The sequence below is a fragment of the Pedobacter sp. B4419 genome (assembly GCF_059693725.1).
The window spans coordinates 403,701-519,043 of record NZ_JCASSL010000001.1 but is presented as its reverse complement, the minus strand read 5'-3'; the positions used below and the strand labels follow the sequence as shown (position 1 = coordinate 519,043).

The 115,343-nt window shown below is 41.2% G+C and carries 103 protein-coding genes (2 of these 103 cut by a window edge); 47 read left to right on the top strand and 56 right to left on the bottom strand.

Annotated features, from left to right (window positions below):
- From AC570H_RS02080 to AC570H_RS02045, 8 genes are all read right to left on the bottom strand, one after another.
- On the bottom strand, positions 1–727 hold the beginning of the coding sequence (locus tag AC570H_RS02080) for a heme lyase CcmF/NrfE family subunit (protein ID WP_497351212.1). It extends 1,748 nt beyond the left edge of the window; 727 of the gene's 2,475 nt are visible here — the first part of the coding sequence; it begins with the start codon at positions 725–727; its stop codon lies off the left edge, out of view.
- Positions 727–1,143, bottom strand: coding sequence for a cytochrome c maturation protein CcmE domain-containing protein (locus AC570H_RS02075; protein ID WP_497351210.1), 417 nt, complete (start codon positions 1,141–1,143; stop codon positions 727–729). The genes AC570H_RS02080 and AC570H_RS02075 overlap by 1 nt, the downstream gene beginning before the upstream one ends.
- Before the next feature lie 101 nt (positions 1,144–1,244).
- Positions 1,245–1,886 (bottom strand): peptide-methionine (S)-S-oxide reductase MsrA, encoded by a 642-nt coding sequence (msrA, locus tag AC570H_RS02070; protein ID WP_497351208.1) that lies wholly within the window; start codon positions 1,884–1,886, stop codon positions 1,245–1,247.
- A 230-nt stretch (positions 1,887–2,116) separates the two neighbouring features.
- Complete coding sequence (locus tag AC570H_RS02065) at positions 2,117–3,538, bottom strand: Glu/Leu/Phe/Val family dehydrogenase (RefSeq protein WP_497351206.1); 1,422 nt, start codon at positions 3,536–3,538, stop codon at positions 2,117–2,119.
- A 146-nt stretch (positions 3,539–3,684) separates the two neighbouring features.
- Positions 3,685–3,903 carry a CcmD family protein gene (locus AC570H_RS02060; protein WP_497351204.1) on the bottom strand — a complete coding sequence of 73 codons (219 nt, stop codon included), beginning with the start codon at positions 3,901–3,903 and terminating at the stop codon, positions 3,685–3,687.
- Between the two features lie 4 nt (positions 3,904–3,907).
- Positions 3,908–4,564 (bottom strand): cytochrome c biogenesis protein CcsA, encoded by a 657-nt coding sequence (gene ccsA / locus AC570H_RS02055; protein WP_497351202.1) that lies wholly within the window; start codon positions 4,562–4,564, stop codon positions 3,908–3,910.
- 261 nt (positions 4,565–4,825) lie between these two features.
- Positions 4,826–5,221, bottom strand: coding sequence for a hypothetical protein (locus tag AC570H_RS02050; RefSeq protein ID WP_497351200.1), 396 nt, complete (start codon positions 5,219–5,221; stop codon positions 4,826–4,828).
- Between the two features lie 255 nt (positions 5,222–5,476).
- On the bottom strand, positions 5,477–6,139 hold the full coding sequence (locus tag AC570H_RS02045) for a heme exporter protein CcmB (RefSeq protein ID WP_497351198.1): 663 nt from the start codon (positions 6,137–6,139) through the stop codon (positions 5,477–5,479).
- Between the two features lie 198 nt (positions 6,140–6,337).
- Between AC570H_RS02045 and AC570H_RS02040 the strand changes: the two genes are divergently transcribed.
- The gene (locus AC570H_RS02040) at positions 6,338–6,826 is read left to right on the top strand and encodes a methylated-DNA--[protein]-cysteine S-methyltransferase (protein WP_497351196.1); all 489 of its coding nucleotides are present in this window, start codon (positions 6,338–6,340) and stop codon (positions 6,824–6,826) included.
- A 2-nt stretch (positions 6,827–6,828) separates the two neighbouring features.
- Positions 6,829–7,344, top strand: a complete 516-nt coding sequence (locus tag AC570H_RS02035) for a DUF421 domain-containing protein (protein ID WP_497351194.1) — start codon at positions 6,829–6,831, stop codon at positions 7,342–7,344.
- Positions 7,345–7,350: 6 nt separating this feature from the next.
- On the opposite strand, the gene AC570H_RS02030 is transcribed toward AC570H_RS02035, so the two are convergent.
- A complete protein-coding gene (locus AC570H_RS02030) occupies positions 7,351–8,091 on the bottom strand; it encodes a LytR/AlgR family response regulator transcription factor (RefSeq protein ID WP_497351192.1) in 741 nt (246 codons plus the stop codon).
- Entirely contained in the window at positions 8,088–10,019 is a 1,932-nt protein-coding gene (locus AC570H_RS02025) for a sensor histidine kinase (protein ID WP_497351190.1), read from the bottom strand. Before AC570H_RS02025 ends, AC570H_RS02030 begins: the two co-directional genes overlap by 4 nt.
- A gap of 346 nt (positions 10,020–10,365) precedes the next feature.
- Here AC570H_RS02025 and AC570H_RS02020 point away from each other — a divergent pair, with 346 nt between their 5' ends.
- The 3 genes from AC570H_RS02020 to AC570H_RS02010 all read left to right on the top strand — a co-directional run bounded on the left by AC570H_RS02020 (position 10,366) and on the right by AC570H_RS02010 (position 14,362).
- Positions 10,366–12,282, top strand: coding sequence for an SEL1-like repeat protein (locus AC570H_RS02020; RefSeq protein ID WP_497351188.1), 1,917 nt, complete (start codon positions 10,366–10,368; stop codon positions 12,280–12,282).
- A 136-nt stretch (positions 12,283–12,418) separates the two neighbouring features.
- A complete protein-coding gene (locus AC570H_RS02015) occupies positions 12,419–13,240 on the top strand; it encodes a M12 family metallopeptidase (protein ID WP_497351186.1) in 822 nt (273 codons plus the stop codon).
- Positions 13,241–13,243: 3 nt separating this feature from the next.
- Positions 13,244–14,362, top strand: coding sequence for a M48 family metalloprotease (locus AC570H_RS02010; protein ID WP_497351184.1), 1,119 nt, complete (start codon positions 13,244–13,246; stop codon positions 14,360–14,362).
- Positions 14,363–14,479: 117 nt separating this feature from the next.
- Here AC570H_RS02010 and AC570H_RS02005 read toward each other — a convergent pair whose 3' ends face one another.
- The 5 genes from AC570H_RS02005 to AC570H_RS01985 all read right to left on the bottom strand — a co-directional run bounded on the left by AC570H_RS02005 (position 14,480) and on the right by AC570H_RS01985 (position 22,149).
- Positions 14,480–14,881: a hypothetical protein gene (locus AC570H_RS02005; protein WP_497351182.1), complete on the bottom strand. Its 402-nt coding sequence runs from the start codon at positions 14,879–14,881 to the stop codon at positions 14,480–14,482.
- A gap of 211 nt (positions 14,882–15,092) precedes the next feature.
- On the bottom strand, positions 15,093–15,428 hold the full coding sequence (gene gldC, locus AC570H_RS02000; RefSeq protein WP_497351180.1) for a gliding motility protein GldC: 336 nt from the start codon (positions 15,426–15,428) through the stop codon (positions 15,093–15,095).
- 112 nt (positions 15,429–15,540) lie between these two features.
- The gene (locus AC570H_RS01995) at positions 15,541–15,807 is read right to left on the bottom strand and encodes a hypothetical protein (RefSeq protein ID WP_497351178.1); all 267 of its coding nucleotides are present in this window, start codon (positions 15,805–15,807) and stop codon (positions 15,541–15,543) included.
- Complete coding sequence (locus AC570H_RS01990) at positions 15,807–17,138, bottom strand: DEAD/DEAH box helicase (protein ID WP_497351176.1); 1,332 nt, start codon at positions 17,136–17,138, stop codon at positions 15,807–15,809. Before AC570H_RS01990 ends, AC570H_RS01995 begins: the two co-directional genes overlap by 1 nt.
- A gap of 181 nt (positions 17,139–17,319) precedes the next feature.
- Positions 17,320–22,149 carry an MBG domain-containing protein gene (locus AC570H_RS01985; RefSeq protein ID WP_497351174.1) on the bottom strand — a complete coding sequence of 1,610 codons (4,830 nt, stop codon included), beginning with the start codon at positions 22,147–22,149 and terminating at the stop codon, positions 17,320–17,322.
- 221 nt (positions 22,150–22,370) lie between these two features.
- Here AC570H_RS01985 and AC570H_RS01980 point away from each other — a divergent pair, with 221 nt between their 5' ends.
- Both AC570H_RS01980 and AC570H_RS01975 read left to right on the top strand, forming a co-directional pair.
- Positions 22,371–23,705 (top strand): dihydroorotase, encoded by a 1,335-nt coding sequence (locus tag AC570H_RS01980; RefSeq protein WP_497351172.1) that lies wholly within the window; start codon positions 22,371–22,373, stop codon positions 23,703–23,705.
- Between the two features lie 19 nt (positions 23,706–23,724).
- The gene (locus AC570H_RS01975) at positions 23,725–24,810 is read left to right on the top strand and encodes a DUF3810 domain-containing protein (protein ID WP_497351170.1); all 1,086 of its coding nucleotides are present in this window, start codon (positions 23,725–23,727) and stop codon (positions 24,808–24,810) included.
- Between the two features lie 163 nt (positions 24,811–24,973).
- Here AC570H_RS01975 and AC570H_RS01970 read toward each other — a convergent pair whose 3' ends face one another.
- Positions 24,974–25,555 carry a MiaE family protein gene (locus AC570H_RS01970; RefSeq protein ID WP_497351168.1) on the bottom strand — a complete coding sequence of 194 codons (582 nt, stop codon included), beginning with the start codon at positions 25,553–25,555 and terminating at the stop codon, positions 24,974–24,976.
- Between the two features lie 104 nt (positions 25,556–25,659).
- Between AC570H_RS01970 and AC570H_RS01965 the strand changes: the two genes are divergently transcribed.
- The 3 genes from AC570H_RS01965 to AC570H_RS01955 all read left to right on the top strand — a co-directional run bounded on the left by AC570H_RS01965 (position 25,660) and on the right by AC570H_RS01955 (position 29,743).
- Entirely contained in the window at positions 25,660–26,898 is a 1,239-nt protein-coding gene (locus AC570H_RS01965) for a glycosyltransferase (RefSeq protein WP_497351166.1), read from the top strand.
- A 177-nt stretch (positions 26,899–27,075) separates the two neighbouring features.
- A complete protein-coding gene (hscA, locus tag AC570H_RS01960; protein ID WP_497351164.1) occupies positions 27,076–28,935 on the top strand; it encodes a Fe-S protein assembly chaperone HscA in 1,860 nt (619 codons plus the stop codon).
- 169 nt (positions 28,936–29,104) lie between these two features.
- Positions 29,105–29,743 carry a hypothetical protein gene (locus AC570H_RS01955; protein ID WP_497351162.1) on the top strand — a complete coding sequence of 213 codons (639 nt, stop codon included), beginning with the start codon at positions 29,105–29,107 and terminating at the stop codon, positions 29,741–29,743.
- A gap of 204 nt (positions 29,744–29,947) precedes the next feature.
- On the opposite strand, the gene AC570H_RS01950 is transcribed toward AC570H_RS01955, so the two are convergent.
- On the bottom strand, positions 29,948–30,250 hold the full coding sequence (locus AC570H_RS01950; protein WP_497351160.1) for a hypothetical protein: 303 nt from the start codon (positions 30,248–30,250) through the stop codon (positions 29,948–29,950).
- A 248-nt stretch (positions 30,251–30,498) separates the two neighbouring features.
- On the opposite strand from AC570H_RS01950, the gene AC570H_RS01945 reads away from it, so the two are divergent.
- The 6 genes from AC570H_RS01945 to AC570H_RS01920 are packed head-to-tail and all read left to right on the top strand — an operon-like array spanning position 30,499 to position 36,736.
- Positions 30,499–32,868: a DUF2339 domain-containing protein gene (locus AC570H_RS01945; RefSeq protein ID WP_497351158.1), complete on the top strand. Its 2,370-nt coding sequence runs from the start codon at positions 30,499–30,501 to the stop codon at positions 32,866–32,868.
- On the top strand, positions 32,849–34,078 hold the full coding sequence (locus tag AC570H_RS01940; protein WP_497351156.1) for a DUF3999 family protein: 1,230 nt from the start codon (positions 32,849–32,851) through the stop codon (positions 34,076–34,078). The genes AC570H_RS01945 and AC570H_RS01940 overlap by 20 nt, the downstream gene beginning before the upstream one ends.
- A 10-nt stretch (positions 34,079–34,088) precedes the next feature.
- Positions 34,089–34,541 carry a GNAT family N-acetyltransferase gene (locus AC570H_RS01935; protein WP_497351154.1) on the top strand — a complete coding sequence of 151 codons (453 nt, stop codon included), beginning with the start codon at positions 34,089–34,091 and terminating at the stop codon, positions 34,539–34,541.
- A 2-nt stretch (positions 34,542–34,543) separates the two neighbouring features.
- Positions 34,544–35,077, top strand: a complete 534-nt coding sequence (locus AC570H_RS01930; protein WP_497351152.1) for an NADPH-dependent FMN reductase — start codon at positions 34,544–34,546, stop codon at positions 35,075–35,077.
- 33 nt (positions 35,078–35,110) lie between these two features.
- Positions 35,111–35,749: a hypothetical protein gene (locus AC570H_RS01925; protein WP_497351150.1), complete on the top strand. Its 639-nt coding sequence runs from the start codon at positions 35,111–35,113 to the stop codon at positions 35,747–35,749.
- Between the two features lie 30 nt (positions 35,750–35,779).
- Positions 35,780–36,736 carry a zinc dependent phospholipase C family protein gene (locus AC570H_RS01920; protein WP_497351148.1) on the top strand — a complete coding sequence of 319 codons (957 nt, stop codon included), beginning with the start codon at positions 35,780–35,782 and terminating at the stop codon, positions 36,734–36,736.
- On the opposite strand, the gene AC570H_RS01915 is transcribed toward AC570H_RS01920, so the two are convergent.
- From AC570H_RS01915 to AC570H_RS01870, 10 genes are all read right to left on the bottom strand, one after another.
- Positions 36,733–37,437, bottom strand: a complete 705-nt coding sequence (locus tag AC570H_RS01915; RefSeq protein WP_497351146.1) for a DedA family protein — start codon at positions 37,435–37,437, stop codon at positions 36,733–36,735. The genes AC570H_RS01920 and AC570H_RS01915 overlap by 4 nt on opposite strands.
- Before the next feature lie 64 nt (positions 37,438–37,501).
- The gene (locus tag AC570H_RS01910) at positions 37,502–38,197 is read right to left on the bottom strand and encodes a DUF4397 domain-containing protein (RefSeq protein WP_497351144.1); all 696 of its coding nucleotides are present in this window, start codon (positions 38,195–38,197) and stop codon (positions 37,502–37,504) included.
- A gap of 83 nt (positions 38,198–38,280) precedes the next feature.
- Complete coding sequence (gene dnaN / locus AC570H_RS01905) at positions 38,281–39,405, bottom strand: DNA polymerase III subunit beta (RefSeq protein ID WP_497351142.1); 1,125 nt, start codon at positions 39,403–39,405, stop codon at positions 38,281–38,283.
- A gap of 33 nt (positions 39,406–39,438) precedes the next feature.
- Positions 39,439–41,127: a gliding motility-associated ABC transporter substrate-binding protein GldG gene (gene gldG / locus AC570H_RS01900; protein WP_497351140.1), complete on the bottom strand. Its 1,689-nt coding sequence runs from the start codon at positions 41,125–41,127 to the stop codon at positions 39,439–39,441.
- On the bottom strand, positions 41,121–41,849 hold the full coding sequence (gldF, locus tag AC570H_RS01895) for a gliding motility-associated ABC transporter permease subunit GldF (protein WP_497351138.1): 729 nt from the start codon (positions 41,847–41,849) through the stop codon (positions 41,121–41,123). Before gldF ends, gldG begins: the two co-directional genes overlap by 7 nt.
- A 389-nt stretch (positions 41,850–42,238) precedes the next feature.
- Complete coding sequence (locus AC570H_RS01890; RefSeq protein WP_497351136.1) at positions 42,239–42,880, bottom strand: porin family protein; 642 nt, start codon at positions 42,878–42,880, stop codon at positions 42,239–42,241.
- A 140-nt stretch (positions 42,881–43,020) separates the two neighbouring features.
- The gene (locus tag AC570H_RS01885) at positions 43,021–43,530 is read right to left on the bottom strand and encodes a hypothetical protein (protein ID WP_497351134.1); all 510 of its coding nucleotides are present in this window, start codon (positions 43,528–43,530) and stop codon (positions 43,021–43,023) included.
- A gap of 113 nt (positions 43,531–43,643) precedes the next feature.
- A complete protein-coding gene (locus tag AC570H_RS01880) occupies positions 43,644–44,183 on the bottom strand; it encodes a hypothetical protein (protein WP_497351132.1) in 540 nt (179 codons plus the stop codon).
- A 109-nt stretch (positions 44,184–44,292) separates the two neighbouring features.
- On the bottom strand, positions 44,293–45,000 hold the full coding sequence (locus AC570H_RS01875) for an ATP-binding cassette domain-containing protein (protein WP_497351130.1): 708 nt from the start codon (positions 44,998–45,000) through the stop codon (positions 44,293–44,295).
- Position 45,001: 1 nt separating this feature from the next.
- Positions 45,002–45,922 (bottom strand): glycerophosphodiester phosphodiesterase family protein, encoded by a 921-nt coding sequence (locus tag AC570H_RS01870; RefSeq protein WP_497351128.1) that lies wholly within the window; start codon positions 45,920–45,922, stop codon positions 45,002–45,004.
- 278 nt (positions 45,923–46,200) lie between these two features.
- Here AC570H_RS01870 and AC570H_RS01865 point away from each other — a divergent pair, with 278 nt between their 5' ends.
- Positions 46,201–47,841 (top strand): glycine--tRNA ligase, encoded by a 1,641-nt coding sequence (locus tag AC570H_RS01865; RefSeq protein ID WP_497351126.1) that lies wholly within the window; start codon positions 46,201–46,203, stop codon positions 47,839–47,841.
- Between the two features lie 682 nt (positions 47,842–48,523).
- Here the strand turns inward: AC570H_RS01865 and AC570H_RS01860 are convergent.
- Together AC570H_RS01860 and AC570H_RS01855 are read right to left on the bottom strand one after the other, a co-directional pair.
- The gene (locus AC570H_RS01860; RefSeq protein ID WP_497351124.1) at positions 48,524–48,865 is read right to left on the bottom strand and encodes an arsenate reductase family protein; all 342 of its coding nucleotides are present in this window, start codon (positions 48,863–48,865) and stop codon (positions 48,524–48,526) included.
- Position 48,866: 1 nt separating this feature from the next.
- On the bottom strand, positions 48,867–50,066 hold the full coding sequence (locus AC570H_RS01855; protein WP_497351122.1) for a C40 family peptidase: 1,200 nt from the start codon (positions 50,064–50,066) through the stop codon (positions 48,867–48,869).
- 228 nt (positions 50,067–50,294) lie between these two features.
- On the opposite strand from AC570H_RS01855, the gene AC570H_RS01850 reads away from it, so the two are divergent.
- The 7 genes from AC570H_RS01850 (at position 50,295) to AC570H_RS01820 (ending at position 57,080) form a co-directional block, all read left to right on the top strand.
- The gene (locus AC570H_RS01850) at positions 50,295–52,223 is read left to right on the top strand and encodes an LTA synthase family protein (protein ID WP_497351120.1); all 1,929 of its coding nucleotides are present in this window, start codon (positions 50,295–50,297) and stop codon (positions 52,221–52,223) included.
- Between the two features lies 1 nt (position 52,224).
- Positions 52,225–52,701 carry a GtrA family protein gene (locus tag AC570H_RS01845; protein ID WP_497351118.1) on the top strand — a complete coding sequence of 159 codons (477 nt, stop codon included), beginning with the start codon at positions 52,225–52,227 and terminating at the stop codon, positions 52,699–52,701.
- A 213-nt stretch (positions 52,702–52,914) separates the two neighbouring features.
- On the top strand, positions 52,915–54,699 hold the full coding sequence (locus tag AC570H_RS01840; RefSeq protein ID WP_497351116.1) for an aromatic amino acid hydroxylase: 1,785 nt from the start codon (positions 52,915–52,917) through the stop codon (positions 54,697–54,699).
- A gap of 126 nt (positions 54,700–54,825) precedes the next feature.
- The gene (locus AC570H_RS01835; RefSeq protein WP_497351114.1) at positions 54,826–55,527 is read left to right on the top strand and encodes an SDR family oxidoreductase; all 702 of its coding nucleotides are present in this window, start codon (positions 54,826–54,828) and stop codon (positions 55,525–55,527) included.
- Between the two features lie 68 nt (positions 55,528–55,595).
- On the top strand, positions 55,596–55,967 hold the full coding sequence (locus AC570H_RS01830; RefSeq protein WP_497351112.1) for a DUF4870 domain-containing protein: 372 nt from the start codon (positions 55,596–55,598) through the stop codon (positions 55,965–55,967).
- 124 nt (positions 55,968–56,091) lie between these two features.
- Entirely contained in the window at positions 56,092–56,625 is a 534-nt protein-coding gene (locus AC570H_RS01825) for a C40 family peptidase (RefSeq protein ID WP_497351110.1), read from the top strand.
- A gap of 41 nt (positions 56,626–56,666) precedes the next feature.
- On the top strand, positions 56,667–57,080 hold the full coding sequence (locus AC570H_RS01820) for a DUF1801 domain-containing protein (protein WP_497351108.1): 414 nt from the start codon (positions 56,667–56,669) through the stop codon (positions 57,078–57,080).
- A gap of 63 nt (positions 57,081–57,143) precedes the next feature.
- Here AC570H_RS01820 and AC570H_RS01815 read toward each other — a convergent pair whose 3' ends face one another.
- The 4 genes from AC570H_RS01815 to rpiA all read right to left on the bottom strand — a co-directional run bounded on the left by AC570H_RS01815 (position 57,144) and on the right by rpiA (position 60,359).
- Entirely contained in the window at positions 57,144–58,031 is an 888-nt protein-coding gene (locus AC570H_RS01815) for a flavin reductase family protein (protein WP_497351106.1), read from the bottom strand.
- 66 nt (positions 58,032–58,097) lie between these two features.
- Positions 58,098–58,508, bottom strand: coding sequence for a four helix bundle protein (locus AC570H_RS01810; protein WP_497351104.1), 411 nt, complete (start codon positions 58,506–58,508; stop codon positions 58,098–58,100).
- Between the two features lie 56 nt (positions 58,509–58,564).
- Entirely contained in the window at positions 58,565–59,563 is a 999-nt protein-coding gene (locus tag AC570H_RS01805) for a fumarylacetoacetate hydrolase family protein (RefSeq protein ID WP_497351102.1), read from the bottom strand.
- An 88-nt stretch (positions 59,564–59,651) separates the two neighbouring features.
- Positions 59,652–60,359 (bottom strand): ribose-5-phosphate isomerase RpiA, encoded by a 708-nt coding sequence (gene rpiA, locus AC570H_RS01800; protein ID WP_497351100.1) that lies wholly within the window; start codon positions 60,357–60,359, stop codon positions 59,652–59,654.
- A 299-nt stretch (positions 60,360–60,658) separates the two neighbouring features.
- On the opposite strand from rpiA, the gene AC570H_RS01795 reads away from it, so the two are divergent.
- The 4 genes from AC570H_RS01795 (at position 60,659) to AC570H_RS01780 (ending at position 64,073) form a co-directional block, all read left to right on the top strand.
- On the top strand, positions 60,659–61,825 hold the full coding sequence (locus AC570H_RS01795; RefSeq protein WP_497351098.1) for a homogentisate 1,2-dioxygenase: 1,167 nt from the start codon (positions 60,659–60,661) through the stop codon (positions 61,823–61,825).
- A 144-nt stretch (positions 61,826–61,969) separates the two neighbouring features.
- On the top strand, positions 61,970–63,100 hold the full coding sequence (gene hppD / locus AC570H_RS01790; RefSeq protein WP_497351096.1) for a 4-hydroxyphenylpyruvate dioxygenase: 1,131 nt from the start codon (positions 61,970–61,972) through the stop codon (positions 63,098–63,100).
- Between the two features lie 19 nt (positions 63,101–63,119).
- On the top strand, positions 63,120–63,476 hold the full coding sequence (locus AC570H_RS01785) for a DUF6970 domain-containing protein (RefSeq protein WP_497351094.1): 357 nt from the start codon (positions 63,120–63,122) through the stop codon (positions 63,474–63,476).
- Positions 63,477–63,512: 36 nt separating this feature from the next.
- Positions 63,513–64,073 carry a hypothetical protein gene (locus AC570H_RS01780; RefSeq protein ID WP_497351092.1) on the top strand — a complete coding sequence of 187 codons (561 nt, stop codon included), beginning with the start codon at positions 63,513–63,515 and terminating at the stop codon, positions 64,071–64,073.
- A gap of 37 nt (positions 64,074–64,110) precedes the next feature.
- Here the strand turns inward: AC570H_RS01780 and AC570H_RS01775 are convergent, their stop codons facing one another.
- Together AC570H_RS01775 and AC570H_RS01770 are read right to left on the bottom strand one after the other, a co-directional pair.
- Complete coding sequence (locus tag AC570H_RS01775; RefSeq protein ID WP_497351090.1) at positions 64,111–66,453, bottom strand: right-handed parallel beta-helix repeat-containing protein; 2,343 nt, start codon at positions 66,451–66,453, stop codon at positions 64,111–64,113.
- Positions 66,454–66,471: 18 nt separating this feature from the next.
- Positions 66,472–69,456, bottom strand: a complete 2,985-nt coding sequence (locus tag AC570H_RS01770; RefSeq protein ID WP_497351088.1) for a glycoside hydrolase domain-containing protein — start codon at positions 69,454–69,456, stop codon at positions 66,472–66,474.
- A 186-nt stretch (positions 69,457–69,642) separates the two neighbouring features.
- Between AC570H_RS01770 and AC570H_RS01765 the strand changes: the two genes are divergently transcribed.
- Positions 69,643–70,521 carry a YihY/virulence factor BrkB family protein gene (locus AC570H_RS01765; protein ID WP_497351086.1) on the top strand — a complete coding sequence of 293 codons (879 nt, stop codon included), beginning with the start codon at positions 69,643–69,645 and terminating at the stop codon, positions 70,519–70,521.
- On the opposite strand, the gene AC570H_RS01760 is transcribed toward AC570H_RS01765, so the two are convergent.
- Both AC570H_RS01760 and AC570H_RS01755 read right to left on the bottom strand, forming a co-directional pair.
- A complete protein-coding gene (locus tag AC570H_RS01760) occupies positions 70,518–70,796 on the bottom strand; it encodes a hypothetical protein (RefSeq protein WP_497351084.1) in 279 nt (92 codons plus the stop codon). The genes AC570H_RS01765 and AC570H_RS01760 overlap by 4 nt on opposite strands.
- 112 nt (positions 70,797–70,908) lie before the next feature.
- Entirely contained in the window at positions 70,909–71,499 is a 591-nt protein-coding gene (locus AC570H_RS01755) for a porin family protein (protein WP_497351082.1), read from the bottom strand.
- A gap of 128 nt (positions 71,500–71,627) precedes the next feature.
- Here AC570H_RS01755 and AC570H_RS01750 point away from each other — a divergent pair, with 128 nt between their 5' ends.
- Positions 71,628–73,391, top strand: a complete 1,764-nt coding sequence (locus AC570H_RS01750; RefSeq protein WP_497351080.1) for a sensor histidine kinase — start codon at positions 71,628–71,630, stop codon at positions 73,389–73,391.
- Positions 73,392–73,421: 30 nt separating this feature from the next.
- Here the strand turns inward: AC570H_RS01750 and AC570H_RS01745 are convergent, their stop codons facing one another.
- Positions 73,422–73,724, bottom strand: a complete 303-nt coding sequence (locus tag AC570H_RS01745) for a hypothetical protein (protein ID WP_497351078.1) — start codon at positions 73,722–73,724, stop codon at positions 73,422–73,424.
- Between the two features lie 145 nt (positions 73,725–73,869).
- Between AC570H_RS01745 and AC570H_RS01740 the strand changes: the two genes are divergently transcribed.
- Positions 73,870–75,027 (top strand): tetratricopeptide repeat protein, encoded by a 1,158-nt coding sequence (locus AC570H_RS01740; RefSeq protein WP_497351076.1) that lies wholly within the window; start codon positions 73,870–73,872, stop codon positions 75,025–75,027.
- Between the two features lie 31 nt (positions 75,028–75,058).
- On the opposite strand, the gene AC570H_RS01735 is transcribed toward AC570H_RS01740, so the two are convergent.
- The 7 genes from AC570H_RS01735 to AC570H_RS01705 form a co-directional block, all read right to left on the bottom strand.
- Complete coding sequence (locus AC570H_RS01735) at positions 75,059–75,517, bottom strand: DUF4268 domain-containing protein (RefSeq protein WP_497351074.1); 459 nt, start codon at positions 75,515–75,517, stop codon at positions 75,059–75,061.
- Entirely contained in the window at positions 75,517–76,110 is a 594-nt protein-coding gene (locus AC570H_RS01730) for a riboflavin synthase (protein WP_497351072.1), read from the bottom strand. Before AC570H_RS01730 ends, AC570H_RS01735 begins: the two co-directional genes overlap by 1 nt.
- Positions 76,111–76,122: 12 nt before the next feature.
- Positions 76,123–77,607, bottom strand: coding sequence for an acetyl-CoA carboxylase biotin carboxylase subunit (gene accC, locus AC570H_RS01725; protein WP_497351070.1), 1,485 nt, complete (start codon positions 77,605–77,607; stop codon positions 76,123–76,125).
- A 302-nt stretch (positions 77,608–77,909) separates the two neighbouring features.
- Positions 77,910–78,935, bottom strand: coding sequence for a threonine aldolase family protein (locus AC570H_RS01720; protein ID WP_497351068.1), 1,026 nt, complete (start codon positions 78,933–78,935; stop codon positions 77,910–77,912).
- 32 nt (positions 78,936–78,967) lie between these two features.
- The gene (locus AC570H_RS01715; RefSeq protein WP_497351066.1) at positions 78,968–79,372 is read right to left on the bottom strand and encodes a GxxExxY protein; all 405 of its coding nucleotides are present in this window, start codon (positions 79,370–79,372) and stop codon (positions 78,968–78,970) included.
- 333 nt (positions 79,373–79,705) lie between these two features.
- Positions 79,706–80,410 carry an Imm43 family immunity protein gene (locus AC570H_RS01710; RefSeq protein ID WP_497351064.1) on the bottom strand — a complete coding sequence of 235 codons (705 nt, stop codon included), beginning with the start codon at positions 80,408–80,410 and terminating at the stop codon, positions 79,706–79,708.
- 14 nt (positions 80,411–80,424) lie between these two features.
- Positions 80,425–81,576 carry an alpha/beta hydrolase-fold protein gene (locus AC570H_RS01705; protein ID WP_497351062.1) on the bottom strand — a complete coding sequence of 384 codons (1,152 nt, stop codon included), beginning with the start codon at positions 81,574–81,576 and terminating at the stop codon, positions 80,425–80,427.
- A gap of 149 nt (positions 81,577–81,725) precedes the next feature.
- Between AC570H_RS01705 and AC570H_RS01700 the strand changes: the two genes are divergently transcribed.
- The 7 genes from AC570H_RS01700 (at position 81,726) to AC570H_RS01670 (ending at position 91,857) form a co-directional block, all read left to right on the top strand.
- Entirely contained in the window at positions 81,726–82,739 is a 1,014-nt protein-coding gene (locus tag AC570H_RS01700; RefSeq protein ID WP_497351060.1) for a LacI family DNA-binding transcriptional regulator, read from the top strand.
- A gap of 446 nt (positions 82,740–83,185) precedes the next feature.
- Positions 83,186–86,245, top strand: a complete 3,060-nt coding sequence (locus AC570H_RS01695) for a SusC/RagA family TonB-linked outer membrane protein (RefSeq protein WP_497351058.1) — start codon at positions 83,186–83,188, stop codon at positions 86,243–86,245.
- Between the two features lie 25 nt (positions 86,246–86,270).
- Complete coding sequence (locus AC570H_RS01690; protein ID WP_497351056.1) at positions 86,271–87,647, top strand: RagB/SusD family nutrient uptake outer membrane protein; 1,377 nt, start codon at positions 86,271–86,273, stop codon at positions 87,645–87,647.
- A 12-nt stretch (positions 87,648–87,659) separates the two neighbouring features.
- Entirely contained in the window at positions 87,660–88,157 is a 498-nt protein-coding gene (locus tag AC570H_RS01685) for a DUF5004 domain-containing protein (RefSeq protein ID WP_497351054.1), read from the top strand.
- A gap of 19 nt (positions 88,158–88,176) precedes the next feature.
- Positions 88,177–88,947: a hypothetical protein gene (locus AC570H_RS01680; RefSeq protein WP_497351052.1), complete on the top strand. Its 771-nt coding sequence runs from the start codon at positions 88,177–88,179 to the stop codon at positions 88,945–88,947.
- An 8-nt stretch (positions 88,948–88,955) separates the two neighbouring features.
- Positions 88,956–90,734 (top strand): SusE domain-containing protein, encoded by a 1,779-nt coding sequence (locus tag AC570H_RS01675; RefSeq protein WP_497351050.1) that lies wholly within the window; start codon positions 88,956–88,958, stop codon positions 90,732–90,734.
- A gap of 271 nt (positions 90,735–91,005) precedes the next feature.
- Positions 91,006–91,857, top strand: a complete 852-nt coding sequence (locus AC570H_RS01670; RefSeq protein ID WP_497351048.1) for an N-acetylglucosamine kinase — start codon at positions 91,006–91,008, stop codon at positions 91,855–91,857.
- 828 nt (positions 91,858–92,685) lie between these two features.
- On the opposite strand, the gene AC570H_RS01665 is transcribed toward AC570H_RS01670, so the two are convergent.
- Together AC570H_RS01665 and AC570H_RS01660 are read right to left on the bottom strand one after the other, a co-directional pair.
- Positions 92,686–93,141, bottom strand: coding sequence for a T9SS type A sorting domain-containing protein (locus tag AC570H_RS01665; protein ID WP_497351046.1), 456 nt, complete (start codon positions 93,139–93,141; stop codon positions 92,686–92,688).
- Positions 93,142–93,271: 130 nt separating this feature from the next.
- Positions 93,272–93,961, bottom strand: coding sequence for an NUDIX hydrolase (locus AC570H_RS01660; protein WP_497351044.1), 690 nt, complete (start codon positions 93,959–93,961; stop codon positions 93,272–93,274).
- A 123-nt stretch (positions 93,962–94,084) separates the two neighbouring features.
- On the opposite strand from AC570H_RS01660, the gene pfkA reads away from it, so the two are divergent.
- The 3 genes from pfkA to gap are packed head-to-tail and all read left to right on the top strand — an operon-like array spanning position 94,085 to position 96,936.
- Complete coding sequence (gene pfkA, locus AC570H_RS01655; RefSeq protein ID WP_497351042.1) at positions 94,085–95,071, top strand: 6-phosphofructokinase; 987 nt, start codon at positions 94,085–94,087, stop codon at positions 95,069–95,071.
- Between the two features lie 12 nt (positions 95,072–95,083).
- Positions 95,084–95,926 carry a hypothetical protein gene (locus tag AC570H_RS01650; protein WP_497351040.1) on the top strand — a complete coding sequence of 281 codons (843 nt, stop codon included), beginning with the start codon at positions 95,084–95,086 and terminating at the stop codon, positions 95,924–95,926.
- Between the two features lie 5 nt (positions 95,927–95,931).
- The gene (gene gap / locus AC570H_RS01645; protein WP_497351038.1) at positions 95,932–96,936 is read left to right on the top strand and encodes a type I glyceraldehyde-3-phosphate dehydrogenase; all 1,005 of its coding nucleotides are present in this window, start codon (positions 95,932–95,934) and stop codon (positions 96,934–96,936) included.
- A gap of 574 nt (positions 96,937–97,510) precedes the next feature.
- Here the strand turns inward: gap and AC570H_RS01640 are convergent.
- Positions 97,511–98,026, bottom strand: a complete 516-nt coding sequence (locus tag AC570H_RS01640; protein ID WP_497351036.1) for a DUF2199 domain-containing protein — start codon at positions 98,024–98,026, stop codon at positions 97,511–97,513.
- 309 nt (positions 98,027–98,335) lie between these two features.
- On the opposite strand from AC570H_RS01640, the gene AC570H_RS01635 reads away from it, so the two are divergent.
- A complete protein-coding gene (locus tag AC570H_RS01635) occupies positions 98,336–98,713 on the top strand; it encodes a hypothetical protein (RefSeq protein ID WP_497351034.1) in 378 nt (125 codons plus the stop codon).
- Between the two features lie 94 nt (positions 98,714–98,807).
- Positions 98,808–99,230, top strand: coding sequence for a hypothetical protein (locus AC570H_RS01630; protein WP_497351032.1), 423 nt, complete (start codon positions 98,808–98,810; stop codon positions 99,228–99,230).
- Here AC570H_RS01630 and AC570H_RS01625 read toward each other — a convergent pair.
- Positions 99,193–99,555, bottom strand: coding sequence for a hypothetical protein (locus AC570H_RS01625; protein ID WP_497351030.1), 363 nt, complete (start codon positions 99,553–99,555; stop codon positions 99,193–99,195). The genes AC570H_RS01630 and AC570H_RS01625 overlap by 38 nt on opposite strands.
- An 82-nt stretch (positions 99,556–99,637) precedes the next feature.
- Here AC570H_RS01625 and AC570H_RS01620 point away from each other — a divergent pair, with 82 nt between their 5' ends.
- Positions 99,638–99,859 carry a hypothetical protein gene (locus tag AC570H_RS01620; protein WP_497351027.1) on the top strand — a complete coding sequence of 74 codons (222 nt, stop codon included), beginning with the start codon at positions 99,638–99,640 and terminating at the stop codon, positions 99,857–99,859.
- Positions 99,860–100,211: 352 nt separating this feature from the next.
- Here the strand turns inward: AC570H_RS01620 and AC570H_RS01615 are convergent, their stop codons facing one another.
- The 3 genes from AC570H_RS01615 to AC570H_RS01605 all read right to left on the bottom strand — a co-directional run bounded on the left by AC570H_RS01615 (position 100,212) and on the right by AC570H_RS01605 (position 104,058).
- Entirely contained in the window at positions 100,212–102,482 is a 2,271-nt protein-coding gene (locus AC570H_RS01615) for a sensor histidine kinase (protein WP_497351025.1), read from the bottom strand.
- Positions 102,483–102,767: 285 nt separating this feature from the next.
- Positions 102,768–103,493 carry a tetratricopeptide repeat protein gene (locus AC570H_RS01610; protein WP_497351023.1) on the bottom strand — a complete coding sequence of 242 codons (726 nt, stop codon included), beginning with the start codon at positions 103,491–103,493 and terminating at the stop codon, positions 102,768–102,770.
- A 4-nt stretch (positions 103,494–103,497) separates the two neighbouring features.
- A complete protein-coding gene (locus AC570H_RS01605; RefSeq protein ID WP_497351021.1) occupies positions 103,498–104,058 on the bottom strand; it encodes an RNA polymerase sigma factor in 561 nt (186 codons plus the stop codon).
- Positions 104,059–104,229: 171 nt separating this feature from the next.
- Here AC570H_RS01605 and AC570H_RS01600 point away from each other — a divergent pair, with 171 nt between their 5' ends.
- From AC570H_RS01600 to AC570H_RS01590, 3 genes are all read left to right on the top strand, one after another.
- Positions 104,230–105,198 carry a hypothetical protein gene (locus AC570H_RS01600; protein ID WP_497351019.1) on the top strand — a complete coding sequence of 323 codons (969 nt, stop codon included), beginning with the start codon at positions 104,230–104,232 and terminating at the stop codon, positions 105,196–105,198.
- Between the two features lie 104 nt (positions 105,199–105,302).
- On the top strand, positions 105,303–107,279 hold the full coding sequence (locus AC570H_RS01595; protein ID WP_497351017.1) for a PKD domain-containing protein: 1,977 nt from the start codon (positions 105,303–105,305) through the stop codon (positions 107,277–107,279).
- 203 nt (positions 107,280–107,482) lie between these two features.
- Positions 107,483–110,116 (top strand): CHAT domain-containing protein, encoded by a 2,634-nt coding sequence (locus AC570H_RS01590; protein ID WP_497351015.1) that lies wholly within the window; start codon positions 107,483–107,485, stop codon positions 110,114–110,116.
- Between the two features lie 9 nt (positions 110,117–110,125).
- Here AC570H_RS01590 and AC570H_RS01585 read toward each other — a convergent pair whose 3' ends face one another.
- From AC570H_RS01585 to AC570H_RS01570, 4 genes are all read right to left on the bottom strand, one after another.
- The gene (locus AC570H_RS01585) at positions 110,126–110,479 is read right to left on the bottom strand and encodes a DUF6717 family protein (RefSeq protein WP_497351013.1); all 354 of its coding nucleotides are present in this window, start codon (positions 110,477–110,479) and stop codon (positions 110,126–110,128) included.
- On the bottom strand, positions 110,460–112,460 hold the full coding sequence (gene glgB, locus AC570H_RS01580) for a 1,4-alpha-glucan branching protein GlgB (protein ID WP_497351011.1): 2,001 nt from the start codon (positions 112,458–112,460) through the stop codon (positions 110,460–110,462). The genes AC570H_RS01585 and glgB overlap by 20 nt, the downstream gene beginning before the upstream one ends.
- Positions 112,461–112,567: 107 nt before the next feature.
- On the bottom strand, positions 112,568–115,039 hold the full coding sequence (locus AC570H_RS01575; RefSeq protein ID WP_497351009.1) for a glycoside hydrolase family 31 protein: 2,472 nt from the start codon (positions 115,037–115,039) through the stop codon (positions 112,568–112,570).
- Positions 115,040–115,260: 221 nt separating this feature from the next.
- Positions 115,261–115,343: the end of an MFS transporter gene (locus AC570H_RS01570; RefSeq protein ID WP_497351007.1), read on the bottom strand. It continues 1,291 nt past the right edge of the window; the window shows 83 of its 1,374 coding nt (coding positions 1,292–1,374); its start codon lies off the right edge, out of view — the gene reads right to left on this strand; it ends in the stop codon at positions 115,261–115,263.

The window sequence follows — 115,343 nt, the reverse complement described above, 5'->3', positions numbered from 1 at the left end:
CCCAATCTTTGAAGCGTCTTTGCCAAAGGGCTGCGATGCCATAGGCAAAAGGAACCACCATACTGGCAAAGCCCAAGAACAAGGTTGGCGGGTGGATTACCATCCAATAGTTTTGCAACAAAGGATTTAAGCCCTTGCCATCAGTAATGAATTTTAAATAGTTTTTATAGTTTTCGGGATCATTGAAAACCATTGGTGCAAATTCTTTTAGATTTTTGGCCTCTCTTAACAGGATAAAAGGCGAACTGCCAAAGCGTTGGCCAAAAATTTCAACACCCAAAAGCATCGAAGTTAAAAAAGCCTGAGAGAAGGCAACCACGGTCATTACGCCGTTTTCCCAAGTTTTGGCTTTCCAGATTAAGATGGTTCCCAAAATAGACTGCCAAAAAGCCCATAGCCAGAAGCTTCCTTCCTGCCCTTCCCAAAAAGCCGACACGATGTAATAAACCGGCAAGCTTTTAGAAGAGTGGTTATAAACGTAGTTATATTCGTAATAGTGGTTTAAAATAAGGTAAAACAGAATAGAACCTATACCGATTACACTCACCAAGTTGATCAAAAAACCGATCCGGCCAATCTTAACCCAAGACTTGTCTTGAAGGTCTTTGTTTTTAACTGCGAAATAATAAGCAATTGCAGAGAGCAGCGATGAGGCAAATGCCAGCACAATAAAAAATTGGCCAATTTTGCCAGGAAGGAGATTCTCTCCAATAAATTGTATGTCCATTAAGATTTTTTGTATTGTTTTACCTGACCGTCCTTATTCACTTCAACCAGATTGTCATTGTATTTAGAAGGGCATTTCATGAGTATTTTGGAAGCATAAAAGGTATCGTTTTTCATTGAACCTATAAGCACCAATTTTTCCGAACGTTCAAAATCTTGTGGCTTAGTGCCGTTAAGCACTACTTTTTTTACTTCGCCTTTTTCATCCTGCATGTAAAAAGCAAAGTGATTTGGATCTTTAAGGGCATCGTAATAGGTGCCTTTGCTTTTTTCCCAATGGCCTATTACATGTTCTTCTTTTTGTGATGAAGCAGCTTCTTTGAAATTAGAATAGCTGTCGGTATCTGCATTTAAGCTAACCAAAAAGCCAATACAAATGGCAATTGTAATCAGACCAATAATAGCACTTTTTCTCATGTGGGCTCAACAATTTAAAAATCCTGACCACAAAGATAAAAAAACTACGCCAGCGGGCTATTGGTAATGCACAACGTGACAATTAATTGATAGTTCTGCCCCTATTTAAATTCATCCTTAATAAGGTTTGGCAAGGCTTTTCTCAGCTTTTCTACCTTTGGTCCGCAAACATTGGCTACATAGGCCTGGTTAGGGTTAAGGCGCACGTAATTCTGATGGTATTTTTCTGCCGGATAAAAAGCTTCAAAAGGCTTTACTTCCGTTACGATTTCACCGGGATGAAACTGCGATTGGTTATACTTTACAATGGCAGCTTCGATCTGTTTTTTCTCATCGGCATTGCTATAAAAAGCAATAGAACGGTAACTCGTGCCAATGTCTGGTCCTTGCCTGTTCAATTGCGTAGGATCGTGCATTACAAAAAAGGCATCCAACAATTGCGAAAAGCTGATTACACTTGGATCATAAACTACTTGTACCGATTCTGCGTGTCCGGTTTGTTCGGTTCCCACCTGCTCGTAGGTTGGATTGGCCACCTTGCCACCGGCATAACCGCTGGTTGCCTTGATCACGCCCTTCAATTCTGAGAATCCCTCTTGTATCGACCAAAAACAGCCACCCGCAAAAGTAGCCACCTGTTGCTTGGCTGTTGGTTTCGGCAATTCGGCAGGCTTCTGATCCTTTCCATTGCCACAAGCTGCTAAAACGGATAACAGCATTAAGCCTATTAATATTTTTTTCATGTGCTTCTTGTTTTAGTATAGCGTATTGCGTATAGCGTATTGCGTAGAGCGTATAGCGTAGAGCGTATAGCGCGTTGAAACATGTTAAACGCCTAACGCAAAACCCCAAACGCAATACACCAATATACGAGCTAAATGCTTTACTGTATTGCATCCGATTGTCATCTTTAAACAATAAAAAAGCCCTCCTGATTATTCGGGAAGGCTTTAATGTATGATTCTGTTTCAGCCTATGGCCAAACACCTAAATTCATGTAAGAGATGGCAATCTTATCGATCGAGTTTACAAAAGCAGCTGTTCTTAATGTTTTGGTAGCTGGTTTGTTTACCAAGGTCTCTCTAATTTCGTGGTAAGAATGGATCATGGTGTCTTCTAAACCTGAGTTTACCAATTCCATTTCCGAGGCACCTTTCACAATCATCAAGCGGTGCTCTGCAGGAATGGTTTTTCCGGTTAAGCTCTCTAAAGTATTGATCAAGTTTGCATTTGAGTTTTCTGCGTAACGGTTTTCCATACGGCCAAATGCTACGTGCGAAAGGTTTTTTAGCCACTCGAAATAAGAAACAGTTACCCCACCAGCGTTGCAATACATATCTGGAATGATGATACCACCCATTTCGGTAAAGATTTCTTCGGCTTCTGGCGTACATGGACCGTTAGCACCTTCGGCAATGATTTTAGCCTTGATGTTACGGATGTTTGCACCAGTAATTTGGTTTTCCAATGCAGCTGGAACTAAAATATCGCATTCTTGCTCCAAACCTTCGCTAGAATTCTTGAAATCCGTTGCACCTGGGAAGCCCAAAAGCGATCCAGTGTTTTTACGGTGTGCAAAAACCTCGTCGATGTTTAAGCCATCGGCATTGTAAATCGCGCCTTCGAACTCGCAAATCCCTACGATGGTTGCACCAAACTCGGCCAAGAATTTAGCAGAGTGGTAACCTACGTTACCTAAACCTTGTACAATTACTTTTTTATCGCCTAAGCCAGCTTTTAAACCAATTTTTTGCATGTCTTCGGCTACCGAAACGCACTCGCGCACGGCATAAGCTACGCCACGGCCAGTTGCTTCTTTTCTTCCACGGATACCGTGCAAAGCGATTGGCTTACCGGTAACGCAACCCAAAGCATCCAAAGAACCTGGATTCATGGTCATGTAGGTATCGGCAATCCAGCTCATTTCGCGCTCGCCAGATCCATAATCAGGAGCAGGCACATCGATACCGGGACCAATAAAATTCTTTTTGATTAATTCTGTAGTATAACGACGGGTAATCGTTTCCAACTCTGCAACCGAATAGTTTTTAGGGTTGATACAAATACCGCCTTTAGCGCCACCAAACGGCACGTTAACGATTGCGCATTTATAGGTCATCAAAGCTGCCAAAGCCATTACTTCGTCTTCGTTAACCATATCGCTGTAACGGATACCGCCTTTGGTTGGGCTCATGTGATGCGAGTGCTCTACGCGCCAAGCATCGATTACTTCAAAACCGTTTCCCCTGCGGATAGGGAATTGGAAACGATAAACACTGTTACACGCTTTTATCTGGGCCAATAAACCTTCAGGATGTGAGGTAAACTGGGCAGCACTGTCAAAGTTCATGCAGACATCTGCAAAAAAACTTGTCTCGTTTGCTTTATTAGCCATTAGTACTTCTTTAAAAAATTTGAATTTTCTTCTTTATGGGTGCAAAATTGCATCAAAATAAACCACTATTGCAAACAGAAATTTGCTTAGTGTATTAAAAACACCTTAGTAAAAGGGCTAAAAGATTAGGCTTATGACGTTTAAAATTAGTTTTTGTCAGAAGATTTTTTTTCTAACATTTTTAATCTTTTGTCGAGCGAAAAGAGATAGATCAACAAACCAACCAAAATTATCACGATACAAGCTACCACAACATATATTTTTCCGCTGCTGCGCAAGGCATCGGCCATTTCTACATCATTGCCTTGGGCAAACAGATTTAAGGTAGCCAATAGCATTAACAAAGTGAAAGTTATTTTCTTCATGAGATTAAAGTTGTTTGTTTTCTAGCGAACGAATTCTGAATTTGATGGTGTAAACCCAATAGCCGATAATGATCCAGCCCAAGCATGCTGGATAAAAAACCGCACGCATGCGACTGTCTAGATCGTAACTGTTAAAACCGGGATTGCCGCCATTGCCTGGGTGCAAAGACGATTGCAGGCGCGGCAGCACAAAAAGGAGCACAACCATCATTGGAAACGCAAAAATATTGAATATGGCCGAAATTTTGGCTCTTTTTTGTTCTTCATCTATCGCATTGCGCAATACGAGATAGGCAAAATATAATAAGATAGAAATGGCGGCGAAGTTTTGCTTAGGATCGAAGCTCCAAAACTGGCCCCAGGTATATTTGGCCCAAACAGCACCTGTAATCAGACCTAAAACGCCAAAGATAATTCCAGCGTTCACACTTTCTACAGCTCTTAAGTCGTCAAGCTCACTGCCTGAACTCAGGCTTTTGATGCTATAAAAAACAGAAATGGAAAACAGGGTGATCATGGCAAACCACATCGGTACATGAAAGTAGAGATTCCTGACGGTCTCGTTAAGGATATTCAGATGTGGAACGTCAAGCAACAATCCGGCAATTGCCGTATAAACTACCAAAATGGCTCCCAAAATTTTCCACCAGGTTTTTCGCATAATTTAATTTTAAATGAGAGGATTAATTAATGATCGAATATTGAACGGCCAGATTTTGAATAAAATCCTTCAAATAATATCCATCACCTCTTTTTGTCATTTTATTTATCGGGCAAAGTTAATAATCTATTGTTTATAATGGTCCATTGGCCATTCACATTTGACATAAAATACTTTAAAATGACCATAGCACCTCAAATGTGGTCGCAAAAAAAATGCAGACACATAATTGGCCTGCATTTTTAATAGGTTTTTCTAAAATTAGATCACGATAGAGGTTGCCGTGGCCGAATCTATCCTCCAACCCAATGTTGGACTTCCAGAAACCGTGATATACACATAATATTCATAATAGGAACCTGCGATATAACCTTCAAACTTGTCTACATTAATGGTGCCTGGTGAATGCGAAACACTGGTTAGAGTTACATTCCCAAGCCCTTGGATCGTAGCTGCAATGGTATAGATGTTTCCTGGTGTATAAGTAATGGTCGCTGTTCCCGGCACGCCATTATCTGCCGTAAAATTTTCGGTCTTTACAACGGGTGGCAATACTTTAGTTAAACGCTTTGGCTGGCTCACTTCCGATTTAAAACTACTAAACAGGCAAACGGCAAATGCCATGGCCAATACAAGGTAACGGGCTGTTGTTTTCATTTTTTTAGGGGTTTAGGTGAATGATGTGATGATTAGCCATCGATAGTTTGGCCTAAACAAGATTTGAAAAATTAACCAAGAATAAAAAAATATATCCGCACAATCGTTTGCACTTAAGTTATTGTTTGGCAAGTACTTGAATGCTATTCAGGCAAATGAGAAAGAGCTTATGGAAGCATTTGGAAAAACACAGTAGCTGTTCACCACTAAAACAACGCAATCGTTTGATCATCAATTATTTGACAACAAGCCCGATTAATCGCGCCACAAATAAGGAAAGAGCAGCAGAGAAGCTGTCATTACGAGTACGCTGATGAGCAACATCATCCCGATATCGTCTAAACTCACGCTTCGATCCAAACCATCAATGGCATTTTTGGCCAGCTTGATCAATACAATGAGCACCGGAATAATAATCGGAAAACTCAAAATAGCCATTAACATGCCTCCATTGCCAGCCTTCGAAGCAATGGCCGATACCATGGTAAATATAGTTGCAAAGCTCAAGCTGCCTAAAACGGTTGCAACAAGGTACATCAACACATCTGCTTTTTCTGGAAAGTTGAACACCAAGCTATAAAACAAGAGTGCAATCAGTGTTAAACCAATCATCAACAAGCTGTTGTAAACGGTTTTTGCAATAATCAGGGCCGAAGGGCTTACCAAAGTATAAATGTATAAGTGCCTGCCCTTGCTCTCCTGCATAAAACTTTTGGCAATGGCATTAATTGATGCAAAAAGCATGATGATCCAGAATAAGGCATTCCAGGTGAGTTTATCTATCGTAACAAATGACAGAAAGCAAACAAAAACAGTTGAAACCACGTACAGCAAAACACCATTAAGCGCATATTTGGAACGCCATTCTAAGAGAATTTCTTTTTTGATGAGGCATTTAACCTGTTGGATGAGCTGCATGGGGCAAAGATAACAATTTGAGGCTTTAGTCATATTAATCGGAAGTCAGGAGTCCGAAGTCGGAAATTTATGGTCGATAATTTTAATGTAATGAGATTGCTTCATCGTTTCTCTCCGCGATGACGATTGAATGAATGACATTAAGCCAATGAACTAATGACCCTAATGAACTAATCATTAAAACTCGTAATATTGTATATGGACAAATACTGTAGCGTAGTAAAAAGCCCAATTGGCGATGTACTTATTTTTGCAGACGACGAGGCTGTGAACGTAATTACTTTTGCCGAAAAGGATATCACCGGATTAAGTTCCAATGCCCTGAGCGAAAATGCCGCGCAACAGCTCCACTCCTACTTTGAGGGCAATTTAAAATCATTTGATTTCCCTTTGGCACAAACAGGTACTGAATTTCAGCAAAACGTTTGGGAAGCCTTATGTACCATTAATTATGGCGATACCATTTCTTACCTCAAATTTTCCGAACAGCTGAACAATCCCTTAGCCATTAGGGCCATTGCGGCAACCAATGGAAAAAACAATATCGCCATTGTAGTTCCATGCCACCGTGTAATTGGCAGCAATGGCAAACTGGTAGGCTATGCGGGCGAGCTTTGGCGCAAGCAATGGCTGTTGGAGCATGAAAGATCAATACTCGGCAAAGGTCAAATGAGCCTTAAATTTTAATTATGAACCCGTATTTAGATATCGCATTAAGAAGTTTGGCAGTTTATGCATTTATGCTGGTTGCCATTAGATTGACCGGCAAAAAGGAACTTTCGCAACTGAACACCATAGATGTAGTACTGATCTTGCTCATTAGCAATGCGGTGCAAAATGCTATGGTGGGCGATAATACGACTTTGTTGGGCGGATTGGCAGCTGCTGCAGTGCTTTTCATCCTCAATTTCACGTTAAAAAAACTGTTGTTCAAAAGCCGAAGGTTAAGAGATCTCATTTTGCAACATCCTGAAATATTGATCCACGATGGCAAACTGAACTTTGACAAGCTAAGCCATTTGGGCATCAGCGACGAAGAGCTTAAGGAAGCCATGCGCGAACATGGGGTTGAGCATTACAAAGATGTAAAATTGGCCATTTTTGAGGTTGATGGCAACATCAGTATCATTTCGGGCTCGCAAAACCTCAAACAAACCCATTTCAAGCGCAAAAAAGTACATAAGACTTTGGGGCTAAACGAATAGGCCTTTCTACACTACTCCAAATCTCTCGATCAGTTTGTCTTTTTGGATACGGGCTACCTGCAACTGTTTGTTGTTCTCCATGGTGAGTAGGCAATCGATCTTGTTAAAGTGTTTAACCTTGTTCAAATTAATGATGTATTGGCGATGGATGCGGAAAAAATTTCTGTTCTCCAATATTTCCTGCACGTCTTTTAAAGTCTTAGAAACAATTACTTTTTCGCCATCGAGCAAAACCAGGATCGAGTAATTGCTGCTGGCTTCAATGTAAAGGATATCATCGAGGTTAATAAAAACGATGCCCGAGAGCGAGCTGATGGCAATTTTATTCACCCTTTCTGCCTGCATCTGTCTTTGAAAAAGGTCTAGCTGCCCTTCTGAAGGTTTGCCAATATGAACTGCCTTTTTAACGGCCTCGATCAAATCGTTGATGTAAATTGGCTTCACCAAATAATCAAGCGCACTAAACCTGAACGCCTTAATGGCAAATTCGTTGTAGGCGGTTATAAAAACAATGCTGAATGCAACTGGCATCAGCTTTTCGAGAAACTGGAAACCGTTGAGCTCTGGCATCTCAATGTCCAAAAAAACCAAATCAGGTTTCAGAAGCCCTATTTCCTGCAATGCGATCAAAGGACTGTTAAACGTATATACATCGCCTATTTCTGGACAATATTTTTCCAACTGGATACGGAGCAGGTTAACGCTATCCTCTTCATCGTCGATAATTACCGCAGTTAACAATTTCATATCAAATGTATGTTTATCGTAACGCGGGTACCAGCAGGACCGTTATCATCATACAAATCTTCAATATAGAGCATGGTATTGGCGTTAAATTTCTGATTAAAAATAGCAATCCTTTCGTTGGTAATTAGCGTACCATAGGATTTTTCCTTTTCGGCTGCCTTGCTTTTCAGCTCTGCGGCCTTTTCCCTGCCCACGCCATTGTCTTCGATGGTAATATTGAGCGTTTGAGCCACAAAGTTCTGACTGATGTTGATCATGATTTTACCACCTTCGTTTTTATGCATCAATCCGTGCCAAATGGCATTTTCGAGGTGTGGCTGGATCAACATCGGCGGTATTTCTATAAAATCTACATCCACTTTTTCATCGATATCGAAAACATAGTTGAGCTTGCCCTTAAAGCGCATGGTTTCCATCTCCAGGTACAGTTTGAGCACCGTAATCTCTTCGGCCAATACGATTTTCTCCTTTCTTGAATGGACCAAGGAAAGGCGCATCAACTGCGAAAACTTGCTCAAATAACTAGATGCCAAATCGCTGTCGTTCTTTTCGATATAGAGGTTAATGGAGTTGAGGCAATTGAAAATAAAATGGGGGTTCATCTGCAGGCGCAAGATCTTATGCTCGTTTTCGGCATTTTTTATTTTAAGATTGATCCGCTCTACTTCACTTTGTCTATCCCGATAGGCCAACGCGGTTAAGAAAAGAATGGTATCGATTACGAACGCAATGGTTACCAAGTCTACATAATTGCTGATCTCAGTATACCAACGGGGAAGATAACTGTAAAGATTAAACCACTTGGGCAACATACTGAACATCAATGCAACAGAAATAGTAAGCAAGCCAATAAAGGCAAACTGCAGGTAGCCCCTATTCGGCTTGGGCCGGGTATGGTAGCTCAACAAAAGGGTAAAAATTAAAAAGGGTAATGAACTGTAAATCCATACTACTTTGGTAATGAGCGTAAGTGCTGGCCAGGCGTAATGGACGCACATCACTACGATCATCAAAACCCACTGCAACAAACAAAAATTCGAAAACGCATTCAAAAACCTGTTATTCTTGATCTCTAGAAACTTGGTTAAAAAGAGGATGTAGAAAAAATTCTGGGGGACAAAGGACAAGAGAAAGATAAAGTCGTTATTGAGCTGAGGCAACCAGCTTGTTTCCAGCACAATGGCATCTACCTGCAGAGAATACCTTAAAAAAAGGAAGATTGAGGCCAAGGCATAATATAAATAAGCCACATCCTTGCGCTGAAAAAAGTACTTGAGGCAACAATAGATAAAAACTGCAAAATAGAAGCCTGCTACCCATAACTTCACATTCCTATAACTTGGCGGAGAAAAGAGCTGCTCCTGGTTTTTCTCTTGATAGGCCACATCAAGAGTTTCGATCTGCGGGTATTGAGGAATAATGTTATAGATGTATTTATGATTGAGCAGGTAAAAATCCTGCTTTTGCCCATGTTTTAAAGGCAGGTTAATGCGCGAATAGTCGCCATTGATGGAGAGACCTGTTATCCTGGAGCCAAAACCGGTTTGGCCAACCAGCTTCAATTGCTTACCTACATGTTCATAAAGAACGGTTTGCTGCATTTTAACAGCCATTTTGAGCAACAACGTTGTGTCATTTAAGTAGCTGTTTTGGGTACTAAAACGGATCCAATATTGCAATATCGTGTCTGGAAATTCCCGTTGCGCCTTTAAGTTACTGTCTAGGGTTTTCCAATTTAGCGCGTTCAGATCGGCCAATTTTTTGTTGTTCTTTTTTGAGAGGGCGTAATCGGCTTGATTTAACAGGCTGATGCTCTTATCATTTGCCGTGACAGAAATAGGACTAACAATTTGTTGTGCAAGGGCATTGAAGCTTGCCACAATGGCAAAGCAAAAAAATATCGAGAGCCTTAAAAATGCGCTTTTCATTAGCACTATATAAAATAAACTGGAAATGCTATTGACTAAAGCTAACGAGAAAAAGCATTAAAAAAAACAAAATTGAGTGAAGCTGGGCTTTAGCAATGTGAAGCTTGGCATTTCCGATTTAAAACAACAGCCATACCGCAATTTTAGCCACAGTTTAACAACTTACCTATTTGGAGCGACATTAACCTTTGGCCTTCTCCTTTTGCCCGCTACACTGTCTATGGCAATCAGCCACACTCAAAACAAATCGCACTCTACACCCAAAAGACTATACCTCACTCAATTAGCCCTTTAAAACAGCACAGCAAGTATAAATTTGATAGCATAACCATCCAAATACTCAAAAATGAAAAAGCTCTTACTTATCCTAACCTTTTTATTTTACTTGTCGTCCGCTTTTGGACAAACAGCTCAATGGGGACCATGGACCTCTGTTTCATGCTATAAAGGCATCCAGTATAGCATAATGAACCTAGGCTTTAACAAAAGCACAAACAGTTATTGGTGGAATGTGAGATGGAAAAACAATTATTCAAAGGCCGTAAGTTTTGATGGCGAAGTAATTATTGGTGGCGAGAACTCTTTACACGGTGGTTTTGGAAACATACAGCCTGGCGGGACACAGACCTATACTTCTCTTCCTTATAAATCGAGCGCTGTCAATTTTACCGTTCGTGTAACCAAGGTTTGTTTCTCAGAGCGATATGGTGGTTGCAGCACCAATCTTGAGGGTTACCCAAATTACGCCGAATGTGATAACGGAACGCCAAATTATAAGATCAATCCTAAAAGAACTGCCGGCAATCCGCAAAGCAATCCCTCAACAAATAATGCTGGTTCAACTGCTCCAAGCCACCAAAACGCCAACCCTGCTCCTACCAACACTTCGGGTACGGTTTATACCAACACACCGATTACCCTCCCTACTTATTCCAATCAGCCAGCTACAAATACCAACAGCAATCAAAGTGCTGTTAACACCCAAAGGAAGATAGAAGCCATTAACCAGCTGGGCCAACAAGCAGTAGACCTGATTTCTTCTATCCAGGCCGATGCCCAAAGACGTAAAGAAGCAAAAATAATTGAAGCTCAAAATGCAGCTCTAGAAGCAAAGAAAAAAGCAGAAAGACAGATCAACACACTCAAAGACCCCAAGTTTTTTGAAACCTATTGTGATTTTATCGTGGCAAATGTAGAAGCCATTGGTTTTTCATTTTCCAAAATATCAAAATACAAAGAAGACGAGAAAGGAAAAGCCGTTACCATTGATTTTGCCAATAATATTCAAACGGAAATCAGGCACACGAGGCTAAGTGATGGAGACATGTTGTATACATTATATTTTGGCGCGAAAAATCTGGTGCATGGCAATCATTTGGCAAATTCTCAGCTCATTGATTTCTTGAAACAATTTCATTTTTACAACTACAATGGCTACAGCAATTATAACAGCAGCAATACCAAAATAGGCGATACTACCTATTATTGGTATAGGTTTTCAGACTTGTTTGGATTGGATAAAAGCCAGCCGTTTACAAACCTGTATCTCCAAGGCTATAAAACCGAAAACTACAAAGGCGCATCAGGTGAAATAGACAAATACAAGGCACGTGCATTAGATGAAATTTCAGGACTCCTGAAATCCGAAAACGCGGGCGCTAAGGCTTATCTCATCGCGAGCAAATACGAGGATATGAAAGATTATGATAATGCGGTTAAATATTACATCATCAATTACAACAATACCCCTGAAGAAAAAAGAACTTATTGGCTGACCGAGAAAATAGCCGATCTCTATTACAACAAAGAAAGGCTGAACAAAAAAGATAGCGCGGCGGTATGGCTTGCCCGCACCCTTAAACTGATGGAAAACGACCCTAAAAACAAGCTCGATATTGGCAAGGGAGAAAGCAATTGGTTTGACAGCAAGTACACTACGCTTTTATATAATTATGGCAATTCGGTTAGAAAAACGGATGGTAAACTCGCTATCGAAATCTATTTAAAAGCCGTAAGAGAGGGTTATACAGGCGCCTATACGGCTGTAGGTGTGATGTATGAACTTGGCGAGGGCGGCGTAGAGAAAGACTGGAAACAAGCTGAGGCCTATTACGAAAAAGACGCAGAAAAGAAAGGCGCAAAAGCCATGTACTACTTGGGGCAGCTTTATGAAAAAGGAGGGCCTAACCTAGAAAAGAATGAAAACAAATCGGAAAAATGGTTTAAAAAGGCTTGCAAGGTTGATAAACAGTATTGTAAATAAGCAGTGAATGTGATATAAAAATAAAGTTCAACCGACGAGCCAGCTAGGGCTCTTGGATTTCCAAATACTGAAGTCTACTTACTCATTTTGCCAAGCTTTAAGTTCGGCACCATTTTAACGATAAAACTTAAACTATATGAAAACTACATCGATTTACGCAACTTTAATTGTTTCCTTTTTCTTGACTATTTTCGTTTCATGCAACAATAGTGGAAACAAAAAAGACACAAGCCAATCTGACTCCACTAAGACAGCAGAAATTGCAAAACTGCCAGAAGATTCGCTAAGAAAAATACGGGTATGTACAGCATTAATAAGTGAAACGCATGTAATCGATTCAAGCAAAAATGCATTTGGCAAACCAGATCTCTTTTGGCCTGAAAATACCAAAGTCCTCAAAGTAAAGTTTATTGATGGAGATCCTAAAGTTCAAACCAGAATCATAAATACAGCAAAGGAATGGGAAAAACACTGTGGCATCATCTTTAGTTTTGGTAATGATCCAAATCCCGATATTACCATATCATTTAAAGAAATAGGCTCTTGGTCATATTTAGGAAAAAGCTCTAAAGGCATGATTCCTTCAATGAATTATGGCTGGCTTACAGCAGAAACTCCCCAATCTGAATATGACAGGGTTGTATTACATGAGTTTGGACACGCTTTGGGTCTTTATCATGAACACCAAAACGGCAAAAACAATCCCATTGAATGGAACAAACCAGTAGTGTATCAATATTATATGGGGCCGCCAAATAATTGGAGCAAAGAAAAAATAGATTATAATCTTTTCATGCGATATAGTTCAAACGAATACAATGGTACTGAATTTGATCCCCTTTCGATCATGCAATATTCACTGCCATCTGAATTCACAACAAATGGGTACCATTTAAATTCAGTTAATAAGCTATCTGAAACCGATAAAAAATTTATTTACGCTATATATCCAAAATAACTCATGTATAGATTTTTAATCCTTGCTATTGCCTGTCTTTGGATTTTGCCCTACATTTCATGTAAGCAGAAAAACAAGGGAGAAATTTTTATTGCACCAACAAAAAGTGGTAAGGGATCTGTAATGCATTTCAAAAAAGCATGTTTTTTTGTTTCATCACAGAAAGAGGCAGATTCAATAAAAAAGATCAAAAAAATAGATATAGAGCTCCCGAACACTAGAGAAATTGAACAGATTAAACAAATTACAGATTTTATTGGATTACCTCAAAACTTTGGGATTTATAAGGGGGATGTGCGTAATGCAATGGCAACTATCGTAAATGGAAGGAGAATTATTATTTTTAGGAAGGATCTGCTTAGAAGAATGGACAGGGTTGGAGGCAACGAATATTGGTCTTCTATGTTTGTACTTGCTCATGAAATTGGGCATCACTTGAGCAATCATTTTTCTCCCGATAGTCTGAATTCAAAAGATGAAGAACTTCAAGCTGATTTTTTTGCCGGATCCGTGCTTTGCAGACTTGGAGCTCCCTTAGAAGCAACAGTAAAAGCAGTTACTTTTGGTTTTATATCCTCTATCGACGACTATAGCCCTCATCCCAATGTAGAACGTAGGGCTGCAATGGTTACAAATGGTTGGAATAGAACCAATATCCAACTTAACAATACTTTTGCTACCCCACCACCACCGGCAGATGATGATATTGATTTTGGAACCCAATCCATATTTACTCCAGAAGATTTTCATTTAACGAAAGGAGAAAATAGCGATATATTAAATCATATTATTGAAAATAAATCATATTACGAATTGGAAGGAATTATTACTAGAATTCATTATTATACGGATTCCTTGTATTCAAAACTGCCAAATAATATTCGAGAAATTCAAGTTGAGATAACCAAAGACAACACAGGTTTTTACGAAAATAAAGGAGATGGCATATCCAAAGGCACTCGAATTTTGGTTCAAGTTCCTCAAGGCGAAGAAATGTGCCATGCTTGCATTGGCAATTATATTTCAATTTTAGTTAGGGGCAGAAAAATCCGGTTTAAAACATATATCTATGGATCTGGTTTGGATAGTTATTTATTCTATTTAGAGAAATTAAAAAGATAATCATCATACAAACGAATGTATAACAACTACAGTCTATCATTTCTGCCAATACCATTGCGATGGATTTTACAAAACAAACGGTTTCACGGCAAAGCTTAAGATGACCCTCTAAATCAGTTATTTCACCTCCAAACGCTCTTTCTTTACGCTGGTGGCCAATAAGATCACAGCTACCAGCAATACGATCCATCCCCATTGGAAGTGGATGGTTTTTGACAGCATTTTATCGAAGAACTTTGAACCGAAGTAATTATTCACTTTGAACCAAACCGCAGCAGCCATCAATACGCTCCAAATCATGGTCACAATGGCCATCACCCTAAAGGCTCCCAGCGCTCTTACAAAGAGAAGCAATGCGGTTATCCCTACAATAGCCAAAGAGATATAAAGCAAACGAGGATCTGCCTGATACAAATTCCAATTGCCTTTAAAGGGTACTTTTAACATCGGTGCAATGGTAATGGCTATAGCAGCCAAGATTAAGCCTAAATAAGCATTGATTTTTTTTACGATTAACATTTTTAGAGTGATTACACTGATTTAAGTGATTATTAGATGATTTAGCCCTATAAAGTTACACCGTAAACCGAGAACTCCAAAAGTAAATTGCTTATTGATTAATTGAAATAATCGAGAAGAGATTGCTTCTCCCAATAAAAAATCGGGCTCGCAATAACGTTTTATTGAAAACCGGCAACTGTTAACTGATTACTGCCAACTGATAACTGGATTACTTCCTGGTATCGATCCCCATTTTATCCGCGAAATGCGCACAGTAATCTCTCAGGTCTTCTACAATGTTCTCTTCTCCCGTTGCCTTTAAAAAGCTATCGCCCATGGTTTGCAAAGTTTCGTAAAAGAAGCGTTTCATTTCGTCAACCGGCATGTCTTTAGTCCAAAGATCGATGCGCATCGAATTTTTATAGTTGTGGTCCCATAGAGCCAAGATCATCGATTTTACCGGCACCTGGTCTTTATTTTCGGCATCGGTACTCTCCCAGAGAATTTGCTCCGGCATGTTTTTATCGTCTAACTCTACGGTTATCTTTATTTCTGCTTTCCTCATTATAAAATATGATTACATTGATTAGGTGATTACACTGATTAGATGATTTTCACCGATTAATTTTGCGTGCAAATATGCTGATTTTAGCAAGTATATCCGACGCAGAATCGTTTTACTTTTGTAATATTAAAATCAGAATGGCGGTGGCTATGATAAACACCAATTCGATGATCCAAATCCTTTTGAGGTTTTTAAGCGCAAACCTGAATACCAAATCGCTGATAAAAGTGACGACCACCAGTGCCAGCAATAGCCATTTATAGAAACCGCCAAAATTGATCTGCCCCCTACCCGCTGTAGCCGGTTCAAAAAAACTGGCCACCAGCAAAGCAAGTCCCAAGGCGGTAATGATATTTAAGGGAGTTAATCTGAACTTCATTATTTAAAACGTTTGGCTTTTTTAAACGGTGTTTTGCCAGCTTTTGCTCTTGCTTTCTCCCTTTCGCGGGCCTCGATCTGTTTGGCGTTTTTCTTTTCGTGAAAAGCTCCTTTAAAATCCGGGTCGTCTTTTCTTTTTTGGTTGTCTACTTCCCGCGCCAATTGCTGGCGTTCTTCATAAGGCGTTTCTTCTATAAAAACTTCATCCGGAATAGGCAGCCTGGTAATGGTCTGGCGGATCAGCTTTTCGATTTTCTTGAGGTAGTATTTCTCGGCCTCGTTGCAAAACGTAATGGCATCACCCGTGGCAAATGCGCGTCCCGTGCGACCAATGCGATGCACATAATCTTCGATAACAATGGGTACATCGAAATTGATGACATGGCTCACATCGCTTACATCTATCCCTCTTGAAGCCACATCTGTTGCCACCAGGATTCTGATATTCCCTTCCTTAAAATCGTTGATGGAATTGATACGTGTATTTTGGCCTTTATTGGCATGGATAACACGCACCGAGCTTTCGCCAAAACGGCGAACCATGTTGCTGTTGATATTGTCTGCAACGGTTTTGGTCTTACAAAAAATAATCAGGCGATTAAAGGCCTCATCATCTTTCAAAAGATATTGCAACAAGTTGATCTTGGTTTTAAAGTTGGGCACTTCGTACAATACTTGGGTAACGGTACTTGCCGGAGTAGCTTGCTCAGAAGCCTGGATCAGCGTGGGATGTTTAAGGAAGTCGCCTGCAATTTTATGTACCAGATCGCTCATGGTGGCTGAAAATAACAGGTTTTGGCGTTTGCGAGGCACTACTTCCAAAATGCGATGGATAGAGCCTATAAAACCCATATCCATCATTTTATCGGCCTCGTCGAGCACTAAAAACTGTAAATATTTGGTATTGATGTCTCCAGATAAATACAAATCCAGGAAACGACCTGGGGTAGCAATGAGGATGTCTACACCAGCTTTAATTTGTTCTTTTTGCGCTTTTGGGCCTATTCCTCCAAAAATAACCACGGCCCGCAAATCTGTATAAGTAGCAAACAGTTTTACTTGTTCTGCAATTTGCATGGCCAATTCTCTTGTAGGTGCCAATACCAATGCTCTTGGCGAATCGCCTTGTGCATATTTCAGCTTCATCAACATCGGCAACACATAGGCCGCAGTTTTACCTGTTCCAGTTTCGGCAATGCCAAAAATATCCTGACCAGAAAGTACTGGCGATATGGCTTTTTCCTGAATAGGTGTTGCAACGGTGAAGCCCGCATCGGCAACTGCATTTAAAATCTGCCTGTTGAGCTTGAATTCTTCGAATGATTTTGCCATAGCCTGCAAAGATAGTGAATCTTAATTAGGGAAGAGGCAAAATGGAGCATTGAAGATGGCAAATGGCCGATGGAAATTAGCTGTCTAAAAACAACGCGTCACCCTGAATATCATTCAAAGTGACGCATTGTTTACTGTATCGTCGTGCTGGACTTCATCCAGCATCTTTTAAAAACGATTGTTATTTCGATTCTCTGATGATCGTAATATAGCCTTTAAGCCTTAAGCGATCTGTCCCAAAATCAATCACGTAATAATAGGTGTTTTCACTTAACGGACTGCCGTTAACCGTACCATCCCAGCTATTGTCGTAGCCTTTTTTCTTGTAAACAATCCTTCCAGCCCTATCAAATACCGTTACTTCGTTATTCGGATAGAAATCGATGTTATCAATTATCCATTTGTCATTGTAACCATCGTTATTTGGTGTCAATATATTTTTGGCATTGATTTTAGCATAATCTTCTATTACGCTTAACGTAAAGCTTTGGCTCTGCGAACAAGAATTGGCATTGCTTACCGTTACTGTGTAAGTGGTATTTACCTGAGGCCTAACTGTAAGTACTGCCGTATTTTGCCCACTAATGATGCTGTTATTGGCTGTCCAAACATATGTTGTTCCGCCACTTGCCGTTAAACGGGCAATATCGCCTTTGCTAATGCTACTGCCTTTATCACTGGCAATGTTTACAATTGGCAATGGGTTAACGGTTACGGTAAAGGTTCTCGAATAGGTATCTACTCCCCCGTTGGCCGTACCGCCATTGTCTTTTATGGTTACGGTAACTGTAGCTACTCCACTTGCACCATTCTTAACCACATAATTTACCGAACCTTGAGCTCCAGTTTTGACAGCTGTTAAGCTTTCGAACAAAGCTGCATTATTGCTGGATACGCTAATGGTTGTCGTTTGCGCAAGTTCTGGTCCAGCGCTAATCCCCGATAATGACACGACTTGCGTAGCATTAGAGAAACAATGTGCTACATTATTAATGGCTGCTAGTGTTGGCACTTCGTTTACATCTGAAAGTGCGATGGTGAGTGTTTTTTCTAAGGAAAGTCCAAACTGAGTGGTACTTTTTACCCTGATGCTATAGCTGGCTTTGTTTTCAAAATCAAGACTAGCTAAACTATTTACATTGGTTCCGGCTATGGTGAACAAGGCATTGTCTGTATCGCCTGCTCCGGCTACCAGTGAATAAGTGAAGGTAGCTGATGGATCATCTGAGGTACTGCTCAACGAACCTGCATTTGTACCCGCAGGCTTGTTTTCATATAAGGTAACTCCTGCCAAGGTGATATTGGTTGGCGCACCTGCTTTTACTTTCAACACACCGTTTACATAGGCGATGGTATAGTTTTGTGCTGCCGCGCCACTTACGGTAATTGGATAATCGCCGATTGGACTCGCTGCGTTTGCCAAAGTAGCCAATGTAGGCTGGGTAGTGAGTACGGCATTGGTTTCTCCATTCACAAAACCGGTATAACTAGCCGTTAAGGCTGGATTAGTACCGCCAAAGAAACGTTCTTTATTATCGGCAGTAATGGTTAAAGCTGCAGGATTAATGACAAAATTAGCACCTACATAACTTAAGGCATAATTGGCATTTAATGCTAAACTACCTTGATTAATGGCATAAGGCCCTACATTTTCGCCAGTTACCCTACCCAATATACCTGTAAAGGCATCGCCACTTACCAGCGGACCACCAGCTGTAATGGTATAAGCGAATGCTGGATCTGTTTGTCCATAGGTTTTATTTTGACCCGCACTTGCCGTAACGGTCACTGCTTTAGGTGTAATGGCAAAATTAGCAGGAACAAAACTCAGGGTATAATTGGCCGATAATGACAAACTACCTTGGTTAATGGCATAAATACCTACATTTTCGCCAGTAGCCCTACCCAATGCACCTGTAAAGTCGTCGGTACCCACCAAAGGAGCACCCGCAGTAATACTATAAGCAAAAGTTGGATCAGACGCGCCATAAATCTTAGCCTGACCAGTATTGGCTGCTACAGTTATCGCCTTAGGGGTAATTGCAAAACTGGCCCCAACATAGGTGAGTGTATAATTAGAATTTAACGTCAGGCTACCTTGATTAATGGCATAATTTCCAACATTTTCACCTGCATCTCTAGTTAAAGAGCCCGCAAAAGCATCGGTGCCAACTAGCGGAGCTCCCGTAGTAATACTGTAAGCATAGGTTGGATCTCCAATACCATAAATCTTACCCTGACCCGCTGTAGCAGTTGCTGTAATTGCTTTTGGCGTAATGGCTAATGCAGTTGCATTTGAAGCAGCCTGCGCAAAGACGTAGTTAACTGCGGCTAAACCCGAACCGTTAATTGCATAAGTCCCAATAGTACTCAGGTTGGTGGCCGTACTCGCAAAAACCGCGGTACCCGTAGTAGCACCAGCCAAGTTATCGCTGTACTTAAACCCGGTTACCGTTCCTGTAAAACCAGGGTTGGCACTTCCGTATACTTTATTTGTCGCGGTTGCAGTATACGTTAAAGTGGCCTTATTAATCGTGAGCACTAGTGTTTTTTGGGATGCAGCGGCATAAGTAGCATCTCCTGCCTGATCTGCATAAATATTTACTGTTCCAGCGCCTACAATATGTACTTTTCCGGCAACAATGGTTGCGATACTTGGGTCACTGGTTGAGTAGCTAACCTGCAATCCCGAATTGCTGGTTGCGCCAGGGTCGATATCCCCATCTCCGTAGTTGGCTGTTGCTGTTGTAGCCAAAGCGATGGTTTGTGGCAGAAAATTGATATGAATAGTATAGGCTTTGTCTGAGCTATAAGGTATGAGACCTAAAGACGAATCAGTGGCTCTTACCAAGAATGAATAATCTCCGCCAACAGTAGGCGTTCCGCTCAATACACCCGCACTGCTAAACGACAGGCCAATGGGCAACGAGCCATCTATGATGGAGTAGGTATAAGGCGCAATACTTCCAGTGGTTGTTATATTTTGATTATAGGCAGTTCCCACCATTCCATTTGGCAATGTTGCAGGACTAAATACCATAACGGGAGGCAAAACAACAAAGCTGTAGACCTTAGATCCGGTAAATGGCCCTGAACCTCCTGAAGCATCTGTAGCAAGAACCGTAATATTGAAAGTACCAGCACTTGCTGGCGTACCACTTAAAACACCCGCACTGCTAAATGACATACCTACGGGCAATGCTCCAGCAGTCAACGAAAATGTATAAGGGGCTATACCTCCACTAGCCGAAACACTTTGGCTATAAGCCACACCTAATACCGCGTTAGGTAAGGTTGGGGGATTGACTACTATTGTAGGTGCACCTACAGTAAGCGTATATGCTCTCGATCCTGTATATGGCCCCGTACCTGCAGAAGCATCTGTTGCCGATATTGTAAAATTAAAGGAGCCTCCTGCTATTGCTGTACCACTTAAAGTGCCATTGGTACTAAGGCTTAAACCCGGAGGCAGTGCGCCGGCCGTAACCGCAAAAGTACGTGGTGCTGTACCACCTATGGCAGTAATGGTTTGTGTATACGACGCTCCGATAATTGTACTAGGCAGTGTGGTCGGATTTACTACAATAGTTGGCGCAGCAATTACCAAAGCATAAGCCCTTGAGCCTGTATGTGGCGAACCAGTACCTGTTGACGTGCCCGTTGCTGTTAGGGTAAAATTAAAAGTGCCACCACCCGTTGGCGTCCCGCTTAAAAGACCTCCACTACTCAAACTTACACCTGGAGGCAATGAGCCTGCAGTAACCGCATATGTATAAGCACCAATGCCTCCACTTGCCGTTACTGTTTGGCTATAGGCAACGGCCACAGTTCCACCGGGCAGCGTAGCTGGTGCAACTACAATAACTGGGGGTGCCACCACAAGCGTATAAGCCCTTGTTCCGGCATAACCTCCGCCACCCGAGGCATCGGTAGCCCTCACCGTAAAATTAAAAGTTCCAGCCGAGGTAGGCGTTCCCGAAAAAACACCTGTCGTGTTATTTAATGATAACCCTGCCGGCAAAGCACCCGCACTTATGGCAAATATATAGGGCGATGTAGCTCCACTTCCTGTAAAGGTCTGGTTATAGGCTGCACCTACCGTAGCGCCGGGTATAGTTGCAGGATTAACCACAACAGTTGGTGCCAAGGTGTTAAAAGTGAGCTCGGTTCCATAACTCGTGCCTTTGTTATTAATGGCGTAAGCCCTAAAATGTATTGTGGTATTAAAAGGCAAAGAGCCTACGGTACCACTAAAGGTACCCGTGTTGCTACCCATGCCTACTTTATTGTTCGAAGTTGTTGGGTTTGCGCTAGTAGACCACACAATTCCCCTGTCGGTTACGGTTGCACCACCATCGGCAGTTACATTACCCCCCAAAGAAGCAGAATTTGAAGTAATCGCAGCTGCAGCTGCCGAAGTTACAGTTGGCGCCACTTCGGTACCAGTTACCACACCTACTCTAATATCGTCTATCCAATACCTGTTGTTGGCCTTGAAAAGAATGCTTACCTGAGTAACGGTTAAGTTTTTGGTATAAGTTACTCCGCTTGTAGTATAAGTACCTCCTGAAACCGGAGTAGCATCAACCTCTGTTTCAGGTGCCCCTACAGTTTTGGTATAAGTAATTTCATAGAACGGCGGAATGCCCGGAAAAGCACCCACGTAACTGTTCATACTCTCCTGCCTTACAAAAAAGCCATAAAATTGGAAAGGCTGTCCATCAGCGCGTTCCAATATGAAAGTATCACCTCCAGAGCCGGTCTTCATTAACGAGGCACTATTGCCGTTACCGTTATCAGGGCTATTGCTAAAACCGCCGTTACAGCAAGATGTAAGCTTATAGCCTACGCCTCCTATAGTGATATTGGCCTGTGTATTCCAAATAGATCCGGATGGTTGCGAGATAACTGAGCCGGCATCAAAATTATAGGTGGTTTGTGCATGTGAACTCCAGGCAAAGCCTAAAACAAACAGCCAAACCAAACTTTTTACAAAGTAGATTTTCTTCATAGCAATGGATTTAAAACTAACAATAGGTCTTGAAATGAGCATTAATCAGGGAATTAAGAATGATAATTTAAAATTACCTCATTAATATGAAGCTAACACCGTTTTACTGTAATGTTCGTGTTACAAAACAATATGACAAAAACGAGCATAATACCATTAAGAATGGCAATAAATTGCAGTCGTTTGCTGCCAACTATTAACAAAATGCTATATTTGAAAACATGAACACTTACCTGATCAAAGGCGCTACGCTTGTAAATGAAGGCCAACAACAGCTTGCCGATGTTTTAATCAAAAATGGATTTATCGAAAAAATCGGACAAAATCTGAGTGCTCCCGAAGCACAAGAAATTAATGCCGAAGGCCTCCATCTTTTACCAGGAATGATCGATGACCAGGTACATTTCCGCGAACCCGGACTAACGCATAAAGCTGATATCTTTACCGAAAGCATGGCCGCTGTTGCCGGAGGGATTACCTCTTTTATGGAAATGCCCAATACCATGCCGAATACCCTTACTCAAGCACTATTGGCTGATAAATATGCCATTGCCGCATCAACCTCGCTAGCCAATTATTCGTTCTACATGGGCGCCAGCAACGATAACATTGAGGAAGTACTCCAAACCAATCCGAAAGAAGTTTGTGGCATCAAGGTTTTCATGGGTTCATCAACTGGCAATATGCTGGTAGACAATGAGCAGACGCTTGAAAATATCTTCAGCAAGGCACCCATATTGGTTGCTACGCATTGCGAAGACGAGCAGACCATTAGAGCTAACATGGCCAATTTCAAAGCCCAGTACGGCGATGACATTACCATCGAGATGCATCCGCTGATCCGCAGTGCCAAAGCCTGTTACAAATCTTCTTCGCTCGCAGTAGAACTGGCCAAACGCTACCAAACCCGTCTGCATATCCTCCACATTTCTACAGCAAAAGAAGTGGCCTTATTTGATGCACTTACGCCCTTAAAAGATAAAAAAATCACCGCTGAGGCCTGTGTACATCACCTTTGGTTCAACGATCAGGATTATACCAGCAAAGGGAATTTCATTAAATGGAACCCAGCCGTTAAAACCGCAGCAGACCAAGCCGGAATTTTGCAAGGTTTGCTTGATGGTCATATCGACGTGATTGCTACCGACCATGCACCACATACCCTGGAAGAAAAACAACAAGGCTATCTACAGGCGCCATCTGGCGGACCTCTAGTACAGCATGCGCTACCAGCACTACTAGAAATGCATTTGCAAGGCAAAATCAGCCTAGAAAAAATTGTCGAAAAAACAGCCCACAATTTGGCCATCTGCTTTGATATAGAAAAACGCGGCTACATTAGAGAAGGCTATTGGGCCGATCTGGTTTTGGTAGATTTAAACGATTCTTTTAAAGTAACACCACTAAACGTGCTTTACAAATGTGGCTGGTCTCCTTTTGATGGGCAGACTTTTAGGGCAAGCATTACGCATACTTTTGTTTCTGGAAACCTGGCTTACCATAAAGGCAAATTTACCACCAGCGAAACCGGAAAAAGATTAAGTTTCACCAGGTAATCGCCTATAAAAGTCGAAAATGAAAAAAATTATTCCTCGTCGGCTTTTAATTACAACGGGTATTTTATTGCTTATCGCTTTAGCCATCTTCTGTTGGGGCTTGTTTCCCGACTTGGTGCTAAATGGATATTCTGATGGCCTTTATCAGCTTATTTCAAAAACATTGAGGTGGATTTCTGCATGGTTTCCCTTTGCCTTGGGCGATATTGTATATGGCATCCTGATTATCCTGGCATTGATACAGCTTTACCGCTTCTTTAAAAAACTGAGGAAAAGAGAACAACGAAAAGCAATAATCACTGTTGCACCGATCAGATTGCTAAACCTAGTACTTGTTTTGTACATCAGCTTTAAACTGCTATGGGGCCTTAACTATTCACGACCAAGCATTAGCAAGCAACTCCACATCAGCGATGACAAATACACCGTGAAAGATTTGGTGTTGTTAACCAATTACTTTGTAGACCAACTTAATACCCTGCAACAAATCGCAGACCCCCAGCCACAAAACATTACACAGCTACAGGAAAAAGCAGTAATAGCTTATAAACAATTGGCTCAAAAAAATCCCTTTTTTAGCTATACTGTTCCGTCTGTTAAGCCTGTGCTCAATAGTTGGGCAGTTTGCAAAATCGGGATCGAAGGTTATTACAATCCGCTTTCGGGCGAAGCCAATGTAAACACAAAATTGCCGGCATGGGTTTTGCCCTTTGTCACCTGCCACGAAATTTCCCATCAATTAGGGGTTGCCAGGGAAGATGAAGCCAATCTCGTGGCTTATCTGGTAGGCAGCAACAGCGATGATGTGGAACTCCGCTATTCTGTAAACTACAATATGCTGCGCTACCTGCTTTTCGAAATCAGGTTCAAATCTCCTGAAGATTACCTCGCCTTGCGCAGTAAAATAGATCCGAGAATTGTTGACAACTTTAAGGCGGAGAATGAATTTTGGCGCAAATACAATGGCCAAATGTCTAACTACATGGGAGTAGCCTTTGATAAATTTTTAAAGCTAAACAATCAGCGTCGTGGCATTAAAAGCTACCAGAATATTGTGATTTGGCTGTGGAACATCCATAAAAAAGAGTTAACAGTTGGCAACTAACGGTTTCCCCAAACACATCATCCTGAACTCGATTCAGGATCTATCTCGAGCGAGATGCTGGATCGGTGTCCAGCATGATGAAGTATTTATGCTAACTAAAAACTGGAAACTAACAACGGGCAACTGAAAGCTGTCAACTGAAAACTGAAAACTGTCAACTGGCCTACCCGTGAATAGCCTCTTTATTGCCGTAGCTTTGGATCAGCTGCCCTTCAAATTCCAACCACTCCTTCCATCTCTTTTCTACATCGACATCGGTGCTGTACTTACGGGCAAAATTCAAAAAAGTGGTGTAGTGCCCCGCTTCAGAAACCATCAATTCATGATAAAACTTTGCCAGTTCTTCATCTTTAATATTTAGCGAAAGTACCCGAAAACGCTCGCAGCTTCTGGCTTCGATCATAGCCGCAAATAAAAGCCTATCGATAAAAGCCATGTTCCGGCTCCCATCCTTTTTGCTGAATTTGAGCAATCTGCCCACATAATCGTCCTTACGCTCGCGACCCAAAACATAACCACGTTGCTTGATGAGTTCTACCACCTGCTGGAAATGTTGCATTTCTTCGATGGCAATAGCAGTCAGTTCATCAACCAAATCCTGATGCTCCGAATTATTGGCAATTAAGGTAATCGCGTTCGTGGCAGCTTTTTGTTCGCACCAGGCATGATCGGTTAAAATCTCTTCTAAATTCGATTCGGCTATGTTTGCCCAACGCGGGTCTGTCAATAATTTTAATCCTAGCATGGCTTAATGGGTATTTCGATTGCCAAAATTAGAAATATTGATCCACACTTACGAAGTTTTTGAAACTTCGTAAGTCTTAGTTTACTTTTACACAAACTTTAAAGATGGAAGACCAGCAATTATTGATCATTGGCTTAGTTTGGCCAGAACCGGATTCGTCTGCAGCCGGTACGCGTATGTTGCAACTGATCAATTTATTTTTGGACCAGGGTTTTCAAATCACTTTTGCTTCTGCTGCGACAAAAAGCGAATTCAGTTTCGATTTGCCGAGTATTGGCGTAACTGAGCAGGAGATTAAACTGAATAGCGAAAGCTTCAATTCGTTTGTCAAGGATTTAAATCCGACCCTAGTGATGTTTGATCGCTTCATGACCGAAGAACAATACGGCTGGCGGGTACAACAGGAATGTCCCAATGCCTTGCTGCTTTTAGATACAGAAGACCTCCATTTTTTAAGGATAGCCCGACAAGAAGCTTCAAAAAAAGGACGTACATTTTCTTCGGCAGATTTGTATGCTGATCATGCCAAAAGAGAAATCGCCGCTATACTGCGTTGTGATTTATCCTTGCTTATTTCAGAAGAAGAAATGTTGCTTCTTACGGAGCAGTTTAACATTCATCCTTCGCTGCTCTACTATCTTCCTTTTCTGGAAGAAGAAATTACCGAAGTCCAAACGGACAATTGGCGGAACTTCGAAGAACGGAACGATTTTGTATTCATTGGCAACTTCCTTCACGAACCCAACTGGAATGCCGTTCAAATGCTTAAAACTACCATTTGGCCTTTGTTGCAAAAAGCGCTTCCAAAAGCAAATCTGCACATTTATGGCGCCTACCCTTCTCAAAAAGTACTGCAGTTGCACAACCCAAAAGAGAATTTCCACATTAAGGGAAGGGCAAAAAAAGCCCAAGAAACCATTTCCAATTATAAAGTTTTATTGGCGCCTCTACAGTTTGGTGCAGGCGTAAAAGGCAAGCTAATCGACGCCATGCAAACCGGCACCCCTACCCTAACCACTTCAATCGGTGCCGAGGCCATTAAGGGCGATTTAAACTGGAATGGCTTTATTGAAGATGAACCCATTGCGTTTGTCGAAAAAGCAGCGCTTCTTTATCAGGATAAAAATCTTTGGGAAAATGCCCAGCAAAACGGCATCCGCATTATTAATCAGCGCTATTCGAAAGCAAAGTTCAGTGCTGCTTTTATAGAACAGATCGCCTATTTAGCCAAAAACCTGACCACACATCGCCAACAAAACTTCTTCGGACAATTACTCCGCCACCACAGTGCACAAAGTACCAAATATATGTCGCTTTGGATCGAAGAGAAGAATAAGGCTTGAGTTTGAAGTGGAAAGTGCAAAGTGCAAAGTTGAAAGTGAAAAGTTTAAGATATAGTTTAGGTCCTTATTTACTCTCCAATACCTATTCTCAATTTCCCATTATCTATTCCTTATCCCCTCTTACCTTCTTTACAACATTACAACAATACTAAGCTAGAAACTCCTTAAATTTGCGCTATGGCAAAAATATCCATCAACCTGGCAACAGGTTCTCTACAGCAGGAAGAAATAATTGTAGGCATCGATTTGGGCACCACTAACAGTTTGGTCGCTTTTATCAATCCAGATAAAAACCCACAGGTGATTAATGATACCGGAAAGGGCGTTTTAGTGCCATCTGTAGTACATTTTAACGAACATGGCGATGCAGAAGTGGGCAACGAAGCCAAGGCTTTTCTCACAACCGATCCGGCCAATACCATCTTCTCTGTAAAGCGCTTGTTAGGCCGTTCTTACAAGGACGTAGCCAGCCATCAGGATATTTTCAGCTACAAAATAATAGATGATGATAGCGATGCCTTGGTGAAAATCAAGGCCGGAAACAAATTCTATACCCCTATCGAGCTTTCGGCAGAAATCTTAAAAGAACTCAAAACCAGGGCCGAGCACGCCTTAAAAACTCCGGTTAACAGGGCGGTAATTACTGTTCCTGCCTATTTTAACGATAGCCAGCGACAAGCCACCCGCGATGCGGGGAAACTAGCCGGACTGGATGTATTGCGCATCGTAAACGAACCTACTGCCGCCAGTTTGGCCTATGGCTTGGGTCTTGATCCTAATCAGCAAAAAACCATTGCCGTGTATGATTTAGGTGGAGGAACTTTTGATGTTTCTATCCTGCAGATCCAGAACGGAATTTTTGAAGTACTTTCTACTAATGGCAATACGTTTTTAGGCGGCGACGATTTTGATCGTGCCATTTTAAATTACTGGATAGCCAATAACAATTTAGATTTTAAGGCGCTTGCCGAAGATAATGTACTGATGCAAACCCTTCGCTTACAGGCCGAAGCTGCCAAAAAAGCATTGTCGACGCAAAACCTGTACAATGAAAAAGTAGGCGAGATCTGGTGCACTTTAGACAAGCAGACTTTCGAACAGCTGATTGCCGATAAAGTAGCGGAAACCATCGCCTGTTGCAAACAAGCTTTGACAGATGCCAGCTTAACGGTCAATGAAATTGATGAAGTAGTTTTGGTCGGTGGCTCTACCCGTACGCCTTTTGTGAAACAAGCGGTAAGCAATTTCTTTAATCGCCAGCCACACGACCAGATCAATCCTGATGAGGTAGTGGCTTTGGGCGCTGCCATTCAGGCCGACATTTTAGCAGGAAATCGTTCAGATATCCTATTGTTGGATGTAACCCCGCTTTCATTGGGCATCGAAACCATGGGCGGTTTAATGGACGTTATTATTGCCCGCAACAGCAAGGTTCCTACCAAGGCTGGTCGCCAATATACCACCTCAATTGATGGACAGGTCAACATGAAGATTTCGGTTTATCAGGGCGAACGAGACCTGGTAAAGGAAAACCGCAAATTGGCAGAATTTGATTTGAAAGGAATTCCGGCAATGCCAGCTGGTTTGCCTAAAGTAGACATCAATTTTCTTTTAAATGCCGATGGAATTTTGACCGTTCAAGCCATTGAATTGCGTTCGGGCGTAAAACAGGAAATCGAAATCAAGCCAAGCTATGGCCTTACCGACGATACCGTTGAGAAAATGCTGATCGATAGCATCGAACATGCCAAGAGCGATGTGGAGCAGCGCATGCTGATCGAAGCCAAGAGCGAAGGCGAGCAATTGGTTTATACTGCGGAACGATTCATCAGCAAAAATTCGCAGATTTTAAATGAGGAAGAAATCAACAGCACTCATGCACATATCGAAGCCCTAAAAGAAGCTTTGGCCAAAGGCGAAAAAGATCTGATCCTGAAAAAAGCAGATGAACTGAACGAGTATACCCGTCCCTTTGCAGAGCGATTAATGGACATGGCAGTTGGGCAAGCGATGAAAGGCAAAAAAATAGACGAATAGAACCCATTCGTCATGCCGGACACCGATCCGGCATCTCGTTTCAAGAATAGATTCTTCGCTTCGCGCTGAATGACAAATGGATTAGTTTATTGCTCGATTGCGTACTGTAAAATTACCATCCCGACAGCTACCCCATATTCCATCTTCCATTTTACATTTTACATTTTATATGCTACAAAAACTCCTCCTCTCTCTACTGATCTTCACTTTCATTTCATCTGCCGCTTTTGCACAACGCTATGTTTTCTTTCTGCATAATAAATTTGCCGAAGAGCACAGTTTAGCAGAAGCACATCCCGAATATGGCAAAACCCAATATGTAGAAGTCATCAACGAATTTAAACAAGCCGGTTTTAAAGTCATTAGCGAGAAAAGAGCTGCCCAAACAGATGTAGGCCAATACGCTTCCAAAGTAGTGAAGCAAATAGACAGTCTATTTAAACTCGGTGTAAAACCAGGTCAAATTACGGTTATTGGCACTTCAAAAGGTGGTTACATTGCACAACAAGTATCTACCCTACTCAAAAATCCTGCAGTTAATTTTGTTTTTATTGGTTGCTACCGCGACAAGGACCTCATTGATTTTCCCGGAATTAATTTCTGCGGAAACATCCTCACCATTTACGAAAAGACCGATGAATTTGGAGTTTCGGCCATTAAAAGAAAGGAGACTTCCAAACTTAAGGTGACACGTTTTAGACAGATAGAATTAAACACCGGACTCAAACACGGTTTTCTCTTCAAGCCTATGCCCGAATGGATCAATCCCTGCATTGAATGGGCCAAACAAAACTATAGTTTTAAATAAGGCTAATTGTTAAACTGGTTAATTGTTGGATTGCTGAATTGTTTCAATGTTAACCGATATTGAAAACTAAAATATTGGAAATTTTGAAGGTTAAAGAGTTCTATATGACAAGCCTTTCCATCCCCATTTCCCACTTTTAACTTTGCACTTTTAACTTTTAACTAAAAAGGGAAAGCAACTTTTACCACTCCCCCTTTTCATCTATTATTGTTCGTAAACCGAAAGCGAGGCACCTGGTATTGGCGTGGCGCCACTCGAACCTAATTGGCTAAACGTAAAAGTAGAACCCATATCGGTGTTTGTTTCTACCGCACAGTAATAAGGACTGCTTACCCAAGAACAGCCACTTGCATCGGCCTCATCAACTTTGATGTAATGTACTCCTGTATTGATGTACTTGTACTCGGCCCTTACCTTGCTTAAAGAAAAGGCACTTTGGGTAATCACCAATGCCAGGCCTACCAGCAAACATAAACTTGGCATACTCATTTGTTTGAATTTGTTCATGATGGGGATGACTGCTGTTTTGCATTTGAAAAAGCAGACGAAAAAGTTTGGTTAAAGGAAAGATTGAAAAGCTAATTTTAGCTTAAATCTAAGTTAATCGAAACCAGCCATTTTTCTTTTGCCAATCGCCAAAAGACAAAAAATCGAACATTCTTTACTCGAACTGTGTTCATTTATTTTCTGCTAAACCTCAATCAACACAAATACATTCCTATATTTATTAAACCTAAAGCTAACACAGATATCGAATGGATAACAATGCCGAAAAATTAAACATCCTCCAACTGAGAATCGAAAATCTTTTGTTAAGGCAACAGGGTTTCGAAGCGGAAATCAATGCATTAAGGGACGAGATCAACCATTTAAAAAATCCAAATGCTACTCCTCAACCTTTAGCAGAAGTAAAACTCGAGCCGGCATCCACGGTTATCATGCCACCTAAAAATACGCCAATTAGTGTGGATAGACCTGTTCAACCTATTGTGCCTCCAACTCCTGCACCGCAAGCCCCTCAATTTGGCGACAAGTTTAAAAGAGAGAACTTGGGCAAGTCAGATTTCGAAAAGTTTATTGGCGAAAACCTGATCAGCAAAGTGGGCATCCTGATTTTGGTGATCGGGGTATTTATCGGCGCCAGGTATGCCATCGAACACGAAATGATCAGTCCGCTTACCCGGATTATCTTGGGCTACCTTACTGGCATAGCATTGATGTTCCTCGCCATCAGGCTTAAACCTAAATACGAAAACTTCAGTGCCGTTCTGCTGAGTGGGGCCATAGCCATCCTGTACTTTATCACCTATTTTGCTTATGGCTTTTACCAGCTCATTCCGCAGGCAGTAGCTTTTGCACTCATGGTGGTCTTTACTTCATTTACCGTTATAGCCGCCTTAAAATACAACAAACAGCTCATTGCACATTTGGGTCTGGTGGGTGCCTATGCCATTCCCTTTTTATTGAGCGATGGTTCTGGCAAAGTGGTCATCCTCTTTTCTTACATGTCTATCATTAACCTGGGCATTTTGGTGCTCAGCTTTAAAAAATACTGGAAGCCTCTTTTTTATGTGTCCTTTGGCGTAAGCTGGATTATATTCTTAAGCTGGGCACTGAGTAAAAGTCTGGATCATTTAATGCTGGGCATGCTGTTTTCAAGCATTTTCTTCATCACTTTTTACATTACCAACCTGGCTTATAAAGTAAGTAAGCAAGAAAAGTTTTTCGTTAGCGACGTGATCATGCTGATGCTCAACTCCTTTGTTTACTATGGCATCAACTATTTCATGTTGCAGGAAACACCAAAAGGCGAAGAGCTGTTAGGTTTGTTTACCCTAGGCAATGCCATTATTCATTTTGTGGTTTGTCTTATCATTTACAAAAGGAAACTTGCCGATAAAAACCTTTTCTACTTCATACTCGCTTTGGTCATTACCTTCATTACAATGGCTGTTCCGGTACAACTTGACGGAAGCTGGGTAAGCCTGTTCTGGGTGGTAGAAGCCTTGGTACTTTATTACCTGGCTCGCATCAAAAAGATCGAAATCTATGAGAAACTAGCCACTCCGCTCATATTTCTCTCGTTTTTAAGTCTGTTGCAAGACTGGTCTCTCCATTCAACAGAATGGCGTTACCCTAAAGACGGGGCCATTCCTACCCCTTTCTTTAATGTTGGTTTTCTTACGGCATTATTGTTTATCGCGGCCTATGCCGGAATGCTTTACGTGAATAAAAAAGCAGGTGCAGACAAAGGTTTGGGCATCATAGCAATCATTAGGGACGTATTGACCTACGCCATCCCAACAATGCTCATCGTTATTGTTTACTGTACCTTCAGGATAGAATTGGCCAACCACTTTCAAACCCTGATCAATAACACTTCTATTAGGGTTTCTCCTTCAAAACAAGAAACCTATAATGCCTTTAACAGCAATTACATCTTCCTGCAAAAAGCCAGTATCTATATCTACTCGCTGTTTTTTGTGGCCTTGCTAAATATTGTCAATCTTAAAAAAATAAAAAATCCGGTGCTGGCCATTGCCAATGTTGTCATTAGTGGTTTAACGATATTGGTTTTCTTAACTGATGGCTTATACAATTTAAGCGAACTGCGCCAAGCCTATATTACGCAAAGCGATGCATACTTTGTTGCAGGCCCGATCAACATTGGCATTCGCTATATTTCATTGTTGTTTTTTGTTGGGCTGATATGGACTTGTTACCAATTGAGCAAGCTGGAACAGTTTAAGGGAGGTCTAAAATCGGCATTTGACTACCTGGTTTACATTACCTTGCTTTGGCTATTAAGCAGCGAGCTGTTGCACTGGCTGGAACTTTTCGGACTTCAAAATGGCTATAAACTTGGCCTTAGCATTTTATGGGGAGTTTATGCCCTGTTCTTGATCAGCATTGGGCTTTGGAAAAAGAAAAAGTACCTGCGCATCGGCGCTATTGTTCTTTTCGGAATTACCCTGATCAAATTGTTCTTTTACGACATCTATTCGCTCGATACCATTTCGAAAACCATCATTTTTGTAGCGTTGGGTGTATTGTTGCTCACCATCTCCTTCCTTTACAATAAATATAAACACTTAATTATTGACGATGCTAAAACTGAAAATTAAGCTCATTATATTATGTTCTTGCCTCATGTTTGTGGCTCAGGCCCAAACGCGCACTTACCGTTACCAAAGAGCGCTAAAAACAGTAAATGGCAATTGGCATGCCATTCAGCTGCCCGATCAGTTATATGGCCGTTTGCGGCCAGACTTGGCTGACATCAGGATTTTTGGCATTAACGGCAAGGATACCATCGAAGTACCTTATCTTCTTAAGCAACATAAAGATCAGGTAAACCAAAAGGAAGTCGCCTTTAAGCTCATTAACCAGAGTAAGAACGAAAGGGGCTACTATTTTACTTTCCAATCGGATATTGCAGCCACTATCAACCAGATCGGCCTTTCTTTTAAACAAGCAAATTTCGACTGGAAGGTAAACCTGGAGGGAAGCAATAACAACAGCGAATGGTTTACTTTGCTCAGCGATTACCGGATTTTAGCCATCAAAAACAACAAAACCGATTATCAGTTTACCCAACTTGATTTTCCGCCAGCCAAATACAGCTATTTCCGCATCCTGATCAAGGCGCAGGAACAGCCAGAACTCGAGCTAGCCAAAATAGCAAAAACAGATACCCTTAAAGGTCTTACCCAAACGATAAACTATAAAGCTTTTGAATTAAAAAACGATGCCCAAAGCAGACAGAGTACCATCAGCATCAGCCTGAATAACCTGTTGCCGGTAGCTTACCTCAAATTAAAGCCTTTAAGCGATTTTGATTTCTATAGGCCTATAAAAATAGAATATGCTACAGACAGTTTTAAAACAGACAAAGGCATACAATACAATTATGAGCCGCTTTTTGAAGGAACACTCAGCTCCTTAGAGAATGCTGGATTTCATTTTGATGCCGTATTGGCTAAACAATTTAAGCTAACCATTGATAACTACGACAATAAACCCTTAAACATCAATCAGCTAGAACTCAAAGGTCCTATTTATGAATTAGTGGCACAATTTGAAAGCACTAAGGCCAATTATTCGCTTTACTATGGCGATAAAAATGCCTTGGCTCCCAACTACGAACTCAAGAATTTCGAACATAAAATACCGGATTCGCTAAGTAGCCTTAAGGTTGGTCCAGAAGAGCAAAACAAAGCATTTGTCATCCATGTAGAGCAACCATTGTTCGAAAACAAAGCCTGGCTCTGGGCAGTAATGATTGTTATTATTGCTTTGTTGGGCTTCTTTGCTTTTAGGATGTTAAAGAGCTAATTTTACCTTAATGATTACCTGTATTCAAACTACTTCGGCAAATCCAGATTTTCAGCAATTGGTCCAATCGTTAGATGCCTATTTGGCCGAAAAAGACGGAGAGGAACATGCATTTTATGCTCAGTATAATAAAACAGATGCCATTAAACATGTAATTGTGGCCTATAAAGACGATTTGCCTGTAGGCTGTGGCGCCATCAAAGTTTTTGCTACCGATGCCATGGAGGTAAAAAGAATGTTCGTCAAGCCCGAAAACCGCGGAGAAGGAATTGCCACAACCGTTTTAACCGCACTCGAGAACTGGGCCAAATCTTTAGGCTATCAAAAATGCGTACTCGAAACCGGCAAGCGCCAGGAAGAAGCCATTGCCCTCTACCAAAAAAATGGCTATCAGGTTATTCCGAGTTATGGGCAATACATAAACATGGACAACAGCGTGTGTTTTGAAAAATCATTGGCTTAAAAATGGGCGACCTTAAAAACGTATTGGCCATTATTGGCAGCACAAGGGCAAATTCGGCCAACCTCAACTTGGTAAAAGCCTTTGCCAGCTTTACAAAAGACAAATTCAATGTCCATATTTTTGAAGGGATTGACAAGCTCCCTCATTTTAACCCAGATTTAGATACTGAAAATCCGCCCCAAGAAGTTGTAGCTTTCAGGAAACAGATCGAAGAAGCCGATGCCTTGCTCATTTGTACCCCAGAATATGTTTTCAGTTTGCCAGGCGCATTAAAAAATGCCATCGAATGGTGCGTATCTACTACCTTGTTTTCGCAAAAGCCTACCGGATTGATTACCGCATCGGCCTCAGGCCTCAAAGCACACGAAGAATTGAAATTGGTAATGAAAACCGTAGAAGCAAAATTTTCTGATGCCACCACCCTATTGATACAAGGTATAAAAAGCAAATTTGACGCAACTGGCAATTTGATCGATCAGTCTACCATTGATCAGTTGAAATCGTTCGAACTGGCTTTTGAAGCACAGCTTATTTAAATTGTTTATATTTATTAAGCTTATGTCAGCACTATGAAAACAGCTTATTGCATTGCCGTTTTATTCTTGCTCTTAAACAGTTGCCAGAACAAGCCAACTGATCAGCAAAGCGGTGAAAAGCCTAGCCATAAAGCAGTGGCAAGTATTCCGGCCAAACCTGCTGTTTTAGACCAAGATGTAACTCAGGATTCTTCGCTCCAAGAAAAAATCAATGCCATAAAGGCTAATTTCAAGCGCATCAACAACATTAACAAATGGACCAAGATCGATAGCGTGGCCATCGAAACTGGCGAAGGCGGCGTAGTCAAGTATTATTTCCTAAACGGGAAACTAGAAAAAATTACAGAAAGAGCATATGGAGAAACTTTCCAAAACCTTGCGGAGTATTACCTCATCAATGAAAAGCTCTCTTTTATTTTTAATCAACACTATGCTTACAACAGGCCTATTTATTATGATGCCAAAACTGCCAAAGAAAATAACGATAGCGAAGCATTCGACTTCAAAAAATCTAAGCGAGCCGAAACCAGAAGCTATTTTGATGGAAATAAACTGATCCTACAGCTCAGTAATCCCAAAAAAGAAGAAAAACCAACCAAAAATTCTATAGCCGAAGAGCAAGAAAGATTAATTGATGAATTTCAAGGATTACTAGACGAACGATCGAAATAATTGCTATATTCAATATCATCAACCTAAATTATGAAAAGATTAACGTTAGCACTCGCGTTAATCATCCCTTTGTTATTGTGTACTTCGTGGGGCTTTTTTGCCCACCGCCGAATTAACCAGCTGGCCATATTTACATTGCCGCCAGAAATGCTGGGCTTTTATAAGGCCAATTATAAATACATTACCGAACAGGCCATAGGTCCCGACAGGCGAAGGTATATCGATACGCTCGAAGCAGCCAGGCATTACCTTGATGTAGAAAATTACGAAACAAACATTGATAGCATTCCAGAGAAATTCGCAGCCGCATTGGCCAAATACGGACAGCAGAAACTAAATGAAAACGGTATTGTGCCTTGGCAAATCCAACGAAGCTATTATAGTTTGGTGAAGGCATTTAAAATGCGTGATTCTGTTAAAATACTTAAATATTCGTCTGATTTGGGGCATTATATTGCCGATGCCCACGTGCCGTTACATACCACGGCCAACCACAACGGTCAGCTGACCAATCAAGTGGGTTTACACGCCTTTTGGGAAAGCAGGATTCCCGAATTGTTTGCCAGCAACTATAACCTGGTAACCGGAAAGGCTAATTATATTGGCGATCCCCTAAAAAGTGCCTGGGCTATTGTAAAGCATAGCCACTCTTTGGTTGATACTGTAGTGAGGTTTGAAGCCGAATTAAATGCCAGGTTTCCATCCGACCAGAAATACAGCTTCAGCGAGCATAACAACGTCGTGGTTAAACAATATTCCGTAGCCTATGCCAAAGCTTATCAAAACCTGATGCTTGGCATGGTAGAAAAGCAAATGCGCGCTTCTATTTTGGCTGTTGGCTCTTTTTGGTTCTCTGCATGGGTTGATGCCGGGCAACCAGAACTTAAAAACCTGGTTAAAGTAGAGCCAAGCCCAGAAGAAAAGCAAGCTGAGGCACTTGAAATTAAGAAGTACAAGGAAGGCCAGATTATTGGCCGCGAATACTAGTCTTCTTTAGTTACGATCTTCTCTTCTACTACTACTTTTTCTTCAACTGCGACTACTTCCTTAGATTTGAATCTGCTCCTTACCGCAGCATATATCGCAGGAAAGAAAGTAACCACCGCAATGAATACCACTACCAAGTCGAAATTCTCTTTGAACCAAGGAATTTGTCCCAATAAATAGCCAGCAAACAATAAGCTGAAGATCCATGAAACGCCACCAACGATATTGAAAGTCGTAAATCTGCCAAAAGGCATTTTAGCGATACCGGCTACGAAAGGTGCTATAGTTCTGAAAATAGGCAAGAAACGGCTAAAGATGATTGCCTTACCCCCATGCTTTTCAAAAAACTCGTGCGACTGGTGATAGTATTTTAATTTGAGGATTTTATTCTTTTCCTTAAACACCCCTGCTCCGAGCACGCTTCCCAGTTTATAGTTGAGCGTATTGCCCAAAATCGCGGCTACAATCAGAATTGCCAGCATCAACCAGATGTTCAAATCTGTTTTGCCACCAGCGATCAATGCACCAGTTGCAAAAAGCAGCGAATCTCCAGGTAAAAATGGAGTAACTACAAATCCGGTTTCGGCAAAAATTATAAGGAATAGGATGAGGTATGTTAAAGTATGGTATTCGTTTACAATGTCGGCAAGGTGCTTATCAATGTGAAGAATGAAGTCAATTAGTTGTTGCAGTAGTTCCAAAATATCTGATTTTTGCCCAAAAATAGGCATCTGCTTTTGATAACTGCGTATTTTTTAGAAATTATTAGTTATAAGTTACTTTATTGATTTTTAAAGTAGCATTTGAAGTACCATTAAGCCAAATGGTATAGATTTTTCCAGCTTCAAATTCTGTTCCGTCAATGGTTTTATTCGCACTGCTGCCCAAAACAGAAATATTAAGGTTAATATTCGGGTCTATAGAAAAGTAGCCTGAGGCCTCCTTAAAAGCCAATGAATTGACCAATAAAACACCACCAGCAAGATTTACATTTAAGCCATTGGTGAAAGAAGGGCCAAGGTTAATTATCCTGATCCTGGCTTTTCCAACTTCCGTTGCACCCAAATCATCTTCAAAGGTCAGCATTTCGCCCTTGCCTGCTTTGTCTTCCACATAAAACGAGGTATAGGATAAGGTAGGCACAAAATTAAAAGAGGCCGTAGCGTCAGTAACACCGTCTACCGTTACAGAAGTATTTTTTAGGCCTGATTGAACCTTGATGTAATCGCTTGCCTCCCCAGCATCAAGGGCAGAAAAGCCTAGTTTAGTATCATCTATATAAAAATCAACCTGACCAGATCCATTCGAAGCATTAATCAGCCTCACCTTCGCTTCTCCCTTTACTTCTTTTTCACTGGGCACATCGTCCTTTTTACAAGAAAACAGACATAAAGTTGTGGCAAAAAAAGTAATGCACAAATAAAAATATGGCCTATTTAAGAAAAGAGAGGTCAGTTTCATAGAAATTTGGTTAGGATAGGGTCAATACAATAATGGCTCGGTCAAAAACCAAGCCATTATTTATAATTGAATTAAAATTTTAGTTAGTAGCTGCTGTTCAGCATTACCGGCATTACCAACATCAATACATCTTCGTTTTCATCGTTGGTTTGCGGAATTAACAAGCCTGCACGGTTTGGTGTAGACAATTCTAACGTTACTTCTTCGCCACTCAAATTGCTCAGCATTTCGATCAAGAAACGGGCATTGAAACCGATTTCCAAATCCTCGCCTTCATATTGGCAACTCAAGCGCTCATGGGCCTCGTTGGCAAAATCCAAATCTTCTGAAGAGATATTCAATTCGCTGCCATTGATTTTTAAACGTACCTGATGCGTGGTTTTGTTGGCGAAAATCACCACCCTACGCAAGGTGTTTAAGAACAATGCCCTATCGATTACCAATTTGTTAGGGTTATTTCCAGGGATTACCGCTTCGTAATCTGGATAGCGTTCGTCAATTAGGCGACAAACCAGGTTTATATTTTCGAATTTGAAAAAGGCGCTTGTTGCATTGTAATCAACCGATACATTTACGTCTGTACTTGGCAAAGCCGCTTTTAATAAGGTCAATGCTTTTTTAGGCAGGATAAAAGAAGAAGCTTTATCAGCTTTGCTATCCATGCGACGGTAACGCACCAATTTATGGGCATCTGTAGCCACAAAAGTAATGTGCTGAGGCGAAAGCTGGCAGTATACACCAGTCATTGCCGGACGCAACTCGTCATTGCTTACCGCAAAAATGGTTTTGGTAATGGCTTCTGTTAAAACCGATGCCGGCAAATTTACCGAAGAAGCATTTTCAACTACCGGGATTTTAGGAAAGTCATCTCCGTTTTCGCCACTTAGCTTATATTTTCCATCTCCTGCACTAATCTCAATCGCAAATGAATTATCATCGATATTGAAAGAGATAGGCTGATCTGGCAAAGTCTTTAAAGTATCTAATAAAATTCTAGATGGAACGGCAACTTTACCTTCTTCTTTAGATTCAACAGCTAAAGAGGTCGTCATGCTGGTTTGCAAGTCGGTAGCCGAGATGGTTAAGTTGCCATCTTTGATCTCAAACAAGAAGTTTTCTAATATAGGCAAAACAGTACTGCTGCTTGAGGCACCATTAACTGTTTGTAAATGTTTTAATAACGTAGAAGTGGATACTATAAATCTCATAGTTTATTTTGTCTATTCTCAAAAATATAAAAATTACTTCGCATACTTACGTTTACGGTAATAATGTTGAAAAATTGCGAAACATATCAACAAAAAAATCGGGGCAAGGGCATTAATCAATTGCCATTTTGTTTTTTCGGCACGTACTTTCGTTTTATCGAGCAATCTTACCTTAATTTCTTTGTTGCGCAAGGCAATTAAATTGTCGTCATCCGTAAAATAATCGGCAATATTGAGCAATAAAGCCTTGTTACCATAGTTCTGTTGCGTATATCGGTCAAAACCCAAAGGGAAAGGCGAACCATCGCTGCCACCCACCTGATTTTCGAACACATCGCCATCGCCGATTACCATCATTTTGGTAGCAACGCTTTGTGCCGGCACATTGTAGCTTTCGGTAATGCCTGCAGGAACCGGCCTGTTTAAAAATACCGATTTGAACTTGCCTTCCAACAATACCCCTACCGTTTTTGGCTGACTTGTGTATTCCTCCTGTTTAGGTTGCTCGTTAAGCATTTGCAGGGAAAGTATTCTTGGCGTTTCGAATACTTTGTTGTAGGGCGAAGTATGCAAAACGGCCTTTTTGTTCACGTTTGGCACTCCAATCGTGTCTACCGTGCTCACAAATTGGCTACGTATGCCATCTATGTTTTTGGTCAGGCTGCTTGAAGTATCCGGCAATAGTACTGGATAAAACACCCAAGGCGCCAAATCTATTTGTGCCTGTTGGCCAGGCGCTCCCGTAGCTACGGGAATCATGGCGCAGTTCACATCAGCAATCAGGTTATAATTGATCCGGGCACCGTATTCAAATAGCATGTCGTCAATATTCAGTTGCCTGTTAAAAGCCATTTCCTGCCCTCTTTTTTGTAAACTATCCAACTCTGCGCCAACTTGGTCTATTGCCCATACTACACGTCCGCCCTTCATTACAAAATAATTGATTTTGTATTTTTCCATCTCGCTCAATGGAGTTTGTGGCTTGGCGATCACCAATACCTTCAAGCTGTCTAATCCTTCTTTGGTAATGAGTTTAAGATCTACCCTGCCTACATAATGCTGTTGCGAAAGCGAAGTAATGGCATCGTACAAGTAAAGATTGCTCGGTTCTCCATGGCCTTCGGTAAAACCGATCCTGGGATTCAAACCGCTTATTAAACGCTTAATGGCCGAAGTAAACTGATATTCGAGGCTTTGCACAGAGCTGGTAATGTTTTCTTCATAATCAGTCGCCGCTCCTCCTGTTTTCTGCAAAAGGTTAATTGGTGTTTGTTTATTTCCATACGCCACCAAAGCCATCGGAAAAATGATTTTTTGCGTGAGCCCGGCATCATTTTTAATATTTACGGCTATCGGTTTAATCCCAATACTGGCCAAATTGTTGATTATCGTATCCTGTTCATTGGCAGGCACGCCGTTAAGCGGATCCTCAAATACGATCTTAATATTAGCCTTGGAGTAAGCTTTATAATCATTTAGCAAATCTTTGGTGGCATTGCGCAGCCTCTTAAATGCAGCCGGAATTTTGCCATCCAAAAAAACGGTAATTACAATATCCTGATTGGTTTTGGCCAGGTTATCTTTTGTTTTTTGGGTGAGCGTATAACGTTTTTCCTTGGTAAAATCGAAGCGTGTATAGAACTTTTGCGCCAATACATTGAGCAGAACCAGCGCCAATAAAAACAGAAGAATACGGGTATATTTATTGCCTTTTTTTACCATTTCCTACCTCCTATCGCCAGCTTGCTGAAAACGAAAAACAAGGCTACAAAAGTGATGAAATAAACCAGGTCGCGCGTATCAAGCACGCCCCTGCTGATAGATTGGTAATGTTCGTTAATGCCCAGGTTAACCAGCAGCCCTTCCAAAAACTGAAATTCGAATAGCTTACTGGCCGAATCGAAGCCGCTGTAGGTAAAAAAGCATAGGAAAACAGCCACGGCAAAAGCAATCACCTGGTTTTTGGTAACCGATGACGAAAAAATACCGATTGCCGTAAAGGCATTGCCCAACAAGAACAGGCCCAGGTAAGAACCAATTACGGCACCAGAGTCTATATTCCCTTTGGGCAGGCCCAACTGGTAAATGCTGTAATAATAAATGAGCGTAGGAATCAATGCGAAGAGCAGCAGCACTACACAGGCCAAATATTTTGCAAAAATGATTTGCAGATCGGTTAAAGGACTTGTTGCCAACAGCACATAAGTACCTTCTTTGCGTTCTTCGGCAAAAGACCTCATGGTAATGGCGGGGATCAAAAACATGAACAGAAAAGGCACGAGGCTAAAGAAACTGTTCAGCTCGGCATAGCCGTAATCTAAAATAGAAGTATCTGGGAAAAACCAAAGGAGAAGCGCGCAGGCCATTAGAAAAACGCCAATGGTAATATAGGCCATTAGCGAGTTTAAAAAGCTGAATAGTTCTCGTTTAAAAACTGCGTACATGCATCAGGATTAGTGTGTCCGAAGTTAGAGAATATTCGGCAATTTTTTAGTTCGCTTCTCCATTAGTCTTAGAAAAACAATGTCAGTGCCTATCGGAAATTTCAGTCCCTCTTTTCGCTTTACTCCATTGCATTACGTGTTCGCTTCAATAGGGTTTAACGCTGAAAACCTACCACATACAGGCCCGACCACCGGCTGAGATAACGGGTGGATGAAACCGATCCTCAGCCCACTGCATTCCATCTACCATCTTCCATCTTCCATATCCCACTCCCCTTAACTCCCAACCTTCCGCCTTCAACCCTCTTTGATCTTCCTTCCTACATTTCCCAATAAACAAAAAAACTCCCCTGCTGGAGGAGAGTTTTCTTTACTAATTTGAGTTTAACTTAGAAAGTAAAACCGGCACCAATGGTGAAAACCCTGTTTTTGAATTTAACCAAATCCGCAGCCTCGCTATCGCCCAAGGTATTGCTCAAGCCTAAGCCATAGCCTGCATGAAAATTAAGGCCATTATTTAGTTGGAAACCTGCCAAAAAGTTAAGTCCGAAATCTCCCCGCTTAAAATCTGTTCCTAGTTCGATATCTTCCTTTTCGCCACCCGATTTTCCGTTGGCATCAATGGCAATGGCATAATAAGGACCTGCGCCTAAAAATACTTTTCCGGCATTGCCTGCCTTAAAGCTAGCGATTGCATTCAGAGGAATTTCGATATAGGTAAAATTCAAAGTTCCGGTAACTTCTTCCGAAGGACTGTCTTCAATATCAATACTTCCAGTTATTTTGGTCCCTTTGTTGATCAAGGTTAATCCAGGCTGTACCGAAAACATAGGTGAAACCGGAATATCAACAGTACCACCTACATAGTAAGAGGTTTTAGAATCAAAGCTTACCGAAGTTCCCATGGCTGAAACCACCATGTTAGGAAAAGCCACACCAGCTTTGATACCAAATTTAACTGGAGCATTTTGGGCAGATGCCGTAAAGGCTAACGTTGCTGCCACTGTCAACAAAAGAAATGTCTTCTTCATCTGTTTGTTTTGTTTATGGGTTTATCTGATTTTCCGCAAAGTTATAATAACTAGGCGATTAGTTCATATTTTAACCAAAATTAAATGCATAAAAAAAGCCTCCCAAAATGGGAAGCTTTTTATCATTTACATTGCTTGTTTTACAAACCGAAATTATAGCCTAAGCGTAGACCTAGCAAGGACAAACTTCCGCCATTGGCAGATAAATTTTCATAGCGAAGGCCCATATCAAAATTATTTTTGCTTTTTGAGGCAAAAGATACGCCTAGACCTGGCGCAAAAGTAAAGGCTGTAACATTATCTCCGTCTGCCGTAAGAATAGAAGCACCCAACTCAGTTGCGGCATAAAAACATTTGCCAAAGTAATATTTAGCACCTGCCTTTAAAGGGATAAGATTAAGGCTCCCACTTGCACCACTTTCTGTACTAAATACATTGACATAGCCTGCCGATGCTGTTAGATTGAGTGATGGCGCTACCGGGAATTCATATTTTAATGAGCCACCAAGCCCCAAGGTTCCTGATGAACCTTCATTGATTGGCAACACCACCTCGGCACCGATACTGATTTTCTGTACAGCCCCGTTGGTTTGGGCATGGGCAAAATAACCTGCTACAACTAATAGCGTTAATAAGATTGTCTTTTTCATAGTTTATTTGTTTGTTGTATAAAAAATTTGTGACGAATATAAAACTATTTCATTAGTTAACAAAAAAGGCTTCCCGATTTTGGGAAGCCTTTTTATAAAAGTATTGTTTATTCTTACAAGCCGAAAGCGTAAGCAGCGCGGATACCGATAAACGATAAAGTTGTGCTATTTGCTGAATGACCTTCGTAACGGATACCTAAATCGATGCTTGATTTATCAGCTACCGAGAAAGAAGCACCTAAAGTTGGAGCATAAACAAATGCTGTGCTTCCACCCTCTTCAGTACTGAAACCAGCACCTAATTCACCAGCACCATAAAAGTTGCCACCGAAATAGTATTTTGCACCTACTTTAACAGGGATAATACCAGAATTTTTTAATTTAATTCCAAAAGCTGCAGCTGCATCTTTAGCTTCTTTTTTTGGAGAAAACGATAAAAAGCCAGCTGAACCAGTTAAGTTCAATGATTTTGCAATTGGGTGCTCATATTGCAATGAACCACCATAGCCTAAGCTAGAAACATCACCGAAATCGCCAATTGGCAAAGCAAACTCAGCACCAATGCTTAATTTTCTAACCGCGCCTTCAGTTTGAGCTGATGCTGCAAAGCCTAAACCAGCTACTAATGCTAATGATAATAATAATTTTTTCATGTGTTGTGAAGTTAAATTGTTTATTTATTTGCAACTCAGACGCAACAATTCAGCCAATAGTTACAAAACATTCAAAATTACTTGAACAAAAAAGCTAATAAAATGAATTTCAGTTGGTTAATTTTCTGAAAATTTCTTCCAGCGACTGGCCTTGATTCTGACTTTTAAGGTCTGCCATTGTTGCATTCGCGACAATTTGTCCTTTGTTGATTATGATTACATCGTCGCAAAGTGCTTCAACCTCCTGCATGATGTGCGTAGACAAAATGACAGTTTTATTTTTGCCCAAATCTTTAATCAGCTTCCGGATATCGGTCAGCTGGTTAGGATCTAGTCCTGAAGTTGGCTCATCTAAAATTAAAACCTGCGGATCGTGGATAATGGCCTGGGCCAAACCCACCCTTTGTTTATATCCTTTAGACAGCATTCCGATCTTTTTGTGCTGTTCGGGCGTAAGTCCTACCATTTCGATTACTTCCTGCACTCTTTTGTCAAGATCATCTATATGGTATAACTGGCCAACAAAGCTTAAAAACTCGCGCACATACATTTCATTGTACAAGGGCGTGTTTTCGGGCAGGTAGCCAATGAGGCTTTTTACCTGCAGGGCCGACGTAACTACGCTTTTTCCGCAAATCTCTGCTTCTCCGGAACTAGGGCTCAAATAACCCGTCAGCATTTTCATTGTAGTAGATTTACCCGCGCCATTCGGACCCAAAAAACCCAATATCTGTCCTGGCTTAGCTTCAAAGCTAATGCCATCTACCGCTTTCTGGTGCCCAAAGTGTTTGGCTAAAACTTTTACGCTGATGCTCAATTTACTTGATAGTTAGGTTTGCAAATTTCAATTTCTTCTCGGTACGGTAGCTGTCCAATTGCTTGCCAGCCAATTCCAATTCGTCGCTCGACAAAATATCAGCCCCATTACCGATCAGTTGTTCATAAACTTTTTGGTTCGGATTGGCAATGGCGCTCTTGTCTAAGTTGCCCATGGTGCCCAAAATACAGGTAATTCCTTTGCTGTGCAAGTATTCGTATACCGATTTATCTGGTGCCGATGTACCCACAAAAGCAACAATCCTATCGTTAGGTACGCCCATTTGGTTCAAACGTTCGATATCGGCAATGCTTCTGGCCGATGCCGAGATCATTAAATCAGGTGCCAAACGATGTACTTCTGCTGCCTGATTGGCATTATACGTAATAATAATCGAATTGTTTTCTGATTTTGTTTTGCGAACCGAAGCAATAATTTTCGCATAAGGTACCCCTCTTTTCAAATCGATGGTAAACAATACCTTATTTTTTCCCCAGGTTAAAACTTCGTCTAAAGTTGGGATTTTAAAACTGGTCTCTTTTCCGTTATCGTCTTTTAACCTGAACTTTTGCAATTCGGCATAAGTATAGTTACCAATGGCACCAGTTCCGGTACTTGTTCTGTCCAATTTGTCATCGTGCATAATCACCAAAGCAGAATCCTTGCTCAAGGCTACGTCAAATTCTATAATTACAGGTTGGTAAGTTGTTGCATTTTCAAAGGTTTCGATGGCATTTTCCGGAAATCCAGCCATAGGCCCGCCACGGTGTGCGCTAATTAGGGGGAAACCAGCTGTTTTGCGGTTCAAGAAATTTCTCAATTCGTCTGCATTGCGAAAAGACAGGTAGAAATGTTTTGCTGGAGCAGTAAACGATAGGCAAACTACTAGAATTGCCGCAAGAGAAAGATATATTTTTTTCATTAATATTAAGATAAGTCTGTTTTCTGGCCCAAAAATAAACGAAATGTTTTAATGTTGGATTGAGCCAGTGTTAAATTGCGATAAACGACTTGTAACATCTGTGTTCACTAGTAGCATTGGTTTATTAGAGATCCGTTCGTTAGCTTATTCGAGGATTGGCTATTTATAATGATGTTGTCATGCCTGATCTATCTTGATACTCGATACTTGTTACCTGATCCTCAATACTTCATACTTTCCCTAGCCTGAAAACTGTTTTTTACTATCTTTGTGGCATTATGGCTAAATCAAACGACGAACAATTTAAAAATGTAATCTCCCACGCTAAAGAATACGGTTTTGTATTTCAAAGTAGCGAAATATATGATGGACTAAGTGCTGTTTACGACTACGGCCAACTTGGTGCCGAGCTTAAAAACAACATCAAAACCTATTGGTGGAAAGCCATGGTTCAAATGCACGAAAATATTGTGGGCATCGACTCTGCAATTTTTATGCACCCCAAAGTATGGAAAGCCAGCGGACACGTTGATGGTTTTAACGATCCGATGATTGATAACAAGGATTCGAAAAAACGCTATCGTGCCGATCAGTTGTTAGAAAATAAAATTGACGAGTTATATTCGGAATTAGCCAATTTCAGTGCGGCCAACAAAGACAAGTTTGAAGAATTCCAACAAAGCATTCTTTCAAAGAGCGATGAAGAACAAGCCGAATGGATTACTGGCTTCAGAAACGAAACTGAAGCTTTAGACAATGCCAAATATCCATTTGTTGACGAAGCAAGCTGGAGATTTGTTAAAAAAGGCCTAGCACTTGAAGTAGAAATGAACCTGGCACTTAAATCTGAAAACTTGGCACAGCTAAAGGATTTAATTGTTGACTATAAAGTAATCTGCCCAATTTCTAAAACTTCTAACTGGACCGATGTACGCCAGTTCAACCTGATGTTCAGTACGCAGTTTGGTGCCATGGCCGACGGCAGCGAAGAAGTTTACCTTCGTCCAGAAACCGCACAGGGTATTTTTGTGAACTTCTTGAACGTTCAAAAAACAGGAAGAATGAAAATCCCTTTTGGTATTGCACAAATTGGAAAAGCTTTTAGAAACGAAGTAATTGCCCGCCAGTTCATCATGCGTATGCGCGAGTTCGAACAAATGGAAATGCAGTTCTTTGTTCGTCCGGGAGAAGACAAGAAATGGTTCGCGTATTGGAAAGAGGCACGCCTAAAATGGCATAAGGCTTTGGGCACTGCTCCAGAAAAATACCGTTTCCACGACCATGTGAAATTGGCTCACTACGCCAATGCAGCAACAGATATTGAATTTGAGTTTCCATTCGGATTTAAAGAGGTAGAAGGCATCCACAGCCGTACCGACTTCGATTTATCTCAACATCAAGAATATTCTGGCAAGAAAATGCAGTATTTCGACAATGACCTTGACGAAAACGGCAAACCTTACGGAAACTATGTTCCTTACGTAATTGAGACTTCAATTGGCTTAGACCGCATGTTTTTGTTAACGATGATCAATGCCTTTGAGGAAGAAGATTTGAGCACTGCTGAGAAACAAGACAGTCGTACTTTATTACGTCTGCATCCTGCCTTGGCTCCAATTAAAGTAGCTATTTTCCCGCTGACCAAAAAAGACGGATTGCCAGAAAAAGCACGCGAGATTATGGATAGCCTGAAACTGGATTTCAACTGTATGTACGAAGAAAAAGATGCAATTGGAAAACGCTACCGTAGACAAGATGCCGTGGGTACGCCGTTCTGTATTACGGTTGATCACCAAACTTTGGAAGACAATACAGTAACCATCCGCCACCGCGATACGATGGAACAGCAGAGAATTGAAATCAAAGACCTTCATTTTACAATAGACAGCAAGGTAAGCTGGAGAACACTGCTTTCTTAAGAGCAGCCAATTTTTGAATTCATTGTATCAAATTGGATACCATTACAAAAGCGCTAGAGAAATTTAGCGCTTTTTTTTGTATCAACTTATACATTTGCAATTACACCTGCCTTTTCCAATCAATTAATCTGTTTGGGCTTTATATTAAATGGAAGAAACTTTAATTTTTGTTACGGGTAGCATCTACCTCGGATTTTGTTTTACTACCCTACTTGCTCTTCTTTTAAGAAAAAAAATTGGTGAACTTAACTTCAGGCTGCTCTTGATTTCGAATAACTACCTGATATTGGCAAGAGCATTTATCTTGTGTAGCTCATTGCTTTTCGATCTCTTTTCAGACTGGTTCGATGCCTCGTCTTACCATAAATACCTATTGGCAAACCGGGCAACCGGTCCATATTCATTTTTGTTCTGGCTTTCGATCAGTTCTTCGTATGCCTTTCCTTTTCTATTTCTTGTTAAAAAGCATGCAAAAAACATAACATACACCCTGATTATTTTGAGTATTTGGTCTACAACATATATTGCTTATTTGGTTTACCTATCAAACTCGGAAAATCTTTCGTCTATTAAATATGAAATCGGCATTTCACAATCTATCGGAAAACTAATTTGCCATTCGGTGCTATTATTGCTCACCGCTTTTATTTTAAATAAAAGATATAAGGAAGGGTTCGTTGTCTTAGATCGCAACCTTTATTGATTCTTCAGACCTCGCAATACTTGCTTTATCTTCGTTAACAATAATCGGCCTTTGGATCAGAATTGGATTTTGGTGCATGGCTTCGATCCACTGTTCATCGCTGAACTGCTGCCCTTTATACTTTTCGACATAAATAGCTTCGTTGGTGCGGATGAGATCATGGGGTTTACAACCTAGCTTTGCTACGATTGCGTTTAGTTCGTCAATGCTTGGCACTTCTTTCAAATAATCGATGACCTCAAAAGACTTTCCGCTTTCTGTTAAGGCCTTTAAAGCTGCACGGCTTTTGCTGCAGCTGTTGTTATAGTAAATTTTGATCATTTTAATTCTTTCCGTACCAATCGTGCTGGTCTATTCTTGTGATTTCAGGCTTGCCTATTTCGCTAAGGATACGGCGGGCACCTACCAAGGTACTGCTTTGGCCTCCATCGTAGTTAACAGCTGTCGGCACTAAACTATTAATCCTCACCATGCCTGCCGATTGGATAAATTCGCCATTGCCCATATAAATTGCCGTGTGGCTTACCCTTCCTCCATTAATGCCTCGTCGTTTTGCAGCAGAAAAGAACAACAAATCTCCAGGTTGCAGGTTTTTTAAACATTTGGCGACGCTGATGCTATCATGCTCCAACACATCAACTGCATCGCCAATCAGGGCTTGTTGCGAAGCATCCCGAGGGATTACAATGCCGTTTAAGAAATAAGCCGTTTTGGTAAAGCCGCTGCAATCGACCCCTTTTATAGAAGTACCGCCCCATAGATAAGGTACGCCCAGTAAGGTCTGTGCGGTTGTGAGAATGGCATCGGCATTAGGATTTGGGCGCTTTACCCATTGCTGGTATAATTTGGCCTGTGCCTGTGGCAAATAAGCGATACGCCCATCAGGATAGCCCACTTTATAAAAATCTTTTTCCTGCCCAAGCAATTGCAAGATGTTACCGCTTACCAAATCAGACACTCGCTTGGCACCAATATTGGCTTCGCTAAAACTATGGCCATAGTCGGCCACAAACACCACTTTCGGCGATTGCTGCCAAGCTTCGAAACGCGCTTTATCCATTAGGCCAATGGCACCTCCATCTGTCCACGACAAATAGCCATCTGGTGTTTTCACCAAATAGAACCCGCCCTGTTTTTTAAGTACCTGTATCGGCGTGCCCAAAAGCATTTGGGTCATCAGCTCTGCCGCATTTTGCGGATTAGCCCTGTTATTGCAAACAGATAAGTTGGCCACACCGTACTCAAGGCCTTTTAGCGATTTGGCGGGCAATAATGTGGCGCTAAAACTAATGGATGCCTCATTGGGCTTGCGCTGTTCAAAAGCGGCCAGCGCTTCTGCAGATGTGCTTTCTAGCCTTACCGAATCGCCTTTGATCTGAAGGTTAAAATAAACAGCACGTTTATCTGGCGCATATTTTTTCTGTAGCTCTGCCGCTAATTGGCGATAGGCCGAAGTATCAGACTGCGCCTTCGCGCTTAAAAAAATCGTGCTTAAAAATAAAACTAAACAGAAACTCCTCATGGCTTTGATATTCTCAAACTAAGTTACAACATCTATTAAATTATTTGAGCTTAGGTAGGTAATTTATCGTTTACAAGCACGTTTGAGAAGACATCGGCTTGCTATATTTTATTATTATGCTGTAAATTTAAGCTATCAACCACAATCGCTCCTATTAATAACTAATCTGCTAATGAACGAATCACAATTTTCTCTTAACAAATACTTAACTTGCCGGCTTTTAAACAAATGAGCCGTACAAGTAACCGTTCAACCTCCATCTATCTGGCCTTAGCCTACCGTTTTTTACTGTTATTGGTAATTTATTCGCTTTGTCGCCTGGGTTTTTATTTAACTAACAGGTCATTATTCAACCATATCGACTTTGGCAATTTAGCCTATGTATTTTTAGGAGGCCTGAAGTTCGACATTGCTGCTTTGCTCTATATCAATTTGCTGTATATTGTTTTACAGACTATTCCTTTTCCATTTCGTTACCGCAATGGCTACCAGCGTTTTTGCAAATGGTTGTTTATAGTTAGTAACAGCGTAGGGATACTGGCCAATTTTATCGACTTCGCCTACTACAAATACACGTTAAAAAGAACTACGGCCAGTGTATTTTCACAATTTAGCAACGAACAAAACAAGTTAAAGCTCACTTTCGATTTCCTGATCGATTACTGGTACCTGCTGATTTTATTTGTCGTTTTCATTTATGGCTTCGTTAAACTTTACCAATGGATCAAAGTACAGCCTGCACCTAAATTTACATGGCAGGTTTACATCGTTCATACCTTGGCATTGGTACTTGTTTTAGGGCTGTGCGTAATCGGCATGCGCGGAGGCTGGCGCCATAGTACACGTCCTATTACCCTCAGTAATGCCGGCGATTTCGTTAAATCGCCTGGTGATATGAGCTTGGTGCTCAACACGCCCTTCACCATTATGAAGACCCTCAAGGCGGCCAACCTCAAACCAGTTCATTATTATGATGAAAAAACGCTCGACAGTCTTTACAATCCCATACACCAACCCGCACACAAAGCGCCATTCAAAAAATTGAATGTTGTTTTTCTCATCATCGAAAGCTTAGGAAAAGAGCATGTTGGTGCGTTAAACAAAGACCTGCTTAATGGAACCTATAAAGGCTACACTCCTTTTATCGATAGCCTGGTGGGCCAGAGCTTTACTTCTACCCACACCTATGCCAATGGACGCAAGTCTATAGATGCCTTGCCTTCTATCATCTCGGGTATTCCGTCTATCCGCGAACCTTTTGTGCTTTCTACCTACTCTAGCAATAAAACAACCAGTATTGCCAAGTTGTTGGACGACGAAGGCTATGAGACTGCTTTTTTTCATGGCGCCCCTAACGGCTCGATGGGATTTTCGGCTTATACCAATCTAGCGGGCATCAAACATTATTTTGGCAAAACCGAATACAACAACGATGCAGATTTTGATGGCATTTGGGGCATTTGGGATGAACCGTTTATGCAGTACATGGCCAAAACGATAAATACGTTTAAACAGCCTTTCTTCTCTGCCTTTTTCTCGGTTTCTTCGCACCACCCTTTCAAAGTGCCCGAAAAATACATCGGGAAATTTCCTAAGGGACCGCTGCCTGTTCAAGAGCCCATGGGTTATACCGATATGGCGATCGGCAAGTTTTTTGCAACAGCCTCAAAAATGCCATGGTTCAAAAACACTTTGTTTGTGCTTTGTGCAGACCATGCCACCGTTTCTTACCTGCCCGAATACCAAACCGTGCAGGGCTATTTCTCTATTCCGATCCTGTTTTATTATCCTGGCGGAGATTTGAAAGGCACCACAGACAAATTGATTCAGCAGACCGACATTATGCCTACCGTACTCAATTACCTCAACTACGATAAGCCTTATTTTGCTTTTGGCTTCGATGCATTTGCGCCTAAAAAAGACAACTTTGTAGTGAACAATAATGATGGTACTTTTAGCTTTTACCAAGGCGACTACCTGATGATGTTCGACGGCAAAAATGTGGTAGCCCTTTACGATTTAAAAACCGACCGCACCAATAAGAACAATTTAGTGGGCAAGTTGCCTGCAGTACAGCAAAACATGGAAAAATACCTGAAAGCATTTATCCAGCAATACGACAACAGAATGATTAAAGACCAATTAACTGCCAAATAAAATGAGGAAAAGAGCCTTGATGATTATAGATTTCTTTTATCCTCCTTTTAAAAGATGGTTTAGCTTACACACTTTCAGGTACATGGCCTCAGGTGGCATCACTGCAGCCACAGGGATTATAGGCTATTTCCTGATCTATAACTACGTATTGCACCAGAAAGATGTTCAAGTTGGCGAATACCTGATCACCGCCCACATTGCTGCGCTGGCGATTGAGTCTGTCTGCACTTTTATTGTTGGTTTTGTACTGAACAAGTACCTGGTGTTTACCCAGTCTACATTAAAAGGCCGAATCCAGCTTTTTAGGTATGCTACGGTGGTGAGCACCAATATCCTGCTCAATTATGCCATCATGAAGATTTTGGTGGAGGGTTTTCAGTTCTACCCCAGTATTGCCAAGGCCTTAATTACGATTGTTCTGGCCGTATTTAGCTATTTTCTGCAAAAATACTTCTCGTTCAGGGTTAAAAAACAATAACTGAAAGAATGAAGTTTTAAACCTTCCGCCTTCAACTTTCCCACTTTTAACTTTTAACTTCCCCCCTCAACCTTCCACCTTCAACTTTTCCACTTTTAACTTTTAACTCCCCAATACTCGCCAGCCATCATTTTAGCGTAAAAGCGCAAGCTTTTTCTTGGATTACTAGTACGAACCTGCTATTTTAGCCATTATACAATATCCACATGAACAATGAGCGATTTTAATGACTTTAATAATCCGCAAGTAGCTAAACTGCCGAAGCACCTCAGACAATTTATTGTTGAGCAACATTACGAAAAATATACGCCGATAGACCAAGCGGTTTGGCGTTATGTAATGCGTCAGAATTATAGCTATTTGAAACATGTGGCTTACTACCCTTACATTAAAGGCCTGCAACGTGCCGGATTGAGCATCGAATACATTCCCAACCTGCAGACCATGAACGATAACCTGGGCAAAATTGGCTGGGGAGCGGTTACGGTTGATGGATTTATTCCGCCGGCCGCCTTTATGGAATACCAGGCTTACCGCGTTTTGGTAATTGCAGCCGATATCCGCCAGATTAACCACATCGAGTATACACCAGCACCGGACATCATACACGAAAGTGCTGGCCATGCCCCTATCATTGCTGATACCGACTATAACAACTACCTCAGTTATTTTGGCTCGATAGGTGCAAAAGCCATGTTTTCGAGCAAGGATTTCGAACTTTATGAAGCCATCCGCAAGCTTTCTATCCTAAAAGAAGCTGTTGATGCTGATGAAGAAGAAATTGCCCTGGCCGAGAAAACCTTAAGACATATTGCCGATAACATGGGCGAACCTTCTGAAATGGCCTTATTGGGTCGTTTGCATTGGTGGACCGTAGAATATGGCTTGATTGGTACTTTGGAAAACCCAAAAATCTATGGGGCCGGATTGCTTTCTTCCATAGGCGAGAGCGCGAGCTGCATGAAAGCCGATGTAACCAAGCTTTGGTACAATTTAGATACGATCAATCACCAATATGATATTACCAAACCGCAGCCACAGCTGTTTGTAACCCCTACTTTCCAAAACCTGATCGACGTTTTAGAAGCATTTGCCGATACGATGGCGTTTAGAAGAGGTGGCTCGGAGAGTATTTTAAAAGCCATAGAGTGTAAAAACCCAAGTACTGCGGTTTACAGTTCGGGCCTACAGGTGACGGGCATTTTTACCGATTTAGGGCTTGATAAAAGCGACGAACTGACCTTTATTAAAACTACCGGAGTTTCTGCTTTGGCTTTTGAAGGTAAGCAGTTAAATGGGCATGGCAAAGATTACCATAAAGACGGTTTTTCTTCGCCAGTTGGCAAATTAAAAGGAATTGACAAGGCTTTAGAAGACCATGATCTTGCTGAATTGGACCAGCTGGGCATCAGCATAGGCAACAGAGCCGAGTTAAATTTTGAAAGCGGCATTACGGTAAAAGGCTTGGTGAAAGACATTTTACGCCCAGCGGATAAAACCATACTCCTTTCTTTTGCAGATTGCCACGTGACCGAAAGCAATGGCAATGTATTGTTTAAGCCTGAATGGGGAATTTACGACATGGCCATTGGCGAAAAAATCGTTTCGGTGTTTAATGGGGCAGCCGATAAGGATGCTTATGAGGAGATTACTTTTGTGAGCAAGGAGCAAACACACAAAGCCGAATACGACCAGCCTATGCAGCAATTGCACAGCCTATACCAAAAAGTGCGTAGCGTAAGAGAGAACCAGACTGGTTACGAAGAGCTTGCCCAGATTTTTACCGAACTCAAAACCAAGCACAGAGGTGATTGGCTTTGCACGCTAGAGATTTTAGAAATCGTTTACCATAAACAACTGGATGCCGAACTGGAAAAAGAACTCAGGATTTACCTGGAGATGAAAGCGGCTACAGAAACCGAGCTAAGCAAGCTCATTAATGATGGCATGCACGTTATTGCCAATCCGGTTACCCAGTTAATTACAGAAGAAGACTAATGAGATTCCGCGTTGGAGTTTGGGGCTTAGCGTTAAAAAATTTATTCCCTAGCCCTTCCAACTTTAAAACGTTTCAACCTTAAAACCTTCCAATTTTACAACCTTAGAACATTCCAACCTAAAAGCATGAACGTTATTATTACAGGCGCCAGCAGTGGCATTGGTTTTGAAACCGCATTAGAATTTGCTTTAGATAGTAAAAACAAAGTGCTGTGTATTGCACGTTCTGCCGACAAATTGCGCAAGCTTCATGAGATTGCCAAAGGCATTAACCCAGACTGCACCTTATTGCCCGTTGCTTTTGATTTGGTAAACGACGACTACAACGCTTTGGTTCCTTTCATCAAAGAACGGTTAGGTACGGTAGATATCTTAATTAATAATGCAGGAAGCTTGGTCAATAAACCTTTTTTAGAGACCACCGAAGAAGACATGGCCACCATGCTCGAACACAATGTGATGAGCCATTTTAAAATGATCCGCTATACCTTGGCCTTTATGGAAAGTGGAAGCCACATCGTAAACATAGGCAGCATGGGCGGTTTTCAGGGCAGCGTAAAATTCCCTGGCTTAGCTGCCTATTCGGCCAGTAAAGCGGCTTTGCATACCTTAAGTGAATGCCTGGCTGCTGAATTGATCAGTACGGGCATTAAGGTCAATTGCCTGGCCTTGGGTTCGGCACAAACAGAAATGCTTGAAGCTGCCTTTCCTGGCTATGAAAGTCCGGTTCTGGCATTTGAAATGGGCAAGTATGTAGCCGATTTTGCCAAGACCGGACACAAGTTCTTTAATGGCAAAGTATTGCCCGTAGCAGTTACAACTCCCTAATCACTTAGGAGTATCCATACTTGGCATTAGTTTTGTTCCATCAAGGAAACTTAAAACTAAAAAACTATATGGAAACAAAGAACTTCTCCTCTACAGATGATGGCAAAGCAGCAGCAATTGTAAGTTATTTCGGCATTATTGGCTGGTTAATTGCATATTTTGCATTGTACAAAGACAAAGAAACAGAGTTAGCTCGTTACCAATTAAGGCAAACATTATTGTTCGCCATCGTGTCTACTATACTCTATATTTTATTATCTATTGTACTGGCACCGATCATTATTGCAACTGGGATAGTTGCGTTAGGGTATATCCTTTACCTCGTATGGATTGTCCTTGTAGTATTATGGATCATTGGTTTTGTTGGCGCAATTCAAGGACAGAAAAAACCGATTCCTTTTATCGGAGAAAAAGCACAGAGCATGTTCTCTAGCATTTAATTTACCTACAGAATTTTACATGGGGCCTGTTCAATTAGTTGGACAGGCTTTTTTTTTTGCACTAAACCACAAGTTTTCAACACTTTATACAGTTTATATTTTTTTTCTATCTTTGAAGCGATTTATGAAGAAATCCCTATTCATCTTTTGCTTCCTTTTGCTCCTTGCCTTCAATGGCAAAGCGCAAGATAATGTGTCTTTACCCGCACAGTATCAAAAAATGATGGAGAAAATACTGGGCAGTATCCCCAAAGTTGCAGCTAATAAAGCCAACGATCTGCTGGATTTTGCCAAATCAATGATTGGAGTTCGCTATCGCTATGCTTCGAGCAATCCAGATCGTGGATTTGACTGCTCAGGCTTTGTCAGCTATGTTTTTGGCAATTTTGGCTTCAAAGTACCTCGCTCCTCTCCCGAATTTGCTTCAACCGGTATCCCTGTTAAGCTTTCGCAGGCCAAGGTTGGCGATGTGCTCATTTTTACAGGCACCAGTCGAAAATCAAGAAGAATTGGGCATGTAGGCATTATCTACTCGATTGACGACGAAGGCCACATCAAATTTATCCATTCTACTTCTGGCAAGGCCAACGGCGTAACCATTACCGATTTCGACAATTACTACAAAGGCCGTTTCATCAAGGCGGTGAGCATCATGTAATTCTTTGCATTCGAGTTTTTTTCCTTAAATTAAATTTTATTATGGCGGAACTTAAAACCAGAGTAACAGCACAATCTGTAGCAGATTTTTTGGCTGAAATTACTGATGCGACCAAGCAAAGCGATTGCAAGGCCATTTGTAAATTAATGGAGGAAGTAACCGGACAAAAAGCCAAAATGTGGGGTCCAGCAATTGTTGGTGTTGGCGATTATGTTTACAAATACGATAGCGGCCGAACCAACGATTGGTTTATGATGGGCTTTTCGCCACGAAAACAGAACATCAGCCTGTACATTTTGGAGTGTGACGCAACAACCAAACCGGCCATCTTAGCCCAATTAGGCAAACATAAAACCGGCAAGGCTTGTATTTACATTAATAAGCTTTCTGATATTAACATAGCTGTGCTCAAAAAACTTTGTGAAGAATCTTATAACAACTTGAAGGAAGGCTAGTAAAAACTGACATTCCATCTCCCATCTTCCATCTTCCATCTCCTTACATCTTACCCCTAGCCACTAGAGCAGCACCACCTTCAAGGCATCTTTTACATTGCCCATGGCCAATAGTTGATGAGCAAGTTCATGCAGTTCGCGTTCTCGATTGTTGGCATCGCCGATAGTAGCATCTAAAATATCTTTAACAGAAGTGCTCCAACGCATGCCGTCTATCTCCTCTATACTAGGCAACTGTTCTACATTACCCAGCATACCCAAGTCATTGCCCGTTAAAACCGAAGAATTCCTTACCGATACCGGCAGGGCATCTACGCCAATGCCTAAGGTAGTGAGTGGTTTGGCTACTTTAAACAAATTTTCTGGGGTAACACGGCAATACCAATCGCCACCCAAACGTGCCACCAAATCAATTTTAGCCTGGTCTATTTTGCCATCGGCATCCAAAATCTCTTCTTTAATGTGAATTACTTTAATTTCTGCCAACACCAGGTTACCGGCACCATGCTGATCGCCCAAGGCAATTACTTCTTTTACCACACATTCCAATTGAACTGGTGCCTCTGCAACTCTCGGTGGCTTTACCGTAAGCGATTCGAGCATGCTAAAACCTGCTTTCTCAAATTCGTTTACGTCCTTCCCATATTCGGTACTTGCCAAGCTGGTTTGTTGTACCATGGCATAGTTTACAATATTGATTACACATTCTTTTACCTGCAACACGTTTTCGAGTGTATGCTTCGTGGTGTTATCGCGAACCCTGCGTGCCGGAGAAAAGATACACATCGGCGGATTTGTGCCAAACATATTGAAAAAGCTAAAGGGGCTGAGGTTAACCTGTCCATCAGCATCGATAGTAGAGGCAAAACAAATTGGCCGTGGTGCTATGGCATACTGCAAATAATTTTGCAATTGTACGGGAGAAAGATCGGCAGTGTTAAGGGTAAGCATTTGTTTGATGTTGTAAAGTTGTAATGTTGTAATGTTGAAAAGTTCTAGCGTACGAAATTATAATGTTTAGGGGATGCTTTTTGAAGGCTTATTTTTTGATTTCTTATCGGCTTCAAATTTCCTCAAATAGTCTATAAAGCGTTTGATTTTTGATGAGAATTCAACACTCTTTTCATAAAACATTTTGTAGTCTGTATCGTTTAGCTTATTCGTTTCTTTTAAAACAATAATTTTATTCCTAAACTCACCTGATGAGCCTTTTGCATAAACAAGAAAACGTATAAAGTCTGGATTGTTATTATACTCAAAGCCTTCGGCAACATTATCTGACATTGACATTGCTGCTCTTCTAAATTGATCTTTTAAACCAAAGTCTGATTTAATTGGCTCTAAATCTGAAATCCGATAAGCTTCAACTGCAATCTGTTTGGCTATTTGCCAAATTTCAAGATCTTCAAATCGCTCAACTTTGCCCATACTTCACCTCCTTCTTCAAGCTCAATAACATTCCAACTTTTCAACCTTAAAACATTCTAACCTTTCTTAAGCGCCAATATCGAAAAATCCGTATCCACCTTTGTAATGATATTGCTTAAGGCTCCCAGTCCTGTAATTTCCATTTCTACGTTATCTCCAGGCTGTAACCATTGTACTTTATAATTAGGATCATTAAGCAATCCCGTGCCGTTCAATTCCAAGAAACATCCGGTACCCACAGTGCCCGAACCAATTACATCGCCAGGCAAAATATCTACGCCATAAGCGCAACGTTCTATAATTTCGGCAAAGGTCCAGTCCATATCGGCCATGTTACCTGCCGACACTTCAATTCCATTTACCCTACAAGTCATTTTAAGGTTATAGCTATTGCCCACATGGTTAGCTTTAGGTGCAACTTTGTAAGCTTCCAATTCATCTGGCGTAACCAGCCACGGACCAATTACCGTTGAAAAATCCTTACCTTTGGCCGGACCTAAATTCAACAGCATTTCTTCCATTTGCAAGGTACGGGCGCTCATATCGTTCATGATCATATAGCCTGCGATATAATCATCAGCTGCTGCAGCTTTGATGTTTCTGCCTTTCTTGCCAATTACTACCGCTACTTCCAATTCAAAATCCAGTTTTTGGAAATGATCTGGCATACATTCGATTTCTCCAGGACCTTGAATGGCATTATGGTTGGTAAAATAGAAAATCGGATATTGGTCAAACTCGGCAATCATATCTACCTTACGGTTACGCCTTGCGGCGGCCACATGTTGCCTAAAGGCATAGCCGTCTCTGCAGGATGTAGGATGTGGAACCGGCGCCAAAATCTCATAAAAAATCTCTTCCTTTGGAGACAAGCTTCCATCGGTAATGGATTGGCTGATTTTTTTTGCCCTATCCATCAGTTCTTCTCCACCTTGTAAAAAGGCATTCATTTCATCGGGAATCAGCTTATCGCAAGAATTCAAATTGTAGATATGGCCGTTTACAAAAACGCCCAAATGCTCTCTATCTTCGGTTTTATAAGATACTAACTTCATATAATATTTGGCTAAATGACGCGATAAAGCTAGTGTTTTACATTAACCTGTACAACGCCTCGGGTTAAGATTTTAAAAGATATACTGATTATGAATTATTTTGATTTTTATTAAAAGTAACGATGTCTCCATCTTCAGACATGAGTACTGTAGTGGCAAGGCCGATAAACAATCCATGCGCCAAAACACCTTCAATTTGGTTCAATTTCATCGCCAATCCTGCTGGATCATCAATCAGACCAAAATCAACATCTGCGATATAGTTGCCATTGTCTGTAATAAATAAAGTATTTTCTTTTTGCCTTAAAGTGGCTTTTCCGCCCAATATCTCCAGCTGATCAGTCACATATTGACAAGCAAATGGAGCTAGTTCAACTGGAACCTTAAAAGCACCTAATCGATCTACTTTTTTCGAGGAATCGACAATAACTACTCGGTTTTTGCTCAACGAGGCCACGATCTTTTCCCTAAACAAAGCACCTCCTCCACCTTTAATCAGTTCTAGGCTTTCGGTAAATTCATCGGCGCCATCAATACTGATATCTATTCGGCTTACTTCGCCCAATGGCAACAACGGAATGCCCAAGGCTTTGGCCTGTTCTTCTGTTTTTAGCGAACTTGGAACTCCTTTAATCGTTAGTCCCGCTTTAATCCGCGCTGCCAATTCTATCAATGCAAAATTAGCGGTAGAGCCCGTACCTAAACCAACTACGTCGTTATTTTTAACCATTTTAACGGCTGTTGCGGCCACTAATTGTTTTTCTAGTTCTCTAAGATCTGGGGTTGGATTTGCCATCGATTAAATTAACAAAGAAATTTTGAAATTGTTATCCATAATGCCCACTTAATAAAAGCTTAACCTGCTTATTTTTATATTTTAACTAAAATACCTACCTTAGTAAGCAAATGATTAGCAGTTGTACATATCAAAATTGCCATGCAAACGAAGTGCTTGCCAGCTTTAGGTATGCCATGCTTTCTAAAATCATTTTCGCGCAATATTCTTTATAAGCCACTTGTTCTGAGCGCCTATCAAAAACGTTTTATCGTTTTTATCGTTATATAATTACATTCTAACCAAATACACCTAACGTTATGCCAATTTACCATACTTTAGGAACCATTCCAGCTAAAAGACATACGGTTTTTCGCAAACCCGATGGCGATCTCTACGCTGAAGAACTGGTTTCGACAGAAGGCTTTTCAAGTCTTTATTCCTTGGTTTATCATTGCCATCCGCCTACTATTGTAAAATCGTTAGGCGAACCTTATTCGGTAGAGCCTAAAATTGCCCGCGAAAAACACCTGCGCCATACCAGCCTCATCGGCTTTAACATCAAACCTGAAGACGACTACCTGAAAAGCAGAAAGCCGGTATTGGTAAATAGCGACCTGCACATTTCCTTGGCTGCTCCTCGCCAGTCGATGACGGATTATTTTTATAAAAATAGCCAGGCAGACGAAGTGGTTTTTATCCACGAAGGATCTGGAACCTTGAAAACCGGATTTGGTCAGATCAAATTCCAATACGGCGATTATTTGGTTATTCCGCGAGGCACCATATATCAGCTCGAATTTGACAATGAGAACAATAGGCTCTTTATCATCGAGAGCTTTAGTCCGATCAGAACGCCAAAACGTTACCGTAACCAATTTGGACAGCTGGAAGAGCATTCTCCTTATTGCGAAAGAGATATCAGACGTCCGCAAAACCTTGAAACCATAGACCAATTTGGCGATTTTAAGGTGTTGATCAAAAAACAGGGAATAATGTATCCTTATGTGTACGGAACGCATCCCTTCGATTTTGTGGGCTGGGATGGCTTCCACTACCCTTGGGCATTCTCTATCCACGATTTCGAACCTATAACCGGTCGTTTGCACCAGCCACCACCGGTACATCAAACTTTCGAAGGCCATAATTTTGTGGTTTGTTCTTTTGTACCGCGCAAATACGATTACCACCCGCTTTCTATTCCGGCACCTTACAACCATAGCAACGTAGACAGCGATGAGGTGCTTTATTATGTAGATGGCGATTTTATGAGCAGAAAAAGTGTGGTGAAAGGCCAAATCACCCTACACCCGGGTGGTATTCCGCACGGACCACACCCTGGAACCGTAGAAAAATCAATTGGAAAGGAAAAAACGGAAGAACTGGCTGTAATGATAGATCCTTTTAGACCTTTGATGCTTACGGAAGATGCCGTAGCGATTGAAGACGAAAGCTATCACAAAAGCTGGCAGATTAACGTAGAATAAGTCCGGAGTCTTTAGTCGGAGGTCAGAAGTTAGGCAATTAGAATATGTCTTTTCCGATTTCCAGACATCGATTTTGCTAACTAATAAAAAACAACATCCGACTTCGGACTTTTCCGACTTTCGGACCAGTAAAACAACAAAACAATGAGCACACAAACATTTGCAGAGAAAATAGCGAAGGCACAAGATTTCCTTCCCATTAACGGAACTGATTATATAGAATTTTATGTAGGCAATGCCAAACAGGCTGCCCATTATTATAAAACGGCTTTTGGCTTTCAATCGTTGGCCTATGCCGGACCAGAAACCGGGGTTCGCGACCGTGCTTCCTATGTTTTGCAACAGGGAAAAATCAGGCTGATCCTAACTACTGCCTTAAAATCAGACAGCCTTATTGCCGAGCACGTAAAGAAGCATGGTGATGGTGTTAAAGTACTGGCTTTATGGGTTGATGATGCCTACAGCGCGTTTGAAGAAACTACCAAACGTGGCGGAAAGCCTTATTTGGTGCCTCAAACGTTAAGCGATGAGCATGGAGAAGTAAAAATGTCGGGGATCTATACCTATGGCGAAACCATCCATATGTTTATTGAGCGCAAAAACTATAAAGGCATATTCATGCCTGGCTACCGGGAATGGAAAAGCGAATACAATCCTAGCGATGCCGGACTATTATATATCGATCATTGTGTAGGCAACGTAGGCTGGAACCGCATGAACGAAACCGTAAAATGGTACGAAGAAGTAATGGGCTTTGTAAACATTCTTTCTTTCGACGATAAACAGATCAATACCGAGTATTCTGCCCTAATGAGCAAGGTAATGAGCAATGGCAACGGTTTTTCTAAATTCCCGATCAATGAGCCTGCAGAAGGCAAAAAGAAATCGCAGATTGAAGAATACCTGGAGTTTTACGAGGGTGAAGGCGTACAGCATATCGCAGTTGCAACTAAAGACATCGTAAAAACGGTAACCGAACTAAAAGCGCGTGGCGTTGAATTTTTAAGCGCACCGCCAGAAGCCTATTATGAAATGATGCCTAACCGTGTTGGCGAAATTGATGAGGAAATAGCGTTGCTAAAAGGATTGGGTATTTTGGTAGATTGCGATGAAGAAGGTTATCTTTTACAGATCTTTACCAAACCTGTTGAAGACCGCCCGACGCTTTTCTTCGAAATTATTCAAAGAAAAGGCGCACAATCATTTGGTGCAGGTAATTTCAAGGCCCTTTTCGAATCTTTAGAACGCGAACAAGAGTTAAGAGGCAACCTTTAATCCCTATAAAATAAAGCTTATGTTAAATGCCTTAAAATTAGTATTTGCAATTGTGCTGGTTGCACAAGCAAGTACGTGTAAAAAAGAAGACCTGAATGTAAGCGCTCCAGAGTGTATCCTCAAAAAAATAGAAGCCATCAAGGCCGAGGATGTTTGGAACCCACCTGCCAAAGTGTATGAATACGATTACAATGGCCAGAAGGTTTACTACATTCCTGCACGCTGCTGCGATATACCCAGTTCGTTGTACGACAGCAATTGTAAGCTGATCTGCAACCCAGATGGTGGCTTTACAGGCAGAGGCGATGGAAAATGTACTGATTTTGCCGAAAAACGCACAAATGAAAGGCTGGTTTGGCAAGATGAAAGGAAATAGCATCAAATACATTATCTTTAACCTAAAAAACTCCTCATGATTAATTATTTATTTAGGACTTTTCTAAGCTGTTTGTTTTTAATTGTTTCGTTTCAAGTCAAGGCACAAAAATCGCCAGAAAAAGCTGTCAAAAAATTAGGACCGAATCCGATTTACATTATTGACAGTGTACGAGTGCAAAAGGATGAACTTCACAACCAAAATTCGGCCGATGTAACTTATTTGCAGATGTTATATGCTAAAGAAGCCGTTGACAAATATGGAATAGAAGCTAAGGATGGTGCTGTAATTGTTGAAACAAGACCATTTACTAGAAAGAAATTTATTGCTTATTTCAGAAAAAAGTCATCTGAATTTGATCGTTTATATTCACAAAACGATAGTGACAACGATTTTATATATATTGTTAATGACAAAGTGCAAACGGGTAATTATGATGGTAATTTAGGAATGATTGACGATGAGCTCTTTATCAGTTTAAGCATCCTTAATAAAGAACAATTACAAGAAAAATACAAGGTCAATCACAAGCTTTATGGAATTGTCATCAAATCCAAAAAACCCGATGATCTTTATAACAAGAATAAAAAATTTTAATGATTATTACAAAGGGGCGAAAATTTTCGCCCCTTTGTTATTTAATATTGATCGTTATCACTTTTTCTTGCTGGTCTCGAATTAAAGTCAGCTGTAGTTGAGTTGAGCTTTTATATTTCTGGCTCAGCTTCGATAAATCGCTGATCGAATTGACCTTTTCCTTTTCCAAGCCGATAATTACATCGCCTTGCTGCAGGCCTACTTTTGCTGCCAAAGAAGATTGTTTAAGCAAAATGAGCAAAGCTCCCTTCATATCGGGCAGACCTGCCGAAGAACGTTCGCCCAAGGTTTCAATATTCTTGAAAGCAGCACCTAGCCAATCAAAACGCATCGTTCCTGTTTGTTCAAAAGTTTGACTTGAAAGACTGGCTTTAACCTTTGGTACCAGTTGCTTTAATGCTGGAGAAGTAACGCCAAAATCCATTTCAAAATTTTTAAAGCCAGCCTTTAAAGCAGCCGAACTTGGTGATAACTTATAATTGCCTTCGGCTTCGTTTACAAAATCGGCATTGCCGGCTGTACTGTTTTTATCTAGCCCTAATTGTTGCGCTTTTTGCAAGGCTACAGGCGAAAGGAAAAAATTAGAATCTATTTCTTTCCCCCAAGTATTCATGCCTATTGGCGCATAAGGTTTAGCTACAATATTATGTGTAAAAACATCGCCACTGTTACGTAGCCAAACATGCGGATGAAAGGTATTATTGACAATGATGTTATTGGTCACTGTACGATGATAGCCTTCTCTCAGCTTCAAACCTCCATTTAGGCACACATTGTTATAGATCAGGTAATTGCTGCTTCCATCGTCTAAATCAATATCCCAGCCGTGTTCGCAATGAAAACGGTTATTGCGCAAAAGAATAGGATCAATAACATCCAGATTTTCTATACCAGGCCTTGCCGCCACAATGCTATCAACTACCTTACGGCTAGGCAACCAAAACCTATCTCGACCCCATGAATTGAAAGCTCCATGATCGCCGGTTTCGAGTACCGTATTAAACACGTCGTTAAACTCGATGACATGTCCGCCCCATGTACCTTCGCTTACATTTATCCCCGCTCTTGGAACATTATAAATAGTGTTATGGCTAATTTTAAGGTGTGCCGACATCGAAATTTCGGTACCAGCTACCTGTTTTTCCACCAATCCAATATGATGGATCAGGTTGCCACTTGCTGTACAATATTGTGGATAATTATTGTTTTTTGGCCCTTTCGCAAAATCCATTTCTGTAAAGGGTACTGCGTTTTCGTACCTAAAAGCTGGTGATCTTACCGCAGCCGGATCGCCCACAAAAGCAATGGCACTTGCTCCAATGTTATAAATATGATTGTCCTTGATGCTATTGTTTTTATTGTAATTGCTTAAGAAAATGGCATTGCCTCCCAATTCATAAAAATTGCAATTAGCGATATCGATGTTCGTTGTACCTTCCAATAAGATCGCACCACCCCTATAAATTGTCCAATCGCTCCGCAACAAAGGCTCTTTGGTGAGCATAAAACTTCTGGCCGTTTGGGTAAAGTCTATTCCGGCAATCGTAATGTTTTGAACCGGATTTTGTTCGCTTCCCACAATATGGATCAAATCAGTTAAGCTACTGATCGTAAAATTAGCCTTGTCTAAATCGATGTTTTTTGGAGGATAGCAATAGATTGTCTGCTCAGCCTGATTATAAAACCATTCATTAGGCGCATCCAGTTCTTCGAATATATTTTCTACAAAACGATGTTCCTTGTGCATCGGCGATGGACGGTTGTTCTGCCATCCGCCAACATAATCAAGCTTTTCTCCAGATTTACCAATAATCAGGTAATGAAATCCCCCCCACTCGCCGGTATGCAAGGCATGGATAAAGCCACCCTTAGGGTTTTTCCATCCAGCAATTTTTTCTTTGGATAATGCATCTGCTGCAGTTCCATTAAAAATCTTTGCCTTCGCATAAAAATTAGGATAGCGGGCCATTGGTAAGGCCTTGCCGTTCAGAAACAACCGGTCCGGATTTGCTGCCAAATTTAAACTGGCTTTATAAATCCCGTTCTGGTAAGGCGTCCATTTGAGGCTTATTTTTTTCCCGCCACTAAAAACGACTTTTTCATTTTGATAGGGCTTGATTTGTAGCGAGCGCGCCGTAAAACTGCCAGCCAAAATGGATATGGTTTGATCAAACACATAAGTTCCGTTTCTAAAGAGAATATTCACTTCTTCTTTTTTAAATGCTTTGGCTTTAATCAAGGCAGCATTTAAGGTTTTTACGGGTTTGGCCAAAGTACCGGCATTATTGTCGCTACCAGTTGTTGCTACATAAATATTTTGTTGGGCAAAACAAATGTAGGGCAATAAGCCAAACAGCATTAGGAGTAATTGCTTTTTCATAGATTGTATAAATCTATACTATTTCTGTTTGATTATCAACAACATTCCCTTTCCTTTTGGAATGGTAATTTCACTTTGTGCATTGAGTTGCAAGGCTTCCTGAAAATTTTCTACAGCAGGTGCGCTGATGCTGGCTTTGGTTGGATCGATCCCTAACTTATTCCAGTCGATTGTTAAGCCAACCTTGGCATCGTTAGCTGCCCAGCTTGCAATAGCTACCAAAGCCGCGCCAGGTTTCTTGTAAACCGTAGCCAATACAGCAGGGTTGCTGGTTTTAACCGGACAGTTCTCCGACCAATATCCAACCATTTTCGTCCCTTTCATGCCGAAGCTGTCCCAAACTTTCCAAATCGGTCTCGGATCATTGTTACCCGACCATGGCAAACGGTTGGTCATTCCATAAATCATGCCTCTCCATTGGTTTCCGCCATCTTGCAACATTTCGCCCATCAAGCCAAAAGGAATACCGCTTACCTCGGTTAAGAAGAAATCAGGCTTGTTCTTTTCATAGTCAAAGTATTCGCCAAACCACAACCTGTTTAAATACGGGAAGTGCTCCATGTATAGATTGGCACTGTTGTTAAAACCATCGCTCTTGTTATATTGGTTGGCCGAATGTAGATCGATAATACCTGGATGCCCGTTTTGCGTAAGTACACGCTTGATACGTTTCATCGTAATGCGGTCAAAAGCCACATCATCCAAATAAATACCATCAATCCCTACGTTTTTAGTCAGCCAATTCATCCCTTCCACATAATAGTTGTGCCAACGGCTCATGCCACTGTTTACAATCGCTGCGTCTTTGATTTCAGGCACAAACCAAGCAGCGATATAATCGTCTTTAACATGTTCCTGCAACCAAGAAAAACCACCGCCTTTACCAGGCGAGTAAATTTCGTGTCCCAAGCTGCGCATTGGGAAAGTTTCGTAGGCACGGTTTGACAGCTCGCGAACGGTATTATAGATTTTCACTTTCAGGCCTTTGCTATGCGCCTCATCGATATAGCTTTTCATTTTGGCATGCTCAATAAATGGATAGTTGATCCAAGGATTGATCGGTGTGGCATGATGGATATTCACCACTGTTGCCCCTGTTGCCTTAATGCTATCGATACTGCTGTATTTGTGATAAAAACGGTTTTCCCACTGAAAATCTGTATCGATCGTATGAAATGGCGTAATCAAAAGCGTGAAGTTATAGTGCTGTACTTCGCCCTTTTTCATTTCCCTTTCCCCAGTATAGTTATTGGCCAGCATCGAACTGCCTTTAATGCCAATGCTTACGCCACCTTTATCGCCATTGCCCCAAGAAGTAGGCAATAACAAAGGTTTCTGTAGGTAGAAATTGGTGTTTAACGGACGGATGTATTTTTCATCGCGCAACGAATATTGCAAGCCTGCGTTTACATTGCCCAGCCAGGCGCCATCTTGGTTTTTATTGGCAACGTCCCATTTCCATTCGAATTTTTCAGGACGCTCGCCACCTTTTTGACCGAAACCCATTAAATAGCTAGCCGCGGTTTTGTTAAACGGAATATGCATAGTCACATCTTTCAGGTCGATGTCTTTCAAGGCGGTAACTTTTACGGTGTACGACATAAATCCATCAAATTCCAAGCTGCCCGTAATATCCATTTGCAAGCTATCGTTGGTACTTTTGGCTTTCCATTGTACGGTTCCGGCTTCCTTTTTGGTAAACTCTACGCCACTATCATTCAGTTTAACGTTTTTGCCATCAGCTTTGCGCACAAAGTGGAAGTGGATATTTTCTGCCAACAGATTATTTGGGATGCTCGTAATTTCTGTCATCTCCGGACTAAAAAAGGTTTGGATCTGTTTAGGAAAACCATTTTTATCCAGCTCTACTTTTCTGCCTAATAAACTAATGCTTGTGCCTTGCACTTGTAAAGGGGTATATGGCGCAATAACCGTATTGCTTTGGGCCAAGGTGGAGTTGAGCCAAGTGAGACGGGTTTGTTTCCAAGGTTCGTTGATGCCATTTTCCTTGCTTAGGCGGGCATCAACCTTTAAGCTGATACGAATGCTTTGCGAAGGTGCATTAGCTACGGCAACTTCTACGGTACCATTATAAGTTCCGGCTTTGGCTGTGCTAGGCACGGTTAGCAGGCACCATAAGGCCTGAACCTGGTCTTGAGGCACATCAACTTCTTTACTAAAAGCCTTGCCATCATAAGTGGTGCCATTTGTATTTAGGCATGAAATAAGTTGGGATGCAATTTTATTCCCAGCTTTGTCCTTGAGATCACTAAATTTCAGCTTCACATTCTGCAGGTCTTTTAAGGCATAAATCCCCAATTGAAAAGAGAAGTTTTCGCCTCTTAAAGCCATATCGGCAAATGTTTTTTGCGGTCCTTTAGCAACCCAACGTTGCGGAATATCGTTTTTCATCACGATAGGAAACAACCTGCTTTCGGGAAAAACCAAATAAGCGGGTTCGGCATGTTGTGCCTTCAGCTTGGCTACTTCGGCACTGGTTGCAATTACTTCCATCGGATAAACGCTGTTAAATGCATTCACCGACTCCAGTTGCAATACTTTGGTATTTACAGGCATGAGGTCTGCATCCTTTTTAGCGATCCAGTTGGGCAGCTTGCCTTGTTTTGGATAAACTCCCTTTGGATAATTAGACCGGCCTTCATTTTTATAGGGCTGGTAATAAATATAGTAAGTTCCTGCGCCACTGGTAGGTTCGAAGCAAATAATGCCACGTTCCTTGCTTAACGAAAGTGGCAAGATGTTTTCTATTTTTTTCCCTGTTTTGGCATCTTGTACGATAATTGCCTTCTCTTCTGGATTGGGATCGCTACGGCGCCATTCGATATTTACTTTTGCAATTTTTCCGGCACCGGCAAAGCTGACCAATGCGCGCTGGTTGCCAAGCGAATCGGCATTCCAGCTGTTTTTGCCGGTCGTATGTTGGGCCTTGGCCCAAAAAGGGGATGTGCAACAGAACAACAGCACAAATAGGTAGTTTTTCATGGAGGATGTTTTAAAAAATTAATGCCAGTAAATTTAATTTTTTTCTCCATTGTTTAACAGTGTGGCAAAAATTAATTCAAAAACGTTACAGCTACCATAATTTTGCTATTTTTGAACCTAGGGTAAATTCCAGAGATGTTAGCAATTACAGCAAAGAGGTCGAAATTATTTTTTAAGCATTTTAAAATGGCCTTTAAGCTGTTCAGAAAGAACGATCCGCTACGCTTAGCCGGCGCCACAGCCTTTTTTGCCAATTTTGCCCTGCCGCCAATACTTCTCATTTTGATTAGGCTTTTTGGCTTTTTTGTCGACAGAAAACTATTAGCGACACAGATATTTGAAAGGCTGGCCAGCATTTTAGACGATAGCAGTACGGCACAGATCAGGCAAACATTAAGGAATATCAGGGGGATCGATCACAATTGGTGGGCCACCATCCTGAGCTTTGTCTTCTTTATCTTTGTGGCCACTACTTTATTTAATGTCATCAAAAATTCGATGGACCAGATTTGGCAAATCGGCGTGAACGAAAAGATCGGCATTATGTTCAACTTAAAATTGAGAGCCCGTTCCATGGTGATTATCCTTTTGGCAGGAATCTTATTCTTTGTGGGATTGTTGACAGATAGCGTGCAGGCATTTATTGCTGCTTATATCAACACCGCAGCTCCTACTTTTGGAAAGATTTTTCTTTCCATTCTCAATCAGCTTCTTTTTGTAGCTATTGTTACCGCATGGTTTACGGTATTGTTCAGGTTTTTGACCAATGGCCGGCCAAGTTGGAAAACCTCCATCCGCGGAGGGCTATTAACCGGAATTTTGTTTACGCTGGGTAAGTTTATCTTGCGTATTATGCTTCCATTGAGCAATATTGGCAATATCTACGGCGCCTCAGGCTCCATTGTATTGATTATGCTCTTTGTATTTTATTCTTCTTTTATCTTTTATTTTGGCGCCTGCTTTGTGAAAGTATTGAGCGATGCCAGCCAAAGGCCAATCAGGCCGATAAAAGGCGCCTATCTTTACGAGATTACAGCCGTAGTAAAAGAAGAAGGCAAAGCCTAATTGGTGCGCAAACCTACTTGCTCAAAACCCTGCATTTCGAAAACTGCCAATTTATTTAAAAGGTTAAGGTGCAAGGTGCCAAAGAAATTAAAGATCCCGTCTTTATTCTTTCCTTCGATACAGATGGTTTCTTTTACGATCTCTCGCTGTGCTAAATTTTGGTCGCCCGTAATCATGGCTTCATCTTGAATAACGAAGTCATTTGCTTCGATTGCAAACTCTTTTAACAGCGCCAAAAAGCTCTGACCATTTAATAATAGTTCTTTTAAATTCATGGCAATAAAGGTTAGGTTATGATTAGCAAATCCATATCAATTTTATTGCCAAAAAAAATGGATGAACCAATAAAGTCCATCCATTTTTTACTGATTAGAAAAGATGATTTTTCTAAAACAATTTATAGGCTAAGCCCAAGGTAAAAAGGTTCAGTTTTGTAGACTCGGTATAGCCGCCAGAATTAAGCTTAGAAAGGCCCAATTCGTATCTTAAATCAACGCCTAGGCTACCAATATCTACACCGGCACCAAATTGCCAAGCAAATGCCTGGTCTTTAAATTTACCATTAAAAGCTGCAGAAGCGGCCTGTGAAAAATTTTGGTCTTTGTCTAGCAAAAATGACACAACCGGACCAGTGTTTAGTCTTAATCCAACACCTGCTGCACCAAATTTAGTACCCACCAAAATAGGCACGTCTAAACTGGTAAATTTCACCTTGTTTTCTTGGCCTGCTGCATTTTGCAAAGAAGTGTTTTTGCCAGATAGGTAAAGCTCTGGCTGCAAGTGTAAGCCTGCTGCGCCAATACGGGCCCAAGCACCTACAAAATAACCCGCGCGATTGTCGCTGCTAAAGGTATTCGAAGTATTAAATTTTGAAAGGTTCACCCCTCCTTTTAGTCCAAACTGGAAAGAGGGCACTACTTGGCTAAAAGCAAAAACGCTTGTGCAAAGCAGTATAAGTAATAGGCTAATCTTTTTCATGATCATTCTGGGGTTTTCATTGTTATAACGTAAAGATAATATTTTAATTTGAAAGCTAAATTTTGTAGTTTTATAAGTAACATTTATTAATATAGAAGTGTTTGGTTTTGAGTATTTTCTCTCTCTAGATGGAGTTTACGTTTAATGTTTACGCTGTTGTTTTACTGGCTTGTGGCAGTGCGACTATAGTTTTATCTAATTACATTTACAAAAGAGGTGGAGAAGCTGTAAAATGGTTTTCCATGATGATGCTCTCCAATGCCATATGGTCTATCGCCTATGGATTAGAGTTGGCCAGTCACACACCAAACCAGATCAAGTTTTTAATTAACATCGAATACATTGGCATTGCCACCTTACCCCTAAACTGGTTTCTGTTTTGCCTCAGTTTTTGCAATAAGGAGTGCTGGTACAAAAAACCAGTCAACCTTACGCTCATTCTTATTGCGCCCATTGTGACCATACTTATGGTGTGGACCAACAGCTACCATCACCTGCACTACAAAAAAATCGAAATGGCTTACGATGGCCCGTTTCCGATGGTTTCTATTACCCCAGGTGTTTGGTACCATATCTTTACCGTTTACTTTTATCTATTGTTGGCCTGTGGCTGCTACCTCATTTTAATGAAGTTCAGAACCGCAGATCCTATTTATAAAAAGCAAAACTATAGCATTGTTATTGCGGCCTTTATACCCTGGTTGGCCAATATGAGCTATTTGCTTGGCTTTAGGCCGCTCCTGCACCTAGATGTTACTCCTTTTGCCTTTATCATTACTTCCTTTTTTATCCTGATTGGCATTTATCGCTTCAAGCTATTCGATATTATTCCGATTGCTCGCGAAAAAGTATTGGAACTGATGCAGGATGGCTTTTTTGTGCTTGATCGGCAAAACCGGATTATCGATTACAATAAATCCATCAAAAAATACATTTCTATAGCCAAGGATCAAAAAATTATTGGAACGCCGCTCGAAAAAATATTTCCCAACCAGTCTGATTTCTTCGAAAAGATCAACAACCATCAATCGGGCAAGATAGAACTACATGTAAATCAACAGAACAAAGTGCTCTACCTGGAAGCCGATGTCCTTTTTTTAACAGACAATAAAATCAACAGCGATTTTACCATTATTAAGCTTCAGGACCTAACCAACTTCAAAAAAGAGGCCATACGTACAAAGGAACAGGCCATTGAACTCGAAAAGCTAAACCAGCTTAAAGACAGGATCTTTTCTATTATCGCACACGATTTACGCGGTCCTTTGGTTAACCTTTCTGAGGTGCTCAAGATGATAGGCAACGACCAAATTACCAGAGATGAGTTTAAAAGCATCTCGCCAACATTGAGCAAGGATATTATTTACACTACCGATCTCTTAGAAAATATTTTACACTGGTCTAGAAGCCAGTTGAAAGGTTTTGGCATTAAAAAAGAGTTTTTCAATTTGCGCAACCTGATTATCAACGAAATCAATTACCATCTGCCAGCGGCGACAACGAAGCATATCAAAATTATTCATGATGTGTTTCCAGGCGAAATGGTTTATGCAGATATGCTGATGATACAGATCGTGATGCGCAATATTTTAAATAATGCCATTAAGTTTTGCCACGAAAACTGTGAAATCCATATTACGGCCGTTTACCAGCGAAATGGCACCATGCTGGTTTGCATCCAGGATAATGGCGTTGGGATTCCTAAAAACATCTTAGACCGTTTGTTTAAAGGGGAAAATATTACGACCAGAGGTACTTTTAATGAAAAGGGAACGGGTATTGGCTTAATGGTTTGTAAGGATTTTATGATCCGCAACGATGGGGATATCACCGTAAGCAGCACAGCGGGCAAAGGCGCCAAGTTTTGTCTGAGTTTGCCAACTTCAAAATAAAAAGGGCTCCGAATTGGAGCCCTCTATTTTCTATTTCTGACCCGTGGCCTCGTTTATGGCCTGTTGTTCTTTCAATGCATCAACATTGTTCTTGTTACCAAAATTAGTGGTCTTATCCGCAAAGTAGGCCAAGATATCTACAATCGTATCTAAGTTATCTGCTACCCTTTGGTGCATGTCTGGCAAATCTTTTTCTAGTTTTTTATCGCCTAACTCTATATTGTCTACTTCAATCTTTCCAATTTTTTGGATGATGGCCTGCTGAGAGTGTTGCAAGTCTTCTAATTCCCTTACAATCTTTTCCATTAATTCAAACTTCTTTAAGGTATCCATATGCTTTTCTAATTAAGGTTTTACAATATGTTTTCGCCTAATAGAACCAATTACCTTGCCAAAAGTTTGAAAGCGAACAATAAATGGTTCAAAAATTTGGAGATTAAATAAATAACTAATATTTTAGTTTTAAAATTAACTAGACATGAAAACCTGGCTTCCTTTTTTATTTGTTTTGCTGTGTTGCAAAAATTTATACGCTCAAACTATAAATATCGACAAGGAAAAACTGTTGGAGTATTACCAGTCGCAACGTTATGCCGAAGCTGCCCAGTATTTGCAAAGCATCTACCCTGATGATACCCAAGATGTAAAGGCGCTGAGCCAAATGGCTTATTGCAATATGATGGCCGGAAAGCTGCCAGATGCCGAGAAGAATTATTTAAAGATCAATGCCATACAGCCGAATACCCTGCCTGTTTTATTTAGCCTCACCAACATCAATTCCCGACGAGGAAATAATGTGAAAGCCAAAGCTTACCTGGAACAGATCATCTCGCTAGATAGCCTGAATTTTAACGCCTACAAACAATTGGCGGGTTTTGCAGATAGCAGCGACGTAAAACTGGCTTATCTAAAAAAGGCCAATACATTAAATGCAACAGACGCTGATGTGGCTTATGATCTGGCTACGGTTTATCGCAACCTAAAGCAATATGAACCCGCCTATAATGTATTGAAAATCGCTATTGCAGCAGATACAGGCAATTTTATACTCCAGCAGGCACAATTGCCCTTAGCCAACCAGTTGGGCAAATACAAGGAAGTAATTGCTGTAGGACAAAAATTGCTACAAAACGGTGCCGATGCCAATGTATTAAAGGATATGGGAAAAGCCTACTTCTTTTTAAAAGATTACCAAAAATGCCTGAGCTTTTATAAACTATTGGAAGGCTTGGGAGCCCAGAACGAAAGCATCTTATATTACATGACTCTGAGTTACCGCGAGCTAAAGAACTACGACACGGCAGCCGTCTATGCAAAAAAGACGATCGAAGAAGGCATTTCAACCAATACGCCAGCCTACTATGCCACTTTAGCCGGCATTTACGAAGAGAAGAAACAGTTCACCAATGCCATAACTGCTTATAAAAGAGGCCTTACCTTTAACACGAGCAATAGCATTTACTACAGAATGGGTTTGTTGTACGATTTAAACCTCAAACAACCTAAAAATGCATTGAGCTATTATAATCTTTACCTAAAAAGCAAACCAGATCCCGAAAAGGAGAAGGATCAGCTGATTTATGTAAAATCAAGGATTGAGGCTTTAAACAATCCGAAAGAGGCTGCAGCGAAATAGAGCTTGCTTCATCCCTCGCAATGATGAGTTTTTACAAGGCTTCGAAAACAGGTTTTACATCACTCCAAAACTGATCGAGTGCGATAAGGCGAGGCTTAAGGAAGGAAATGATCATGGGCCAATCTTCTTGTTTAAAAATGCTTACACCATCCATGGTTTTTACAATTCGGCTTAATGGCTGATAAAAATCATTAACAGTATCAGCTTGCCATTCCCATTCTTCACCAAGTGCATCGGTTAATAATGCTTTTAAGGCTTCGAACTGTTCAAAATAAAGCATTCTTAACCCCACATCGGGATGAGTCAATTCAATAGCGATGCTGGCACCGCGTTTATCGGCATCCAACCTGAAGAAAATGTGTTTGACTCCCGTTTTGTAATTAACCCAGTTCACTGGCAAGCCATCGGCCGATGGGATAGGCTTCATGTACTTGCCAAAGGTAATCCAGAAAGATTGGCGGATTTTAGATGCTTCTTCCTTGCTGTACATTAATGAGTGGCTTTGCCCATCAAGCGGGCAACATATTTACCAATGATATCAAATTCGAGGTTAATCGTATCGCCAACCTTTACTTCTTGGAGATTGGTATGTTCGAAGGTATAAGGAATGATGAATACAGAAAATTCGTCAATTGCCGAATTAACCACAGTAAGGCTAATTCCATTTACACAAATCGAGCCTTTTTCTACTGTTACGTTACCTGTACCCTGGTCATATTTAAATCGATATTCCCAACTGCCGTCTAATTCATTTACCAAAATGCATTGGGCTGTTTGGTCTACATGACCCTGAACAATATGGCCGTCCAAACGTGCGTTCATTTGCATACAACGCTCCAAATTTACTTTGTTGCCTAGTTTCAAGTTCCCCAAGCTGGTTTTGTTCAGGGTTTCTTCGATAGCCGTTACCGTGTGCGAATGGTCATCAAGTGCAACTACCGTTAAACAAACTCCGTTATGGGCAATGCTCTGATCGATCTTAAATTCGTGGCTAATGGCCGATTTAATGGTAAAATGCAAATTACTGCCTTCGGCAACAACTTTTTCAACTTCCCCTAAGGTTTCGATAATCCCGGTAAACATCTCTATGTAACGCTAATTTTTTCTGTTCCTTAACCAGTTGCTTTGACTCTGTTGACTTGCTGCAGTCTGATTTAAGGCTGTTTTTTCTTGTTGCAACACTTTAATGGCCGTTAAAGCCGCCAACATGGCTTCTTCTTCGTTTTCGCTTTTCAAGCTGTCTGACTTGAAATATTTGCCCACAAAATGGGTATCAAATTGACCGGAAGTAAAGGCTTCGTGCTGCATTACAAATTTACCAAAGCCCAAGGTAGTTTGTATGCCCGTAATGTCATATTCGTCAATCGCTCGGATCATCCGTTCGATGGCTTCTTCCCTATCCTTGCCGTAAGTAATCAATTTGGCGATCATAGGATCATAATAAATCGGGATTTCCATGCCCTCTTCAAAACCATCATCAACCCTAACTCCATTGCCTTTTGGCGTGCGATAGGTTTGCAAAGTGCCTATATCCGGCAAGAAATTATTCAAGGGATCTTCGGCATAAACCCTTAACTCCATAGCGTGGCCATTAATTTTCAGGTCTTCTTGCTTAAAGCTCAATGCTTCGCCCCTGGCTATTTTGATTTGCTCTTTTACCAAGTCTAAGCCAGTAATCATTTCGGTTACCGGATGTTCTACCTGCAAACGCGTATTCATTTCTAAAAAGAAGAAATCGAGATTCTCATCTAAGATAAACTCAACGGTTCCTGCCCCAACATAACTTACCGAACGGGCTACATCAACGGCGCAACGGCCCATTTTTTCTCTAATTTCGGGTGTAAGCACGGCCGATGGCGCTTCTTCAATCACCTTTTGGTGCCTACGCTGTACCGAACATTCGCGCTCGAATAAGTGTACAATATTGCCATGGGTATCGCCCAATACCTGAATTTCGATATGGCGTGGCGAGGTTACATACCTTTCGATAAAGACAGAGCCATCGCCAAAAGCCGAAGTGGCTTCGCTCACAGCCAGGTGCATCTGTTCATCGAAATCTGCCATCTGCTCTACAATACGCATTCCTTTGCCGCCACCACCTGCAGCCGCCTTAATCAAAATAGGAAATCCTACTTCAATGGCACGTTGCTTGGCTTCTTCGATATCAGTTATGGCTTCTTCGGTTCCAGGAACCATCGGAATATTGTATTTAAGCGCTGCAGCCTTGGCCGATAGCTTATTGCCCATAATTTCCATCGCTTCTGGCGTTGGACCGATCAAAATCAATCCGGCTTCCTTTACCGCTCGGGCAAACGAGGCATTCTCAGACAAGAAACCGTATCCCGGATGGATGGCTTGGGCACCTGTTGCCTTACAGGCTTCGATAATTTTCTCGCCAATTAAGTACGATTGATTAGAGGGCGCCGGACCAATGCAAATCGCTTCGTCGGCATAACGTACATGTAACGCAGCGCGATCTGCCTCCGAAAACACAGCCACCGTCTTGATGCCCATTTCTCTCGCCGAACGCATTACGCGCAAGGCAATTTCGCCACGATTGGCCACTAATATTTTGTTCATACGTTATAAGTATCAAATAGCTAGCATCGAGTATCAAGATCCGAACCAGCAATTCAGTTTTACAGTTGGCAGTTGTTAGTTATTAATTTTTAGTTGTTGGTTGTTAGTTTGCAGTTGTTAGTTATCAGTTTTCAACAAATCGTCATTGCGAGACCGATTTTTCTATCAGGAGAAGCAATCTCTTTCGATCAGTTTCCAGTTTCCAGTTTTCAGTTGCCAGTTGCCAGCTAACAATTCAACAATTTGTCCATTTAAAGTATCAGCTTTACCGTCAATCCTCCTCCATCTTACCTCTTACATCATTATAAATGCAAATTCTTGATGCTATCTATCGCTTGATCAATCATCGCCGAAGAAACATCTAAATGGGTTACAAATCTAATGGTTTTGTCGGAAGTGCTGTTACATAAAATGCCTTTGCCTTCTAATGCCTTCACCACTTGATCTGCTTTTAGGCCTTTTGCCACATCGAAAAGCACGATATTGGTTTCAACTGGCATGACAGATTCTACATAATTGGTTTGTTGCAAGGCATCGGCTAATGCTTTTGCATGCTGATGGTCTTCTGCCAAACGGTTTACATGGTGATCGAGTGCATAAATGCCCGCAGCAGCCAAGAAACCTGCCTGACGCATACCGCCACCCAACACTTTCCTGATCTTGGTTGCCTTTTTAATGGTTGCTTTAGAACTCAACAATACCGAGCCTACCGGAGCGCCCAATCCTTTGGAAAGGCAAACCGAAATGCCATCAAAATAACGTCCGTAATCCTTTGCCTTATCGCCCGTGGCTACCAAGGCATTAAAAATACGCGCACCATCTAAATGCAGTTTAAGGCCTTTAATGGCACATAAATGATGGATAGGTTCGATTTGTTTGAGGGTGTAGCACTTGCCTCCACCTTTGTTTACCGTGTTTTCGAGTACAACCAAAGTAGAATTTGGATAATGGATATTATCAGCATTGATTTCTGGTTCGATCATTTCTGGCGTCAAAATGCCCCTTTCGCCATTGAGCAAACGTACCGAAGCCATCGAATTATAGGCAATGCCACCGCCTTCATAGCGATACACATGCGCCGTTTGGTCGCAGATTACCTCGTCCATTGGTTGGGTAAAGCACTTGATCGCAATCTGGTTGCTCATGGTTCCCGAAGGGCAGAACAAAGCCGCTTCCATGTTGAACATCGTTGCCAGCTTTTCTTCTAATGCATTAACCGTTTCGTCTTCGCCAAAAACATCGTCGCCAACTTTGGCATTCATCATTGCCTCGAGCATACCTGGCGTTGGCTTGGTTACGGTGTCACTTCTAAAATCTATTTTGTCCATTTATTACAACATTAAGGAATTAAGGCAAACATCTAATCAGCCAGCAAATTAAAAAACTCATTTACAAAAGGCTTCATTGATTTTGTAATATTATCGGTAAAAAAATTAATTAGTAAGCCTTGGGGTACTTTCAGCAATTTCATATAAGTTAAAATCTGTGCTTCATGAACTGGCAATAAACGCTCAACTGTTTTTAGCTCAACAACGACCGAATCATTTACCAACAGGTCTAGTTTGAACTCTGTATTTAATTGAATATTATCATAAAACACAGGAATAATTAATTGTTGCTTTACGTTAAATCCATTCTTCAATAATTCATGACGTAAACACATCTCATAAACGCTTTCAAGCAACCCTGGCCCGAGCACCTTATGAACCTTAATGGCACAACCAGTTATTTGGTATGATAAATCTGTAATATCTTTTTTCGTCATCGCTCCGCACAATTAAAACCATTAGGAATAAAAATAAGATTTAATCTATTATTCATCACGAAGAAATTAATATAAAAAATAACTTAAATACCCTTAGTTGTAAATGTGTTGCTTAACGAAGCTAAATGCCTTAATGTTAATTTACTTAAGTAGGTTACTGAACGAACCTTAATGTTAAAACACCTACATAAAATGGCGGAAAATCCCTGTATCAAAACTATTCACTGTGTTTTCCATTATCTTTTGCTTGTATACAAATATTGTTTTTTTGAAAGTTTTGCACCTATCAATATTCAAAAAATTACATTTTATTTAATTCGTCTATATATCCCGTCAAAAGATCAGGTTATCTCTTTCTTTCATTAGTTCCAATGTAGGATAAGGATTCAAGTCTCTAAAATTTATTTCAGTTGCATAATCATCCAAACTCAGCATTTTAAATCCTTTAAAGCATTGACCATTTATTTCATCGCCAACTTTCTGACTTGCGATTAATTCATTTTTAAGCCAAAAAAGATCAGGAACATCGTATCGCTTAGCAATTAGCGAAGTATATAAAAACATCGGGATTACTTTGTTTGCCCGTTTTTGTTTAACAGAATCATCAAGATCAATGTAATCACCAATAGAACGGGTTAAAAACCTGAAAAAAAAATACTTCTTATCACTGATCGATTCCAGTTTTTTGGAAAGTGGCTGAATTTCAGCAAGCTCATAAGTATCTAAGCAATTGAACTTTTTCAAATAGTTGTAAAACACTTCCGACAGGATAACACCTTTGCTATGGGCATAATAATCTGTATCCAATTTTTTCACATCGGCACATATCCAGTAAAAGCTTGAAGGCAGTTTATATTCATCCGTTAATGGCACCGGATTGCCTGCTCTCATAGGAGAATAATGAAACCAATCATTACTGTATACCGGTTTATTGAAAGGATCCTTGCCCTCAATTTTTTCTGTAATAGTAGAATCAAAGTATGGTGGAGCAGTTGAAGTTCCATGCCATGGTGTAATCAAAATTTTAAACTCTTCCATTTGTAAAGCTATCTCTAATTGGAAATAAATTCATAAAATGCTGGAAACTCCCGATGCCAAAACCATTCACTATGTTTTCCATCGGCCTTTTCTACCAGCTTAATGTTTTTATTCTTTGTTCCTTGTTCACCTGCATCACCAATCAAGATCCGATACACGCTTTCCATGTCGCGCGTCATCATTTTTCCTTCCAAATCGCCAGCTACAAAATAGATCTGGTGTCCTTTTAATGATGGAACTGCTTTCTTAACATCTGTTTCAATGGTTTTTCCAACCCAAAATGCCGGAGAAAATATGCCAGCCTTGCCAAAAACCTGCGGGTATGTGGCTATGGCATACATAGAGATGAGGCCACCCATCGAGCTTCCGGCAATTGCGGTATGCTTACTGTCGGTTAAAGTACGATAATGTTGGTCGATGTAAGGCTTTAAAGTATTGACCAAAAATGCTACGTAAGCTACACCCTTGCCCTTCCCATATTGGCTATCGTAAGGATTGTATTCCTTTAACCTTTCGCTACCACCATGATCAATACCTACTACAATGTATTCTTTTCCACCTTTGGCACTGATGCTGTCCAGAATTTCGTCAACACCCCACTCGCCATAGCCTGAAGTAGTTTGGTTGAACAGGTTTTGGCCATCATGCATATACAAAACCGGATACTTTTGCTTTGATTTGCCATAAGATGGCGGCAAATAAATCCAGATCCGTCTTTTGGTTTCCAACTGGGGCATCTCAAAAGCACTATCGAGCAACTTTACATGAACCGATGCCGTAGATTTTGGTGCTTCTTTTTTAAATGCATCGGCCCAAGCAGCGACACTTAACCTTATTACCGTATCTTTTTTAAGGTTGAAGCTTCGGTTGGTAATGGCTTTTCCATTGCTGTTGCTTTCTACTTGGTCCCAAGTGCCACGGGTAATCTTAAATTCATAGGCATCGGCCGGCAAAAGTTTTTCAAGTACATATTTATTGTCTGCCGATTTTGAGAATTTGGCGTTTACATCATTTGGCGACCAGTTATTAAAGCTTCCGGCAACGAAATAGTTGGGCTGGGCCTCAGTAGCTGTTGGAATATCGACCAATTCAAAACGAACTTTAACTTGGCCCTTGAGGCTAATGAAAGCCATGCTTAAAAGAACCAAAAACAAGATACGTTTCATGATCATAAGGTTAAGTTGGCATTTTTAGGTGAGCTTTTTGATGAATTGAGCTAATTTTCAAATCATTTAACAAATAAATAGAAATAATTACTTTTTTTATCATTTATATTTACACGCAAATCAGTCATTATAATAATTGTTGCCGGTAGATGGACAATGTGAACATTAAAAAATTAGCGAAGGCCCTTCATCTTTCTACTTCTACTGTTTCGAGAGCGTTTAGAGATAACAGCGATATCAGTGCTACCACAAAGGCGCGTATTTTGGCTATGGCCAAAGAACTCAATTACCAGCCTAACCACTACGCCAGTAATTTAAGGGAGCAAAAAAGCAAGACCATTGCCGTTATCGTACCCGAATTAGCCAACAATTATTTCTCATTGGCCATCCAAAGCATTGAGCGCGTAGCCAGTGCCAAGGGCTATCATATTTTGGTGTATGCCACGAATGATCAATTTGAGAAAGAGGTTTCTTTTATCAAGCACTTGCACAATGGCAGGGCCGATGGCATTATCATGTCGGTATCGGGCGAGGCGAACAACCATAACTACCTGAACGAACTTTCGAAAAAACGCTTGCCGATTGTCTTTTTCGATCGTGTTTATGAAGACATTGAAACACCAAGGGTAATTACCAACGATTACGACAGCAGTTTTGCGGCCACCAAACACCTTATTCAGCAAGGCTGCAAACGCATTGCGTATTTAGCGGTAAACAAAACGCTTTCTATTGGCAAGACACGTATGCAGGGCTATATCGATGCACTCAAAAAATTCCAGGTCCCTTTTGAAGACGAATTGATCATCGATTGCAGCAATAACTATAAAGAAAACATAGATCGCTTAAAGAAAGCTTTTATCGACTTAAAGCCAGATGGTGTTTTCACTTCGGTAGAACGTTTGGCCTTTGCCACCTATTATGCTTGCTACGACATTAACTTGTCTATACCCAAAGACTTAAAGGTGATTGGCTTCTCCAGTTTGGAGATTGCTCCCCTGCTTAATCCTGCCTTAAGCACCGTTACACAACCTGCTTCAGACTTAGGCAAAACCGCAGCCGAATTGTTGTTCAAAATGCTCGAAAACCCGGGCGATGTAGCTCCTACCACGCAACTGGTTTTGAACTCCAAATTGGTGCAGCGAGAGTCGACTTCCAAGGCTTAAAACTACGCCAAAACTAGGGCTGTTTTTTAGCCTAAAAACCGAGGGCCTTTCGATCAAAAATTTTCAGGATTTTTCTAAAATACGCAGAATTCGCCCCTGCTTGTTGCAACAAAACTTCATTTCCATTTCGATTTTTCGGGAACGTTCCCGAAAACGTTCCCGAAAATATGTCAAAAAACAACTTAGTGTAAAAATCACACTTAATTTTTCGATTTTCAAACATAAAAACTTAATAATCAAATACTTAAATAAAATAAATTTAGATTTTACAGAAATTAAATAGCCTATTTATTTGCTTTTTTGAGGTGTTTACCTCCATAAAATATGGTGTTCAAAAAAATTATGATATAAAATTTTGATTTTTAATCTGCGCCATTAAATTTACAATAGTGTAATACACAATTAATTATAACCAAATATTTAAACTTTAAAACGGGCTTTTTTCTATGAAAGTACTCTACCCCATTAAGCTTTGTTTGTTGATGTTTTTTACGCTCTGCGCATTGACAAGCTACGCACAAACTGGAAGCATTTCTGGTAAAATTCTTGACGACACCAAACTCCCCATTCCAGGCGCTTCTGTAATGGTAGACGGTACCCAAAAACAAACGGTTACCGACAACGATGGCAATTACCGAATTACGGGTTTGGCCAGTGGCAGCTATACCTTAACCGCCAAGTACATTGGCTTTGCATCAACCAAGCTCAATGCAACAGTTGGAACAGGCAATGTGGTACTCAATTTCGAGCTTAAGCCCGAATCGCAAAACCTGAACGAAGTAATTGTAGTGGGTTATGGTACACAGACCAAACGTGAGGTAACAGGTGCCATCTCTAAAGTAAGTGGCGATAAGCTCACCTCTCTGCCTACCCCAAGTTTCGAGGCTAGTTTGCAAGGACAGGCTCCAGGTGTTCAGGTAACACAGGGCAGTGGTTTAGCCGGTAGCGGTTCTGTTATCAGGATTAGAGGTATCGGTTCGATTAGTGCCGGTGGCGATCCTCTATATGTAGTAGATGGTATTCCAATTACCTCAGATCCATTCATTACAGGCAACCGCGGAGCGATGAACCAAAATCCATTGGCTACGATTAATCCTAATGATATCGAATCCGTTGAGATTTTAAAAGATGCTGGTGCTGCTGGTATTTATGGTTCCCGAGGTGCCAATGGCGTAATCTTGATCACCACCAAAAGAGGAAAATCAGGAAAACCGACGATATCGCTTTCCAGCAAATATGGATTGAGCAATTATGCCAACAAACCTACGTTTGCCAACGGACCAGAATGGTTGCAATTGCGCCAAGAAGCTTGGACAAATGATGGCAATACAGGCCTGGCCCCACTTCCAGGTGGCTTAACTTGGGCACAAGCTCAACAAACCAACACCGATTGGTGGGATATTTTAACCCAAACCGGCAAATCTAACGACCAGAGTATTTCTCTTAGCCAAGGCACAGAAAAACTTAAAACTTATATCTCGGCCAATTACAGCGATAACGAAAGCTTTTTAGTTGGCAACTCGTATGAACGCTACGGCTTCAGGACCAATTTCGATATCAAACCAACCAATTATTTCTCTACCAGCATCAATGTGGGCTATGACAGGGGCATTAACCAACGTGTAAATGCAGCTTGGAGCGGTGGTATCGGTGATGCCATGTCTGTAGCTTTGCCGATTTACCCGGTTTACAATGCAGATGGTTCTTTTTTCAGCAATGGGGCCAATCCGGCACGCAACTTGGGTTTATTAGATTGGAAAACCAGAAACGAACGACTGATTGCAGGCATCACCATGGAACTGAAGCCTTTTAAAAATTTCAGCCTAAAGGGTAGTTTCAATATGGATAACCTAGATGTACAAGATAACATCTTTACTCCTGCTTCATTAAGGAACGCCAGCATTGGTAGTGCAACCTTATATCCGACCAAAATCTTTAACAAAAATTTCTCGGGTACGGCCACCTACGATTGGCAAATCGACGATAAAAACAAGATGACTATTTTGGCCGGTGCCGAATCCCAGTTGTCTTATAGAAATGCCTATACCAATGGCATTACTGGCGACGCCAACGAACCCTTCTCGGATAATAAGCAAAACCTGTATTTGGTTATGCAAAATATTGCCAACTCTGGAGGCTTAACTTATTATAGTGGTGCAGGTCGCGAAACTTTTGCCTCGCTGTTTGCCCGTATCAATTATTCTTACGATAATAAATATTACCTACAGATTTTGGCCCGTAGAGACGGTTCTTCAAAATTTGGCCCAGAAAACAAATATGGTTATTTCCCGGCAGTTTCGGCTTCTTGGTACATTAGTCAGGAGAATTTCCTCAAAAACAGCAATTTCATTAGCAATTTAAAGCTGAGAGCAAGTTATGGCTTGGTAGGTAGCTCAAACTTCCCTCCTGCCCGTTATTATCAGCAATTCCAGTTCTCTGGAAGTTATAATGGCAATCCGGTATTATATCCAATTAACGTAGGCAATCCTTCGTTGAAATGGGAAGAAGGCAGAAACCTTGATTTAGGACTGGATTTTGGTTTATTTAAGGACCGCATTACTGGAGAATTCTCTTACTACAGAAAAACAACCAAGGATGCATTGTTGAGCGGTGGAATCTCTCCATCAACAGGTTTTGCCAATGGCTGGATTAACGTAGGTAAAATCCTAAACGAAGGCTATGAGCTGAGCTTGAACTCCGTTAACATTCAGGCCAAAAACTTCAAATGGGTAACCCGCTTAAATGTGTCGCAAAATTACAATGAAGTATTAAGTCTTGATGGCCTTACGCCTGATGCAGTTGGCGGAGGTACCAACGATACCCGTATTGCAGTAGGTTATCCGATCGGCACCAACTTCTTGGTTCGCTATAAAGGTGTAGATCCAGCAGACGGCTTACCAATTTGGCTGGATAAAGACGGTTACGAAACCAAGACCTTCTCGTTAGACAATCGCGTACCTGTTGGAAAAGTATTGCCTGATTATGTAGGTGGACTAACCAATACCTTTACTTTTAAAGGCTTTGAGCTAAATACCTTGTTTACCTTCTCTTTTGGGGGCAATTTATATGATGGCTCTGCCAAACGCCAATTGGGCATTGTTACCGACTGGAACATCAGGGAAGACATTGCAGATCGTTGGAGAAAACCTGGCGATGTGGCTAAATTCCCTCGCCTAACTATGAATAGCGGCACTTACGCAGGCTTATCAAGCGAATGGCAATACAACTCTACCATGTTCTTGTACAGTGCTTCTTTTGTAAGATTGAGGGAAGTAACCTTGGCCTATAACGTGCCTGCAAGCTTTGTACAAAAACTAAGGCTACGAAACCTGAAACTATTTGCAACGGGTATGAACTTGCTTACTTTCAGCAAATATCCTGGTGGCGATCCTGAAATTGCCAGGGACTTTGAAAATCCTCAAGACAGGAACATGAGCCCTAACGTAACTTATTTAACTACGCCACAGCAAAGGACATATACCTTCGGTTTATCAACATCATTTTAGGCAATAGACATAAATAGATCAAAAAATGAAAATCAATTATAAAAACATTTCAAAATCATTCGTGGTACTTGCCCTATTTACGGTTATAGGTACCGGATGTAAAAAATTCCTGGAAACTCCACCTCCTGAATCAATTCCAGAGGTAGTTGCCATTGCAGATGAGGCCGGTTTAAAGTCGGAGATGAATTCTGCCTACCAAATTGTGGGTGGTGGCAATATGTTTGGTGGCAAAATACAGGTAATCAACGACCTGATGGCTGATCAATTGAATGGCACACAGCTGAGTGGAGACTTTGGAGAAATCTTCGGTCGTAAAACTTCGGTATTTGGCGATTATAAAAATGCCATGTACACCGACATTTATCAGGCTATTTACCGCGCCAACATTGTATTGCAGAATTTAGATAAAGCAGTAACCATGAAGGACAACTTGGAAGGACAGGCCAAATTCATCCGTGCATTAGGCCATTTTCAAGTGGTACAGCTGTTTGCACAGCCTTATGGCTTTACTGCCGACAACTCGCACCTGGGCGTGCCCATCAGAACCAGCACCACCATTAATGCAGGCACACGTGCTACGGTAAAACAGGTGTATGACATCATCATTGCTGATTTGAAAACTGCAGAGGTAAAATTGCCTGACGAAAATAGCGGTTACGCCACCAAATGGGCGGCCAAGGCCTTATTGGCCAAAGTTTATTTTCAGATGAACGATTTCCCTAATGCCTATAACTATTCAAATCAGGTAATTGCCAGCAATAAATTCACTTTAGATGCTACCTATGCCACTCGCTTTTCTGAAGCAGGCTCAAAAGAAAGCATCTTCAAAATCGTTAATACCAAAGGCGCTTATGAACCAGGCGGCGAATTAAGAGGACAATATCGTTCTGACTTCAATTTGCCTACCTTACGCTTCACAGCTGATTTTTATAGCAGCGTAAATACGCCAAACGATGTACGCAAAGCTTTGTACGACAACGTCAAATACCCTGGCTTTGTAGTAACCAAAAAGTATAATTCAGATCGATTTGAGATCCCTGTTTTTTACCTCACAGAGATGAAATTGATCAGAGCCGAATCTGCAGCAGAGACTGGTCAAAATTTAACTGTTGGCGCCCAAGACATCAACGACATCTTGAATAGGGCCTACGCAGGTACCAAAAGCATTCCTTCGAATTCATCAGCCAGCTTGATCAAAACCAATGCCCGTTTCGAACGCAGCATTGAAATGGCAGGCGAAGGCAACCGAATTTCAGAAATCAAAAGAATTGGCGCCAAAGGCGAAAATATTGATAAGCGTGGTTCGGTATGGAACTGCCCAGGCTTGGTGCTCCAGTTTCCACAAGGCGAAATGGCCAGCAATACGGCTTTTCAACGTAATCCAGAAGGCGGTTGTAATTAATTGAAACGAAACATGAAAAAGATTAAATATATGTTATTGGCATTCCTCATCACAGCGGTTTGGGGATGTAAGCCAGAAGAGTTTGGGCCAATTGGTTCAGAACAAAATATAGTGAAAGACTTACAGGGAAACTGGTCTTTGTCTAAAGTTACCCAAATTGATCAGGATGCCACAACCAAAGGCTTTCCTTACAAAGAATTGGATATCACCAGTATCTATCCTTACAAAGAGCTGAGCATCAGTTTGCAGGGCGATGCATCGGGCAATCCGGCTGCATTTACCATTACCCCTGGCAATTCTCCAAAAATCTCTGATTTTAACACCGGAACATGGTCGGTTGATAACGCAGTTGCGCCAACCCTCATTACTTTAAAAAACGGCACGAGCACCAGCAGCTTGACCCTAGGTTCTTATGCCTATTTAAAAAGTGGAAAGTTCTACTTGAAGAGAGAGAAAAAGTCGAATGGAAAAGTAATCGTAAGCTATCAATACGAATTCACTAAGAAGTAAGCGATAAAAAATATTCATCATGAAAAAATTACTATTATCAATTATAGGTATACTGAGTGCAACTTTCGCCTTTGCGCAGGTTACATTTAGTCCGGCTACTTTTACCGCTGAAGACGAAGTAACCATCACATTAGACATATCAGGTACCGCAATGGCAGGCCAAAACGAAGTTTACCTCTGGATGTTCTCTAACGATGGCGTTGGAGGAGGCAAAGACGCCTTAACAAACGGACAATGGGGCAGCTCTTCCGAAGCGGCTAAAATGACCAAGACCGCTACCAATATCTTTACTTTCAAATTCACGGGCACTACCCTATTTGGCCAAAGTCCAGCAGAGCTGATCAACTTTGGTTTTTTGGGCAAGACTAAAGATGGCACCAAACAAACACAGGATTTTAAACCTTACAAGTTTGATCCATTGGTATTTACGCCTTCCCAATTCCGTGTTTTCCCTGCGAAGATGGATTATTCGGATATGACTACCGTGTATTTCCACCAGGATTTGGCTACCGACCAGAATCTGCAACGCATGTTCGATGTAAAAGTGACCCTAACTTTTTACGATGACGCAGGTACAGTTGTAGCCACAAGAACTGCATTGGTAGCTACCAAGCAATCGGCCACGCTCTACTCCTATTCGTTTATTCCAGAGCGATTGATCACCCTGCCCGCAGGAACCAAGCTGAGCAAGTTCTCTTACCAGTTTACCGGAAGCGTAAAAGATGTCACAGGTGCCAATGTACCTACTTCTGGCCCCGTAAATGAAGTTGTTTATACCGTCTTTAATTAAGCTCGACAATGAAACACAAGATATTATACATTTTACTGGCGGTTGCAGCAATCGCCTTTGGCTGTAAAAAGACCGAATTTGATGAGCAATCTAAAGGTGAGGCATTGGGTGCATTTGCCACAACCGCACCTGCAAACAACACTATGTTAGTCTTAAATTCGGCTACGCCTAATAACAAAGTGACCTTCACTTGGAATGCAGCCACACCTGGGGTAAATACCAAGCCAACCTATAAATTTATAGCAGCTTTAAAAACAGGAAGCCTTGATGCGCCATTGATCGAGTTTCCTGCAGATAACAATGGTGCTGCGGTAACCTTAAATATCACCCAAAAACAACTAGATGATGCCTTAAAAGCCAAATCTATTGCCGATGGCGTGAAAACAGATTTGATTTGGGCCATCCAGGCTACCAATGGAACGGTGAAAGTAAATACCGCTACGATGAGCATTTCCATTACCCGCATGGGCGATGGCGTGAGCAATTTCCTGCTTTACGGACCGGTTTCATCGAGTACCCCAGTGGTGATCAACCCGAATTCGACTACCGATATGCTCAATTTCAAATGGCAAAAAGCCTTCCCTGGAGTAACCAGTAATTCGGTTAAATACCAGGTAAAATTTGTAGCTAAGGGTGGTGATTTCAATAATCCATTATTTACTTATACTTCAAACAACTCAGGTCTTGATTCGGCCTTGGCAGTTGGATACAAAGATATTAGCGATAAATTAACCGCGGCAGGCTACACCGACCAAGCAACCCCTGTTGCTTTACAATGGACGGTAGAAGCCACTTCGGGCAACTTCAAGAAAACTGCCGATTACGTAAATGATTTGGTGATTACCAGAGAAGTAAAAATGTTCTTGGTAGGTGGAGATACGCCTGCGGGTTGGACTGCAGAAAGTGCCATCCAAATGATTCCAGACGCTTCAAATCCAGGTACTTTCTATATTTACGTGAAATTGAATGCGGGTAATGGCGGCTTGAAATTCTTGAACCAACAACAATGGCCGGGTGGCAGCTTGAACTCGTCTGACTGGGGCATGAAACCTGGTACACCAGGCGATGCAGCTGTTGACGGTGAAGCCAACATTGAAAACTATGGAGCAAGTGGCATTTATCGTGTTACTTTTGACCAGAAAAACCTTAAATATTACGTACAGGCCGACCATGGAATGATGGGTGCCGTAGGTGCAGCTACTGCAGCTGGCTGGAATCCGCCAAATGTATTCCCTAGCCAAGGCTTAAACTTTATGGGTACCAATAAATTCCTGGGCTTTGTGAACTTAACTAGCGGACAGGAATGGAAAATGATTGACGGCAATGCTTGGGGCAATGGAACTACATCAGGCTCTAGAGACTATGGCAAAGGCACAGCAGAAGGATCAATGCTGGAATCAGGCGAAGGTAATTTTACGTTTACCGGAACAACAGGATTAAAACGCATCATTTGGGATGGTACCGATATTAAAAACCTAAAATATTCAGTAACCGATGGCACCGTTTTCTTAGTAGGTAATGCTACTGCTGGTGGCTGGGATAATTCGCCGGGCAATGCCTTATTACCGGCAATGACTTATGGTGGCAATGGCAAATGGACCGTAACTACCAATCTTACTGTTGGCGAATTCAAGTTCATCTTTACCAAAGGCAATTGGGATTACAACTATGGTGGCGCTGGCGGTACCATTGCAGAAGGTGGCGCCAATATAGCGGTTAACACAGCTGGAAATTATACCGTTGTGCTAGATGAATACAACAGAACGTATACACTTACTAAAAACTAAAAAACAGCTAAATCATGCAAAAAGCCTCAATAAATTATCGAGGCTTTTTTATTTTCCAAAACACCGCATACCAATCGCCGATATGGTCTGTTTCAGCCCTTAATAGTGTATAAAATACACTTTATCAAAAACCTAGATTTTAACTACGAATTCAAATATTTAACGTAAAGGAATTGTTAAGGAATAAAAAACTCAATTTTAATTTTTTATTTCAAAAAAGGCACATATATTGGTAGACTTTTTTACCAATTACTAAACTAAAAAACAAAAAATGATAGTTATTGCAGATGGTGGATCAACCAAAACCAATTGGTGTTTGATCAATGAAGCCGGAAGAAAAATCCATTTTAATACAGAGGGCTACAACCCTTATTTTTCTAAAGGCGATTACATTGAGAGTTCCCTAAGAAATTCTTTGCCTGATCATTTAGAACCTGAGAAGTTAACCGAAGTATATTATTATGGAGCCGGCTGCTCTACCGATGCAAACAAAAAGATTGTGGCAGATGCGATGCAAAAAGTTTTCGTGAATGCCAAGATCAATGTTGGCCACGATTTATTGGCCTCTTGTCGTGCCTTATTAGGCGATGAGCCAGGCTTTGCCGCCATTTTGGGTACCGGAACCAATACCTGCTTATATGATGGAAACGACATTACCTTAAACATCGATTCATTGGGCTATTTCTTAGGCGACGAAGGCAGCGGCAGCTATATTGGCAAACGCATCTTGGCCGATTATATGAAAGGCTACATGCCAAAGGGCTTAAGGGAAAGCTTTTATGATAACTATGCCTTAACCAACGAAGATATTTTCGACCATATTTACAACAAACCCCTTCCTAACCGTTTCTGCGCTGGCTTTAGCAAGTTCATTTACGACTTTAAGGAAAGCTATGAAGATTATACCACCTCCGTGGTAGATTACGGCTTTACCGCCTTCTTCGAAAACTTGGTGATCCACTACCCTAACTACAAAAACTACGAATTAAACTGCGTAGGTTCTGTAGGCTATAGCTTTAGGGATATCCTGAGCATTGTGGCCGATCGTTATGAAATGGGCGTAGGCAAAATTATCCGTTCGCCAATAGACGACCTGGTAGAGTACCACTTGAGCAAAAAATAATCCAATAAGGATATACGATAAAAAAGCCCTGAAGAAAAACTTCAGGGCTTTTTTAGTTTTCAGTTGCCAGTTGCCAGTTGCGAGAAAGTCGTCGTTGCGAGCGTGTGTACATTTTGTCATCCTGAGCTTCGCGAAGGATCTGTTCTCGAGACAGATTCCTCGTTACCCTCTTAATGACAGATTTGTTTTAATTGACAACATTAAACAATTGGCCAATGACTAATCCTCAAATAAGCTAATAAACATCAAAAGAACCACTTCCTTTCTTCGTTAAGCCTTATTGGAGCGAACACGAAATACAATGGAGTAAAGCGGAAAGAAGGGCTACAATTGCCGATGAGCATTGACATTGTTTTCCAAAAAAAGAATCAATAGTTTTCAATTGTCTGTTTCCAGTTAACAATTCAACAATCCAACAAGAGCTAATCAGCTAACAAGCCAATGAACAAATTATAGGTTTGGAGCGCCAAATTGCAGCAACGATTAAAGCCAGTCCTGCTCTCCGCTATAGCCCTCGTACCTCGGGGCTGCCGCTCCCATCATGGCTAAAAGGCAGTTTCCAATGGCCAGTTTTCAGTTCTTACCAAGTCGTCATTGTGAGCCTGCGAAGCAATCTCTCTCGAACGAGATGACCATTCCCCCACTCTTCATCCCGAACTTTTCATTAGTTTTTCTTGTTTTTAATGGTATTCAAGAGCACTTCGTGGTTTATTTCAGAATCCATCTTGAGATAGCTATCGGACGGAGTCCGGCATGACGGATTGAATAAAAACAAAAAGCCCCCGAAAAACTCGAGGGCAATCATTATCGTTTAGTTTTTAGTTTAAGCTATTGTACTATTATTTTTCTGCTGTAGTTTTTGCTATCCACCTGCAGCACCAGGATATACATACCAGAAGTAATATTATTTTTAGAAAGTTCCCAATAGAACTCTTTTTTACCTGCATCCTGACTTTGTTTATTGATTAAAACAGCCAATTGCTTGCCGGTCAAATCGATTACCCTTAAGGTTACGGTGGCCCTATCGGTTAATTGATAGGCAATGGTAGTCTGTGTAACGGCAGGATTAGGATAGTTTGTAAAATTGATCACTTGAAAACCACCAAATGTATTGTTTTCCCAGTTCAGCTGATCAACATTGAGCAAACCTTCGGCAGCTAGGCTGTCTACATTAGCTTGGGCAGCTCCCAAGTAAGGCAAAACGTCGTTTACCTGTGCATGAACTTTGACGTTCATCACAATTAAACAGCTAAAAAATAAAAAGATTTGGTAGAGTTTTTTCATTCAATAAGGTTGATAGTGTAAATATAACACATCGATGCTAATTTTTATAATGAAAATATAATATTTTTTTCAAAGCTACGTTGAGCAACTTGCACTCTAGCAAAACAAGCATCAAGCAACTTTGTTTGAGTTAGAAGGAAATGGCCTTCCCAAATAGTTTAGCGTACTTTCTCTTGTCAAATTTGTAAAGCGTGGCCGCCCTAAACGAAACGCCTTTCTGCTTCTCGTCAAGTTCTTTCAGCACGCCAAAGCTCAAGATTTTCTTTCTAAAGTTACGTTTATCCAGTTTTTTGCCTAAGATCAGTTCGTATACGTTCTGTACCTGCGTTAAAGTAAATTTCTCTGGCAACAGCTCGAAAGCGATCGGAAGATGTTTAATGCGACGCTTGATTTTCTCCAAGCCCTTGTCAAAAATATGCTGATGGTCGAAACCTAGCTTCGGCAATTCCTTTACGTTGATCCATTGTGCTCTTTTGGCATAAGAAGTTAAGGGTTTTAATGCCTTATCTCCGCCTAGGCGCAACATGGCATAATAGGCCACGGTAATTACCCTGCCTTGTGGGTGGCGATCGACCTCTCCAAAAGTATAGTACTGCTCCATATAAATATCGCTCAATCCCGTAAGCTCGTGCAAAATACGCAAAGCCGACTGGTCAAGGCTTTCGGTCTCTGCCACCAAGTTTCCCGGTAGCGCCCACCAATCCTTAAAGGGCTCTTCGTTACGCTCTATTAACAGAATTTTGAGCTCGCCACCATCAAAACCAAATAACACACAGTCGATGGAAACAGCCGAATTAAATACAGGTAATACTTCTTTCAAAACACTAACGTTTTAGGTATATAAATATGGGAACAAAATAAAGACACTTGCTCGGTTAATCCATAAAAATAATGAAAAAAAATTACTTAGTGTAATTAATACACCTTATATTCGTGTATTATAATGAAACAAGATCTTAAAAATATTGCAGTACTGACTTCTGGGGGCGATGCCCCGGGTATGAATGCCTGCATTAGAGCCGTTATTCGCACCGGTATTTACCATGGCAAGAACATGTTTGGGGTAATGCAGGGCTATCAAGGATTAATAGACAACAACATCATCCCGATGGATGCCCGCTCTGTAAGCAACATTTTACATATGGGCGGCACCATTCTGAAAACGGCCAGGTGCATGGCGTTTAAGGAAGACGAAGGCATGGAACTCGCCTTTAAAAACCTAAAGGAAAAAGAAATAGATGGCCTCGTTGTAATTGGTGGCGATGGTACCTTTACCGGAGCCAAAAGATTCGGTGAAAAATATAAAATCAACGTAATTGGCGTACCCGGAACCATCGACAACGATTTAAGTGGTTCTGATTTTACCTTGGGCTATGATACGGCCATCAATACCGTAATTGAAGCCATTGACAAAATCAGGGACACCGCCGACTCGCACGACCGTTTGTTCTTCATCGAAGTAATGGGTAGGGATTCGGGCTGTATTGCCTTGAGAACTGCCGTAGCCAGTGGTGCCGAAGCGGTATTGCTGCCCGAGAGAGAAACTTCCTTAAAAGAACTGATCACTAAATTAAAAGCTGGCGCCTCCACCAAAAAATCTTCGAGTATCGTAATCGTATCTGAAGGAAATAAATATGGCGGCGCTTACGATATCGCCAAAAGCGTAAAAAGAAAGTTTACACACTATGATACCAAAGTAACTATCTTAGGGCATTTGCAACGTGGGGGCAGTCCTAGTGGTTTCGACCGTATTTTAGGCAGCCGTTTGGGCTATGCAGCCGTAAACGCTTTGATAGCTGGCGAAAGTATGCAGATGGTGGGACTTTATGGCAACAAAATCAAGTTGACAAGCCTGGAAGACGCCCTGAATACACACAACTATAAATTGGAGGATGATTTACTAGAAATGACCCACGTTCTATCCATTTAATCAACAAAACCAATGATAGCAGTAGTTTATAGCGGATCTAAAAGCGCCTTCTGGAAAATCTCTAACGAAGGCAAGACCATAGCAGAATGTACCATAGCGGGCATCAACCCTTGTTTTAACGATTCCAAGCATATCCTCTACCTGCTCAATAAGGAAATTACCCTGATCAACCATGCCGAGCGCATCAAGAAGATTTACGCCTTTGTGGCCGGAACCTCTTCGCCAGGCATGCAGGAATCGCTGGCCAAAACATTGGGCCAGTTTTTCAGGAACAGCAAAATCAAGGTAAAAGACGATTTATATGGTGCCTCTATTGCCGCCTGCTATAACCATACCGGTATTGTAGGCATTTTGGGAAGCGGCGCCAATTGTGCCTATTTTGATGGGAAAAGTCCGGAGAAAAACAATTTCGGACTGGGCTATATCCTAGGCGACGAAGGTTCTGCCAATTACTTGGGCAAGTTGTTGCTCAAACAGTACCTGGAAGACAAATTGCCTCAGGATTTGAGGAAGCTATTTGAAGAACGCTACAATGTTGACCGTCCCTTGATTTTGGAACGGATCTACAAAAAACCAAACGTACAGAACTACCTAGGCTCTTTTCTTGATTTTTACATCGACCAAAGAAGCAATAAATACATTGAACAAATGATTGATCAGGCTTTTGAAAAGTACTTCAGCACTTACCTGATCCCAACGGTGAAACTGCATCCCGACCAGGAAATCCACTTTGTGGGTACTGTGGCAGGCACCTTTCAGGATAGGCTAAGACTGGCGGCCCAAAAGCACGACGTGCAGATCATGACCATAACAAAAGAACCAATACATAATTTACTTAATTATTATTCAAATTAAATACAATGACTAAAGTAGGAATAAACGGATTTGGCCGTATCGGCCGACTTGTTTTTAGAGCTGCCTTGAAAAGAGGCCTTGATATTGTTGCCATCAACGACTTGATCGAGCCAGACTACATGGCTTATATGTTAAAATATGATACTACCCACGGCCGTTTTGACGGAACTGTTGAGGTAAAAGACGGACAATTGGTCGTAAACGGAAAAACCATCCGCATTACTGCAGAGAAAGATCCTTCGAACTTGAAATGGGACGCAGTTGGTGTAGAAATCGTAATCGAATCTACAGGCTTGTTCTTAACTCGTGCTGATGCGAATAAACACATTGCTGCTGGCGCGAAAAAAGTAGTATTCTCAGCTCCGGCTAAAGATGATGATATCCCAACTTACGTAATGGGCGTAAACCACGATCAATTAACTGCCGATCAAACTGTAGTTTCTAATGCATCGTGTACCACTAACTGTTTGGCTCCAATTGTTAAAGTATTGCACGATAACTTTGGCGTAGTTGAAGGTTTGATGAGTACCGTACACGCAGTAACTGCAACCCAAAAAACCGTTGATGGTCCTTCGGCTAAAGACTGGAGAGGTGGCCGTGGCGGTTTCTCTAACATCATCCCTTCATCAACTGGTGCAGCCAAAGCGGTAACCAAGGTAATTCCTTCGTTGAAAGGCAAATTAACCGGTATGTCGTTCCGCGTACCTGTTGCCGATGTCTCTGTAGTAGATTTAACTGCGCGTTTAGAAAAACCTGCTACTTACCAACAAATCAAAGACGTGATGAAAGCAGCTTCGTTAGAAGGTCCTTTAAAAGGCGTGTTAGGTTATACCGAAGATGAGGTTGTTTCTTCTGACTTTATTGGCGATGACCGCGCTTCGATTTTTGATGCAGGCGCTGGTATTTCATTGAACGATAACTTTGTAAAAGTAGTTTCTTGGTATGACAATGAGTGGGGCTATTCTTGTGCCCTTGCTAAATTTGTAGAGTACTACGGTTCATTAAAATAGTTTTCAATTACATACTCTATTAAAGGCAGTGTCGTTTGGCATTGCCTTTTTTGTTAGCGCTGAGCGATAAGGGTTTGGCGCAGGGCGACTTGCGATAAGTGCCAGGAATATTTGCAGCAGCAGTATCGCCTCAATACGCCAAACGCAATACGCTATACGCAATACGCTGTACTCAATACGCATTTCGCATTACGCATTTCGCGATTTAACAGAAATTTAACACCTTTTAACCTTCGAGCTCAAGTATTGGAACTATTTTTGTTTATAGAAAATTAGAATTGCTTGGAGAAGTGATTTGTCATGCAAAAAACATGAAATGGAATATTGTAATTTTTCTTAGTGTACTTTTTACACTATCAAAAATTATTTCTATATTTGCAAAGTGATTGTTACGAACACCTAACAATACGCAAAAATTGATAGCAAACATTTCTTGGCACAAGCCGGAAATTAAAAGATAACCCGTTCATACAGGTTTATATTTGGTTAGAAAAAGAGATTCGTCTGGATGGAGAATCTCTTTTCTTTTTTAATTTAAATCCATGTGAAATTTTCTGAAAGAATGTAGGTAGAGTTAGTCGCCTCCTTCTAACATCTCATTAATCCGCTTTTCGGCTTCTTCTTTACTTATTCCATTATAATAATCCCTAACAAATGGATGATCAAAACCTTCGTGAGGAACGATTTCTGGTCTTGAATTACCTGTGCGTGTAAACACAGTTGTGGGAATTGACAATGTACTTTCATAGCCAGGCACCCAATTGCTTAGCCAGCCAAAATAAGAAACCTCATGATTCTCATTACTGTAGTTCTCTTTGTAATCATTAAAGCTAGTTTCGCTTAATGAAACCCACAGGCCATATTCCAAATCTTCACAATGGTCGTTAACTGTTTGTATCAGTGTACACCTTATGAACCTATCTGTCTGATCTTCATAAGAAATAACACAAAAGTCAGAATCAATTTCTGCTAACTTGTTCTTTTCCTCTTCATTTAGTTCACCATAATGTAAGGGAGAAATAAATGCCAATGCCGGCCATTCTTCGTGTACTTCACCACAGTTTGAACATTTATATACAAATTCACTCATCTTTTTATTTTATAAGGATAAATTTATTTAAAAAGTCGTACCTACAGAAATGCAATCAAAACTCAAATTATTTATGATATGCTTAGTATTAATTCCTTTTTAGTCTTATTTAATGGATCTTACGAGTAATCTTCGCATGATTTAAAACGAAGAATTAGATTAATAGATCATTTATTCCTCCTTCATCCTTCCCCACCACCTTTATATCCTCAGATTCAGGCACTTCATATAAAATCTTAGCAGTACTAGAAACCGTTCTTTATCTTGAAGAAGATAAAAATCTATTTACTAACCCTAAACTAAAAAATCATGAGAAAGTATCTTTTTATTCCGCTATTGGCGGTGGTCTGCTGTTTTTCTTCTTTTAAAAGCGACAAAGCACCAGTTGCCAAAACAACAATTGTCAACCAAGCCAAACTATTTGGTCCACGTGGCTGGATTTTGGATGATACTGGCGACTATACCGTTTACGTAGACACGCCAAACCCAACTTATTATGGAAGCTTCTGCTGTGGCCATGTAGTGCTTTCCATTAAAAACAATAGCACTTCGGCCTTTTTTAGTCCTACATCGCAATTGGGCAGCATTTTGAGCGATCCTTCTGGCGATTACCTAGACCATGCCAAGGCGAGGTTTATAGAGAATGGCGCTACTGTAGAGATTTTCTTTTCTGGCACCCTCAACTAACACGTTTACGAATAAAACAACTTAGTTCTTTGAAAATTAAGGACTAAGTTGTTAAATCATCTGGCTATTGCTATCTTTAGGTAGCCCCAAACCGATGAACTATAGACTATCCTACCCATTTAAGATCTGGCTCACCAGTACGCTGGTAGGAACGCTATTGTTTGTCACCTATTTCAGCATTGCTTCGGCTGCTCCTTTCGAAGGAATTCTGACTTTCTTTATTTTCGGTTTTTTTGCTGCCCTGGGCACTTCTATACCTGCCTTTTTTATTTTATGGCTGAGCCTGTTTTTGTTGACCAAAACCACATTAAGTACGAAAAACATCAGAATTATTATTGCATTGATTGGTACGGCATGTTGTGCGCTTTTGTTTAATACGTTAGGCATTGATTATGCCGAAACGCCCGATCTTATTTTAATCGGTGCTTATGCCTTGCCTATTATTGTTTCCGCATTGCTGTATCCGCTAAGACCAACAATTAATGCCAGCCTAATCCACAATAGCGACATTGCTTAGCTAAAGGCGTACGCGCAAGGCGACCACAGGCTGGACAATTATTCAAGTTAATTTGGGCTGAATGTTCCTTAACTAACCTTTTTACAACATTGCATCTAAACACTTCTTCCCCATCCTTTATCAAATCCAGTATTTGTTTATCGTTACTTAGCCACCCTACTTTTTGATACATTTTTTCAATATTGCTTGTCGCTTCTTTTGTATCATTAATATCCAATTTAATTATTGAAGCTAGGTGCCGATTAGCAAATTTCTCATACTTGGTAAAGAGATGCTGATAATGATTAAAAATATAATCAATAGTTTCTTTATCTAATTTCGTCATGCAATGTTAAAATTAGGCCCAATTTACTGTATTAGCAAACAACTCTATAACTGAACTGTTTATTTGTTAAAACCCTAAGATCATGATTAATCCAGAAGACAATATCCCTGTAGATGATTCGCAAAACAACGAATCTGAAGATCAGCAAAGCCAAAAAGACATACATTCTAATGGCTTAAATACCAATGATGAGCCCCTAGAAGAGGAACAAGCCAATCCAGATTTGCTCAAACAAGCTTTTGAGGCCAGTGAAGCTTCTTATACGCTAGATGTGGATAAGGGAATTGCGCCGAAGAAGGAATAACCAACTGACCCTTCGGGCATTCCTCCACAAGAGGAAAGATTCATTAGTCATTGGTTCATTGGCTAATTAGTCAGTGATGGTTGGAAGGGGGAACTGCCTAATTAGCCCTGATAGCAGCGACAGCCCCGAGGCACGAGGGCTATAGCGAATAGCAGGACTGGCTTTGTTTATTGTACTGCCTGTGCGCTCTTAAACCTAAAATAGTTCATTAGCTGATCAGTCATTAGCACCTACAAGTCATCATGCTAGACCTGATCCAGCCTCTCAAACGGATAGGATGAGATTACTTTGTCACTACGCACGCGCATGGCATTTGAAACTTGGCTATGGACTATCGACCCTAAACTATAAACTACTTAAAATAAATCTTAAAAGTAGTACCCATATTCTCGGCACTTTCTACAGCTATCCGCCCACCCATGGCTTCGATTTGGTTTTTGGAGATGAAAAGCCCAAATCCGCGGGCATCTGAATTGCCATTAAAGGTTTGATAGATCCCAAATATCTTATCGCCATGTTTTTTCAGGTCGATGCCAATGCCATTATCCGCTACGCGCAACACCATTTGTCCATTTTCTTCAAAGCAAGTCAGTGAAATTACGGGTTTACGATTTGGATGGCTGTAGCGCAAAGCATTCGAAACCAGGTTAAGCAAAATGCTTTCGAGGTAAGCTTTATTGTAATTGATCCTGATTGTATTGTCTATCTTATTGAGTATCGTTGCATCTTTGGCCAAAATCTGTGCATTTTGCGTGGCCAGGGTTTTGAGCACATAATCGTAGAGGTTTAGAGGCTCTACCACCACATCTATGCTGGTTTGGATGTTAACGATATTATTGAGGTTAAATAAGGTCTCGTTCAAGTTTCCTGCCACTTTTTTAAGCAACTGGATCATTTCATCGCGATCTTCGTCGTTTTGGGCATTTTCAATCAATGTGGAAATCCCCTGAATGTTACTGGCATGCGAACGCAGGTTATGCGATACGATGTAAGAAAAATTGAGCAACCTTTTGTTTTGTTCGGTAACCAGGTTGAATGATTTGCTCAAAGCAGATTCCGAATGCTTTTTATTGGTGATGTCAATCATGATTCCCCTGAGCTTGATAGGTTGTCCAGGTTCGTCGATGATGCTTACAATATCGCGGATCCAAACCACTTTGCCATCATTGGCCAGCATACGGTATTCATAATCATGCTTTCTCTTTTCGGCCGTTGCCTTTTCGCTAAACACCTTTACCCATTCCCGGTCTTCGGGATGGAGATGCTCTAGCCAGAAACTTGGACTACTCGTCCACTGATGTGCGGTATAGCCTAAGATCTCTTTTACTTTTTGACTAACAAAGCTACAGGAATGGGTCTCCGGATCGCCTTCCCATACTACCCCATCGATTGTATTGATTAGCGATTCGATCCGCTGCTGCGATTCGATGAGACTTTGCTGCTCGGCTTTGCGCTTGGTTACATCTTCTACAATAATGATGTGGTTGGTAGGATCTTCGCCCGCTGCCCAAAGTGGCGTAATGATTACATTGCCCCAAATGATGCATTTGTCTTTCGTTAGATATCTTTTTTCCCTACTAAACTGCCTAATTTTTCCTGCCAGCAACTGTTTAAACAAGATGGCATCTTCTTCCAAATCTTCGGCATGAATAAGCGATTTGATTTTTTTATCCATCAGCTCTTTTTCGGTATAACCCAAAAAATTGCAGAGGTAGCGGTTTACTTCCAAGATCAATCCTGTTCTCGAATCGACCCTGGCGATACCAATGGCGGCATTGTCAAATATATTTTTGAATTTGCTCTCGGTATTAAGGAGCTGCGAAGCCTGATGGTTTACAATACGCTGCAACTGGGTTTGCTTTCTCAATAAACGGGTAAGCAGGTAGCTGCATAATATGGCCAAGCCCAAGCCAAACAGAATGGCCGAAGCCAGTTCGTACCAAGTATCGTAGAGGTTAACGTCTACTACATAAAGTTTCCAATCTCCCTCTGGAAAGCTGACCGAACGGGACATTTCGGGAACAAAATGTTTTTGGATCGGCAGAAAAAATTCTTCTTTTTTGGTTATAGGATTGATTTTAGAAAACTGAAATTGATAGTCTGCATATTTCTTATTGTCTATTCCGGCATTTTTAAAAAGCTTCTCCAGTTTGATCACTACCGCAGAAAAACCCCAAAATTTATTGTTGATGTACAAAGGCAAACGGCCTACAACGCCCATACCGCCCTGAGTAAGCTTTACCGGCCCCTGGTAATACATCTTTTTGGTATCGATGGCTTTCCTAACTTCCAAAACGGTTTCTGGGGGACTTTTAAAAAGATCGATATTAACCGCTAATTCGTTTCCTTTAAGGGGATACATGTATTTGATTACCCCATTGGGAACCAATTGCACTGCCTGCAGGTCTGGATTGGAGCGGATCAGCTGTTCGGCTACCGACTCGAAGTTGGTGGGCACGCCCTTATTGTCGAGCGTTAGGGCCAGTGTAAGCGCTACGGTATAGCTGTTTTTTAAAGACTGTTCGAGGTTTTGTTTAACTCCATACAAAACATTGGAGATCTCGCGTTCTTTATTCTCCTTAAACAATTCATAACGCTGATGTACAATAAGCGCGATGAGCATTAGGAGTGAAAAAAATGTAATAAGACCCGAGGTTTGCGGCTTAGAGATAAACCAGCTCGATAACTTATTGGACTTTTTCACCATGGTTATAGAGCAGTTTTTTATACCTAGAATACATAATTTAGACTTTGAGCACGTTAATACAGCTAAATATAGCAAAAATGATCAAAATCGATTTACCTCCTAGTTAAAACAGCGCATAAAAAATTCCCAAAAGTTAAAATAAACAACCCCAAAGAAATATCTCTATTGTTTAATCGGGCTATACAAAGCGGATATGCCTTTTTACAGTTTTGGTATCAACTCTGTTACTTTTTGATAATGTGTAGTACCTTCAGGGATTTTTTGAAGCCAGTTTTTACAATCGGCCTTTTTATTTTCTTTAAGGTAGCTTAATGCAATGGCATAGGCAGCATCGTATTTAAAGGCTGAATCTCCGTTATAGATGGTAGTTAAAATTTCGCGTCCTTTGGCTTCTTGTTGCAATGTCAACAAAGTTTTACCATAATAGTAGCCCGTTTGTGCATTTTTAGGGTCTGCCTGATAAAGCTTTTCAAGGATAGTTTTTGCATCCGCATACCTGCCATCGTTATAAGCGGCGGCGGCTTTGTCTAGTTCGGTTTCGTTTGCACCGCGTTCGGTAACCAGCATTTGGTCTTGCGTATGGTATTGCTGGTAAAGATTACCCCGCCAAGGTGCCCAAATGAATAGGCCTATAACCAATACCGCAGCAATGCCACTTGCCCATTTGATAAATGGTTTAAGCGAAACCACCTTGGTTTCATTGGCAAAATGCTGCTTGCCTAGTTTACCCAATGTTTCTTGAAGCGCCATACGATTTGCATCGGGCGCCAAATGCATTTGTAGCTCCTGGTTAGCCTGACGATAGTTTTCCAGGTATTCCTGCAGCGTTGCGTCGCTTTGCAGCTGTGCTTCAAATTCGGCCAATTCGGCTTCGTTTAGATCTCCCTCTACATAACGGGCTGTCCATAATATTTTATCCTCGGCCATTTCTTTATTTGTTAACCTGAACCAATTTAATTAGGCTTGCCATACATTCCGATTTCTTTTTGCGCAAGTAGCCATAGGTAACGCCAAGGGCTTCGGCCACTTTTTCCTGTGCTTCGCCCTTCATGCTCCACCTGATGATTTCCTGACAGCGTTCGCCCAATTTTTCAAAAGCTTTTAAAAACAATTTCGACTGTTCCTGCTGCTTTTCCAATTGTTCGGCCTGTTCAAATGTATCCTCGCCGATATGTAATAAACTGTCTTCGTCTTTTGTTACCGGTAAAACCGCTCTTTTTTTCAATTCGTTAAGCCATTTGCGCTTGCACACCAATAAAAGAAAGGGTTCAAAGGGGCAGGTAAGTTCCAATCCCTTGTATTTGGCCTGGTTATATACATCTACCAGTGCTTCCTGAAAAATGTCTTCGGCATCGTTGGCATCGCCATTATTAAAGACCACGAACGACTTTACCTTGCCAGCACATTTCTTATAAATTTCGTTGATCAATGTGGCGTCGTTGTTCATTAATGCCAAAAGGTAACGCTGATCTGGATGTACTGTTTTGGCCATTGGCTTTTAGGGAGTTTGATAGCCTAAATTAATCTTTATTGTGCATTGCGGAAAAAAAATTCAAAATAAGGGGTAACATTTTTTGCATAGGCCTGATATCTCATCAAACCTAATGAAATGGCGTTTGCTGAAAAGCCTGAAGAGAGTAAGCAAAATTTAAAACTAAAAATCATGAAAAAGCTAAACTTAACCTATGCAATAGTTGCCCTTATCGTTTTATTCTCGGCAGCTTGTAAGAAAGACAAAAACAACAATGGCAACGCTGCCTATACCGCAAAAGAATTTACCGCATTATATGGTCCGCAGGTACAAAGCAGAAAAATAATGGGTAATGTAGAGAATACCTTTACTCTGCCAGGAGGCACGAAAATTACCATTCCGGCTGGTGCCATCAGGCTGGGTGGCGTGGTGGTTACCGGCGAGATGACCATTAGCACCATGGAAGTTTTAAAAAGAAGCGATGTTGTGTTTGGGGGCATGAACACCAACCATATCAGTGGCGCGCCTTTAGCTTCTGACGGCTTTATCTATTTAAATGCGACCGTTAACGGCACTAAGGCAGACCAAGGACTGGCTGCTCCCATCAGAATTGCCATTCCAGCCAAAAGAACTGGCGTTACCCAAATTTGGGAAGGCGTAGAAAAAGTGGGCAACGATAACCAAATGGCTTGGCAGGCACCCGTACCCCAAGCAAATGGTGTGGGCATCAAAGTAGATGTTACGGCAATGGCCGAAGCTTTTACCTTTGACATGGGAAATTTAGGCTGGATCAATTGCGATGTATTTTACAGCTACAGCAATCCTAAAACAACTGTCCGTGTAACCTTGGCAAACAATCCGGGAAATTTAGCCATGTTCAGAGGCTACACTGGCGAAACCTTTGTTTTCTTCTGCGCCAAAGGCACTAATGTGGCAGCCCAAATCTATACTGTTGATGGAGCCAACAAAGTAAAAAGCTATGATAACTCGATGCCGGTTGGTGTACAGGGCAAGTACATTTCGTTCTCCATTAAAGATGGCAAATATTACTATGCAGAACAGGAAACAACCATTGTTGCCGATCAAAACATTACGCTTACCCTGGCCGAAACCACTGAAACACAAATCCAACAAGCCATTAATGGCTTAAACAACTACTAATCCTTAATATCCCCAATTTTTAACAGAAAGATGGAGCCGAAAACGTGCTTCATCTTTTTTCGCTATTTCTTTATTTCAGATAAAATTCTATAAATTTAGTATTCATGAGAACGCTTCTTTTATCCCTGTTTACCCTTTTTAGTATCTCTATTGTACAGGCACAGGTATTGCCCAGCGATACTGTTCCGGCAATCGTCAACTACAACAACGAGAACGGCAAGTTCAGTGCCGAGCTCAGGCCATTGCGCCCCATATCAGGTGCTCCTGCTCCTTTCTACACCTATTTTTGGGAGTTTGGCGATGGGGGTTTCAGCTTCGAAAAAGATCCGCTCCATATTTACAGCTCTTCCAATCCGGTAATGGTAAGGTTGTTTGCCACCAACAATTATGATGACGGCAAACATCCGCCAACAAGGCCAAGACCGATCAAGCCTACCAAGCCTACAACTGGTGGCAAGCCCATGTTGGCTTCCAATACCCCCAATTTCTTCAAGATGGGTGGCAGCATCGAGCTGAAAAGCAATGCCATGCCCAAACCCGGCGATGACATAATGCTGGTTTTTGGCTATAGAAACAAGGCCAGCAATGGCCAACAGAACCTCAACGGCACACTTGCCATTTTGTATAACGACAAAGAATTTAGCAACAACAATTTTGTACTAACCGAAGGCCGCACGTATTTTGGAGAAAAGAAAGCGGAGCTGAAATCGATGATGGAAATGGCTTATTTGCCCCAGAAAAGCAAAAACCCGGTTTACTATGCTTCTGCAACTCCCGAATTTGTTTTGCCCAAAGAAGATAAGGTACTCTTTAAAGACAAGGCCAAAGATTTTAAAAACCAGGAAGGCTGGCGATTTGAAAACCTCAAAACAGACGAGGAACGTTTTGTATTTCTACAGTTTAAAACCACTCCCGAAATGCTCAAAGACACCAATGCGGTAGTTCGCATTGCGGCTGTGTTTATTCCTGATAATCCTTTGGTGGAAAAAGAGATTTTTAACCTCGAACTCCAGATTGTGGCCTCGCACGATCCCAATAAAATGGTGCTCAGAAAAAGCAGGATGAACTATCGTTTTACGAGCAAAAGCCGAGAATTGACTTATAAAATCCGTTTCCAGAATACAGGAAAGGGTCCGGCGAAAAAGGTAGATGTTGCCGTTAACCTCTCCAAGGTTTTTGATCCAGCAAGTATAAAAGTAACTAAAACCAAACCAGAAGTCATTACCTGCGATTCGGCCTATAGTGGCCAAAGCTGCCTTAAAACCGTTGTTGGACTTGATAGCATCCATTTTGTTTTCAGCAATATTTATCTGCCGGGCATGGACCAAAAAGGAGTTAACGATGCCGATTCGACCATGGGTTTTGTGGAATATAAAATCAAGTTTAAAGAGAAGCCGGAGAAGCTGCCCATCAGGAGTGGCGCTGCTATTGTATTTGACAAAAACGAACCTATTTATACCAATCGGGCTGTTGGCCGTTTTAAAATGGGCCTTTCTCCGGGGATTATTTTGGGTTATGGCTTCCCTTTCGAAACCAACAACAACAATTTCCTTAACAATAAAAACATTGTAATCGGTGCCAGCTTGGCTCCCTATGCCCCACATCGTACTTATTGGCAAGTAGAACTCTATTTGAATACCTTTAAAGAAAATACTTATTTGGTAAATTCTACAGTGAATTCAAAAGATACAACTATCAATAACAGAAACTACCGCATAGATAAAAAAGACTACTACAAAACCAAGAAAGCAATCACTATTAATGCGGTTCCACTGCAGGTACGTTATAACCTCAACAAATATATTGGCGCCGGAGCTGGGGCCTTGGTTTCGCTTAACCTTTACGATAAAGACATTGACGAGCTCAAGTATGATCTTACCGCTGCCAATGGCGTAGGCAAAATCAATTTCGATCGTATAGCTAATTCGGTAAAAGATCATTTTACAGATTTACGGGCTTCGGTTTTTGCCGATGTGCAATTTGGACTGGTCCGGGTGGGCCCTTCTATCGGTTTCCGCTACATTTATGATCCGAAGACGAACAACAACAGAATGGCGAGTTATGTAATTTGGAAGTTTTAGGCGATTGGTTCATTGGTCATTGGTTCATTAGCTGATTGGAGGGCCAACTTATTGTTTAATTATAAACTGCCCCCTTCTTGCTACTTGATACTTGCTACTCCATTCTCGCTACTTGATACCAAAAATTACTAAATTAGCTGAAATGCAAACCTTTTATGCGCTCAGCCTTTTTTAGTTTAAGCTTCATTTGCCTGTTTTTTTGTTTGCAATTTAATGCTGTAGCGCAAAGCGAAGAGTTGCAACGCACCTTAGATTCATTGCAAAAGGCCAATAACTTAAGCGAATGGATTTATGAACGCCTTGATTATGCCAAAAGCAATCCACAGGCGAACCTTCCTTTTATCTTACAAACACAACAAAAGCTTTGGAGAAAAGCCAAGGACAAAACCGAGCATTTTGCCTTTTTAGACCTCTTAAATGTTCAGGGCTATCATCAGCTATTGGTTGGTAATATTTTAGGCGCCATCAACAGCTATGAAAACGCATTTGCCTATTATTTAAAAAATGAAGTGGCAGATTATGAAATTGTTGAATATACCCTCAAACCGCTGAGCAACAATTATACCCGATTGGGCGATTACGAGCGGGCGCTTTACCTGCAACGCCGAGCGCTTAATTTTCAGCTCAAAAACGCTTATCCGCCTGCCGATATTGCTTCCATGTATGGTAACATGGCTATTTGCTACCAATCGATGGGAAACATTGCCGAGGCCGAAAAAAGTGTCAACGAAGGCTTAAAACTGAGCAAAAAAGATGCTGATACGAAGGTTATTTTACTGAATGTATTGGCCAATGTGCTTTTTGAAAAAAAGGAATATCAGCAAGCAGCAAAACAGATCGAGACAAACATTCGCGCCCAACAACAAATTGATGGAGAAAAGGCTTACTGGCTGATGGGTTCTTTTACCAGTGCAGGAAATATCTATACCGCTTTAAAACAATATCCGAAAGCAGACCTCTATTTTTCAAAGGCAATTAATCTGCTTGATAAGTATTACCCCAATAAATGGATCAGGGAAAAAGCAAACTTGATTACACAACGTGGGCACATTAAGCTATTGCAAAACCAGCCCTTGGAAGCGCTTCGCTTTTTTAACCAAACACTTTCTGTTTTAAAGCTAAAAGACGGAAATGGAAACCTTATTACCCACCGCATTTACGGCGACAACCGGGTGATGGAAGTTTTTGAATATATAGCTGTTGCCCATCAACAGCTGCAACAACCAGAGCTGGCAATTAAGCATATCAAATTATCGTTATTGGCCGGAGATCAAATCAGGAATGAATTTGCCAGCGATGAAACCAAGCAACGTTTGCAGGCCGATTTAAAAAATATAGCTGAAAGAGGGCTTGAAATTGGCTATCAGCTTTACCAGCAAAGCAAAAGCAAAGAATTGTTGAATGAGCTTTTGGCTTTGGCAGAACAAAGCAAGAGCCGAACACTTTTAGACCAGATCAAACGCAACCGGCAATTGATGGGCCTTAACCAAAAGGATTCGCTATTTGTTAAAAAACGAAACCTGGAAATGGCTATTGCCTACCATGAAAAACAAGAATTGGAAGGTGCCAAACCACTCGCTCAAAATATCGCCGATCTCAAATACAATTTGGCGCTGATTGACAAGCAGCTCAAGCAAAAATATCAGCAACTCAACATTGCCAACACAATGCTTTCGTCAAAAGCGATCTTGGCACAATTGCCAGACAAGCGAATACTCGAATATTTTGTGGGTGAGGATGCCATTTATCTGATCGATATCAATCATCAACAGGTTAATCACATGGTTCGGCTGTCTAATGCAAATAAAATTAAGCTGGCTATTCAAACTTACGTCGATACTTATTTTCAGCATGGACCTGCTGCGATGCTCAACTCGCCTAAAGAATTCTATCAGGCTTCCTATCAGATTTACAGCAGTATTCTCCAAGGTGTTCAATTACGCAAGGGCGAAGCGTTTACTATCATTCCCGATGGTATTTTAGGCTACCTCTCTTTTGATGGATTGCTCACCAACAGTAAATTTAATCCCAGTATTTCGGCCTGGCCCTTTTTGATCAAAAGCAATACGGTGACTTACGCATTTTCGATCCAAACCTTAGTTGCAAATCAGCAAAAGAACAAAGGCAGAGGTTTTACGGGTTTCTTTATCACCCATCAACAAAACAACAATGCGCCATTAAAAGCTGTACAGGCAGAGGCCGATGGCATTCAAAAACTGATCAGGGGCCAATTCCTGTTTAACGAACAGGTGAGTTCGAAGGTCTTTCAAAAGGAATTCGGCAAAAACCAGGTGCTTCATATTGGTACGCATGCCTATCTATCAGGCAAAAACCAAGAACCTACGCTCGATTTTGGCAAAGAAAAGCTCTTCCTATTTGAATTGGCCGCCCAAAAACAGGCCCCATCTTTGGTGGTACTGAGCGCCTGCAGAACTGCTGATGGTTTATTGGCCAATGGCGAAGGGGTGATTAGTTTATCGAGGGGTTTTAATGCAATTGGCACATCGGCCACCATTGCTGGCTTGTGGAATGTAAACGATGTAGCGGCTTCGGTGATCACCAGCGATTTTTACAAGTATCTTTTAAAAGGCGAAAGCAACGGACAGGCCTTGCATCAGGCTAAACTAGATTGGTTGCAAATGCCCCAAAACAGCGATGCCCTGTATTTGCCATATTACTGGGATAGCTTGATTTATATGGGTACCGACCAACAAATCGACTTAGCCACACCGTTCAATTGGATTTGGATGATAGGTATCGGATTAGTTGCTGGCCTCCTTGTGCTATTAATTTGGTTCAAGAGGAAGAGAATTCTATTGGTAAAGAACACTAACTGAAACGACCTTTCATTTCTTCAAAAAGTAAATCCTTTGGGGCAAATCGTCGAAAACAAAACGGGTTACTTCACAGAGCCAAAGTTTCAGCCCTATTTTCTTGCCTTGATAGGTTTCCAAGTAATAATCTCCGCCGCCACCCAAATTAGCTTCTCGCACATGCAAAAGCGTAAGTATTGCCGCATCTTCGAATTTCTCGTCGGCCAATAAAAGATTGATGCTTGTTGCGTTGTCACTTACATATTCAAGCCATTGATCGGCTCCTTCAACCATTTGCAGTTCTTCTGGATCGCCTTTCCACTCGGGCAACAGCACATACCACTCACCCTTGTCATTCTTTCTAAATTCAAGCTCTTTTTTTGCCATTTGCTACAGTTTCTTTTTTCAAAATCGTAACGCCTAATGGTGGCAAATTGATAGCAATAGATTGTTTACGGTGATCATAATCTATATTTTCTGTGGCAATCGGTTTAGGGTTAAGCTTGCCGCTGCCATAAAATTCGGGGGCATCTGTATTAAAGATTTCTTTCCATTTGCCTTTGGTTGGCACGCCTACCCTGAAATTTTCGCGATATACCGGAGTAAGATTTAATACGATCAACAGGGTGTCTTTAGCCTTCGTTCCCTTTCTGCAATAGGTAAATACCGAATGGTCTATGTCATCGGCGTTGATCCATTCAAAACCTTCATAAGAGAAATTATGCTGATGCAAGGCAGGTTCTGTTCGATAAAGATGATTCAAGGCCTTTACTACTGCTTTCATGCCTGCGTGTGGCGCATATTGCAATAAATCCCAATTGAGCGATTCGTTAAAGTTCCATTCGTTGGTTTGCGCAAACTCATTGCCCATAAAGAGCAGTTTCGTACCCGGATGTGTGAACATATACGCGTACAAGGTCCTTAGGTTTGCAAATTTCTGCCATTCATCGCCAGGCATTTTATAAATCATAGACGATTTGCCATGTACCACTTCATCATGCGAAAAAGGCAACATGAAGTTTTCGGTAAAGGCATAAGAGATGCTAAAGGTAAGCTGATGGTGGTTGAATTTCCGGCTAATGGGGTCGTTTTTGAAATATTTCAAGGTATCGTTCATCCAGCCCATCATCCATTTCATGCCAAAGCCCAATCCGCCAGCAAATACCGGACGGGTTACGCCATCAAAAGTACTGCTTTCTTCGGCTATGGTTTGTACGCCTTGGTAATTGCCATAAACGGCTTCATTCAGGTCTTTCAAGAAACTGATGGCCCCCAAATTCTCGCTGCCTCCATACTCGTTTGTGCCTGATTCTTCGGGAGTTCTAGAGAAATCGAAATACAGCATCGAGGCTACCGCATCAACCCTTAAGCCATCGGCATGGTACCGATCTAGCCAAAACAAGGCATTGCTGATCAAGAAAGAACGTACTTCGTTTCGATCGTAGTTGAAAATATATGATTTCCAATCGGGATGAAAGCCTTTGCGCATATCGGCATGCTCAAAAAGGTGCGTACCATCAAAATTAAACAATCCATTGGCATCGCCGGGAAAATGAGACGGCACCCAATCTAAAATTACGGCAATATCATGTTTGTGCAATTCATCGATAAGGTACATGAGGTCTTGTGGCGAACCATGTCTAGAACTGGCCGCAAAATAGCCCGTAATTTGATAGCCCCAAGAAGGATAATAAGGATATTCCATGATAGGCATCAGCTCTACATGCGTGAAACCCATTTCCAAGATGTACGGCACCAAAGTATTGGCAATTTCGCCATAACTCAATACCCTTTCTGGATTGCTTGGATCGCGTTGCCAAGACCCTAGATGGAGTTCATAAACCGAAATAGGCTGGTCAAGCGCATTTAACTTTGGCCTTTTCTTGAGCCATGCCTTATCTTTCCAGGTATAATCGGTATCCCAAACAATAGAGGCTTTTTGTGGAGGATGTTCCCAACGCAATGCATAAGGATCACCCTTTTCGATATCGCTGCCATCAAAACCTTTGAGGTAATATTTATAAACTTCGCCCTTGGCTACATGCGGAATGAAACCCTCCCAAATTCCGGATTCGTCCCAGCGTTTGTTCAATTGATGGCTATTCCTGCTCCAACCATTAAAATTGCCCATTACTGCTACTTGTTGTGCATTGGGTGCCCATACGGCAAAATAAGTACCTTCAACATTGTTTACTTTGCAGAGATGCGCCCCCATTTTCTCGTACAGCCTAAAATGCTTGCCCAATAAAAACAGCGAGACATCAAACTCCGTAAACAAACTGTAGACCCAAACGCTTTTAAAAGCATCCAAAACACTTTCTTTAGGGGAGGATTTTTTACTCGGGGTATTCCTTTTAGTGTTTGGCATGTTGTGGGTTGAAAGTTGGAAGGTTGAAAGTTAAAGGTTCAAATTCCAAAGATTAAACAATATAACAATTGAGCAATAGGGATTCTCTAATCGATCAATAAACCCATCTACGCACCAATGATTTTAATGTGGATGAAGTTCTTATTCGATTTAAACCTCAGTCGCTTACGATCATCTAGATAAAAATCGGTGATTTCTTTATCATCTACAAAAACCTTGCTAACTGCAAAAGGCAGGCCTATTACATTATAATCGTACAATTCGTAGTTTGGTGTATACAAACCTTCTACAATCTGTTCAATAAACAAGTTGCGCCCATCACCCTTGACTACGAATTTCTTCTCTAAATAGATATCCTGTTCATAAGCAAAAGTATCGCCATGGTCTTCGAACATGAAAGAGTTGACTTCATAAGCCGAATAATAAATGTTCAACCAAACTTCGTCTATTGGTTTTTCGCCTACGTATTGCATTACCGGATATTCTGGCAATACCGAACCAGCTCTTACAAATAGAGGCATATCTTCTAGCGGCGCATCAATTTCATATTCGTTGCCCCCATCAAGCAGTTCGTGGGTCCAGAAGTTGTACCATTGGCCTTTAGGCAAATACACAATTCGAGAAGTAGCACCTTGCTCCAACACAGGGCAAACCAATAATTTATCGCCAAAAGAAAATTCATCCTGACGGAAATGGTTGCCGATATTTTCTTGTTCCAACATTGCCAATGGTCTTAAAATTGGGAAGCCATGACGGTGATGTTCCCAAAACACCGAATAGATGTAAGGCATCAGGCGGTAGCGCAGTTCGATAAACTTACGGTTAATGCTGGTAAAAGGTTCGCCAAAGCTCCATGGCTCACGCTCGGCTGTATCGCCAGCAGAATGTGCACGCATAAATGGCGAGAAAGTACCCAATTGGATCCAGCGGGTAAACAATTCGCCATCAGGCTCACCGCTAAAGCCACCAATATCGGTTCCGCAGAAAGGCACGCCCGAAATAGACATGCGCTGACATTGGATATTACCCAATTTCAAATGTTCCCAAGTGGCCACGTTATCTCCCGTCCATACACACGAATAACGTTGCATCCCCGAATAACCAGCTCTGGTTATCGTAAACGGACGTTTGTTGCGCATCAGTTTCTTCAAACCATCGTAGGTTGAACGCACCATTTGCATGCCGTAAATGTTATGCGCCTTCCGGTGCGAGCCGCGATAGCCGTCGAAATTATGTCTTACATCATTTGGAAAGGTACCCGAGCCAAATACTGCAGGCTCGTTCATATCGTTCCAAAATCCGGCCACGCCCATGTCAACCAGTTCTTTGTAGAGCCCGCCCCACCATTCTCTTACGGTTGGATTGGTAAAATCCGGAAACTGGCACCTGCCTGGCCAAACGTGGCCTTCCATGAAGTAATCATCGCTTCTCCGACAGAAATAATTGTTTTCCTTGCCTTCTTTAAATACCCAATAATTATCATCGACCTTAATTCCAGGATCGATCATAACAACGGTTTTCATTCCGATCCCGGCCAAGTCTTTGATCATCTTTTTAGGGTCTGGAAAGTATTTTTTATTCCAGGTGAAGCAACGATAGCCATCCATATAATCGATGTCTAAATAAATGGCATCGCAAGGAATTTGACGTTCTCTAAAGCCCTCGGCAATTTCCCTTACCTTGGCTTCGGGGTAATAGCTCCATCGGCACTGGTGATAGCCCAAAGCCCATTTTGGTGGCAATTTGTGCGTACCTGTCAGGCTTTGGTAGCGTTTCACCACGTCCATCATGTGTGGCCCGTGGATGTAATAATATTGCATTTCTCCGCCATCAGCCCAAAAACTGGTTTTGAGGTTGTCTTCTTTGCCAAAATCAAAATAAGAGCGGAAAGTGTTATCGAAAAAGATACCATAAGAAGCACCTTGATGTACCCCTATGTAAAAAGGAATGGTACGGTATAGCGGATCTTGGTCCCAACCAAAAGAATAGGCATCGGTATTCCAGTTCTGGAATTTCCTGCCGCGCAAATTCATATTGCCTGATTTATCGCCCAAGCCAAAGAAATTTTCTTCGGGCAGGCAATTTTTGGTAGCAAATACATAATAGCCGCCAAATTCAACATTTTCTTCCCAGTGCATCGGCGAGCTGTCTTCGCTCATCACCAAGCCCGAGTTGTTATCAGCAAAAGAAATGTGGAAGTTCGATTTGTTTAACCTACAGGTAACCGTATTGGTGGCTATGAGGAAGTCTTCTTCTGTTTCTTCTAACCTAAATGTACTCACCCTTTGGTCTACCTGGGGAACTGCATAAGAAAAATCATCCAAGAACACACTGTGCGGCGCCATTCTCACCCTGATGATTTCATCACTCACTACACGGATTTCTACCCGTGCATTCCCATCTGAAAAATAGAATTTGTTGTTTTCTTTTTTAACTTCCGTGATTGAAGTAAGGTACTGCTTAACGATGGGCTTTAAAGCGGTAACCGGGTTATTTAAATGCTGAATAATTTCTTCTTCAGTTGGGTCTGTAGTCAATATTGGGGTTTCTTTTTCTCCTTTGTTTAATTCTTCTTCCATAAATTTATCTTCGTTTTCCCGATTAAAAATCTCCATCCTCTGCTTAACGGACAATTAAATACATAGCTGTCGCTGGTGATCTTCACCAACGAGTTTTGTCAAATCCCTTTTAGTTTATTGGTGAAGAACACCAACAAGAGCATTGAGGAATTAGGATAAACATATTAAAAATCTCCTTATTATCCCCCATTTTTCTGAGGTTTTTACAGATAGTGTATTTTTTACACCGAACGGCCTTCTTCTACTTCTAATTTACTGGTCAGCACCTCGTCTGTGTGCTTAGGTTCCTTGATAAAAACATAGC

What these genes read in the sequence shown, in the direction of transcription:
- AC570H_RS02075 (WP_497351210.1), bottom strand. Translation starts at nt 1,143, where the DNA reads ATGAGAAAAAGTGCTATTATTGGTCTGATTACAATTGCCATTTGTATT.
- msrA (WP_497351208.1), bottom strand. Translation starts at nt 1,886, where the DNA reads ATGAAAAAAATATTAATAGGCTTAATGCTGTTATCCGTTTTAGCAGCT.
- AC570H_RS02065 (WP_497351206.1), bottom strand. Translation starts at nt 3,538, where the DNA reads ATGGCTAATAAAGCAAACGAGACAAGTTTTTTTGCAGATGTCTGCATG.
- AC570H_RS02060 (WP_497351204.1), bottom strand. Translation starts at nt 3,903, where the DNA reads ATGAAGAAAATAACTTTCACTTTGTTAATGCTATTGGCTACCTTAAAT.
- ccsA (WP_497351202.1), bottom strand. Translation starts at nt 4,564, where the DNA reads ATGCGAAAAACCTGGTGGAAAATTTTGGGAGCCATTTTGGTAGTTTAT.
- AC570H_RS02050 (WP_497351200.1), bottom strand. Translation starts at nt 5,221, where the DNA reads ATGAAAACAACAGCCCGTTACCTTGTATTGGCCATGGCATTTGCCGTT.
- AC570H_RS02045 (WP_497351198.1), bottom strand. Translation starts at nt 6,139, where the DNA reads ATGCAGCTCATCCAACAGGTTAAATGCCTCATCAAAAAAGAAATTCTC.
- AC570H_RS02040 (WP_497351196.1), top strand. Translation starts at nt 6,338, where the DNA reads ATGGACAAATACTGTAGCGTAGTAAAAAGCCCAATTGGCGATGTACTT.
- AC570H_RS02035 (WP_497351194.1), top strand. Translation starts at nt 6,829, where the DNA reads ATGAACCCGTATTTAGATATCGCATTAAGAAGTTTGGCAGTTTATGCA.
- AC570H_RS02030 (WP_497351192.1), bottom strand. Translation starts at nt 8,091, where the DNA reads ATGAAATTGTTAACTGCGGTAATTATCGACGATGAAGAGGATAGCGTT.
- AC570H_RS02025 (WP_497351190.1), bottom strand. Translation starts at nt 10,019, where the DNA reads ATGAAAAGCGCATTTTTAAGGCTCTCGATATTTTTTTGCTTTGCCATT.
- AC570H_RS02020 (WP_497351188.1), top strand. Translation starts at nt 10,366, where the DNA reads ATGAAAAAGCTCTTACTTATCCTAACCTTTTTATTTTACTTGTCGTCC.
- AC570H_RS02015 (WP_497351186.1), top strand. Translation starts at nt 12,419, where the DNA reads ATGAAAACTACATCGATTTACGCAACTTTAATTGTTTCCTTTTTCTTG.
- AC570H_RS02010 (WP_497351184.1), top strand. Translation starts at nt 13,244, where the DNA reads ATGTATAGATTTTTAATCCTTGCTATTGCCTGTCTTTGGATTTTGCCC.
- AC570H_RS02005 (WP_497351182.1), bottom strand. Translation starts at nt 14,881, where the DNA reads ATGTTAATCGTAAAAAAAATCAATGCTTATTTAGGCTTAATCTTGGCT.
- gldC (WP_497351180.1), bottom strand. Translation starts at nt 15,428, where the DNA reads ATGAGGAAAGCAGAAATAAAGATAACCGTAGAGTTAGACGATAAAAAC.
- AC570H_RS01995 (WP_497351178.1), bottom strand. Translation starts at nt 15,807, where the DNA reads ATGAAGTTCAGATTAACTCCCTTAAATATCATTACCGCCTTGGGACTT.
- AC570H_RS01990 (WP_497351176.1), bottom strand. Translation starts at nt 17,138, where the DNA reads ATGGCAAAATCATTCGAAGAATTCAAGCTCAACAGGCAGATTTTAAAT.
- AC570H_RS01985 (WP_497351174.1), bottom strand. Translation starts at nt 22,149, where the DNA reads ATGAAGAAAATCTACTTTGTAAAAAGTTTGGTTTGGCTGTTTGTTTTA.
- AC570H_RS01980 (WP_497351172.1), top strand. Translation starts at nt 22,371, where the DNA reads ATGAACACTTACCTGATCAAAGGCGCTACGCTTGTAAATGAAGGCCAA.
- AC570H_RS01975 (WP_497351170.1), top strand. Translation starts at nt 23,725, where the DNA reads ATGAAAAAAATTATTCCTCGTCGGCTTTTAATTACAACGGGTATTTTA.
- AC570H_RS01970 (WP_497351168.1), bottom strand. Translation starts at nt 25,555, where the DNA reads ATGCTAGGATTAAAATTATTGACAGACCCGCGTTGGGCAAACATAGCC.
- AC570H_RS01965 (WP_497351166.1), top strand. Translation starts at nt 25,660, where the DNA reads ATGGAAGACCAGCAATTATTGATCATTGGCTTAGTTTGGCCAGAACCG.
- hscA (WP_497351164.1), top strand. Translation starts at nt 27,076, where the DNA reads ATGGCAAAAATATCCATCAACCTGGCAACAGGTTCTCTACAGCAGGAA.
- AC570H_RS01955 (WP_497351162.1), top strand. Translation starts at nt 29,105, where the DNA reads ATGCTACAAAAACTCCTCCTCTCTCTACTGATCTTCACTTTCATTTCA.
- AC570H_RS01950 (WP_497351160.1), bottom strand. Translation starts at nt 30,250, where the DNA reads ATGAACAAATTCAAACAAATGAGTATGCCAAGTTTATGTTTGCTGGTA.
- AC570H_RS01945 (WP_497351158.1), top strand. Translation starts at nt 30,499, where the DNA reads ATGGATAACAATGCCGAAAAATTAAACATCCTCCAACTGAGAATCGAA.
- AC570H_RS01940 (WP_497351156.1), top strand. Translation starts at nt 32,849, where the DNA reads ATGCTAAAACTGAAAATTAAGCTCATTATATTATGTTCTTGCCTCATG.
- AC570H_RS01935 (WP_497351154.1), top strand. Translation starts at nt 34,089, where the DNA reads ATGATTACCTGTATTCAAACTACTTCGGCAAATCCAGATTTTCAGCAA.
- AC570H_RS01930 (WP_497351152.1), top strand. Translation starts at nt 34,544, where the DNA reads ATGGGCGACCTTAAAAACGTATTGGCCATTATTGGCAGCACAAGGGCA.
- AC570H_RS01925 (WP_497351150.1), top strand. Translation starts at nt 35,111, where the DNA reads ATGAAAACAGCTTATTGCATTGCCGTTTTATTCTTGCTCTTAAACAGT.
- AC570H_RS01920 (WP_497351148.1), top strand. Translation starts at nt 35,780, where the DNA reads ATGAAAAGATTAACGTTAGCACTCGCGTTAATCATCCCTTTGTTATTG.
- AC570H_RS01910 (WP_497351144.1), bottom strand. Translation starts at nt 38,197, where the DNA reads ATGAAACTGACCTCTCTTTTCTTAAATAGGCCATATTTTTATTTGTGC.
- dnaN (WP_497351142.1), bottom strand. Translation starts at nt 39,405, where the DNA reads ATGAGATTTATAGTATCCACTTCTACGTTATTAAAACATTTACAAACA.
- gldG (WP_497351140.1), bottom strand. Translation starts at nt 41,127, where the DNA reads ATGGTAAAAAAAGGCAATAAATATACCCGTATTCTTCTGTTTTTATTG.
- gldF (WP_497351138.1), bottom strand. Translation starts at nt 41,849, where the DNA reads ATGTACGCAGTTTTTAAACGAGAACTATTCAGCTTTTTAAACTCGCTA.
- AC570H_RS01890 (WP_497351136.1), bottom strand. Translation starts at nt 42,880, where the DNA reads ATGAAGAAGACATTTCTTTTGTTGACAGTGGCAGCAACGTTAGCCTTT.
- AC570H_RS01885 (WP_497351134.1), bottom strand. Translation starts at nt 43,530, where the DNA reads ATGAAAAAGACAATCTTATTAACGCTATTAGTTGTAGCAGGTTATTTT.
- AC570H_RS01880 (WP_497351132.1), bottom strand. Translation starts at nt 44,183, where the DNA reads ATGAAAAAATTATTATTATCATTAGCATTAGTAGCTGGTTTAGGCTTT.
- AC570H_RS01870 (WP_497351128.1), bottom strand. Translation starts at nt 45,922, where the DNA reads ATGAAAAAAATATATCTTTCTCTTGCGGCAATTCTAGTAGTTTGCCTA.
- AC570H_RS01865 (WP_497351126.1), top strand. Translation starts at nt 46,201, where the DNA reads ATGGCTAAATCAAACGACGAACAATTTAAAAATGTAATCTCCCACGCT.
- AC570H_RS01860 (WP_497351124.1), bottom strand. Translation starts at nt 48,865, where the DNA reads ATGATCAAAATTTACTATAACAACAGCTGCAGCAAAAGCCGTGCAGCT.
- AC570H_RS01855 (WP_497351122.1), bottom strand. Translation starts at nt 50,066, where the DNA reads ATGAGGAGTTTCTGTTTAGTTTTATTTTTAAGCACGATTTTTTTAAGC.
- AC570H_RS01850 (WP_497351120.1), top strand. Translation starts at nt 50,295, where the DNA reads ATGAGCCGTACAAGTAACCGTTCAACCTCCATCTATCTGGCCTTAGCC.
- AC570H_RS01845 (WP_497351118.1), top strand. Translation starts at nt 52,225, where the DNA reads ATGAGGAAAAGAGCCTTGATGATTATAGATTTCTTTTATCCTCCTTTT.
- AC570H_RS01840 (WP_497351116.1), top strand. Translation starts at nt 52,915, where the DNA reads ATGAGCGATTTTAATGACTTTAATAATCCGCAAGTAGCTAAACTGCCG.
- AC570H_RS01835 (WP_497351114.1), top strand. Translation starts at nt 54,826, where the DNA reads ATGAACGTTATTATTACAGGCGCCAGCAGTGGCATTGGTTTTGAAACC.
- AC570H_RS01830 (WP_497351112.1), top strand. Translation starts at nt 55,596, where the DNA reads ATGGAAACAAAGAACTTCTCCTCTACAGATGATGGCAAAGCAGCAGCA.
- AC570H_RS01825 (WP_497351110.1), top strand. Translation starts at nt 56,092, where the DNA reads ATGAAGAAATCCCTATTCATCTTTTGCTTCCTTTTGCTCCTTGCCTTC.
- AC570H_RS01820 (WP_497351108.1), top strand. Translation starts at nt 56,667, where the DNA reads ATGGCGGAACTTAAAACCAGAGTAACAGCACAATCTGTAGCAGATTTT.
- AC570H_RS01815 (WP_497351106.1), bottom strand. Translation starts at nt 58,031, where the DNA reads ATGCTTACCCTTAACACTGCCGATCTTTCTCCCGTACAATTGCAAAAT.
- AC570H_RS01810 (WP_497351104.1), bottom strand. Translation starts at nt 58,508, where the DNA reads ATGGGCAAAGTTGAGCGATTTGAAGATCTTGAAATTTGGCAAATAGCC.
- AC570H_RS01805 (WP_497351102.1), bottom strand. Translation starts at nt 59,563, where the DNA reads ATGAAGTTAGTATCTTATAAAACCGAAGATAGAGAGCATTTGGGCGTT.
- rpiA (WP_497351100.1), bottom strand. Translation starts at nt 60,359, where the DNA reads ATGGCAAATCCAACCCCAGATCTTAGAGAACTAGAAAAACAATTAGTG.
- AC570H_RS01795 (WP_497351098.1), top strand. Translation starts at nt 60,659, where the DNA reads ATGCCAATTTACCATACTTTAGGAACCATTCCAGCTAAAAGACATACG.
- hppD (WP_497351096.1), top strand. Translation starts at nt 61,970, where the DNA reads ATGAGCACACAAACATTTGCAGAGAAAATAGCGAAGGCACAAGATTTC.
- AC570H_RS01785 (WP_497351094.1), top strand. Translation starts at nt 63,120, where the DNA reads ATGTTAAATGCCTTAAAATTAGTATTTGCAATTGTGCTGGTTGCACAA.
- AC570H_RS01780 (WP_497351092.1), top strand. Translation starts at nt 63,513, where the DNA reads ATGATTAATTATTTATTTAGGACTTTTCTAAGCTGTTTGTTTTTAATT.
- AC570H_RS01775 (WP_497351090.1), bottom strand. Translation starts at nt 66,453, where the DNA reads ATGAAAAAGCAATTACTCCTAATGCTGTTTGGCTTATTGCCCTACATT.
- AC570H_RS01770 (WP_497351088.1), bottom strand. Translation starts at nt 69,456, where the DNA reads ATGAAAAACTACCTATTTGTGCTGTTGTTCTGTTGCACATCCCCTTTT.
- AC570H_RS01765 (WP_497351086.1), top strand. Translation starts at nt 69,643, where the DNA reads ATGGCCTTTAAGCTGTTCAGAAAGAACGATCCGCTACGCTTAGCCGGC.
- AC570H_RS01760 (WP_497351084.1), bottom strand. Translation starts at nt 70,796, where the DNA reads ATGAATTTAAAAGAACTATTATTAAATGGTCAGAGCTTTTTGGCGCTG.
- AC570H_RS01755 (WP_497351082.1), bottom strand. Translation starts at nt 71,499, where the DNA reads ATGAAAAAGATTAGCCTATTACTTATACTGCTTTGCACAAGCGTTTTT.
- AC570H_RS01750 (WP_497351080.1), top strand. Translation starts at nt 71,628, where the DNA reads ATGGAGTTTACGTTTAATGTTTACGCTGTTGTTTTACTGGCTTGTGGC.
- AC570H_RS01745 (WP_497351078.1), bottom strand. Translation starts at nt 73,724, where the DNA reads ATGGATACCTTAAAGAAGTTTGAATTAATGGAAAAGATTGTAAGGGAA.
- AC570H_RS01740 (WP_497351076.1), top strand. Translation starts at nt 73,870, where the DNA reads ATGAAAACCTGGCTTCCTTTTTTATTTGTTTTGCTGTGTTGCAAAAAT.
- AC570H_RS01735 (WP_497351074.1), bottom strand. Translation starts at nt 75,517, where the DNA reads ATGTACAGCAAGGAAGAAGCATCTAAAATCCGCCAATCTTTCTGGATT.
- AC570H_RS01730 (WP_497351072.1), bottom strand. Translation starts at nt 76,110, where the DNA reads ATGTTTACCGGGATTATCGAAACCTTAGGGGAAGTTGAAAAAGTTGTT.
- accC (WP_497351070.1), bottom strand. Translation starts at nt 77,607, where the DNA reads ATGAACAAAATATTAGTGGCCAATCGTGGCGAAATTGCCTTGCGCGTA.
- AC570H_RS01720 (WP_497351068.1), bottom strand. Translation starts at nt 78,935, where the DNA reads ATGGACAAAATAGATTTTAGAAGTGACACCGTAACCAAGCCAACGCCA.
- AC570H_RS01715 (WP_497351066.1), bottom strand. Translation starts at nt 79,372, where the DNA reads ATGACGAAAAAAGATATTACAGATTTATCATACCAAATAACTGGTTGT.
- AC570H_RS01710 (WP_497351064.1), bottom strand. Translation starts at nt 80,410, where the DNA reads ATGGAAGAGTTTAAAATTTTGATTACACCATGGCATGGAACTTCAACT.
- AC570H_RS01705 (WP_497351062.1), bottom strand. Translation starts at nt 81,576, where the DNA reads ATGAAACGTATCTTGTTTTTGGTTCTTTTAAGCATGGCTTTCATTAGC.
- AC570H_RS01700 (WP_497351060.1), top strand. Translation starts at nt 81,726, where the DNA reads ATGGACAATGTGAACATTAAAAAATTAGCGAAGGCCCTTCATCTTTCT.
- AC570H_RS01695 (WP_497351058.1), top strand. Translation starts at nt 83,186, where the DNA reads ATGAAAGTACTCTACCCCATTAAGCTTTGTTTGTTGATGTTTTTTACG.
- AC570H_RS01690 (WP_497351056.1), top strand. Translation starts at nt 86,271, where the DNA reads ATGAAAATCAATTATAAAAACATTTCAAAATCATTCGTGGTACTTGCC.
- AC570H_RS01685 (WP_497351054.1), top strand. Translation starts at nt 87,660, where the DNA reads ATGAAAAAGATTAAATATATGTTATTGGCATTCCTCATCACAGCGGTT.
- AC570H_RS01680 (WP_497351052.1), top strand. Translation starts at nt 88,177, where the DNA reads ATGAAAAAATTACTATTATCAATTATAGGTATACTGAGTGCAACTTTC.
- AC570H_RS01675 (WP_497351050.1), top strand. Translation starts at nt 88,956, where the DNA reads ATGAAACACAAGATATTATACATTTTACTGGCGGTTGCAGCAATCGCC.
- AC570H_RS01670 (WP_497351048.1), top strand. Translation starts at nt 91,006, where the DNA reads ATGATAGTTATTGCAGATGGTGGATCAACCAAAACCAATTGGTGTTTG.
- AC570H_RS01665 (WP_497351046.1), bottom strand. Translation starts at nt 93,141, where the DNA reads ATGAAAAAACTCTACCAAATCTTTTTATTTTTTAGCTGTTTAATTGTG.
- pfkA (WP_497351042.1), top strand. Translation starts at nt 94,085, where the DNA reads ATGAAACAAGATCTTAAAAATATTGCAGTACTGACTTCTGGGGGCGAT.
- AC570H_RS01650 (WP_497351040.1), top strand. Translation starts at nt 95,084, where the DNA reads ATGATAGCAGTAGTTTATAGCGGATCTAAAAGCGCCTTCTGGAAAATC.
- gap (WP_497351038.1), top strand. Translation starts at nt 95,932, where the DNA reads ATGACTAAAGTAGGAATAAACGGATTTGGCCGTATCGGCCGACTTGTT.
- AC570H_RS01640 (WP_497351036.1), bottom strand. Translation starts at nt 98,026, where the DNA reads ATGAGTGAATTTGTATATAAATGTTCAAACTGTGGTGAAGTACACGAA.
- AC570H_RS01635 (WP_497351034.1), top strand. Translation starts at nt 98,336, where the DNA reads ATGAGAAAGTATCTTTTTATTCCGCTATTGGCGGTGGTCTGCTGTTTT.
- AC570H_RS01630 (WP_497351032.1), top strand. Translation starts at nt 98,808, where the DNA reads ATGAACTATAGACTATCCTACCCATTTAAGATCTGGCTCACCAGTACG.
- AC570H_RS01625 (WP_497351030.1), bottom strand. Translation starts at nt 99,555, where the DNA reads ATGACGAAATTAGATAAAGAAACTATTGATTATATTTTTAATCATTAT.
- AC570H_RS01620 (WP_497351027.1), top strand. Translation starts at nt 99,638, where the DNA reads ATGATTAATCCAGAAGACAATATCCCTGTAGATGATTCGCAAAACAAC.
- AC570H_RS01615 (WP_497351025.1), bottom strand. Translation starts at nt 102,482, where the DNA reads ATGCTCATCGCGCTTATTGTACATCAGCGTTATGAATTGTTTAAGGAG.
- AC570H_RS01610 (WP_497351023.1), bottom strand. Translation starts at nt 103,493, where the DNA reads ATGGCCGAGGATAAAATATTATGGACAGCCCGTTATGTAGAGGGAGAT.
- AC570H_RS01605 (WP_497351021.1), bottom strand. Translation starts at nt 104,058, where the DNA reads ATGGCCAAAACAGTACATCCAGATCAGCGTTACCTTTTGGCATTAATG.
- AC570H_RS01600 (WP_497351019.1), top strand. Translation starts at nt 104,230, where the DNA reads ATGAAAAAGCTAAACTTAACCTATGCAATAGTTGCCCTTATCGTTTTA.
- AC570H_RS01595 (WP_497351017.1), top strand. Translation starts at nt 105,303, where the DNA reads ATGAGAACGCTTCTTTTATCCCTGTTTACCCTTTTTAGTATCTCTATT.
- AC570H_RS01585 (WP_497351013.1), bottom strand. Translation starts at nt 110,479, where the DNA reads ATGGCAAAAAAAGAGCTTGAATTTAGAAAGAATGACAAGGGTGAGTGG.
- glgB (WP_497351011.1), bottom strand. Translation starts at nt 112,460, where the DNA reads ATGCCAAACACTAAAAGGAATACCCCGAGTAAAAAATCCTCCCCTAAA.
- AC570H_RS01575 (WP_497351009.1), bottom strand. Translation starts at nt 115,039, where the DNA reads ATGGAAGAAGAATTAAACAAAGGAGAAAAAGAAACCCCAATATTGACT.